Here is a 111880-nt window from a genome sequence, read left to right as displayed (position 1 = left end):
ACCCCTCGCCCCGCTTGCGGGGAGAGGGACAGCGTTTGCGCAGCAACGCAGGGTGAGGGGACGTGTAACGAACTGGGCGCGCAGCAAAGCGCACCCCCTCACGCCGCGCGCCGCTCCGGCCTCAACGCATCCCGATAAGTCCGGCTGCACGGAATCGCAGCACCGTCGCGCATGGTGATGCGCGCGTCGCCCGTCTCCAGTGGTTCGATCTCGCCCACGCAATCCAGGTTGACGATGTAGCTGCGATGCACGCGCACGAAGCGCGCCGGATCGAGCTGGCTTTCGATCGATGCCATCGTCGTGCGTAGCGGGTAGTCGCGGCCGCGCACATGCAGGTTCACGTAATTGCCGGAAGCCTGCAGCCATTCGACTTCGGCGGCGGCCACCAGGAATTCCTTGCCAAGCTTGCGCACCAGGAAGCGCTCCGGGCGCTCGGGCTGGTCGGCCAGCGGCATGTCATCCGGTGCGGTGAGCACGCTGGCTTCGCCCTGCAGCCGGCGCACGAGCAGGCGGTAGCCTTCGATCATGATCACCAGGCCGCTGAACTGGCGGATGTCCTTCAGGTATTCGTAGAAGAACATCGTTCCCCACGGCCCGCCGTCGTAGTGATAGCCCTGCGCGGCATAGATGGCCTTGCGCAGCGCAACCATGCCCCCGACGTGCAGCAGCGACCACAGGACGCTGCCCAGTGCCAGCCACGGCAGGTTGCGGCGCCAGGTATCGAAATGCAGCGGGAAGCGGCGGGTGTACCAGAGGACCGCGGGCACCAGCGCCAGCGCCACCAGATGGCTGCTCCATTCCCATACGGCCGGTTCCCACGCGGCAAAGTCCAGTCCCGCACGGCGTATGTCCATCAGCGCGGTGACGCTGTTGGTCGCCGCGCCGACCAGGTACGTGACGATCCAGAAGCCCCACTCCACCACGCGTCGCCATGGCTGGTAACGCAGCCAGAACTGGTCGGTCGACGGAGCCGCGGAAGTCGGGGTCGGATTCATCCGCGCATTCTCTCCCACCCGCGCCCGGAAACCGTCCCGGCTTGTCCCAAGGGTCCGCGTTTCGTCCCCGGGTCCGCGCAATCAGTCACCTGGCGGTGGCTCGCGGCATGCGCGCGATCGAACGTGACGGCACGCATCGACACGGAGCCCCGCCATGCAGCAGCCAGTCCCGCCACACCGCCGCCACGACATCGACGCCCTGCGCGCCCTCGCCTTCGCCCTGCTCATCCTCTATCACGGCTGCATGCTGTACGTCGCCGGCGAGGACTGGGACTGGCACCTCAAGAGCACGCACCTGGCCGAATGGCTGCAGGTCCCGATGCTGTTCGTGAACCGCTGGCGCATGGACCTGATCTTCCTGATCTCCGGCCTGTCGGTGCATTTCCTGCTGCGCGGCGCCCCAACTGGCCGCTTCATTGCCCAGCGCAGCTGGCGGTTGCTGTTGCCGCTGGTGTTCGGCTGCCTGGTGATCGTGCCGGTGCAGCCGTACGTGCAGGGGATTGCGAATGGCGCGGTCGAGACCGGCTACCTGCAGTTCCTCGGCGATTACCTCGGTGGCCGGCAGTGGCCCCGCGATGCTTTCGACGGGTGGGAGCACGGCTTTACCTGGAACCATCTCTGGTACCTGATTTACCTGTGGTGCTACACGATGGTCTTCGCCGCGTTGCTGCCACTGCTGCGCCGCCTGCCCAATCCCTTCTCGCACCTGCGCGGCGGCTGGCTGCTGGTACTGCCTGCGTTGCCGCTGCTGCTTTACACGTTCACGCTGCAACCGCTGTTCGATGAAACCGGCGACCTGATCCACGACTGGTACCGCCACGCGGTCTACTTCACCGTCTTCCTCTACGGCTGGTGGCTGGGCTCCGCGAATGGCGTGTGGGATGAACTCGTGCGTTTGCGCCGGCACGCACTCGTTGCCGCGCTGGTGCTGGTGAGCGGCTATCTGTCGATGGTCTTCGGCCTGCCCGACGACGCGCCCGAGTGGATGGGCGTGATCGGCCGCACCCTGCGCAACCTGTACATCTGGATGGCGCTGTGCGCGATCCTCGGCTGGAGCAAGGCATGCCTCGACAGACCGTTCCGCTGGCTGCCGTGGGCAACCGAAGCCGTTTATCCGTGGTATGTCCTGCACCAGAGCCTGATCCTGTTGATCGCGTACTGGCTGCTGCCCTTGCACCTGGGGCCGGTGCTCGAGCCGGTGCTGGTATTCGCGGGCACGATTGCCGGTTGCTGGTTGCTGCACGAATTCGTGATTCGTCGCGTGCGCTGGCTGCGGCCGTGTTTCGGGTTGAAGACGGTTCGCAACAACTTCCGGCCCGAGTCCGTCGCCGCCGCTGCGAGCTGACGGATTCGCGACATGGTGCGTTCGGATATCCTCGCCGGCATCCAGTTTGGGGAAACCGGAAATGATCCGACGCACCATGACGCAGCTGGCCGCAGGCCTGCTGCTGGCGTTTTTCCTGCCGGCGCTCCTGCCGGCGATGGCCGGGAATCCTCCGATACAGCCCAAGCCCGGCGAGATACCGCCGGACGAACTCGGCCACAGCGTTTCCGGCGACGACATCACCGTGAGCGGCCACAAGGGCAAGGTCGTGATCGTCACGTTCTGGGCCTCGTGGTGCGGCCCGTGCCGGCAGGAGCTGCCGGTGCTCGGCAAATTGCAGAAGGCCGTCGGCCGCGAGCACCTGGAAGTGATCGCGATCAACTTCAAGGAAGACCAGCGCGAATTCCGCAACGTGCTGCGTGCCAACAAGGACATCGCGCTGACCTACGTGCACGACCGCCGTGGCGCGATCAGCGATCGCTATGGCGTGACCTCGCTGCCAAACATGTTCATCATCGATCGCGACGGACGCATCGCGCACGTGCATCGCGGCTATTCGCCCGAGATGCTGGATGGCTTCATCAACGAGATGCTGGCCCTGCTGCCGGAAGAAGTGCTCAGCCGCCCCGCGGGGACGTGATCCCCGCGGAGCGGCAACCCGTGCAAGGCGATCGCTGGGCGGGCCGTGTCGCCTGATTTTGCTGCGCGCCGCGGCGCGCCTGCTTCGTCATGGCACCGACTGGATCGAGGCGAGGCGCCCTGCGCTCGACCGACCATGGCGGCTCAGGGTTCGCCGTAACGCAACCACAGTTCCGCTGCATGCTCGTCGTCGAAGACGCGGGCGTCGAAGCCCGCGTCGCGGGCGAATATCTCGCAGTATTCGATGCGGTGCAGTCCGCGCGGCTTCACGTGTGCGATGCGCATCTGCTCGAGACCGTGATTCGACATGCTGCGGACGAAGCTCAGCCACTGGGATTCGGTCAGCGGCTCGCCCTGCAGCTCGTCGATGATCAGCAGTTGCTCGGCGGGCCGCATTTCCACTTCGGCCAGGATCGCCTGCCAGTACGCGATCGTGTTGTCGAGCGTGCTTTCGCCGATCACCTGCACGCGCAGCTGCGAACCGCGCCGGCTGGAGCTGATGAAGAACGCAGGATGTTTCGAGTGCGGTGACATGGCGTCAACCAATGGCTTTCTCTATGTCTTTCGCGATCGATTCGGGTTTGTCGGTGGGCGCATATCGCTTGATGACCTCGCCATCGCGGCCGACCAGGAACTTGCTGAAGTTCCACTTGATCGCATCGATGCCCAGGAAACCGCCCTTCTCGTCCTTCAGCCATTTCCACAACGGATGCGCGCTGTCGCCGTTCACATCGACCTTGGCGAACATCGGGAAAGTCACGTCGTAGTTGAGCGAGCAGAAATTCCTGATCTCGGCTTCGTCGCCGGGTTCCTGGTGGCCGAACTGGTCGCACGGGAAACCGAGCACCACCAGTCCGCGGTCGCCGTAGTCGCGCCAGAGCTTTTCCAGGCCGGTGTACTGCGGGGTGAAGCCGCATTGCGAAGCGACATTGACGATGAGCAGCACCTTGTCGCGGTAGTCCGCCAGGGACTTCGGCTGTCCTTCGATATCGGTGGCGGAGAAGTCGTAGGCGGTCGTCATGGCAGCGTCCCTGTGTCTGGTGGCGGGAGCATACGCCTCGCGGCGAGGCGTGGAACAGCCCGAAAAGAAGACGCCGGCAAATGCCGGCGTCCTCCGTGTTGCTCGAGCTGGGACAGCGGTCAGAACGATGCCTTGAACTCCACGCCGACCGTGCGCGGTTCGTTGATGAACCCGGTCAGGTTGTTGAAGTCGATGCCGCCGACGACCTGCACTTCGTCGGTAATGTTGCGGGCGAACGCGGCGAGGTCGTACCTGCCGTTGTCCCAGTTGTAACCGACGCGGAGGCCGCCTTCGACCAGTGACTTGCCGGTGAACTCGGTCGATTCATACAGGAAGAAGTTCACCTCGCTGCGGTACGCCCAGTCGGTGAACACGTAGAACTCGCCGGCATCGCCCACGGGCATGCCCCAGCGCGCGGTCACGTTGTGCGTCCACTCCGGCGCCTGCGGCAGCTGGTTGCCGTCGATCAGCGCAAGGCCACCTGGCGTACGCGGGTCGGTAACCGTGCATGCCGCGCAAACGGCAACGGCCAGGTCTTCGTCCTTGATCTCGGTGTCGTTGTAGCTGCTACCCAGCGTGACCAGGAGGTTGTCGGTCAGATACGCCTGGAAATCCATTTCGAAGCCCTGGCCAACGCTCTTTTCGGCATTGAGCAGGATGTTGGCGTTGGCAGCGCCGCCGACGGCGGTGAGCTGCTGGTCCTTGACTTCGTAGTAGAAGACGCCCGCGTTCAAACGTGCGCGCTTGTCCCAGAAGTCAGCCTTGACGCCCGCTTCGAACGCGGTGGACGTCTCGGGATCGGCCACCGACTTGCCATTGAAGGCACCCGCGGCCTGGATACTGCTGCCACGATAACCGGTAGCGACGCGGGCGTAGAGATTCACGTCGTCGTTGACGCTGTAGGTCGCCGACAGGTCCCAGCTGAACTTCTTGTCTTCCGGATCGGCCGACAGATCGCCATCAGGCTCCTGCGCCGCGAGCTGCTCGAGCGTGCACTTTCCGGCGAGCACGCACGGCACGAAACCGGTGTTCCAGTATTCCTCGACGGTCAGTTCCTTCTTGTCGACCGTGTAGCGTGCGCCCGCGCGCAACTGGAACGCCGGCGTGACTTCCCACGTCGCCGCTCCGAACACCGCCCACGAATCATTGGTCTGGTTGATGCGCTCGTAGCCGTCCTGCACGCCGCCGTTGAGCGAGTCGTAGCTGAAGCTCTCGACGTCGTAGTCTTCCTTGAACAGGAACAGGCCGGCCTGCCAGTCGAACGCGGTGCCGGTGTTCGATTCGATGCGGAATTCCTGCGTCCACTGCGAGTGCTCGGGAATGCCGTCGGCGGTTTCCGAAGCGAAGGGAATCACGCCCGGACCCGACACCGGCAGGAACACCGCACCGAAGCCGCCATCGATATCGCCGCGGCTGTAGGTCTCCACCGACTCGTAGCCGGTGATCGAGTGCAGCTTGTAGCTGCCGAGATCCCAGCTCAGGCGCGCATTCGCGCCCTTGCTGTCGAGCTCGGAGTGGTTGAGGCCATCCACCGAAACCTTGTCCTCGTCAAAACCATCGACCAGGTCATTGGTGCCCGGCTCGATGATGTTCGCGCGGAACAGGCGTGCGGTGCCGTTGAGGTGGCGCGCGTGCACGTTGAACAGCGCTTCGAAACCGTCGCCTTCGAACAGCGCCTGTACGCGCGCGGCGGATTCGTCGTAGCCCTCGAAGCCATCATTCGGGCCCGGGTAGGTGTTCTCGACCCAGTCGTCGCGGCGCTGGAACAGCACCGAAGCGCGCGCCGACCACTGGTCGGTCAGGCCACCGCCGATGGCGCCTTCGAAGTTCCACATGTCGTCGCTGCCGTAGCCGACCTTGCCGTAGCCGCCGAGATCCTGCGACGGACGCACGGATTCGAACTTCACCACGCCCGCCGGGCTGTTGCGGCCGAACAGCGAGCCCTGCGGGCCGCGCAGCACTTCGACCTGGTCGATGTCGAACACCGGGAAACCCTTGAGGATCGGGTTCTCCTGGACGACGTCGTCATAGACCAGCGATACCGGCTGCGAGGTGTTGAGGCGGAAGTCGGTGTTGCCGTAGCCGCGGATGTAGAAGCGCGGGAAGGCGCGGCCGAACGAGGATTCGATGTTGAGGCTCGGCACGCGGCTCGAAAGGAAGCGCACGTCGGTACCGCCGGACGTGAGCGCCTCGAGCTTCTCGCCGCTCACGGTGCTGACCGAAACCGGGACGTCCTGGATGTTCTCGACCTTGCGCTGCGCGGTGACCTGCACGGTGTCGAGGGTGGTGGCGCTCTGCTGCGCGGGGGCCTGGGTAGCGGGAGCTTCCTGGGCGAGTGCGGCGTGCGCCGGGAGGATCAGGGCAGCGATCGCGATCGCCAGGGCATGGCGGGACGGCTGGCGGGCGTGCAGCGGCTTGGAGGACATGGTCGGTCTCTGGGAAAGGCAACCAGCACGGCTGCCGGATTCGAGGAAGCCAGTCGCTTCTTTTCGGGCGATCTGGCACTGCCAACGGCCATCCCTTGATGGCCCGGCGGGTCGGCCCCGCCTGTCGCTTCGTTCAGACCCGGCGAATGTTACCGCACGGTTAAAGAGCCAATGCTTCAGGGTGACGGGCGGTCTGCTTCGCGGACCGGCCCCGGAGCTCGGGTTACCGAGCTTTTTGCTTGGCGGACCGAGCTCGGAGCTCGGGTGATGGAGCCTTTCGCTTGGCGGGCCGAGCTCGGAGCTCGGGTGACGGAGCCTTTCGCTCGGCGGGCCGAGCTCGGAGCTCGGGTGACGAAGCTTTTTGCTCCGCGGACCGAGCTCGGAGCTCGGGTGACGAAGTTTTTTGCTCGGCGGTTCGAGCTCGGAGCTCGGGTGGCGGAGCTTTTTGCTCGGCGGACCGAGGCCGGCCTGACATCTTCGCCTAAAACCCGCCATTCAAGGGCTATCGGGTTATTTACTCCTTTTATCGTGCAGCCACATGCCCTCGGCCCTTCGCCCCCTTCGAAGAAGGGGTTGGGGGATTGCCTTTCACCTAGGCGGCGCTGCGCGCCGCAACTCCCTCCCGGCCTCCCTCTTCCAGAAGGAGGAGAAGAGCTTTCGCCCCCTTCGAAGGGGGTGGGGGGATTGCCTTTGACCTAGGCGGCGCTGCGCGCCGCAACTCCCTCCCGGCCTCCCTCTTCCAGAGGGAGGAGAAGAGCTTTTGCCCCCCTCGAAGAAGAGAGGGTTGGGGGGGATTGCCTTTGACCTAGGCGGCGCTGCGCGCCGCAACTCCCCCAACCTCCCTCTTTCAGAGGAGGAAAACAGCAGGAGGGTTGGGATTGCCCGGAGTGACGCTCTACTTCGCCGCCGCGACCTCCACCGGGGTCGCGAACGGCTTGATTCCCATCGCTTCGAAGATCTCGCTCGGGTAGTACGCGGTGTCGCCTTTCAGGACCAGCGCGACCTTGCGGATGTCGGAGATGTCCTTCGTCGGATCGCCGTCGACCAGGACCAGGTCGGCACGCTTGCCCGAAACGATCGAGCCGCGGTCCTCCAGGGTCTTCGAGTACTTGGCGCCGTTCCATGTCGCGACCTGCAGCGCCTGCGAAGGCGTCATGCCCGCGCGCACGTACCACTCCAGTTCGCTCTGCACGGTAAAGCCGGGGATCGCGTCGGTGCCGGCGACGATCGGCACGCCCGCCTTGTACATGCGCCCGACGAACTCGACCATCTTCAGGAACGACTTGTTGTAGCGCTCCGCGGTGGCGTCGTCCGGGATCTTCATCTCGGCCACGCGCAGGCCGCGCTGGATGTCCGGCGGCATGTGTTCGGCGACAGGGCCGTAGCTTTCGGTCATCTGGCCGGGACGCTGGCGCCAGTATTCGAAGGTGGACAGCGTCGGATCGATCACGGTCTGCTTCTTCGCCAGCATTGCGATGAAGTCCTGCACCGGCTTGCTGTCGAAGTCGAGGTCCGCGACCTTCTCGGCCGGCAGGTAGAAGCGCACCAGCGTGCGCGTATCGGTCTTGTCGTCGACGAGGAAATTCAGCATCACCTGGTTGATGTGCTGGATCTCGTCATAGCCCTGCTCCACCGCTTCCTGCGCGCGCAGGAATGCCGGGATGTGGCCGCTCACGCGCAGGCCTTTGCTGTGCGCGTAAGCCGTGGTGTCGCGCAGGATGGCCTTGGGGAAGGAGTTGTAGATCTTGATCTGCGGATAGCCGTGTTCCGCGTACCAGTCGATCGCCTTCTTCGCCTCGTCGAGGTTCTTGATGACGAAGCCGTTGCGCGCGGACATCGGGCTTTCGCCTTCGATGAAACCGGCCGGCACGATGCGAGTCGCGAGCAGCGTGCCCGCCTTCTCTTCCGCGATGATCTGCTGCAGGGTCGCGTTGTCGTTGCCCATGTCGCGCACCGTAGTGACGCCGGTGGCGATGTTCAGTCCGCCATCCCAGCGGCCGACGTGCGCATGCATATCGAACAGGCCCGGCAGCAACACGCGGCCGCCGGCATCGACGACGTGGTCGGCTTCGACCTTGCCGTTGCCCGTCGCGCTCACGGACACGATTCGGCCATCGCGCACGAGCACGTCGGACGCCGGACCCAGCACCGCCTTCTCGCTGTCGAACACGCGCGCGTTGCGGATCAGCGTCGCGCCCTGCAGCGGATGCGCGAGGCGCTTCTGGAACGCCACCAGGGTTTCGGTTTCCGCCTGCTTTTGCCGCGTTTCGAGCGCGTTGGCATTCGATTGCCAGCCATCCTCGATCAGCTGCACGAAGCCGGGATAGATGAAGGCGAACAGGCGTGGCGACTCTCCTTCCGTCGCCCACGCGAACGTGGGAACGAGGCCGATGCCGGTGAGCGCCAGCAGCTGCACCTTGCGCTTCTCCTTGCCGTTGCTGACTTCGGCCTCGGCGACCTTGCGCGTGCTCAACGTGCCGCTCGGGATCAGCGGCAACTTGCCGTCGGGACGCTTGGCGAGCGCACCGAAGGCGACGGAGAACCCGGCGGGCGTGCCGCCCAGCGGCGAATACAACGCAGTGCCGTCGACGGTCTGCTCGCCCTTGTCGGACGTCGATTTCCACCAGGCCTTGTTGCCGTCGCGGCCGAAGGATTCATCGACCGGCGCGCCGAAGGTCGTGCTGCCGGTGACGTGGTAACTGGTGAAAGTGCCATCGGGCGCGAGCTTGAATTCTTCCTTCAGTTCCGGGCCGCGGCCGTTGTCCTTGAAGACGTAGTCGACGCGGGTGATGCCGTTGTCGCCGGTGGTGACGACCTGGTGGCCGGCCTCCTTGCCGTTGTCGACGAGTGCGACGTAACGCAGGCTTTCGGCCGCATGCGCGGTGCCGGTGAAGACGAGGGCGAGCGATAGAGCCAGAGCACGTTTCATTTCCCGGGTTCCTTGTCAGGGTTCGATCGAGCCCGCAGCATGGCCGTAAAACGCCCGCCGTGCCTATGTCGAACGTTGGGGTTCGATGGCTTCGACCCGTTCGGGAACGGCGAATACGCACGCGAGGCCGAACAGCGCTGGGGCGATACCGATGCGTGGAAGGAATCACACCACCGCGCAGGCGTGCAGGCGGCTTTCATCAACGACCTGCTGGCCGCGCGCGGCGCGATGCGGGCTATCCGGCCGACAGCGCCGTCGCGGCTGAACTCGCCGAGCGCCATCGCCTGCACATCGACGGGCGCTTCTATCCCCGCAGCCATGCCATGCAATGCGGGCTCGCCGACATCTACGAAGCCGTTGCACGCTTCCGCGACTACTACGACCGGCATCGTGAAGGCCTCACCGGTTACCTGGTGCGGCGATTCGTACGAACGCGGCTGCGCGCGACCGGGGCACGAGAGAATCGGTAGGGCGAACTCAAGCCCGCCAGCTCTTCGGCCGGTGCCCCGAACCCACCCTGTGTTGCTAGACAAGTACGTGTTTGATCGTCATTCCCGCGAAAGCGGGAATCCATGGGCGGAAGCAATTGAACAGCAACGCCCCTGGATTCCCGCTTTCGCGGGAAAGACGCAGTTACGTCATGCGAGTCAATGCCGCGCCGGCTCCGACACTTCCCTGACCACTTCGGCGGTTGCTTCGGGCCTGTTGGCGAGCGCGAGGTCGGCGATCGAGACGATGCCCGCGAGCTTTCCATCGGAATCCACCACCGGCACGCGCCGGATCTGGTCGGCTTCCATCACGCACACGGCGTCCTTGAGGCTGGTGTCGGCGGTGACCGTGCGCACCGGCATGCTCATCGCGTCGGCGGCCTTTGCCTGGCTGGCATCGCGGCCTTCCGCCACGATGCGCACGGCGATGTCGCGGTCGGTCACCACGCCGATGGGCCGCTGTGACTCGTCGACCACGGGAATCTGCCCACAATCGTTGTCGAGCATCATCTTCGCGACATCGCGCAACGGCGTCGTGGCGATGCAGCAGGCCGGATTGGGCGTCATCACGGACGAGACGTTCATGGCTCCTCTCCTGTGGGGCGTGGAAGCCAAGCATGGAAAAGCCGTGGTTCTGGCGGCGTGACAGCGCCATGAACGGCCGCGACGCCGCTGCAGCCGACCGACAACTTGCGCAAGGTGGCCCGTGCCTTTCGTCATGCGCCCCTGCGGCCGCCTTCGGTTAACCTCCGGCCTCCCGTTCCATGAGATCCGCCCGATGAAGCACCGTCTCGCGCTCGCCGTCGCCATCGCACTGACGTCGGCCGCCGTCCCGGCTTTTGCCCAGACTTCCACCCAGGCCCCCAGCGCCGTGAACAACCAGGCCAACCCCCTTTTCGCCGACAGCCCGCTGCCGCTGCACTACCCGCAGTTCGACAAGATCAAGGACAGCGACTTCGCGCCTGCCTTCGACCGCGGCATGGCCGAGCAGATCCAGGAAATCAACGCGATCGCCAACGCGCGCTCGGCGCCGACCTTCGAGAACACGATCGTTCCGATGGAAAAGTCGGGCCAGCTGCTGACGCGCGCGAACACGATCTTCCAGAACCTCAGCGGCGCCGACACCAACGACGCGCGCGACAAGCTCGATGAAGAGTATTCGCCCAAGTTCGCCGCGCATTTCGACGCGATCTACCTCAACGGCCCGCTGTTCAAGCGTGTCGAGAAGGTTTACGAAGGCCGCGACAAGCTCGATGCCGAAAGCAAGCGCTTGGTCGAGGAGTACTACAAGGACTTCGTCCGCGCCGGTGCCAAGCTCACCGACGCGCAGCAGGTCCGGGTGAAGGCGATCAACGCCGAACTCGCCTCGCTCGGCGCGAAGTTCAGCCAGAACGTGCTGAAGGAAGTGAACGATTCGGCCGTCGTCGTCGACAAGAAGGAAGATCTCGCCGGTCTGTCCGACGAGCAGATCGCCGCTGCCGCCGAGGCCGCGAAGACGCGCAAGCTCGAAGGCAAGTACGTGATCGCGCTGCTCAACACCACCACGCAGCCGGCGCTGGCCAACCTCGAGAATCGCGCCCTGCGCGAGCGCATCTACAAGGCGTCCATCGCACGCGGTTCGCGCGGCAACGAGTTCGACAACACCGCGCTGGTTTCGCGCATCGTCAAGCTGCGCGACGAGAAGGCCAAGCTGCTCGGTTATCCGACCTATGCGGCCTACTCGGTGGAGCGCAGCACCGCGAAGACACCGGCCGCGATCAACGAGATGCTCGGCAAGCTCGCCCCCGCCGCCGTCGCCAATGCGCGCAAGGAAGGCGCCGAACTGCAGGCGATGATCGACAAGGAACAGAAGGCCAAGGGGCAGCCGACGTTCCAGCTCGAGCCGTGGGACTGGCAGTTCTACTCGGAGAAGGTCCGCCAGGCGAAGTACAACTTCGACGAAGCCGAGCTCAAGCCGTATTTCGAGATGAAGAACGTGCTGGAAAACGGCGTGTTCTACGCCGCCGGCCAGCTCTACGGCCTGAAGTTCAAGCAGCGCACCGACCTGCCGGTCTACCAGCCCGACGTGATGGTGTACGACGTGTTCGACTCGGACGGCAAGCAACTCGCGATCTTCATCGCCGACATGTACGCGCGTCCGTCCAAGCGCGGTGGCGCGTGGATGAACGAGTACGTGAGCCAGTCGGGCCTGTTCGGCCGCCAGCCGGTCGTCGCCAACCACCTCAACATCCCCAAGCCGTCGGAAGGCAAGCCGACACTGATGACATGGGATGAAGTCACCACGATGTTCCATGAGTTCGGCCATGCGCTGCACGGCATGTTCTCGAACGTGAAGTACCCGTACTTCTCGGGCACCAGCGTGCCGCGCGACTTCGTCGAATACCCGTCGCAGGTCAACGAGATGTGGGCCGACTGGCCGTCGATCCTGGCCAACTACGCCAAGCACCACGAGACCGGCGCGCCGATGCCGAAGGAACTGCTGGACAAGGTGATCGCGGCTTCGAAATTCAACCAGGGCTTCGCGACGACCGAATACCTGGCAGCGACCATGCTCGACCAGGACCTGCACCAGGCGCCGACGGACAGGATCCCGGAACCGTCGCAGGTGATGGCATTCGAAGCGGCTTCGCTGAAGAAGAACGGCCTCGACTACCACGCCGTGTACCCGCGTTACCGCACGCCGTACTTCAGCCACATCATGGGCGGCTACGCGGCGGGCTACTACGCCTACATCTGGTCGGAAGTGCTCGACGCGAACAGCGTGAAGTGGATGAAGGAACACGGCGGCCTGACCCGTGCCAACGGCGACCACTTCCGCGAGACCCTGCTCTCGCGCGGCGGCAGCCAGGACGCGATGGTGCTGTTCTCCAACTTCGCCGGCCACGCGCCGCAGATCGAACCGCTGCTGGAACGCCGCGGCCTGATCGAAGCCCCGCAGGCGGACGACACCGCGCCCGCCGGTGGCGAGGGTGAGACGCCCAAGCCGAAGGAAGGCGGGTCGAAGTAAACCCGCCGCGTTTCGTGGAAAGCAGAACGCCCGGAGGAATCCGGGCGTTTTGTTTTTTCGGTTGTGGATTGGCGACGAGCGGGGTCCAGGTCGAAAGTCGCCAGACAAATGAAGAGGCTTGGGAAATGAAGAACCTCCAGAAATGAAACAACCTGGAAAACGAAACGGCCCGGGAAAATGAATCGTCATTCCCGCGAAAGCGGGAATCCAGTGCCTTTCGCTCTTCGCGTCCTCCTGACCTAGTCAAAATCAACAACAAAGTCACTGGATTCCCGCTTTCGCGGGAATGACGATCGATTGTCCCCGACATCCTAAACGCCCGGCGCACGGTCGATCCTCTCGCGACCCGACTCCTCGCGCTGCGGAGCCCATGGTGCCCGGGGTACGGCCGCCCACCGTTCTCTGCGATAATTCCGCGCCTTGAGGCCCCGTAGCTCAGCTGGATAGAGCGGTCCCCTCCTAAGGGACAGGTCGCACGTTCGAATCGTGTCGGGGCCGCCATGTTTGGATCGCACGCCGTGCGCCTGCCCGCACATCGACGTGCGGGTACCAGTGCTTCTTCCCCCGATTCCAGGAGCTTTCCGTGACCCACCCCGTTCTTGCTGCCCTCGGCCTGACCGAAAACGAATCCGGCACCTACCTCGGCAGCGGCCAGTGGTCGGCCACGAAGGACGCGGGAGTGCTGGAGCCGGTCAATCCGACCACGGGCGAGGTGCTCGGCCGCGTCCAGGCCTCCTCGCAGGCCGACTACGACACGATCGTCGAGCGCGCCCAGGCCGTCTTCAAGGTCTGGCGCACCACGCCGGCACCGCGCCGCGGCGAAGCCATCCGCCTGTGCGCCGACGCGCTGCGCACGCACAAGGACGCGCTGGGTTCGCTGGTCGCGCTGGAAATGGGCAAGTCCAAGCCGGAAGGCGACGGCGAAGTGCAGGAAATGATCGACATCGGCGAATTCTCCGTCGGCCTGTCGCGCCAGCTGTACGGTCTGACCATGCATTCCGAGCGCCCGGGCCACCGCATGTACGAGCAGTGGCACCCGATCGGGATCGTGGGGGTGATCTCCGCGTTCAACTTCCCCGTCGCGGTGTGGGCGTGGAACGCGTTCGTCGCCGCCATCTGCGGCGACATCACGATCTGGAAGCCGTCGCCGAAGACCCCGCTCTCGGCGATCGCCGCGATGAAGATCTGCAACGAGGCGCTGAAGAAGGGCGGCTTCCCCGACATCTTCTTCCTGTTCAACGACGCCGGCAGCGAGCTGGCGCAGCACTTCGTCGATGACCGTCGCATCCCGCTGATCAGCTTTACCGGCTCGACGAAGGTCGGCCGCATGGTCGGCGAACGCGTCGCCCAGCGCATGGGCCGTTCGCTGCTGGAACTGGGCGGCAACAACGCGATCATCGTCGACCAGACCGCCGACCTGAAGCTCGCCATTCCCGCCATCGTATTCGGCGCGGTCGGCACCGCCGGCCAGCGCTGCACCACCACGCGCCGCCTGTTCGTGCACGAGTCGATCTACGACGACGTGCTCGGCAAGCTGGTCACTGCGTACAGGCAGGTCGAGAAGAAGATCGGCGATCCGACCGATTCGAAGAACCTGATGGGTCCGCTCAACAGCCGCGACGGCGTCGATGCCTACCTCGATGCCGTCGAGAAGGCCAAGGCCGCGGGTGGCAAGATCGAAACCGGCGGCGCCGCGATCGAGGGCAAGGGCAACTTCGTCCTGCCGACGATCGTCACCGGCCTGACCAACGATGCGCAGATCGTCCAGCACGAAACCTTCGCCCCGATCCTGTACGTGATGAAGTTCAGGACGATCGACGAAGCCATCGAGATGCAGAACGCCGTGCCGCAGGGCCTGTCGTCGGCGATCTTCACCACCAACCTCAAGGCGGCCGAAGCGTTCCTCGCGGCGTCCGGGTCGGATTGCGGAATCGCCAACGTCAACATCGGCACGTCCGGCGCGGAGATCGGCGGCGCCTTCGGTGGCGAGAAGGAAACAGGCGGCGGGCGCGAGTCGGGTTCGGATGCGTGGAAGGCGTACATGCGCCGGCAGACCAACACGATCAACTACTCCGACTCGCTGCCGCTGGCCCAGGGCATCAAGTTCGATCTGTAATTCCACGATTCGTCATTCCCGCGAAGACGGGGCCTTCCACAGACGAATGTCTGGTCATCCATGGGCGTTGCGGTCAGCTGAAAAGCGATAACGTCCATGGATCCCCGGCTTCGCGGGGATGACGAGCAAAATAAGAGCCAAGGCCACAACGACGATCGATGTACGGACTTGCCCGCCCCTTCCTGTTCGGCATGGACGCAGAGCGTGCGCATACGCTCACGCTCGATGCACTCGAACTCGCCTATCGCAGCGGGCTCAACCCGCTGCTGGCGCGCAGGCCCAATCCGTTGCCGACCAAGGCCTTCGGCCTCACCTTCCCGAACCCGGTCGGTCTCGCCGCGGGTCTCGACAAGAACGGCGCGCACATCGATGCGCTGCTCTCGCTGGGCTTCGGCTTCGTCGAGATCGGCACGGTCACGCCCAAGCCGCAGGCGGGCAATCCGAAGCCACGCATGTTCCGCCTGCCGGAGCACCAGGCGGTCATCAACCGCCTCGGCTTCAACAACGAAGGCCTAGAGGCGCTGGTGCGCAACGTCGAACGCGCGCAACGGCGCGGCGGCCTGCTTGGCATCAACATCGGCAAGAACAGGGACACGCCCAACGAAGCGGCCGAAGGCGACTACATGTACTGCCTGTCGCGCGTGTATCCGCTGGCCGACTATGTCACCGTCAACATCTCCTCGCCCAACACCGCCGGCCTGCGCGAACTGCAGGAAGAACAGGCGTTGCGCCGCCTGGTCGGCACGCTGCGCGAGGAGCAGGAGCGGCTCGGGGCCAAGCACGGCAAGCGCGTGCCGATGCTGGTGAAGGTCGCACCGGACCTGAGCGAGAGCGACGTCGATGCCGCCGCGCGGGTGCTCGCCGACCTCGAGGTCGACGGCGTGATCGCAACGAACACGACGGTGTCCCGCTCGCTGCTGATCGAAGGCGCGGAACACGCGACCGAAACCGGCGGGCTTTCGGGACGTCCGCTGATGGGTGCGTCGACGACCATCCTGCGCATGCTGCGCACGCGCCTGCCCGAGTCGATTCCCCTGATCGGCGTGGGCGGCATCGTCTCCGGCGCGGAAGCCGCCACGAAGCAGGCCGCCGGCGCGACGCTCGTGCAGCTCTACACTGGCCTCGTCTATCGCGGCCCGGGGCTCGTGCGCGAATGCGTGGAAGCGCTGCGCCGGCGCAAGGAAGCTCCCAGCCGCGGCAACCTGCCGCCCGAAGTCTGAGATCGCGAACCACGACTCCATGACCGATTCGATCCGCATCGCACGCGATGCCTCGTTGCAATCACGCAATACCTTCGGCGTCGCGGCGACCGCGCCGGTGCTGGTGGAAGTCTCGGACGCAAGCGCGCTGCCTGCCCTGTTCGCCGATCCCGATTACGGCGGATCGCTCTCGCTGGTGCTGGGCGGCGGCAGCAACCTGCTGTTCGCCGGCAATCCCGAAGGCGTGGTGCTGGCGCTCACCGGCAAGCGCGTGTCGCAGCCCGACCTGCCACCGGACAGCCACGCCAGCGACCGCACCATCGTGCGCGCCGATGCCGGCGTGGAATGGCACGACTTCGTGATGCGCACGTTGCGACAGGGCTTCTGCGGACTGGAAAACCTGGCGCTGATCCCGGGCACCGTCGGCGCCGCGCCGATCCAGAACATCGGCGCCTACGGCGCGGAAGTGCGTGAGTTCATCCATGCGGTGGAAGCGTTCGACCCCGCGACCGGCACGATGCACCGCTTCGATGCGGACAGTTGCGGTTTCGCATATCGCGACAGCCTGTTCAAGCAGCAGCCCGATCGCTACATCGTGACCGCGGTGGAGTTCAGCCTGTCGCGCAAGCCATCGCTGAAGCTCGATTACGCCGGCATCCGCGAGGAGCTCGACAGCCTCGGCGTCACTGCCTCAACGCCGCAGCACGTCGCCGACGCGGTCATCGCGATCCGCCGGCGCAAACTGCCCGATCCCGCGGTGTTGGGAAACGCAGGCAGCTTCTTCAAGAATCCGATCGTGCCGGCGGCCCAAGCCGAAGCACTGAAGTCGGAGCACGACGCATTGCCGGTGTTCCGCGGCAATAATGACGACACGCGCAAGCTCTCGGCCGGATGGCTGATCGATCAATGCGGCTGGAAGGGCCATCGCGACGGCGATGCCGGCGTCGCCGCTTCGCACGCACTGGTGCTCGTCAATCACGGCAACGCAACCGGCGCGCAGCTGCTCGGCCTCGCCCGGCGCATCGCCGATTCGGTGCGGTCGCGTTTCGGGGTTTCGCTGGAACCCGAACCGCGCGTCATCGGCGCCACGTGGTGAGCGAGTGGTGACGGCAAGCGCGCCTCCGCAGCACCGTTTCGCCCGAGCCGCGTGGCTGATGCTGATCAGCACGATGTTCTTCGGACTGATGGCCGTGACCATCCGCTACGCGTCACGCACCTTGCCGACGTTCGAGATCGCCTTCTTCCGCAACACCTTCGGCCTGCTGGCACTGGTGCCGCTGCTGCTGCACGGCGGCGCATCGTTGCGGACGAAGCAGCTGCCGCGCTACCTGCTGCGCAGCGCGATCGGCATCGGCTCGATGCTGTCCGGCTTCTGGGCCATCGGCCACCTGCCTTTGTCGCAGGCGATATCGTTGTCGTATTCGACGCCGCTGTTCGTCACGATCCTCGCCGTGTTCTGGCTCGGCGAGCACGTGCGCAAGCGCCGCTGGGCGGCAGTGATCGTCGGCTTCATCGGCGTGCTGGTGATCGTGCGCCCGGGCACGACCGATTTCTCGCACGGCTCACTCGTCGCCGTGCTGGCCGCGGTGCTGAGCGCGATCGTCGCCATCCAGATCAAGCAGCTCTCGCGCGTCGATCCGGCCGATACCATCGTCTTCTACACCTACGTGTTCTGGGTGCCGCTGTCGCTGGTGCCGGCACTGTTCGTGTGGCAGTGGCCGCACGGGATGGAGTGGGGATGGCTGCTGCTGACCGGCGTCTTCGGCACCGGCGGCCAGCTCCTGTGGACACGCGCCTTGCGCCTGGGCGACGTCTCCGCGCTGCAACCGATCAGCTTCATGCAGCTTCCCCTCGTCGCGACGGCGGGCTACCTGCTGTTCGGCGAAAGCATCGACCGCTGGACCGTCATCGGCGCCACCATCATCCTCGCCGCGAATGCCTACATCGCGCATCGCGAAGCCAGGCTCGCGCGCCAGCATGCGACTACGGCGCCGGTGGAAGCGGCGAAGCCGGGCGAGTAATCCTTACTGGCCAAAAGATCGGTATCGCTGCGCTCAACCACCTACGGAGTGCGCGGAACCTGCCGTTGCTGCCACGGATACCGGCGATGCTGGAACACGGCAAAGAAGCAGCACACTGCCCAGACCGACGCCGCCGTCCAGCCCGCCAGGATGTCCGAGGGGTAATGCACGCCGAGGTAAACCCGCGACAGGCCGACGAGCACGGTGAACAGTCCCGCGAAGAGCGCTACCGGCCAGCGCCACGGAGTGCGCCATGCCAATAGCAGACAGACCCAAGCCAGCGTCATCGAACCCATCGCATGGCCGCTGGGAAAGCTGAAGGTGTCTTCGGGCGAAATCGATTCCCACAACGACGGACGTTCGCGCGCGAACAGCTGCTTGGTTGCGACATTGAGCAATGCCGATCCGCCCAGGGCAAGGCCGGCGAACAGCGCCTCACGCGCACGCTTTCGCAGGGCGAGCGCGAGGACCAGCACGATGTCGAGCGGCACGACGCCCCAGGTGTAGCCGAGCGCGGAGAACAGCAGGAAGGCGCGATCGAAACCCGCCGTCGCCATCTCATGGGCAAACATCAGGATCGGCTCGTCGAACACGAAAGGCTCGCCTTCCCGCAGCTCCTCGACGAGTCCGGCGAAGCCCCACAAGGGCAGCAGCACGCCGATGAACAGAAGCAGCAACCGCAGCCCGTACCGGCGGAGGAAGGCCGCGCCGAAGCGCGCCTCCCTGGCTAGCGTTCGTGCGGCCTGCTCAGGCCTGGCCGGCGGAGCCATAGCGCCGTTCGACGTAACGGTCGATCAGCTCGACGAACTCGTTGGCGATGTTTTCGCCACGCAGCGTCACGGTCTTTTCGCCGTCCTCGAACACGGGCGCCGAAGGCGCTTCCCCAGTGCCCGGCAACGAGATGCCGATGTTCGCGTGGCGCGATTCACCGGGCCCGTTCACAACGCAACCCATTACCGCGAGCGTGAGGTTCTCCGCGCCCGGATGCGTGACCTTCCACTCCGGCATCTTCGCACGCACGTGCTCCTGCACCCTCGATGCGAGTTCCTGGAAGAAGGTGCTGGTGGTGCGGCCGCAACCCGGGCACGCGGTGACCATCGGCGTGAACGCCCGCAGGCCCATGGTCTGGAGCAGTTCCTGCGCGACGATCACTTCGGTGGTGCGCGACTGGCCGGGCTCGGGCGTCAGCGAGATGCGGATCGTGTCGCCGATGCCTTCCTGCAGCAGCACGCCCAGCGCCGCGCAGGAGGCGACGATGCCCTTGCTGCCGATGCCGGCTTCGGTGAGACCCAGGTGCAGCGCGAAATCGCTGCGGCGCGCGAGTTCGCGATAGACGGAGATCAGTTCCTGCACGCCGCTGACCTTCGCGCTCAGCACGATGCGATCCGCGGGCAATCCGATCTCGACGGCACGCGCCGCCGAATCCAGCGCCGAGCGGATCAGCGCTTCACGCAGCACTTCCGCCGCTTCCTTCGGCACGGGCAAGGCGTGGTTCTCGTCCATAAGCCGCGTCGCGAGCGCCTGGTCCAGCGAGCCCCAGTTCGCACCGATGCGCACCGGCTTGCCGTGGCGGATCGCGAACTCGATCAGCGTGGCGAACTGCGTGTCCTTCTTCTTGCCGAAGCCGACGTTGCCCGGATTGATGCGATATTTCGCCAGCGCTTCCGCGCACGCCGGCTCGTTGGTCAGCAGCTGGTGCCCGTTGTAGTGGAAGTCGCCGATGATCGGCACGTTCACGCCCATCATCGCCAGCTTGTCGACGATGCGCGGCACGGCGGCGGCGGCTTCGGGCGTGTTGACGGTGACGCGTACGAGTTCGGATCCGGCGCGCCACAGTTCGGCCACCTGCTTCGTGGTCGAGGCAACATCCGCCGTGTCGGTGTTGGTCATCGACTGCACGACGACCGGCGCGCTGCCGCCGACCTGCACGCCACCGACGGTGACGGCGCGGGTGTGGCGGCGCGGTTGCGGGCCGAAGGTCATGCCGGTGCAAGGCGCGGCGGGGGTCAGATCGATCGCTGAATTCATGGCCATATTGTAGCGTCGGCGTGACCCCGGCTCCCCGCTGCGGTACCGTGGCCGCCCGGTTTTTCGGCAGTCCGCTCCGCCTGGTTCATGAATCACGACGACGCCCACGTCCTCACCCCCTCCCAGCTCAACACGCTGGCGCGGGACCTGCTGGAAGGCAGCTTCCCGCTGATCTGGGTCGAGGGCGAACTGGGCAACGTGTCGCGGCCGTCGTCCGGGCACCTCTACTTCGTGCTCAAGGACGAACGTGCGCAGGTGCGCTGCGCGATGTTCAAGCCGAAGAGTTCCTGGCTGAAGTTCATTCCCCGGGAAGGCGTGCACGTGCTCGCGCGCGGCCGCCTGACGCTTTACGAAGCACGTGGCGAGTACCAGCTGGTGCTCGACCACATGGAAGAGGCCGGCGAAGGCGCGCTGCGGCGGGCCTTCGAGGAGATGAAGGCGAAGCTCGCCGCGGAAGGTCTCTTCGATAGCGAGCGCAAGCGTCCCCTGCCCCATTTTGCACGCCGCGTCGGCGTGATCACCTCGCCGAGCGGTGCGGCGGTGCGCGACGTGCTCAGCGTGCTGGCGCGGCGGTTTCCCCTGGTCGAAGCCGAAGTGTTGCCGGTGCAGGTGCAGGGCGCGGCGGCCGCGCCGCAGATCGTGCGGATGTTGCAGCGTGCGGCGGCTTCGGGACGCTACGACGTGATCCTGCTGACTCGCGGCGGTGGTTCGCTGGAAGACCTGTGGTCGTTCAACGATGAGCGGCTTGCGCGCGCGATCGCCGCTTCTCCCGTGCCGGTGGTTTCCGCGGTCGGACATGAAACGGATTTCAGCCTTTCCGACTTCGCTGCCGACCTGCGTGCGCCAACGCCCTCGGTTGCGGCCGAGCTGCTCGTGCCCAGCCGCGATGATCTCCTGCGCCGCCTGCGCGCGCTCGATGCCCGGCTTCGCGACCTGCAGGCACAGCGCCTGCGCGCAGCGATGCAGCGTGCCGATCGCGCTGCGCTGCGCCTGAATGCGCTGCGTCCGCGCGCCCGACTGGATGCGCTTTGTCGGCGCCAGGGTGATGCGCTGCGGCGGCTCGCCGCGGCCTGGCAGCGGCGCCTCGAGCGGGAGCGCGCACGTGTCCGCCATGCCGATGCGGTGCTGCGTGCCGCGCACCCACAGCGTCGCATTGCGCGGCTGCGGGAACGGCTTGCCGCCGTGTCTTCGCGACCACAGGCGGCGATCGTGCGGCGGCTCGGAAATGAAACACTGCGGCTGCGTGGCCTTGCGCGTTCACTGGAAGCGGTGAGTCCGCTCGCGACCGTCGCACGCGGCTACACCATCCTTCGCCATCCGGATGGGCGCGTAGTGCGCAGCGTGCTCGATGCCGTGCCCGGCGATCGCCTCGAAGCAAGGTTGGCCGACGGCACGCTGCCGCTCAAGGTCGAGTCGTAGGGCGAAGCCTGCGCGGTGTGTAGCGGTGCGAGCGAAACGCACCACGCAGGGTCTGCGCCACGAGGCGCAGCTTCGACAAGCGATGGTTTAGGCTTGAGAAGCAAGGAGGACTGCCATGCTCGCCAAGCGCTACCCCTACTACCTCGCGAACCAACCGGTCACCGGCAAGCAGGAACTCGACGTTCTCGACAAATACACCGGCAAGCGCGCCACCCGCGTCGCGCTCGCCGACGCCGCGGCGGTACGCAAGGCCATCGTCGCCGCGCACAAGGCGCGCAACGCGATGGCGGCGTTTCCGCCCGACGCACGCCGCGACGTGCTCGAACATTGCGTGCGCCGCTTCGGCGAACGCTTCGAGGAACTCGCGCTGGCGCTGTGCATCGAGGCCGGCAAACCGATCCGCGACGCGCGCGGCGAAGTCACGCGCCTGATCGACACCTTCCGCATCGCCGCAGGCGAAGCGACGCGCGGCAATGGCGAGGTGATCGAGCTGCAGATTTCCCCGCGGGCCCGCGGCTATCGCGGCATGGTGAAGCGGGTTCCGATCGGCGTGTGCAGTTTCATCACGCCGTTCAACTTCCCGCTCAACCTCGTCGCGCACAAGGTCGCGCCCGCAATCGCCGCGGGTTGTCCATTCGTCCTCAAGCCGGCAGAGAAGACGCCGATCGGCGCACTGATCATCGCGGAGATCCTCGCGGAGACGGAGCTGCCCAGGGGTGCGTTCTCGGTCGTCGTCTGCAACACTGACGACGCCGCTGCGCTGATCGAAGACGAACGCATCGCGCTGTTGAGCTTCACCGGCGGCCTGGTCGGCTGGGACCTGAAGGCCCGCGCCGGCCGCAAGAAGGTCACGCTCGAACTCGGCGGCAACGCGGCCTGCATCGTCGATGCGGATCCAGGCGCATCGCTCGATTACGTGGTCGATCGGCTGGTCTTCGGTGCCTATTACCAGTCCGGCCAGAGCTGCATCAGCGTGCAGCGAATTTATGCGCAGACAGGCATCTACGAGAAGCTGCGCCGCAAGCTGAAGGCCGCGGTCGCGAAACTGCGCATGGGCGATCCGCGCGACGAGAAGACCTTCATCGGCCCGATGGTCAACGAGGAAGCCGCGCAACGCGTCGAAAGCTGGATCGCCGCCGCGCGCAAGGGCGGCGCCAGAATGCTCGCCGGTGGCGCACGCAACGGCAACATGCTGCCCGCATCGCTGCTGGAGAAGGTTTCGCACGACAGCGACCTGTATCGCAGGGAAGCGTTCGGTCCGGTAGCGATGATCGAGCCCTTCGATGATTTCGAGGAAGCCCTGGATCTGGTCAATGACAGCGACTTCGGCCTGCAGGCGGGCGTGTTCACCGGCAACCTGTCGAATGCGATGCGCGCATGGGACCGGCTCGAAGTCGGCGGTGTGATCGTCGGTGACGTGCCTAGCTTCCGTGTGGACAACATGCCGTATGGCGGCGTGAAGCATTCCGGCCTGGGCCGGGAAGGCGTGCGTTATGCCATCGAGGACATGACCGAACAGCGCCTCCTGGTGATTCACGGCTGAGCTACGCACTCCAGCGCGGAAAGCAGCGGTTCGCATCGTTTTCACTGCCCGCTCCCCACGCTCTGCGCACGTGGGTTCGCGGGAGGTGTTCCATGCGCTGGCATGCGGGTCTGGCTGGGCTGGCGGCGTCGATGGCAATCGCGGCCGGGGCCGTGTACGCGGCTGACGATTCGCTCGTATTCATCACCGCGAAATATCGCAATCGCGCGGAGTTGCAGACGATCGCGTCGCACTTCCAGCACGTGATCGTGGACGAGAAACGGCATACGGTGCAGGTTGAGGCATCGCCGGACGACATCCTTGCCCTGCAGCGCGCAGGCATCCGGGTCGACGTGGACGACAACGCCACGCGGCGCATGCGCGAAGCCGAAACCGCGATGGCCGGCAAGGGCGAAATCGGCATCGAATCCATCCCGAGCTACTCCTGCTACCGCACTGTGGAGGAAACGTACGCGACGATGGATGCGCTGGCCACGACGCATCCGAATCTTGCACGGGTCGTCGACATCGGCCCGAGCTGGCTGCGAAGTCGCGATCCCGGCGCGGGTTATCGGATGCGCGTGCTGCGGCTCAACAATTCGGCGACCGATGCGACCATCACCAGCAAACCGAACATGGTCGTATTCGGTTCGATCCACGCACGCGAATACACGCCCGCCGAAGTGCTGACGCGTTTCGGTGAATGGCTGGTCAGCGGCTACGGCATCGACAGCGAAGCGACCTGGCTGCTCGACAACTTCCGCTTCCACCTCGTGCTGCAGGCCAACCCGGACGGGCGCAAGAAGGCGGAATCGGGACTGTCCTGGCGCAAGAACGTCGACAACCTCAATGGCACGTGCAGCACGAATGCATACGGCGTCGATCTCAACCGCAACTTCCCGTTCCGCTGGAACAGCGCCTCCGGTGGCTCCAGCGGAAACCCGTGCCTCGGCAACTACCGCGGTGCCGCGCCGACCTCCGAACCGGAGACCGCCAGCATGCTGCGCTATGTCGTAGGCAGCCCGGACAGCACCGGCGTGTATCGCGGCGGCGTGCTGCCCGATCGCCGCGGCGATGCGACCACCACGCCCGCGCCGAGCGATTACCGAGGGATGTTCATCGACCTGCACAGCTACGCCCGCATGGTGCTGTGGCCGTGGTCGCACACCAGCACGGCTCCGCCGAATTCCACCGCACTGCGCACGCTGGGGCGGCGCATGGCGTGGTTCAACGATTACTCGCCACGGCAATGGACCGGGCTGTACGTGGCGGACGGCACTACGACCGATACGGTGTATGGCCTGCTCGGAGCGCCGAGCTACACGATCGAGATGGGCGTCAGCTTCTTCGAGTCGTGTTCGACGTTCGAAGGCAGCACGTTGCCGCAGAACTTGAACGCGCTGAAGTACGCCGCGCGCAACCTGTGGTCGCCGTACAACTATCCGTCGGGTCCCGACACGACTTCGATCAGCATCTCGCCCACGCGGGTGAGCGCTGGAACGCCGGTGGTGGTGACCGCACGCTTCGACGACAGCCGCTTCAACCAGAGCCAGGGCACGGAAGCCGTGCAACAGATCGCTTCCGCGCGGGCCTACCTCAACCAGCGACCGTGGTCGTCGGGCGCGACCGGGTTCGCGATGTCGCCCTCGGACGGCTCGTTCAGTTCGAGTGCGGAATCGGCGAGCGCAACGTTGTCGACCAGTGGGCTGCCGATCGGACGGCACACCGTGTTCACGCGTGGCACGGACAGCAGCAATCGCAATGGCGCGCCAGCTGCGGTGCTCTTCACGGTTGCGGGCAGCCGGACCTTCTCGACTTCCACCGACGTGACCATACCGAGCACGGGAACGGCAACCAGCACGCGTTCGGTCACGGGCATACAGGGCACGGCGCCTGCCTCGCTTCGCGTCAACGTGGATATCCGCCATCCCAACATCGGCGATCTGGTGGTCGATCTGATCGCTCCGGGGGGCGCTGTGTATCGGTTGCACTCGCGCACGGGTGGAACCACCGACAACCTCGTTACCTCGTACGTGCGCGACGCGTCGGGCGTGAATGCAAACGGCACCTGGCAGTTGCGGGTTACCGATCAGGTGGCAGGCAACGCCGGCTTCATCAATGGCTGGAGCCTGGTGATGTCGTATTGACGCCGCGGGTTTCGGACGGCCACACCTGGCCCGGCACCTGTTCGCAGGCGCAACCCCGTTTTCCAGATCCGCGCGTTTCCATCGGCAACCCAGCCGCGGAGACGCACCATGCAACGCTCGCACCAGCCACATCGCCTGGCCTTGGCCCTCGGTTTTGCACTGGCCCTGGCGGCCTGCAGCACGGCCAATCGCAATCTTTCTGATTCGGAAGCCGAAGCCGCGGCCGATGCCGCCGCGGCTTCCGCGGATGCCGCCGCCGGGAGCGGCAAGCTCGAAACAAGGCGCATGCGCGAAGCCGCCGCGGCCAAGGCGCAGGTCGCACGTGCGCTGGCCCCGGCTCCGCCGTCCCCTCCGCCTGCGAGCGTCGCCTACCAGACGGCCCAATCGACACTGGATCGGGTCGAAGTTACCGGCAGTCGCATCGCCGGCAACATGGCGGCCCCGGAGCTCTACGCCCCGGTGGTCATGCCCCAGCCTTCCAACACCGAAAAATACGCGCATGCCGAAGACAACCCGGTGCACCGCACGTCGGAGCAACCGGTGTCCACCTTCTCCATCGACGTCGATACCGGCAGCTACAGCAACGTCCGCCGCATGCTGGCCGATGGCGTTCGTCCGCCGGCGGACGCGGTGCGCGCGGAAGAATTCATCAACTACTTCGATTACGGGCACCCTGCGCCCATTTCGCGCGACATCCCGTTCCGCGTCACCACCGAGCTGGCGCCGGCGCCCTGGAACGGCAAGCGCCAGCTGCTGATGATCGGCATCAAGGGGTACGACGTGCCGAAGGCGGAGATTCCGCCGGCCAATCTCGTGTTCCTGATCGACACGTCGGGCTCCATGGACAGTCCCGACAAGCTGCCTTTGGTGAAGGACTCGCTGCGCCAGCTCATCAAACACCTGCGTCCGCAGGATCGCGTTTCGATGGTGGTGTACGCAGGCTCGGCGGGACTCGTGCTTCCGCCGACTACCGGCGCGCAGCGCGAGGACATCCTCGAAGCGCTGGATCGCCTCGACGCCGGCGGCAGCACCAACGGTGGCGACGGCATCCGCCTTGCCTACGCGATGGCGAAACAGGCGTACATCCGCAATGGCGTGAACCGGGTGATCCTGGCCACCGACGGCGATTTCAACGTCGGCACCGTCGACCAGAACGCGCTGGAAACGCTTGTCGCCGACCAGCGCAAGAGCGGCATCGCACTGACCACGCTCGGCTTCGGCCAGGGCAACTACAACGACGAACTCGCGGAGAAGCTCGCGGACGTCGGCGATGGCAACCACGCCTACATCGACACCGCGATGGAAGCGCGCAAGGTGCTCGTGCAGGAGATGGGTTCGACGCTGCTCACCATCGCGAAGGACGTGAAGATCCAGGTCGAGTTCAATCCGGCCGCCGTCGCCGAGTACCGCCTTATCGGTTACGAGAACCGCGTGCTCAGGCGCGAGGATTTCGCCAACGACAAGGTCGACGCCGGCGACATCGGTGCGGGCCATGAAGTGACGGCGCTGTACGAAATCACCCCAGTGGGTTCCGGCGCGGAACGCCTGCCGGAGCTGCGCTATGGCACCGCCGCCACGACGGCCAACAAGGGCGACGCGAAGGAACTCGCGCACCTGCGCCTTCGTTACAAGCGTCCGGGCGAAGACACCAGCCGCCTGATCGAAACTCCGATCCTGCGCTCGCAACTTGCCGCCAAGCCGGGTGAACCGATGCGCTTTGCCGTTTCCGTTGCCGCATTCGCGGATGCATTGCGCGGTGGCAAGCAGATCGGCGCATGGAGCTGGAACGAAATCGCCTCTGCCGCGAAGCAATCGCTTGGCGCCGACCGCTGGGGACAGCGCAGGGAATTCCTTGCACTGGTTGAGCAGGCGCAAAAACTCACTGAGCCGGAAGAGGTGGCGATCCACGTCAGCGAGTAACGCTCGTCAGCAAAACGGCCCGGTATCCATGCCGGGCCGTTGTGTATCGGCAGCGATGTGGTCAGCGCAGCAGCGGCCCGAGCGGCAGCAGTTGTTCCGCTGGCTTTCCGAACAGGTATCCCTGCCCGTGCTGGCAACCGAGTTCACGCAGGATGATCCGCTGGGCATCGGTTTCGACGCCCTCCGCAATCGTGTGGATGCCCAGCGAACCGGCCAGTGCCTGGATCGCACGCACCACGGCCATGCTCTCGGGCCGGGTATCGCCGACCAGGCCGGCAACGAAGCTGCGATCGATCTTCAGGCATTCCAACGGGAAACGATGCAGGTACGACAACGCGGAGAAGCCGGTACCGAAGTCGTCCAGCTGCGCCAGCACGCCGTTGCTGCGCAATGTCCGCAGCATGCGCAGCGCGCGGGCGGTGTCGTCGAGCAATGCGCCTTCGGTGATCTCGATGCGGAGCCGATGCGGATTGGCGCCGGCCTCGTCCAGCAGGCGCAGCAGGCGATCGGCGAAATCCGGCGACAGGAAGTGGCGCGGCGAAACATTCACCGAGATGTAGCCGTGTTCCTCGTGTGCCAGCCGCTTGGCGACGCGGGCGTACATCAGCCAGTCGACTTCCTCGATCAGGCCACTGTCCTCGCCCAGCCCGATGAATTCTCCGGGCGCGAGCAGGCCGCGCCGTTCATGGCGCCAACGCAGCAAGGCTTCGTGGCCGATCACGCGACGATCGCTCAGGCGGACGATCGGCTGGTAATGCGCAACGAAGTCGTCGCTGTTGATCGCGCGCCGCAGGTCGGCTTCCAGGTCGAGGATGCGCAGCGCTTCCTCGCGCATGGCTTCGTCGAACACCGCGCAGCCGTTGCGGCCACCGGCTTTCGCCCGGTACATGGCGGCATCGGCGTCGCGCAGCATTTCCGCGCCGGTCTGGTAGCGCGGATGCCACGCGGCAATGCCCACGCTCGCTGACGGGAACACTTCGCGCCCGGCCACCCAGAACGGTTCACCGAGCGCGACCAGCACGCGGCGCGCGAGGTCCTCGGCAACGTGCAGGTCTTCGATGTCCGCGATCAGGATGGCGAATTCGTCGCCCCCCAGCCGCGCGACCGTATCACCGCCGCGCACGGTGGCGACGATGCGCCGGCCCGCTTCGATCAGCAGCTCGTCCCCTGCGGAATGGCCGACGCTGTCGTTGACCAGCTTGAAGCGGTCGAGGTCGAGGAACAGCACCGCGAAGTAGCGCGATGGCGCATGCCCCTGCGCGGATTCCGCCTGCGCACGCGTGATCGCTGCTGCCATGCGCTCCAGCAACTGGGTGCGGTTGGGCAGGCCGGTCAGCGCATCGTGTCGCGCCTGGTGGGTGAGCTGCTGCTCGGCACGCAGGCGCTCGCCGATCTGCGCCAGCAGCTCGGCGTTTGCTTCGGCCAGTTCGCGCGTGCGCGAGGTGACTCGCTGCTCGAGTTCACCGTGTGCCGTCAGCAGGCTGTCCTGCGCCTGTTTGCGCGCCAGGCCGATGCCGATGTGGTGCGCGACGAAGGTCAGCAGCTCCTGGTCGCGGTTGGTGAAGCTGATCGCCGGTGAATAGCTCTGCACAGTGATGACGCCGACGACGATGTCATCGCGAAGCAACGGCACGCCCAACCAGCAGTGCGCCAGCGTGCCGCTGCTGCGAACCAGCCCCGCCCGTTGCAGGCCCTCGATGCGAGGGCGGTCGGCGAGGAGCGCATGGCCCTGGGTGATGACGTACTCGGTCAGGCCGCGGGCGAACTGGCGTGCCTGCCGCATGGCATCGCGTTCGTCGATCGAATACGGGAATTCGATCTGCGTGCCGTCTTCGGAAACCAGCGCGATATAGAAGTTGCGCGCGTACAGCAGCTCGCCGACGACGTCGTGCACCTGCGCGTAGAAGCGTTCGAGCGTGTCCGAGGTGATCGAAAGCTCGGCGATGCGGAACAGTGCGCGCTGCAGCCGTTCGCCGCGCTGGCGTTCGACGATTTCCGCCTGCAGGTCGCGGTTGCTGTGCTGCAGGGCGCGGGTGCGCTCTTCGACGCGGCGCTCGAGATCGTCGCGGGCCTGGCGGCGGTCCAGCGCGGTGAGGATGTGCTGCGCGACATAGCTCAGCAGCGCGCGTTCCTCGTCGCGGTAGACGTCGGGGCGATCGTAGCTCTGCACGACGACGGCGCCGCAGACACGATCGTCGCGGCGCATGGGCACGCCCAGCCAGTCCTCGCTGTCCGGGCCATGTTCGAGATCGCGAAGGACGCCCATCTGGCTGCGCAGCACGACGGAGGGACCGCGCATCGGCTCGCCGCGCCTGAGCAGTGCCAGCGTCATGCTGTTGGGCAGGTCGATCGCGGGGATCTCCAGCGCCGGGTCGGCAACGTAGGGATCCTGCCGGTCGGCAAAATAGAGGAAGCGCAGCGAATCGCTCACATCGTCGTACAGCACGATGTAGAAGTTCTCCGCATACATCAGGCCGGCGACGATCGCGTGGATGCGCCGCAACATGTCGGCCATTTCCAGATCCGAACCCGCCAGGTCGGCGATTTCGTACAACGCCTGCTGCAGCCGTTCCGACTTCTCCAGCAACGCTGCACGCGCCCTCGCTTCCGTTTCGGACAGATGCGCTGCGACCAGCGTCTTCGCCATGGCAAGCCAGCCGCGGCGGGTGGCTTGCGACATGGTTTCGGGAATCAGGGCCACGATCGCGGCGCGGGTTTCGCCTTCGCCATCCCAGGCTTGGGACAACGTGTGCGCGTCCTCGCAATCGACGCGGCCCGCGCCCATCAGCTGGTTGGCGATTTCATGCAGGTGGTCCGGCACGTGCTCGGACATCGAGAAACCAAGCACACCTACGGCGTCTCGCCAGCGCACCAGCACCTGCGACCCGGACGGAAGCCCCTCCTGGAGCACTCCAGCCAGGGCCTGCGCGCCGCCTTCCACCGGCTCCACGGGCTTGACCATCATCGACCGCAATCGCTGCACTCGCCTCTCATCCCCTTGACGATCGCAGGGAGGATAACCCCTGCGGCCATGGGCGTGGATGATCGACCCCGACCGTTCGGCCCGGGCGTTCCTTGTCCCATGGAACTCGTCCTCGCGCTGGCACCGGCGCCCCTGCTCACGTTCGGCCCGTCGCCTTGCCCACCAACGTTGCAGGCGGGCCGCGGCGCGACACCTGCCGGCTTCACGCCATCGGCGGCAACCCGTAACCTGCCGGTGATGAATCCGGGTACCGACGCCAATGACGACCTGCTGATGCTGGCCTGGGTGGGCGGCGACGCGGTGGCATTCGAGACGCTGTACGCGCGCCACCGTGGCCCGCTGTACCGCTTCCTGATGCGGCAGCTGCGCAACCAGGCCCTGGCCGACGAGTTCTTCCAGGACGTGTGGCAACGGGTGATCGCCGCACGCGAGGGCTGGAAACCGGAAGCGGCGTTTTCGACATGGCTGTTCAGGATCGCCCACAACCGGCTCAACGATCATTGGCGGGCCGCGAAACACCGGCCGCCTGCGCCCGACGACGCCGACGAGCGCGCGGCCCGCGTGGCGGACCCGACCACGCCGGAGCGCGAGCTTTCCGACTTCGAACAGCGCCGCCGCCTGCAGCGGGCGCTGGAGGAGCTGCCAGACGAGCAACGCGAAGTGCTGCTGCTCCGGCTCGAACAGGAACTGAGCCTGGAGGAGATAGGCGCCATCACCGGCGTCGGCAGGGAGACAGTGAAATCGCGGCTTCGCTATGCCATGGACAAGCTGCGCCAGAGATTGAACGAATGACCACCCCCGACCACCACCAGCCGTTCGACGCCGAGCCCTTCTCCGACGAAGAGCGCGAGCTCGCGGCGCAGCTTGGGCGCATCGGTCCGGTCGCTGGGCCGTCGCCTGCGCTCGACGCGAAGATCCTGGCGGCTGCGCATGCCGCTTCGGTGCCGCGCAAGCCCGCGAAGCGGCGTGGGCTGGCGTGGCTCGGCGTTCCGCCGGCGCTGGTTACCGGCGTCGGTGTCGCGGCCGCTGCGGTCCTGGTGCTCGGCGTGGTATGGCAATTGCGGCCGCAATACGGCGCGGTAACCGCCCGGAGCGAAGCCGACGCCGGCGAGGAAATCATCCTGATCGCGCCACCATCGGATCGACCGGCATCGCGGGTCGCCGATGCGGCAGCGGTGGCGGAACACGCGTCTTCGCCTGCACCCGCGCGTATGCCACTACCCAAGGCCGCAGCGCCGGCTGCTGCTCGTGCCGTTTCCGTTCCGGAGCCGATGTCGCAAGCCGCCGTGAGCGCACCGGCGCCTGCGTCCGCACCAGTTGCGGCCAGCGAAGCGGGTTCGCTGGCACCTGCGGCGCCAGAGGCGTTTGCGCGCACGGCGGACGCGGCTGCCGATGCACGCCCTTTGGACGACGGCTTCGCCGCCCCGCCGTCCGAAACGCGCGAACGCCGCGCCACCTACACCACGGCGGCCCGTGCGGCTGCCGAACGACGCGAACGCAACGCCGCGCAGAAGGCGTCCGCTATTGCGCGCGAAGCTGCAGCGGCCGGCGAAGCAGAAGGCACCACGCTGGACCGCGTCGAAGTCACCGGCTCGCGCATTCGCACGAATCCCGACGTCGACTGGTCCGAGGTTCCAGTCAACGATGACACGCACCTGGCCTCGGTCGAATGGCTTGAACGCATCCGCGCACGCCGCGATGACGGGGACGTCGACAACGCGCGCGCAAGCCTGAAGCTGTTCCAGCGCGAGTATCCGCGCGTCCGCCTTCCCGACGACCTGCGCGCCTTCGTCGAAACGGAGCAATGAGCGACACGCTGGCCGCGCGCACGGCACACACGCTGGAGGTCAAGCACAGCCGTTTCATCGTGCATGCCGCAGCGGTGCAGACGCCGGAAGTCGCGCTCGCCTTCCTTCATGAAGTTGCCGATTCCGCCGCGACTCACAACTGCTGGGCGTATCGGATCGGCAACGAATACCGCTTCAGCGACGACGGCGAGCCTGCTGGCACCGCAGGACGACCGATCCTTGCCGCTATCGACGGCCAGGGTTTTGACCGGGTGATGGCGGTGGTGACGCGCTGGTATGGCGGCATCAAGCTGGGTGCGGGCGGTCTGGTGCGCGCCTACGGTGGCGCAGTGGCCGAATGCCTGCGGACGGCATCCCGACAGCCATTGGTCGCGTATGCGGAGGTCGTAATCACCTATCCGTTCGAAGTCACGGGCCCGGTACACGCGGCGCTGGGCCAGTTCGGAGCCGAAAAGCTGGGCGAGGATTTCCTTGCCGAAGGCGCCAGCCTGCGGCTGCGGCTTCCCGCCGACCGCGTCGATGCCTTGAAAATGCAGCTTCGCGACGCCACCCGGGATCGGGTGCGCTTTGCGGCGGATTAGTTCCTGCAGGCTCATCGCCATCTTGTTCCCGCGTAACAGGAACCCGGCAGGTTTTCCTGCTCCGCGCATACGACCATTGCCGCAGGCAACAAAGGCAAGACACAGGATGACCAGACGGTTGTCTGTGGAAAGCCCGCCTCCGCGGGAATGACGTACAAAGCAAGCGCGATACATCCGTAGCATCCCAGACAAGGCACCCATGTCCGACCTTCCCTCCAAAGCCCCAATCGGCAGCCTGCGCACCCTGTGGCCTTTCGTGCACGGGCACCTGGGGTTGTTCATCGCATGGCTGGTGGCGCTCGCGTGTTCGAGCACGGCGACGCTGAGCTTCCCCGCGGCCGCGCGCGTCGTGATCGACCAGGGATTCGCTTCGGGCGGCGCTGCGATCGATCACGCGTTCCTGCTGTTGTTCCTCGCCGCGTTGGCCTTGGCGTTGTCGACGGCGGCGCGTTTTTTCTTCGTCTCGTTGCTGGGCGAACGCGTGGTGGCCGATCTTCGCGAGCGCCTCTACACGCAGCTGCTCGGTCTTGATGCGGGCTTCCATGATCGCAATCGCAGCGGCGAGCTCGTCTCGCGACTCACCGCCGATGCCGAATTGCTGCGTAGCGTCGTGGGTTCGACGATGTCCGTCGCGCTGCGCAGCGTGGTGACGGTAATCGGCTCGATCGTAATGATGTTCGTCACCGCCCCGCACCTGGCCGCATATGCGCTGATCGGCATTCCCTTCGCGGTGCTTCCGATCGTGATCGGCGGGCGTCGACTGCGAAAGATCTCGCGGGCAAGCCAGGACCGTATCGCTGATGCGAACACGCTCGCCGCGGAAACCCTCGGCGCTGTTCGCACGGTGCAGGCGCATGCGCGCGAGCCCTACGAACACGGCCGCTTTACCGAAGCGCTGCGCACTGCCGTCAATGTGGCGCGCAAGCGCATCGGTGCGCAGTCGATCGTGACAGCAGTAGCGATCACGATCGTATTCGGCGCAATCACCATCGTGCTCTGGTCCGGCGCCCACGACGTCGTGGGCGGCAGCATGACGGCAGGCACGCTCGGTCAGTTCGTGCTCTACGCGCTGATCGGCGGCGGTTCGGTGGGTGCGCTGGCCGAAGTGTGGAACGACCTGCAGCGCGCTGCCGGCGGCATGGGCCGCATCGGCGAGCTGCTGGTCGAAGCGCCTGCGATAGTCTCGCCCGAACACCCGCAGCCGCTGCCCTCTCCACTGCAGGGCGAACTCGCCTTCCAGCACGTCACCTTTCACTACCCGCAGCGCCCCGACCAGGCCGCCCTTGTGGACTTCAACCTGCGCGTGCATCCGGGCGAAACCGTGGCGCTGGTCGGGCCCTCGGGAGCCGGCAAAAGCACGGTGTTCTCGCTGCTGCTGCGCTTCCACGATCCTCAGCAGGGAACGGTGCGCGTCGATGGCGTCGACGTTCGCGAACTTGATCCAGCGGCACTGCGCGGGTCGATTGCGCTCGTGCCGCAACAGCCCACGATCTTCGCAACCAGCGCGCGCGACAACATCCGCTACGGCAGGCTCGAAGCCAGCGATGCGGAGATCGAAGCCGCGGTGCGGGCCGCCCACGCCTCCGACTTCGTATCCGCCCTGCCCCAGGGACTGGAAACCGAACTCGGCGAACGCGGCGCGCGCCTGTCCGGCGGACAACAGCAGCGCATCGCGATTGCCCGCGCCTTGCTGAAGGACGCGCCGATCCTGCTGCTCGACGAAGCTACCAGCGCGCTGGATGCGCAGAGCGAACGCGCCGTGCAGCAGGCACTGGAGAAATTGATGGAAGGGCGGACAACCATCGTGATTGCCCATCGCCTCGCGACCGTGCTCAAGGCTGATCGCATCGTGGTAATGGATCACGGACGCGTGGTTGCCGAAGGCACGCACGCACAGTTGCTCGAACAGGGCGGGCTGTATGCGGAGCTCGCGAAGCTGCAGTTTCTGGATTGACGGACAAGCACCAGGTGCGCCTGTGGACACTCCATCCGAAGTATCTCGATCCGCAAGGACTTGTCGCACTGTGGCGCGAAGCACTGCTCGCCAAGGCCGTGCTGCTTCGCGAGACGCGTGGCTATCGCCATCATCCGCAACTGGTGCGATTCCAGGCGCACGCGGCACCGGGATCGGCCATCAACGCTTATCTCGCCGCCATCCACGATGAGGCGGGCGCGCGCGGCTACAGCTTCGATCGCACGAAAATCGCCCCGCGCCGGAATGTCGCGCACATCGCCGTCACCGACAGTCAGGTTGCCTGCGAATGGGCACACCTGATGGACAAGCTGCAGTCGCGATCCCCCGCCGTGTTCGAATCCTGGCAAGGAGCAATCCAGCCGGAACTGCATCCGCTCTTCTCGCTGCGCCGGGGCCCGGTCGAAGACTGGGAGCGCATGCACCATCCCCCGGCATCAACCAGGTAAGGCGCGCTCCACGAGCGCGGCGAAATTCAGTTCCGCTGGAAGCGTTCCGAACACCAATCCGTGCTCGCGCCACAATCGCGATCGGCAGAACGCTTCGGCCACCGGACTTCCGGCGCGCAGCAATACGCTGGCCTGGAGCGTAAGCGCCATGCGCTCGACCAGCAGCCGGGCGCTGGCTTCCGCTACCTGGCCGGCCTGCAGTTGCATGCGCAGGGCCGACAGTTCGCTGTCGAACGACGGATGCAGGTCGCGGGCTGCTTCCAATTCGCTCATGAAAGCGGCGAGCGTTTCCGGCTCACGCGACAGCGCGCGCAGCACGTCCAGGCACTGGATGTTGCCGCTGCCTTCCCAGATCGAATTGAGCGGCGCCTGGCGATACAGGCGAGGCAACAGCGATTCCTCGACGTAACCATTGCCGCCGAGGCATTCCTGCGCCTCGTTGACGAACGTGGGCGCGCGCTTGCAGACGAAGAACTTGCCGATGGCCGTCGCGATGCGCGCGAAGGCGGCTTCGCGGGCATCCCCCGGCGCGCGATCGACGGCACCGGCAAGCCGCAATGAAAGCGCGAGCGATGCTTCGGCTTCGATGGCGAGGTCGGCGAGCACGTTCTGCATCAGCGCGTGTTCCACCAGCCGCTTTCCGAACGCGCGGCGATGGCGCGCGTGATGGATTGCCTGCGCCAATGCCATGCGCATCAACGCCGAGGAGCCGAGCATGCAGTCCAAGCGCGTCAGCATCACCATCTCGATGATGGTGGCGACACCGCGGCCTTCTTCACCCACCCGGTATGCCCATGCATCGTCGAACTCCACTTCGGACGACGCATTCGACCAGTCGCCGAGCTTGTCTTTCAGGCGCATCAGGCGGAATGCGTTTTTCGTTCCATCTGGCCGCCAGCGTGGCATCAGGAAGCAGCTCAGCCCGCCGGGCGCCTGCGCGAGCACGAGAAACGCGTCGGACATGGGCGCAGAGAAGAACCACTTGTGTCCGACGAGCGTGTATTCGTTGCCTCCGGTTATCGGCGTAGCACGCGTCGTGTTCGCGCGCACGTCGCTGCCGCCCTGTTTCTCGGTCATCCCCATGCCGAGCGTGACGCCGGCCTTGGCTCCCATCGGCACGTCGCGTGGGTCGTAGTGCGGCGCGATCGCCTTGTCCGCCCATTCGCGCAAGGCCGGCTCATGGCGCAATACCGGCACCGCGGCGTGCGTCATCGTCAACGGGCAGCTGCTTCCCGGCTCGACCTGTCCGTGCAGGTAGCTCAGCGCCGCACGCGCGACGTGGCTACCCGGTCGTGCTTGGCTCCACGACAGGCCCGCGACGCCGTGTTCGATCGCAGCCGCCATCACTGCGTGGTAATGCGGATGGAAGTCGACGACATCGAGCCGATGCCCGAAACGATCGTGCGTGCGCAGGCGCGGACGATCGCGATGCGCGTCGAAGCTCAACTGGAGCAACTCGCTCCCGGCCAGCGCACCGTATTCCTGCAGGTGGACAGCGAAACCGGATGCGTTCTCGCGCTGCACGGCTTCGCGCAGCGCCATGTCATCGGCCCACAGGTCGCGCGCCGCGAATTCGGGCGGCTGGTTTTCCACGTCCTGCGTGTCGAACGGGAATGCCTTCATCTCCAACTCCGTCTGCGTCGCATTGCACTGCTCGTAGCCGACGATAACGCGCGGCGTCGCGCAGCCAAACATTACCCGCGAAAGGCAGCCGACGCTCAGGCCCGCTCCGCGACCGCCTCCAGGAACGCAGGATCCATCGGCAACACGCCCAACCACCCGCGCCGGGTTCCCGTCAGCACCCGCAGCACGTGCCGGCGTCCGCCCGGCATGCGCGTCAGTGGATGGAAAAGCCGATCTCTTATTGCGGCGAGTGCATCGTGCTCCGACTGGAACAGCGGCGTCAGCCAGCGACTCCAGAAGTGGTAGATGCCGACATGGTCACGGCGCGCTTGTTCATAACTCGCGAAGGCAGACCCGAGCTCCCCGTGGGCACGCATCGCATCACGCAACGCCAGCGCATCGATCAGCGCCATGTTCGCGCCTTGCCCGAGTTGCGGGCTCATCGCATGGGCCGCGTCGCCCAACAGGACGGCACGGCCGCGATGCCAGCGCCGGTGCGCGGCGTCGCGATACCGCGCCCTGGCAAGGCCATGCGGCACCGCGGTTTCGCGCAGGGTGGCGGCAGCCTGTGGCCACACGTCGGCGACGTCATGCCGCCATCGTGTTTCGTCGTGCTGCGCATCGAGCGAGTGCGCGGGCAGGCTCCAGAAGAAACTCATGCGCGGCGTGTCGTCGCCAGGCCGCGTGCCCACCGGCAACATGCCCGCCATGCGCCGCGCGCCGACATACCGCTGGCGCAATTCGTCGCTGAATGGCCAACCATCGCGAGGTACCAGGCACCACTGCGCACCCCATGGATACGGCCGGTCCAGTAGCGCTTCGCCGACATGGCCACGCAATTGCGAGGCTGCGCCGTCTGCAACGACCAGCAGGTCGAATGCACCGTGCTCAACGCCGTGCTCGTCACTCAATACACCGGCTTCGACATCCATCGCCACGATGCGGCGACCGCAGTGCACGTTGCGTGCTTCCTGCCACGCCGCATCGAGCAGGGCGAAAAGCGCGCCGCGCTGCATTCCGAGTCCGAAAAGACGTTTATCCAGGTCGCGATAGCGCATGTCCATCACCGTGCGGCCTTCGCGCGTCTCACCGAACAGCCGGCCGATGCGGGCGCCGTGCCGCAACGTCTCGTCGAGCAGCCCCAGTTGCCATAACACGGCAAGGCCCGTCGGCTGCAGCAGGAATCCCGCGCCGACCGGTCCCAGTTGCGGCGCCTGTTCGAAGACTTCGACATGGTGGCCGTCGCGCGCGAGCAGGAGTGCCATGGCCTGCCCGCCCGTGCCGTAGCCGATGATGCCAACGCGCAACCGTTTCATCCTTCCGTGCGGTCCTGCAAAGAAAAGGCCCCGCCGGAGCGGGGCCTGAAAAGTTGAACTGCCTGAGCCTCGAGGCTCAATCGCGCGCTCCGATCAGACCGGAGCGACTTCGGACGCCTGCGCGCCCTTCGGGCCCTGGGTCAGCTGGTAGCTGACGCGCTGGCCTTCCTGCAGGCTGCGGAATCCCTTGGCATTGATCGCGGAGAAATGCACGAATACATCCGCGCTGCCGTCTTCGGGCGAAATGAAGCCGAATCCCTTGGCGTCGTTGAACCACTTCACGGTACCGTACTGCATATCCTTGATGACCTCTGCTGGATGCGATGACGAGCGCCGGCCCTGGCGGCGCAACGCGAGTATGCCAACTTGCTGAACGAGCGCAACCAGCCTTGGCGCGCGATCCGCATCGAAGTGTGACCTCAGGCAGCCAGCATCGCGCGCAACAGCGCCGGCAACCCGGACGATGCGGCCGCGACGTTGTCGAGCACGTCCTGCAGGGTGATGACTTCATCGGGATCGGGGCCCGCGCCCGCCGCCCAGTTGGCGACGATCGCAAGGCACGCATAATCCAGTCCCATCTCGCGCGCCAGACCGGCTTCCGGCATGCCCGTCATGCCCACGAGGTCGCAACCGTCGCGGCGCATGCGTGAAATCTCCGCGCGCGTTTCCAGGCGCGGACCTTGCGTCGCGCCGTAGCAACCGCCGTCGACCAGCGCCACGCCGGCTTTGGTTGCAGCGGCAACCACCGCTTTGCGCAACGACCGCGTGTAGGGCTCGCCGAAATCCACATGGATCACGTCCGTACCCGGCTCCTCGCAGATCGTCGAAATCCGGCCCCACGTGTAGTCGATCAGCTGGTCCGGGCAGCCCAGCACGCGTGGCCCGAAACGTTCGGTGATGCCGCCGACGGTGTTCAGCGCGAGCACACGCTGCGCACCGAGCGCCTTCAGCGCGGCGAGATTGGCGCGGTAATTGATCTTGTGCGGCGGCAGCGAATGCCCTTCGCCATGACGCGCGAGGAAGGCGACGCGGTGGCCACCCAGCGTGCCGACGCGGACAGGGCCGGACAACGCGCCGTAATGCGTGACCGGCTGGTGCGCTTCGACGTCCTGCAAATCAGCCAGTTTGTAGAGGCCAGTACCGCCGATGATCGCTAGTTCGATATCGCTCATTGCTCAGTCCTTCAGTGCGTAGATCGCAGGCAATCCGCGGCCTTGTTCGTGGAAGTCCATGCCGTAGCCATAGACGTAACGATCCGGCACTTCGACGCCCATGTAATCGGCCGACAGTCCGGGAACGCAACGGTCATGCACTTTCACCGCAAGCGCGGCGATGCGCACGTCGGCGGCGCCCTGTTCGCGGCACCAGTCGCGGATCGCGGCCAGGGTATGGCCTTCGTCGACGATGTCGTCGACCAGCAGCACGCAGCGGCCCTGCATCGAAGTCGCGGGGCGGTGCTTCCAGACGAGTTCGCCGCCTGAAGTCGCGCCGCGATAGCGCGTTGCGTGCAGGTAGTCGAATTCGACGTCGAGCCCGCGCGCACCCAGCTCGAGCGCAAGCTGCCCTGCGAATGGCAATCCGCCGTGCATCACCGTGATGTACAGCGGCACCGTGCCGGCGAGGTCGTCGCGGATGCGCTCGGACATGCGCACGATGGCGGCTTCCAGCGTTGCGCGGTCATGGATCAGGTCGCTGTTGGCCAGCGCGGCCTGCAGGTCGTTGTGGCTCATCAGGCAAATCCTTCGAGACGGCCGCGTGCGTCGCCATAGCGCGCATCGGCCAGCAGTCCATCCCAACCCATCGCGCCGCGGCCGATCAGGCCGGTCAGCGCCGCGGTATTGAGCGTGCGGTTCCTGATGGCGTCGAGCGATTCCTCGACGAGTTCCGGGTGGCACACCAGCACCACGTCGCACCCCGCATCGAGGTGCGCGTGCACGCGGGCCTTGATGCCACCGGCGGAAGACGCCGCCGCCATGCCGATGTCGTCGCTGAAGACGACGCCGCGGAAGCCCAAGCCTCCGATAGAGTGATCGCCGCGCAGGATCTCTTCGATCCAGCGTTTCGAATACCCGGCAGGATCGGGCGATACGGCCGGATACACCACGTGCGCCATCATCACTGCGTCGGCCTTGGCTTCGATGCCGGCCACAAAGGGGACGAGATCGAATGCGCGGATTTCATCGAGCGTACGCGGATCGACCGCGGCATCGAAGTGCGTGTCCTCGAGCACCGAACCATGTCCGGGAAAATGCTTGAGCGTGGCGCCCATGCCGGCCGCGTGCATGCCGCGCACGTAGGCACGGGTGAACTCCGCGACGACTTCCGGATCACCGGCGAACGCGCGGTTGCCGATCGCGCGATTGCCACGCCCCAGGTCGACGACCGGTGCGAAGCTGAGATCAACACCACTCGCGCGGATTTCGCTCGCCATCAGCCAGGCATGTTCTTCTGCCAGCTTGAGCGCGGCTTCGCGATCGCTTGCATACAGTCGGCCGAAGCCTTCCAGCGGCGGCAACGCGCTGTAACCCTCGCGGAAGCGCTGCACGCGGCCGCCTTCCTGGTCCACGCATACCAGTTGCGGACGCGGCGCGGCTTCGCGGATCGCCTGCGAGAGTTCCTGCACCTGCGCCTTCGAGCCGAAGTTGCGGGTGAACAGGACCACGCCGGCGCAGGCATCGTGCTGCAGCCAGTCGCGTTCCTGCGATGTGAGTTCCTTGCCGGCGACGCCTATCAGAAGCATCCGGTGTTCTCCGTAACGTGCACTATGCGCACGAGCGATGGTGGGAGTTTGCCAACACGCGTTAGTCGCTGCCTGCCCGCTCCGTCTCGCTCCATTGCGAGTACGGCCGCGAGGCCAGGGCCAGATTGTAGTAGCGCTTGCTGTCGGTCACTTCACGACCGGCCCAGTCGGGCTTGTCGAAGCGCTCATCGGCGGAAGCGAGTTCGATCTCGGCGACTACGAGGCCGGCGTTCTCGCCGAGGAACTCGTCGATTTCCCACAGGTGCCCGCCGAAGTCGACATAGTGCCGGCGCTTGTCGACCAGCCCGCCGACGCTCAGCGCCAGCAGGCCGCGTGCGTCCTCGACCGGAATCGCGTAATCGAATTCCTGGCGGGTATGGCCGAGCTCGCGCGACTTCAGGTTGAGGTAGGCCTCGTCGCCCTGGATGCGCACGCGCACCGAGGCCTTCATCGCACCGTTGTCCATTGCCGCTAGATCATTGAGATAGCCCTGCGCCATCGGCATGACCTTGTGCGCGGCGGTGCGCCAGCCGTCGCCGGTGACGAGGAATTTGCGTTCGATTTCGATGCCCATGGTTGTCCGCGATAGATGGATTGTTAGCGATGGCACAACTGGGCAGTTACCACTCGCCCTGCCCATTCCTGCTCGTCATTCCCGCGAAGGCGGGAATCCAGTGCCTTGCTCGCGCTTGGGACATCTGCAACAGGATCAAAAACCAGGTCGCTGGATTCCCGCTTTCGCGGGAATGACGAGCAAGGGCGGCGCCGGTTTGACTCACTGCGTGCTCAGCGCAGCTCGAACATCGCGATGGATTCCACATGCGCCGTATGCGGGAACATGTCCATCACGCCTGCTGCACGCAGTTTCCAGCCTTTTTCATTGACGAGATACCCCGCATCGCGCGCCAGCGAGCCGGGATGGCAGCTCACGTAGACGATGCGCCTGAACTGCTTGAGCTTGAGCTGCGTCAACACGAAGTCGGCGCCGGAACGCGGCGGATCCAACAGCAGCCGGTCGAAGCCCTCGCGCATCCAGGTGTGGTCGCTCAGGTCCTTGCCGAGGTCCGCGGCATGGAATTCGGCGTTGGTGACGCCGTTGTGCGCGGCATTCTCACGCGCGCGGCGCACCAGGCCCGCTTCGCCTTCGACGCCAACGACTTCGCGCACGCGGCGCGCGAGCGGCAGGGTGAAGTTGCCGAGGCCGCAGAACAGATCGAGTACGCGGTCTTCCGGCTGCGGATCCAGAAGGTCGAGCGCGGACTGGATCATCCGGCCGTTGAGTCCCGCATTGACCTGGATGAAATCCAGCGGACGGAACACGAATTCGATATTCCATTGCGGCAGCATGAAGGCAAGCTTCGGTTCCGCCGGCCATAGCGGATGCACGCTGTCCACGCCGCCTGGTTGCAGGAAGATCGCAAAACCATGCTGTTGCCCGAACGCCACGAGCGCGGCTTGGTCGGCTTCGGACAATGGCGTGAGATGGCGGAACGTCAACGCGATGCCGCTGAACTCGTCGGTGCGATCCCCAGCGATGAATTCGATCTGCGGAATGTCGCGGCGCGCCTGCAGGCTGTCCACCAGGGCGGAAAGCGCTGTAATCCTGGTGCCGATTTCGGGAATGACGGTGTGGCATTCGGACAGGTCGGCGACGAAGCGCGGATCCTGCTCACGGAACCCGACCAGCGTCTTGTCCTTTTTTTCCACGCGACGCACCGAGAAGCGCCCCTTGCGGCGATAACCCCAAGCGGCATCGGTCAGCGGAGGCAGCACGCGTTCGGGCGCGACATGGCCGATGCGTTCGAGATTCTCCAGCAGCACACGCTGCTTGGCGAGGATCTGCTTGCCTTCGTCGAGGTGCTGCAGTGCGCAGCCGCCACAGGTACCGAAGTGCAGGCAGCGCGCTGGCACGCGATCTTCCGACGCACGCAGCACTTCGAGCGTGGAGGCTTCGTCGAAATGACGCGACCGCGACGTCTGCTTCGCCAGAACGCGTTCGCCGGGAAGCGCGCCGGCAATGAATGTGACCTTGCCCCCTTCCCCATCGCGGCGGGCCACGCCGCGCCCGTCGTGGCTCAGGTTGGTGATGTCTGCTTCAAACGGAGTCTGGTCGATGCGGGCCACTGGAAATGCCGGTATTGCAGGGCTGTGTATTGTCGCAGAGGCCCGCCCGCGACGGACCGGAAGCGACGCATGAATGAAGCCGCGCCGCGGCCATGGATATCCGCGGCCATCCGATGCCCCGAAAAGCCTCGAAAGGCCGCTGATGCAACCACCCTTGGCGCGAAATGAGCATTGCTTCTGCCAGAAAATGCAGGCCCCGGCGTAACATCCAGCGAGCATTCGGAACGGATACCGATCGGAACGCATGACCAAGACATCCCTGCCCCGCATCCTGCTGGTCGAAGACGACCCCGTGAGTCGTGCGTTCCTTGGCGCGGCGGTCGGCTCGCTGCCGGCGATCGTCGACGCAGCCGACAGCATGGCCGCTGCCATCACGCTGGCGAACGCCAATCCCTACGACCTGTGGCTATTCGATGCCAACCTTCCCGATGGCAGCGGCGCCGAACTGCTGGCAAAACTCCGCGTACGCGACAGCGCGACGCCGGCACTCGCGCACACCGCGGCGCACGATCCCGATGTAAGCAGGGCGTTGCGGGAATCCGGTTTCCAGCATGTCCTGGTCAAGCCGCTCCCCTCGTCGGCCGTGCAGTCGGCCCTGCGCCAGGCACTTGGGCATGATGAGGGATCGCATTCGCCGGCAGGCGACGCACTGGCGGATTGGGACGATGAAACCGCTGCGCGTGCGCTCAACGGCAATCGCGAGCACATCGCGGCATTGCGCAAGCTGTTCCTCGCCGAGCTGCCCGCAGTCAGCGAACGGGTGCGCAACGCCTTCCGCAACGAGGATTTCCAGGGATTGCACGACGAACTCCACCGGCTTCGCGCCAGTTGCGGATTCGTCGGGGCGACCCGGCTTCAACAGGCTGTGCAGGCACTGGGCGAGGACGATCGCTCGCACGAGCGCCTGCAGGAATTCACCCTGGCAGCGCAGGCATTGACGAGTGTTGCGGCGCCGTCGGGCGCGGGAACCTGAGCTCCGGAACGCCTCAGTCCTTCGCAGCGATGCGTGCGAGTTCGCCCAGCATTTCCCACGATTTCAGGCCGCGAGGCCCGAGATGGAACGCGAGTACTTCACGCATCGGCCGGCGCAGGCTGGCCAGGTCTTCATCATCGGGAAGCACGTCCGCAGCCAGCGCCTGCAATGCCCGGCCTGTCGCGGCACTACGGCGGTCGCCGTGACCGCGATCCGTCAGCACGCGGCGCGCGCCGGCTTCGGGATCGAGCCGATAGCGCGCAGCAGGATCCACGGGCGAACCTTCGCTCTCGGCGTTCCATTCAAGGCCGAAACCGATGGCATCCAGCAGGTCGCGTTCGTAACGCCGCAGCGTCCATGCCAGCGGTTCGCTTCCGCCGAGGCGTTCGCGCGCATGCCGGTAAGCCTCGAACAGCTCCGGCTGCGGGTCTCCACGCGGGGCCAGACGCAGCGTGAGTTCGTTGAGGTAGAAGCCCGCGAGCATCGCGTCGCCCTGCAATCGCGGCGCCGCATCGAGGGCTTCGGCGGACGACAGCGTTGCCAATTCGCCGCGCTGCACGGCGTCGAAGCGGATGTATTGCAGCGGCTGCAACGCGGCGCGCAGCAGGTGCCGCTTCGGACCATGCACGCCACGCGCGACAAGCCCGAGGCGCCCGTGCTCCGCCGTGAGTACTTCCACCAGCAGGCTGGTTTCGCGCCAGGGCCGCGTGTGCAATACGAATGCGGGCTCGGCGGTCAGCCGCATTGCTTACGGATCGTGTTGCTCAATCGTGGTAGCCGAACGCGCGCAGTGCCGCTTCGTCGTCGGACCAGCCTTCGCGCACGCGCACCCAGGTTTCCAGGAACACCTTGTTGCCGAACAGGCGTTCCATCTGCAGGCGCGACTTGGTCCCGATTTCGCGCAGGCGTTCGCCGCCCTTGCCGATGACGATCAGCTTCTGGCCTTCGCGCTCGACCCAGATCACCGCACCGATGCGCAGCATGGCGCCACCCTTCGGCGAAGGCTCTTCGACGAAGCGCTCGACCTCCACGGTCGTTGCATACGGCAATTCTTCCCCGAGCTGGCGCATGAGCTGCTCGCGCACGAGTTCGCCGGCGAGGAAGCGCTGGCTCTTGTCGGTGATCTCGTCTTCGGCGTACAGCGGCGGCTGTTCGGGCAGGTGCGACAGCACGTCCTTCACCAACGCCTCCAGGCCCTTGCGCTTGAGCGCGGAAATCGGGTGCACCCCGACGAAGTCGCGTCCTTCGCTCACCTTGGCAAGATAGGGCAGCAACTGCGTCTTGTCGGTTATCCGGTCGACCTGGTTGACCACGAGGATGACCGGCACCCCCGCATTGCGCAGGGCGTCGTAGGCGAGCGTGTCTTCGTCGTCCCACTGCCCCGCACGCACGACCAGTAGCGCGACGTCCACGCCTTCGAGTGCACCGCGCGCGGCGCGGTTCATCAGCCGGTTCATGGCCCGCTTCTGTTCACGGTGGATGCCGGGCGTGTCGACCAGAAGCAATTGGCCTTCCGGGAACGTCGCGATGCCCAGCAACCGGTGGCGCGTGGTCTGCGGTCGCGAGGACACGATGCTCACCTTGGCACCGACCAGAGCGTTGACCAGGGTGGATTTGCCGACATTGGGGCGGCCGAGGACGGCAACGTGGCCGGCGCGATGCGTGGGTTCAGTCATGTGCGAATTGTCGACCCCGCGCCTCTTGAGGGCAAACGGAGCTTTGATCAGGTCGCGCCCAAGGCTTGCAGCGCTGCTTCCGCAGCCGCCTGTTCCGCCGCTCGGCGGGAACCACCCTCGCCCTGCGTGACCAGTGGAGGCTGCTGCAGGGTACAGGTAATGAGGAACGTCTTGGCGTGATCCTCGCCGCTTTCCGACAGCAGGGCGTAGACGGGTAACGGTTTCTGCTTGCCTTGCAGCCATTCCTGCAGGCGCGTCTTCGCGTCCTTGCCCACCTTGTGCGGCGGCGGCAAGTCATCCATGGCGGCCTGGAACCAGGGCATGACCACCGAACGGCAGGCTTCGAAGCCGGCATCGAGGTAGATGGCTGCAACGACGGCTTCGAGCGCGTCGGCAAGGACGGAATCGCGGCGATGGCCGCCGGATTTCATTTCGCCAGGGCCGAGGATCAGCTTGGCGCCGAGATCCAGTTGCCTGGCCATGGGAGCGAGGGCCGACTCACGGACGAGCTCCGCACGGGCGCGGGTCAGTGCGCCCTCATCCGCATGCGGCCAGTGCTGGTAGAGCGCTTCAGCGATGAAGAGATTGACCAGCGCATCGCCCAGGAACTCGAGGCGCTCGTTGTGGGGAGCGCCTGCGCTGCGGTGGGTCAGCGCCTGTGTGAGCAGGTCCGGGCGAGAAAACTGGTACGAGAACTCGCTCAATCGCCTGCCTTGCGGGTGAGTATCTTTTCCGCATGGAATTTTCCGACCACATCGAGATTGGCTATCAGCGGGCGGCGGTTCTCGTAATCCACTATCACGATCCAGCTGGTTTCCCTTCGCTCCACCTTTACGTCGTCATGCTTGATGTTCAGCGCATAGCTCATGTAAAGGCGCTTGAAGAGCAACTCTTCGACCTGGCCGGCACTCTTGTTCGCAACCCCGTCCTCGTTCGCAAGACTTGCCAGCGCCTTCTTCAGAGAATAGAACTCGGTGTACATCGGTACCAGCTTCATGCCGACGTAGATAAACAAACCTGCCACGGCCAGGACAATCACGAACCCGATAAAGGTCAATCCACTCTGCTTGCGCTTCATCAAACTCTCCCCAGTATTCGAAAGCGTCAATGGATGCTGGTACCAATCCGCCGGTACTCGAGCCCGCCGTCCCAGCTCATCCAGATGAGAAATGCCTTGCCGCGCAGCTGGCTCTCTGGCAGGAAGCCCCAGTATCGGCTGTCCTCGCTGTTTTTGCGGTTGTCGCCCATCACGAAATAATGCCCCTGCGGGACTTCCCAATCGCCTTCCCCCGGATCTACAAACGGCGAGGCGGAGGATTCCAGGACGGAATGCGGCCGTCCGGGCAGATTCTCACGCAATTCGAGGGAGCCCGTCATCTCGGCGCCCTTGCCCTTGCCGGTGTACATGCCGATCTCCTCGTAAGGGATCGGTACGCCGTTCACCGTGACCTGGTTGTCGTGGTATCCGACGCGGTCGCCGGGCAAGCCGATCACGCGCTTGATGTAGTCCACGCCCTTGTTGGGATCGTCTGGCGAACGCCCGGGGAAGTGGAATACCACCACGTCACCCCGCTTCGGCTCGCCGACGTCGACGAATTTTTGGTTGGTAATCGGCAGGCGCAGCCCGTACGCGAACTTGTTGACCAGGATGAAGTCGCCGGTAAGGAGCGTCGGCATCATCGAATTCGAGGGGATCCGGAAAGGCTCGGCCACGAAGCTGCGCAGGATCAGCACGATCGCCAGGACCGGAAAGAAAGCCTTGGAATAGTCGACGACAAGCGGTTCCTCGCCCTCGTCCAGCAGCCCGGCACCCGCCGCCCTGCGCTTGGCGAGGAACAGCTTGTCCAGCAGCCACACCAGACCGGTGAACAGCGTCAGGATGACGAGGGTGATTTCGAACCACTTCATGCTTGCTCCTCGTGAGCTTCAACTTGGCGAACGGAGAATAGCCGCACTACTTCCGGCAACGGGCTCCGTCCCGATGCCAATGATGACACCAGCGGATACCGCGGGGTTCCGTAAATCAACACGGGCTACTTGCTGTCCACCTGCAGCACCGCAAGGAACGCTTCCTGCGGAATTTCCACGCGCCCCACCTGCTTCATGCGCTTCTTGCCCTCTTTCTGCTTCTCGAGGAGCTTCTTCTTGCGGCTGATATCGCCGCCATAGCATTTGGCCAGCACGTTCTTGCGCATCGCCTTGACCGTGCTGCGCGCGATGACCTGCGAACCGATGGCGGCCTGGATCGCCACGTCGAACATCTGCCGCGGGATCAGGTTCTTCATCTTTTCGCACAGCTCGCGGCCGCGGCGATCGGCGTGGCTGCGATGGACGATGATCGACAACGCATCGACCTTGTCGCCGTTGATCAGCGTGTCGACACGCACGAACGGACCAGCCTCGAAGCGAAGGAAGTGATAGTCGAGCGACGCATACCCGCGCGACACCGACTTCAACTTGTCGAAAAAGTCGAGGACGACCTCCGCCATCGGCAGCTCGTAGCTGATCTGCACCTGGCTGGCCATGTACTGGATGCCGACCTGCACGCCACGCTTTTCCTCGCACAGCTTGATCACGTTGCCGATGTAATCCGGCGGCGTGAGGATGTTGGCTCGGATGATCGGCTCGCGGACCTCTTCCACCATGTTCACCGGCGGCAGCTTGGCCGGGTTGTCCATAGGCAGGATGGTGCCGTCGGTCTTGAGCACCTCATAAACCACCGTTGGCGCGGTGCTGATCAGGTTGAGGTTGTATTCGCGCTCCAGGCGTTCCTGCACGATTTCCATGTGCAGCATGCCGAGGAAGCCGCAGCGGAAGCCGAAGCCCATCGCCTCGGAGCTTTCCGGCTCGAAGCGCAGTGCGGCATCGTTGAGGCGCAGTTTGTCGAGTGCTTCGCGCAACGCCGGATAGTCCTCCGCATCCACCGGGAACAGGCCGGCGAACACGCGCGGCTGCATTTCCTGGAAGCCGGGCAGCGCATGCGGTGCGGGATCGCTCGCCAGCGTCAGCGTGTCGCCGACCGGCGCGCCATGCACATCCTTGATCGACGCATTGATCCAGCCCACCTCGCCCGCGCCGAGCTTCGCCAGCGGCTTGCGCTTGGGTGTGAATACGCCGACGCCGTCGACCTGGTGGGTGCGTCCGGTCGACATCACCAGGATCTTGCTGCCCGGCGTGATCTCGCCCTGCATCACGCGCACCAGCGACACCACGCCGAGGTAGTTGTCGAACCACGAGTCGATGATCAGCGCCTGCAGCTTGTCGGTGTCGCGCGGCTTCGGTGGCGGAATGCGCTTGACGATCGCTTCCAGCACAAGTTCGACGTTGAGGCCAGTCTTGGCACTGATCGCGACGGCATCTTCGGCGTCGATGCCGATCACCGCTTCGATCTCCGCCTTCGCGCGATCCACGTCGGCCGTGGGCAGGTCGATCTTGTTGAGGACCGGAACGACTTCGAGTCCCTGCTCCACCGCGGTGTAACAGTTGGCGACGGACTGGGCTTCCACACCCTGCGCCGCGTCGACCACCAGCAACGCGCCTTCGCACGCGGCCAGCGAACGGCTGACTTCGTAACTGAAGTCGACGTGGCCCGGCGTATCGATGAAGTTGAGCTGGTAGGTGTTGCCGTCCTTCGCCTTGTACGGCAACGAGACGGACTGCGCCTTGATGGTGATGCCACGTTCGCGCTCGATGGGATTGGAGTCGAGCACCTGGGCTTCCATCTCGCGGGCCTCGAGGCCGCCGCAGAGCTGGATGATGCGGTCCGCCAGCGTCGACTTGCCGTGGTCGACGTGGGCGATGATCGAAAAATTGCGGATGAGTTGCATGCGGGCGGCGTCGTGCCGTCTCGAAAAAGTTAACGCGCGATTATCGCATACGCGACTGCGCCCGCCTTTGCGGGGCGGGCGCAGCGTGCGATCGATGAGCCGCGCTCAGCCGGATGATTCGTCTTCGCCCGCGGTTACGGCGATGAACTGGGTGGCGTTGCCACGGCGGACCAGCAGCATCACGGTCTGTCCGTCCTTCACTCCGGAGAGCGCGCGATCGAGCGCTGCGGCGGACCCCACGCTCGAGCGGCCCACGGAAAGAATGACGTCGCCCGGCTGCAGGCCCGCCTGCGCCGCGGAGTCGCCGACCTTGGCAAGGCGCACGCCTTCGCCGGATTGCAGGCCGAGCTGCTGGCGCTCCGAAGCGGTCAGGTCGCGGCCGATCAATCCCAGGGGATTGCCGCGTCCGGAAGCCGCGGGCGCCTGATCCTGGTCGCCCGGACCAGGCAGGTCCGCCGCGCCACCCGCCAGGCTCTCGTCCAACGCATCCAGCGTGGCCGTGATTTCCCGAGGCTTGCCTTCGCGGATGATGCTCAGGCGCACCCTGGAGCCGGGGCTCATGCCCCCAATCAGCGGCGGCAGGTCGCTGGAAACATTCACCTGCCGGCCGTTGACCGCGCGGATGACGTCCATGGCTTCGATGCCCGCCTTGCTCGCCGCGCCACCGGGGACGACCACGGAAACCAGCGCACCACTCGCATCGGGCAAGCCGAGACCGCGCGCCTCTTCGGCCGAAATTGCCTGTACCTGCACGCCGAGCTGTCCACGCGTGACCTTGCCGGTCTTCTTGATCTGGTCGGCCGCGCCCATCGCCACGTCGATGGGAATGGCGAAGCTCACGCCCATGTAGCCGCCGGAATTGCTGAAGATCTGCGAATTGATCCCGACGACTTCGCCCGACGTGTTGAGCAGCGGACCGCCGGAGTTGCCGCGGTTGATCGCGACGTCGGTCTGGATGAAGGGAACGTAGCGCTGGTCGGCGTACGGGTTGGCGCGCCCGACCGCGCTGACGATGCCGGCGGTGACCGACTGGTCGAGTCCGAACGGCGAGCCGATCGCGACGACCCACTGGCCCGGCTTGAGATGCGCGGAGTCGCCCAGGCGCAGCATCGGCAGGCCCTTGGCGTCGATCTTCAGCAGCGCAACGTCCGATTGCTGGTCGCTGCCGACCACCTTGGCCTTGAATTCGCGCCGATCGGACAACTTGACCGTGACCGTGTCCGCGCCTTCGACCACATGGTGGTTGGTCAGCACGTAGCCATCGTTGGAGATGATGAAGCCCGTACCCATCGAAAATCCGCGCGGTGCCTGCGGCATCTGCGGACCACCGGGTCCCTCGAAGATGCCCGGAGGGAGCATGCGCCGGAAGAACTCGGGAATTTCGTCCTCATCCGGTACCTGCTGCGCGCGGGCCACCCGGCGCGACCCCACTTCGGCGCTGATGTTCACCACGGCGGGTGCCACCTGCTGCACCAGGTTGGTGAAGTCGGGCAACCCGGTGACGATCGGAGCAGCAGGGACGGTCTGCGCGGTGGTGGTCGCCGGCACGGTCGCACCAGTCGGGGACGGTTGCGCGGTGCAGGCGGTGGGCAGCGTGGCGGCGATGACGCCGAGCACAGCCAGGGAGCGAAGCGGTCGGTTCATGGGCATCTGTTTTTTTGGGTGGAAGTCGACAGCGCGGCGCCAGCCACGCTGTGTTGAACGGCGGCCTGGTGCGTCAGCGCTGCGGTTCGGTTGCGGACGGCCGGATCGACTGGCTCTCCGGCAATCGCGGCTCGAAGGGATAGAGCGACGACGGCGTATTCGAGGAAGTCGAGCCAAAGCCCACCGTGAGCGTGCCAGCCGCATCGCCAGACAACACCGGGCGGGGCCACGGGCGCGTGACGATGTCATCGACCTGGGGATGGAACGGCCGGCCGGTGGTGACCGGCGCCGGCGCCGCGGCGGCGACGGCTTCAACTGCTTCGTTACGGGCCTGAGCAGCCGGGCCGCGGGCCATTCGCGCTGCGGAGCGCGAGGCACGACGGGTGACACGATGGCTTGCTGTCGTGGCCGGAACGTCGGCGGTCGCGATCGAAGTGGTCGATGGGCCATCTGCGGAAGCCGGGAGCGGCGGCGGCGCACTCTCAATCGATGCGGCTGGCGCCTGGGTTGTTGCCGGCGCGGAAGCGACTTGCCGGTCGGGCGCGGAAGTTTCTGAGAACGGCCGCACCACCAGCACAGCTGCCATCGCAACCGAAGCGGCCAGTGCCGCGCCACCGATCCAGCGCCGCCGTGAACTCGCCGCCGTCGCCGAAGCCTCCATGCGTCCGGCGTGGGCAGCCGCCACAGCCGCCGCTTCCGCATCCAGCATCCGCATCACGCCGCCGGCGAAACCCGCCGGCGCAACCGACGTCGCCTCGCCGCGCAACGCATCGCCAATCATCTGCCAGCGGCCGCAGGTCTCGCGCCACTCCGCATCGTGATCGAGCCGCTTCAGGGCGAAACGCGCGGCGTCACCCGGGAGCTCGCCATCGAACAGCGCGCTCAGCGTCTCGCGCCCATCGCGCGGATGCAGCGGATGTTGGTTGGACGCGGAGTTCGGATTGTCAGAGCGATTCGTCATCGGTGCGCGCGCTCCCGCAGGTTGGCGTCGTGATCGAGCAAGGGTCGCAATTCGTTGTCGATGGCCTCGCGCGCCCGGAAGATCCGCGAACGCACGGTGCCGATCGGGCAATCCATCCTGGCGGCAATCTCCTCGTAACTCAGTCCCTCGACTTCACGCAGGTTGATGGCCATGCGCAGTTCCTCGGGCAAGGCTTCGACCGCGCGCATCACGGTAAGTTCGATTTCCTGCCTCAACAGTTCATGCTCGGGCGTCGCGGTCTCGCGCAGGCGGGTGCCGCTGTCGTACTGCTCGGCATCGCTGGCATCGACGTCGTCGGTCGGCGGCCTGCGGTTCTGCGCAACGAGATGATTCTTGGCAGTGTTCACGGCGATCCGGTGCAACCAGGTATAGAACTGGGAGTCGCCCCGGAAGTTGGGCAGCGCGCGATACGCGCGGATGAAGGTTTCCTGCGCCACGTCCTGGCATTCGCTCCAGTCGGCGATGTAGCGGCCGATCAGCGCGACGATGCGGTGCTGGTACTTGCGCACCAGGGCATCGAACGCGGTGCTGTCGCCACGCTGCACGCGCCGGACCAGCTCCTGGTCCAGGTCGGATTCCGGGGTCATCTGTTCGGCCGTCACCGCGCCGGCACTCCTGTCTGCTCGGCGAGGCCGAAGCTTCCGACCGCCCGTCCGGGGGAAAGTTCATTCATCCGGTCATTTATTGGGGCGCGGACCATACGCCGCAAGCGCCATGTGTCACGGCTAGCCACCTGCCGGACCGCCCGCTGGCATGATCGCGGATGCCCCAACAGCGAAAACAGGCACGCACACGCCTGATTTTGCAGCGGACGACCTTGGGCCTGCGTCGGATTCGCCCATGAAAGACGCTCGGAAGCGTCTCTTTCCAACACAATGCGGACCATACGGTTTGACGCGGTCGAAACAAGCTCGGGATCATAGGAACCATACCGGTCAGGATGGCCGGCCCACCTGAGGCGCAGATGCGCCACTTCCCTGAATTGAAGGATGGTCCCGCATGATCGCTGGCCTCGATGGTCTTCGCTTGCAGCACTGGAAACTGGAACAGCGCGACGATGGGGTCGTGGTGCTGTCGTTCGATCGCGCCGGCACCTCGGTGAATACGTTCGCGCAGGAAGTGCTGATCGAGCTCGACGGGCTGCTCGAGCGCCTCGCGCTGGATCCACCCAAAGGCATGGTGCTGCGTTCGGCCAAGACCAGCGGCTTCATCGCCGGCGCCGACATAAAGGAGTTCGCCGAATTCGACGCGCGCGGCAACGTCAACGACGCGATCCGCCGCGGCCAGCAGGTGTTCCAGCGGCTCGCGGAGCTCCCGTTTCCCACGGTCGCCGCGATCCACGGTTTCTGCATGGGCGGCGGGACCGAGATCTCCCTTGCCTGCCGCTATCGCGTGGCAAGCAGCGATCCGTCCACTCGCATCGGCCTGCCCGAAGTAAAGCTCGGCATCTTCCCGGGTTGGGGTGGCAGCGTGCGCCTGCCGCGGCTGGTCGGCGCGCCGGCCGCGTTCGACATGATGCTGACCGGACGCTCGCTGTCCGCACCGGCCGCGCGTGCGATCGGCCTGGTCGACAAGGTCGCCGACCCCGCTTCTCTGTTGGAGGAAGCCGCGAAGCTCGCGCTGCGCGGAACGCAGCGGCCGTTCAAGCAGCGCTTCATCGGCTGGCTGACGAACACCTGGCCCGTGCGCCAGGTCCTCGCGCCGATGCTGGTGAAGCAGGTCGCGCGCAAGGCCCGCAAGGAGCACTACCCCGCCCCCTACGCGTTGATCGGCAGCTGGCAACGCGCGAGCGGTGGCATGCAGTCACTGCTCGCTTCCGAGCGCAAGGCGGTGGTGAAGCTCGCTTCCACGCCGACCGCGCGCAACCTGATCCGCGTGTTCTTCCTGCAGGAACGGCTGAAGTCCACCGGCGGCAAGGATCACGGCATCAAGCACGTGCATGTGGTCGGTGCCGGCGTGATGGGCGGCGACATCGCGGCGTGGTCCGCGTATCGCGGCTTCGAGGTGACGTTGAGCGATCGCGAACAGCGCTTCATCGACAGCGCACTCGCCCGTTCCGCCGAACTGTTCAACAAGAAGGTGAAGGACGAAGCCAAGCGCGCAGCGGTCGCCGCACGCCTGAAGGGCGACCTCACCGGCGACGGCGTAGCGCAGGCGGATCTGGTGATCGAAGCGATCATCGAGAAGCCCGAAGCCAAGCGCGATCTCTACACCACGATCGAACCGCGCATGAAACCCGACGCGCTGCTCACCACCAACACCTCTTCAATTCCCCTTGTCGAGCTGCGCGAACACATCGCACGTCCCGCGCAGTTCGCCGGGCTGCACTACTTCAATCCGGTCGCGCTGATGCCGCTGGTGGAAATCATCCGCCACGACGCGATGGCGCCGGAAACGGAGCAGCGTCTCGCCGCGTTCTGCAAGGCGATCGACAAGCTACCCGTGCCGGTCGCGGGCACGCCGGGTTTCCTAGTCAACCGTGTGCTGTTTCCGTACATGCTCGAAGCAGCGACTGCGTTCGCGGAAGGCATCCCGGGCGCGGCGATCGACAAGGTCGCGGTGAAGTTCGGCATGCCGATGGGACCGATCGAACTCATCGACACCGTGGGGCTCGATGTCGCTGCGGGCGTGGGCGCGGAACTCGCGCCATTCCTCGGACTGCCGATTCCCGCTTCGCTGTCGACGCCGCCCGAACCCGGCAAGCGCGGCAAGAAGGATGGCCAGGGCCTTTACAAATGGGTCGACGGCCGCGCGCAGAAGCCGGAACTGCCGAAGGATTACAAGGCACCCGACGACCTCGAAGACCGCCTGATCCTGCCACTGCTCAACGAAGCCGTGGCATGCTTGCACGACGGCGTGGTCGCCGATGCGGACCTGCTCGATGCCGGCGTGATCTTCGGCACCGGCTTCGCGCCTTTCCGCGGGGGGCCGATCCAGTACATCCGCGAAACCGGCGTGGGCGTGCTCCTCGAAAAACTCAAGGCGTTGCAGACAAAGTACGGCGACCGGTTCGCGCCGCGCGAAGGCTGGTCGAATCCCGCGTTGAACAAGACTTCATGAAACGAAACAGCCCGGGCATGACCCGGGCTGTTTGATTCTGTGCTGCGAAGTAGCGGCTTATACGAACGGCTCACATCGTGTGCGTCGGCCGCTCCGCAGCGAGCGTGCCGGCGAGCAGCGCTTCGATCTTGCCCTTCACTGTTTCGCCTTCGGCCGTATCCGGGAACTGCACGCCGATGCCGGCCGGACGATTGCCCTGCGCACCCGGCGGCGTGACCCACACGACCTTTCCCGCTACGGGCAGGCGTTCGTTGGACTCGGGCAGGGTCAGCAGAAGGAAGACTTCATCGCCGAGGAAGTAACGCTTCGTCGTGGTGACGAAGATGCCGCCGTTCTTCAAAAACGGCATATAGGCGCTGTAAAGCGCAGCCTTGTCCTTGATCGCGTGCGACAGGATGCCCTGCCGTGCGCCACCTGCTCCTGTTGCTCCACTCATCCCCTGCTTCCTCCGATGCCTGCTCCGGTACTCCGCCACGCGAGCAGCAATTCAACGACAGCCAAGTCCGCCCTTACCGTCGTCCGCAAGAGATCGCGTACACGATTGGCCTGGTCGAACCAGGCGGCCAGACTGCGCGTTCGGCCGGGGTCGGTCAAGCGGCCGGCGTCCGCCAATGCGAGATCCGCGGCGTGGCGCAGGCGGAGTTCGAGGTCACCGTCTGCAGCCCAGCGTTGCGCGGCATCGGCTACAGCCAATTCACCCCGCGACACCTTCGCCAGGTCGGCCGCGACTTCACGCCGCACGGCGAATCCGTTGCCCTGGAGCCATTCATCAGCGAGTCCCGGATGACCGCGTGCGGCCTCCAGCGCCTCGCGTGCGACCGACTCGCTGTGGCCACGCGCGCGCAGCCAGCTGAGCGATTCATTTTCCGGAGGCAGGCGGAATTCGAGCTTCTGGCAACGGCTGCGGATCGTGGCCGACAGCCGCGCCGGATGCGCGGTAACCAGCCACAGGTAACGCCCTGCAACGGGCTCCTCCAGCGTCTTCAGCAAGGCATTGCTGGCGGCATGATTGATTGCTTCGGCAGGATCGAGGATTACGATCTGCGCGCCGCCGTACTGCGGCGTGAGCGACAGGCGCTCGGACACTTCACGGATTTGTTCGATCACGATCTCGGTACGAAGCCGCGTGCCTTCCTTGTTCGGAACGAAGGAGATGAACTGGTAATCGGGATGCGTACCGGCGTCCAGCAGATGGCAGGCGCGGCACTGGCCGCAGGGCTCGCCGTTCCGCTTCTGTTCGCACAGCAGCCGTTGCGCCAGCCTAACGGCGACTTGACGTTTGCCCAGTCGCGCCGGGCCCGCGAACAGCAGTGCATGCCCAAGCCGGCCTGCCTCCAGCGAAGCTGCGGCCTGCGCATAGATTCGCTGTTGCCATGGCGCGAATGCCGCGGGAGTAATTGCGCTCATGTGTCCGCCAGCGCGCGAAGATGCGACAGCGCCTGCGCCGCCACTGCTTCCGCCGATTGGGTCGCATCGATGATACGGAACCGGCGCGGCTCGGCTTGCGCACGCGCGAGGAAACCGTCGCGCACGCGCTCGAAGAAATGGTCGTGCTCGCGCTCGATGCGATCCGGACCGCTTGCGCCGGGCGCGAGGTCGCGCCCGCGTGCGCGTTCACGGCCATGGGCAACGCCGATGTCGAGCAGCAGGGTTATGCCTGGTTCGATGCCGACGACGCGGCGTTCGAGGTCGGCGATGAAGCCCGCATCCAGCCCGCGTCCTGCGCCCTGGTATGCATAACTGGAATCGGTGAAACGATCGCTGATCACCCACGCGCCGCGCTGCAGCGCCGGCACGATCACTTCGCGCACATGCTGCGCGCGCGCCGCAAACACCAGCAGCAACTCGGTTTCGACCGCAGGCGGCTCATGGTGCGTATCCAGCAGCAGGCTGCGGATCTGCTCGGCCAGCGGCGTGCCGCCCGGCTCGCGCGTGGAAACCACCTCGAACCCGCGCGCAAGCAGGAACTCGCGCAGTGCCGCGAGCACGGTCGACTTGCCGGCGCCTTCGCCACCTTCGATGGTGATGAAGCGCGCGTGCGACTGCAGCGTCATTGCTTCTCCGCCGTGGGCGCCGCGGCGCGCCCCTGCTGCGCGCGGTAATTCTTCAGATAGCGGCTGACGTTGGCCTGGTGCTCGGCCAGCGAGCGTGCAAACAGATGGCGGCCGCTGCCGTCGCCGATCGCGACGAAATACAGCGCCTCGCCGGGCGCGGGATTCGCAACGGCTTCGAGCGCGTCCTTGCCCGGCATCGCGATCGGCGTGGGCGGCAGGCCGGCACGCTTGTAGGTGTTGTACGGCGTATCGGTCTGCAGGTCGCTCTTGCGGATGTTGCCGTTGTAGTTCGAGCCCATGCCGTAGATCACCGTCGGATCGGTCTGCAGCAGCATGCCGACCTTCAGGCGCCGCTCGAATAGGCCCGCGATCTGCGGGCGTTCCGCTGCAATACCAGTTTCCTTTTCGACGATCGACGCGAGCGTGAGCATCTCCTCTGGCGTCTTCAGCACGGTGTCCTCGTGGCGGCGCTCCCATGCCGAAGCCAAAGCCTTCTCCATTGCGCCGTATGCACGGCGTAGTACGTCAAGGTCGCTGTCACCGGCGGTGTAGAGATAGGTCTCGGGAAGGAAACGGCCTTCCGGATGCTGGCCCGGATGGCCGAGCGTCTTCATCAGCGCGGCGGCGTCGAGCTGTGCGGTTTCCTGGGTCAGCGGTTTGGCGCGGGCAAGCGCGGCGCGAAGCTCGCGGATGTTCCACCCTTCCACGATCGTGAAACGGCGCTGGATCACCTTGCCGTCGCGCATCGCGACCAGCAGTTCGCGCGGTGAGGTTTTCGGATCGAGCGGGTATTCGCCAACCTGCAGCTTGCCGGCGGCCCGCAACTGATGTGCGAGCGCGCGCCATTCGATGGATTCGCCCGTCTCGACGCCCGCCGTACGCAGTTTGCGCAGCACTACCGGCAGCGAGTCTCCGCGTTCGACGAGCACGCTGGAGCCCGACGCAATACCAGGCATGGGCCTGTTCGCGAAGCTGCCGTAGTGCTGCCATGCGAGAAAGCAGGCGCCCGCCACGATCAACAGAAGCAGGAAAACGATGCCGCCGAAGCGACGCTTTGGTTTGCGACTCACGTCGTCTCCGATCGTTGGCGTGGATTCACGGCGCGAAGCCCGGATGGGCCGCGGCAAGCCGTTCACGCGCCGCTTCGACCCGCGGATGCGGCGCCCAGTCGCGACCGCCCAGCTTCGCGACCGGCAGGATACCCCGCACCGCATTGCACAGGAAAATCGCGTCCGCCTGTTCGATGTCGGTCACATCCAGGGGCGATTCGGCCGCCTCGAGTTCCCGCAATGCCCATGCGCGGCACACGCCGGCAACGCCGCAGCGATCGATGGGCGGCGTCCACCAGCGATCATTGCGCAGCACGAACAGGTTCGCGGCCGTGGCGCACACGACGTCGCCTTCGGTGCTGCGCATCAGGCCTTCGGATGCGTCGCGATCCTGCGCGGACAGATCGTTCCATTCCGCACGTGCCAGAACCTGTTCCAGCCGGTTGCAGTGCTTGATGCCGGCAAGCAGCGGCTGCACGGCGAGCCGTGTTTCGCACCAGCGAATGGTTATGGCTTGGTTCGGTGTACTCGGCGGGAGCGGATGCGTGGACACGACCCATGTGGGCACCACGTCATTCGCTGGCGCATATCCACGACCACCACTACCCCGCGTGACGATCAGCTTGAGCACTGCGTCCGTGCCGGAAAGCAGTTGCATGGCTTCGTTGCGCACCTGCATTTCGTACGGCAGCGGAATGCGCAAGCGCTCGGTACCTGCTCGCAACCGCGCCCAGTGCGCGTCCCACCAAGGCACGTCGCCACGGTGCGCGCGCATGGTTTCGAACAGCCCATCACCATAAGCAATGCCGCGATCGTTGGCCGCGACCGCATCGAAGCGGGTATCACCCACGAAGACACGCGCGTTCATCCCTCGATCCCAAGCGCGCGCAGCATGCCACGTGCCTTCGCACGCGTTTCCTCCAGTTCGCGCTGCGGATCGGAGTCGGCGACGATGCCTGCGCCGGTGCGGAAGCGGAGCAGGTCGCCTTCCACCTCCGCGCTACGAATCAGGATATTAATATCCATGTCGCCGTCGCGATTGAGCCAGCCGATCGCGCCGGTGTAGGCACCGCGGCCCTCTCGTTCCAGCTCGGCGATGATCTGCATGCAGCGTACTTTCGGGCATCCGGTGATTGTGCCCCCGGGAAACACGGCGCGGATCACCTCGCCCGGCGTGACACCAACGCGCAACCGGCCGCGCACGTTGCTGACGATGTGGTGCACGTGCGCGTAGCTTTCGACCGTCATCAGTTCATCGACTTCGACGCTCCCCGGCGTGCAGACGCGACCCAGGTCATTGCGCTCCAGGTCGATCAGCATCACATGTTCGGCGCGTTCCTTCGGATGACCAACCAGTTCGCGGATGCGCTCGGCATCGTCGTCGCCAGCGAAGCGCGCGCGCGTTCCGGCGATCGGGCGGGTTTCGACCAGATCGCCGCGTACCGACACCAGGCGCTCGGGCGAGGAACTCACAACGGTCCAATCGCGTTGCGCGAAGACGCCGGCGAACGGCGCCGGATTGTTCTCACGCAGGCGCTGGAACAGCGCAGCAGGATCCAGCGCGCCATCGAACCGGGCGCGCCAGCTGCGGGACAGATTTACCTGGAACACGTCGCCCGCGGCGAGATACCCGAGAACGCGCTGTACGCCATCGGTGTAGCGCTGCACTTCGTCTTCTTCGATCGTCGCGGGCGATTGCCAAGCAGGCAGCCCTGGCAGCAACGCTGCCGCCTGGATGTCGGACGCGATGACATTGAGCAGATCCGCGTGCGAAGTTTCGGCGACAATCACGCATTCGCCCGTGGCATGGTCGCGCAGGACCGCGGCGGCGCAACGCAATGCAACCGCGACAGGAATGCCGCCGGGAGCCGAAGGCAGCCGCAAGACGGGTTCCACCTGCCCAGCCAGCTCGTACCCCAGCATCAAGGCCCAGCCGCCGCGGAACGGCCAGCGGGGCTCGTCGCGTTGTACATGTTGCGATCGCCAGGCGGCATCCAGCGCAGTGAAAAAATCGCCCGGGACTTGGTGGCCCCGTTCGTCGCGCGTGATTCCGTCACGATCCAGTTGCAGGCGTTCGCCGGTAGCGACGAGCAACAGATCCCAGCGTCCCTGCGCGGTGCCCTGCGCACTGGATTCGAGCAGCAACGGATAACGCGACGGCGCAAGGCGATGCAGCGCGAGCAGGTCAACGGTCGGCGGCAGGGATCGGCTCAGCAGCATGTGCGTATTAGACCGCGTTTGGATCGATCGGGCTGGCCACGCCGGAAAGAACGATCCCCGCCGCAGCGGGGATCGCATATCAGGACGAAGCGGGCCTTCAGACGCGCTTGAACACCAGCGTGCCGTTGGTACCGCCGAAGCCGAAGCCGTTCGACATCGCCACGTCGACCTGCTTCTCGCGCGCGATGTGCGGCACGTAGTCGAGATCGCAGCCTTCGCCCGGTTCGTCGAGGTTGATCGTCGGCGGAATGATCCCGGCGTAAAGCGCCATGACGGTGAAGATCGCTTCGACGCCGCCCGCGGCTCCGAGCAGGTGGCCTGTCATTGACTTGGTCGAAGAAACCATCGTCCTGTAGGCGTAGTCGCCGAATGCGCGCTTGACCGCCAGCGTTTCGGCCACGTCGCCCAGCGGCGTCGAAGTACCGTGCGCATTGAGGTAGCCGATCTGTTCCGCGGTGACACCTGCGTCCTTCATCGCCGCGACCATGCAACGCGCGGGGCCTTCGCCGTTCTCGCTCGGAGCAGTCATGTGGAAGGCATCGGCGGTCGCGCCGAATCCGGCCAGTTCGCAATAAATGCGCGCGCCGCGCGCCTTGGCGTGTTCGTATTCCTCGAGGATCAGGATGCCCGCGCCGTCGCCCAGCACGAAACCGTCGCGATCCTTGTCCCACGGACGCGAAGCCCTGGTCGGTTCGTCGTTGCGGGTGGACATCGCCTTCATCGAACAGAAGCCGCCGACCGAGGTCGGCGAGGAACCACGCTCGGCGCCACCGGCGATCATCACATCCGCGTCGCCGTACTGGATCATGCGCATCGCCATGCCGATCGAATGGTTCGACGTGGCGCAGGCGGAAACGGCGGAAAAATTCGGACCCTTCACGCCGGTAAGCAACGACACCTGGCCGGGCAGCATGTTGATGATGGTGCTGGGCACGTAGAACGGCGAGATCTTGCGCACGCCGCCTTCGTGGTACTTGATCGTCTGCTCCTCGATGCCGAGCAGGCCGCCAATTCCCGATCCGATCAGTGCGCCGATACGTTCCGCGTTGGATTCATCGATCCGCAGGCCCGCGTCTTCCAGCGCCATCAGCGAGGCGGCGACGCCGTAATGGATGAACTCATCCATCTTCCTGGCATCCTTCGGATTGACCCATTTGGTGACGTCGAAGTCCTTCACCATGCCGCCGATGCGGGTGGTGAACGGAGCCGGATCGAAGTGGGTGATGGGACCGATGCCGGAACGGCTGTTGACGATGCCGTCCCATGTCGTCGCCAGGTCGTTACCCAGTGGCGACACGGCACCCATGCCGGTAATCACTACGCGTCTCTTCGACATGAAACACTCCGAACGCTGCGCCGGGAGTACCGGCAGGATTGCGGTTCAAACGCCACGGCATGGAACGCGTGGCTCAAAAACACGGGGCCGCAGAACGCGGCCCCGGGCTGGTTTTCATGGTTCGCCATCGACGATGGTCTCGGAAGGCCAACCATCGGAGCCGGTGTTGCCGGCTCCGCGATACATCAGGCCTTGACGTGCGCCTTGACGTAGTCGATGGCCTGCTGCACCGAGGTGATCTTCTCGGCTTCCTCGTCCGGGATCTCGCACTCGAACTCTTCTTCGAGCGCCATCACCAGCTCGACGGTGTCGAGGGAGTCAGCGCCGAGGTCATCGACGAACGACGCGTTGTTGGTGACTTCTTCTTCCTTCACGCCGAGTTGTTCGACGACGATCTTCTTGACGCGTTCTTCGATGCTGCTCATTGGGTCTCACTCCTCCCGGATCGGGAAATTCGATGGATTAGTCTAAATGAATCGAGGGCATTCGCGAAGCCGCCAAAAGCCCTTTTGCTTCAACCGGTTACGGTTACACAGGCAACCGATCTGGGCGAATTTCAAGGCATGTACATGCCGCCGTTCACGTGAAGGGTCTCGCCGGTGATGTAGGCGGCCGAGGGACCCGCGAGGAAGGCTACCGCACGCGCGATGTCGGCAGGATCACCAAGGCGTCCGAGCGCGATCTGTCCCATCAACGCCTGCCTGGCTTCCTCCGGCAGATCCTTGGTCATGTCGGTAGCGATATAACCCGGCGCCACGACATTCACCGTGATGCCGCGCGAACCGATCTCCTTCGCCAGCGATTTACTGAAGGCAATGATGCCGGCCTTCGCCGCCGCGTAATTGGTCTGGCCGGCATTGCCGGTGACGCCAACGACCGAAGCGATGTTGATGATGCGGCCCTTGCGCGCCTTCATCATCGCGCGCATCACCGCCTTCGAGGTGCGGTACACGCTGGTGAGATTGGTATCGAGGATGGCCTGCCAGTCCTCATCCTTCATCCGCATCAGCAGGTTGTCGCGGGTGATGCCGGCATTGTTGACGAGAATCGAAACCGGACCGATGTCCTTGGCGATGCTGTCGATGAGCGAATCGACGGATTCGCCATTGCTCACGTCGAGCACACGACCGTGCCCGCCATTCGCGGCGAGGCGGTCGGTGATCGCCTTCGCACCGGCTTCCGAAGTCGCGGTACCGATCACAACTGCGCCATGCGCAACGAGTTCATCGGCGATCGCGGCACCGATACCGCGGCTGGCGCCGGTGACCAGCGCGATTTCGCCCGTAAGGGGAAGACTGCTCATGCTTTCCACTCCGTCAATGCGGATTCAAATTCTGCAGGCGTGCCCAGCGCGCGGGCATCGAGTGACTTGTCGATGCGCTTGACCAGGCCCGCAAGCACCTTGCCCGGACCGCATTCGGCGATGCGCGTCACGCCGCGCGAAGACAGCGCCTGCACGCAACCGGTCCACTGCACTGGCAGGTAAAGCTGGCGCACGAGCGCGCCGCGGATCGAGTCGATGCCATCGTGCACTTCCGCATCGACGTTCTGCACGACGGGCAGCTTCGGTGCGTGCCATTCGATGTCGTTCATCGCTTCGGCGAGACGGTTGGCGGCTTCACGCATCAACGGCGTATGCGAAGGCACGCTGACGGCCAGCCTCACGGTTTTGCGCACGCCGCGCTCGACCAGCATCGCCAGCGCCTTGTCGACCGCAGCCGCGTGTCCGCCGATGACGATCTGCCCCGGCGAATTGAAATTCGCGGGAACGACGATCGCTTCCTGCGATGCGGCCTTGCAGATTTCGAGGACCAGTTCGTCTTCAGCGCCGAGCACGGCGGCCATGGCACCGGTACCGGCAGGTGCGGCGTCCTGCATCAACTGTCCACGCAGGCGCACGAGCCGTGCGCCATCGCGCAGCGACAGCGCATCCGCGGCAACAAGCGCGGTGTATTCACCGAGACTGTGGCCCGCGAACACCCCAGGTAGCGCGCCGCCGTGCTGCCGCCATGCGCGCCACACCGCAACACCCGCGGCAAGCAGCGCGGGCTGCGTGAATTCGGTTCGGTTGAGCTGGTCTTCCGGCCCGTCCTGCGTGAGGGCCCACAGGTCGGCATTCGCGCCTTCGCTGGCCTCGGCGAACGTTTCGCGAATCACGGCATGTTGACCCGCCAGGTCGCCGAGCATGCCCAGCGATTGCGAGCCCTGCCCTGGGAATACGAATGCGAGTTGCGAAGGCTCCGTCACGGCGTTCCCTTCAAAAAAGACGCGGCATGATACGGGTGAAGTCCGGCATTCGTCTGTACCCGTGCGTATGCGACATTGCGAGCGGATCGGCAGGGCGGAGCCTGCTCCGCCCTACGGGAGCAATCAGTAGCGCAGCAGCGCCGAGCCCCAGGTGAAGCCGCCACCGAAGGCTTCCAGCAGCACCAACTGGCCACGCTGCACCTTGCCGGAGCGCACCGCTTCGTCGAGCGCCAGCGGCACCGACCCCGAAGACGTGTTGCCGTGTTTGTCGACGGTAACGATCACGCGCTCCATCGGCATGTCCAGGCGCTTGGCTGTCGCTTCGATGATGCGCAGGTTCGCCTGGTGCGGGATCAACCAGTCGATCGCGTGGCGATCGAGACCGTTGGCTTCGAGCGTTTCTTCCACGACCGAATCGAGCGCCTTCACTGCGTGCTTGAACACGTCGTTGCCGCTCATGTGGATCTTTACACCGGCATTGGGTTCATCAGGCTTGAAACCCACCGATACGCCGACCGGATTCCACAACAATTCCTTCTTGCCGCCATCGGCGTGCATGTGCGTGCTGAGGATGCCGGTTTCGGTATCGGCCTTGAGCACCACCGCGCCGGCACCATCGCCGAACAGAACGCAGGTCGTGCGATCGCTCCAGTCGACCATGCGGGTGAGGGTTTCCGAGCCGATCACCAGCGCGGTTTTCGCGGCTCCGGATCGGATGAACTTGTCGGCCACGGTCAGCGCATAGACGAAGCCGGAGCAGGCGGCGTTGACGTCGAACGCCGGGCAACCATCGGCACCGAGGCGGTGCTGGATGAGGCACGCGGTCGACGGAAAGATCAGGTCGGGCGTGGTGGTGCCGACGACGATGAGATCGAGTTCCTTCGCGTCGACACCGGCGGCTTCGAGCGCGCGCACAGCAGCGTGATAGCCAAGATCGCTGGTCGTCTCGCCTTCGGCGGCGATGTGACGCTTGCGGATGCCGGTGCGCGCCGCGATCCATTCGTCGCTGGTATCGACGATCTTCGACAGGTCCTCGTTGGTGAGGACCTTCTCCGGCAGGTAGCTGCCGGTTCCGGCGATACGGGCGAACACTTGCTGGGTCATGCCTGTCTCGTTCTGTGAAGCGACGACTGGAAGCGCGTTTCGCATTCCTCGTCTGTCGGGGGAAAAGCTGGACGACCCGGTAAAGCCAGATCGCAAAGGCGGAATGCTACTCGCTTGGATGCCATTTGGCGCATTGCACAAATGCGAACGGGCGCACAGGGCGCCCGTCGTGACTTGGTAGTCGAGCCTTGTATCGCGCCTCGCATCGAGCGAAGAGCGACGCCCCTGTCTCCTCGCCTACGCGGGATGACGGACCAGAAACATGGCTAAACCGATTTCGCAAACGCAAAACGGGCGCTGGGCGCCCGTTTGCCTCCGGCGTTGTACGGCCGCTCGCGGCCGTTCGACGGCGGAAGTTGTCCCGCGCGCAAGGCGCAGGGGTAACTCACTCTTCGTCGGCGACCTTCGACTGGGTGTCGATGACCTTCTTGCCACGGTAGTAACCGTCGGCGGTCACATGGTGGCGCAGGTGGGTTTCGCCCGTGGTCGGATCGGTCGCCAGCTGCTTGGCCGACAGCGCGTCGTGCGCACGGCGCATGCCACGCTTGGACGGGGTAACGCGGGACTTCTGAACTGCCATGGTCTTGCTCCGGAAAAAATTCGCTAGGTAAAGCTGGTTATTTGTTCGGTTTCGACTTCAGTGCCGACAACGCGGCAAATGGATTCGCGCTGCTTTTACTGAACTCGTCCTGTTCCGCTTGCGTGGCGGGCCAGTCACGTTCCACCGCCTCCGTGCCGGGCTTCACCGGTACTACCGGCACGGCGAGGATCAATTCATCCTCCACCAGTTCGATGGTCCGCAACTCGCCATCGTCCGGCACCAGCAGCGGTTCGTAACCCGGCGGCAGCGCGGCTTCATCCGCTTCGTCGCGGATGAGACCGAGCCGTTGCACGATCTGCACCGGAAGGAGGAACCGCTCCATGCTGCGCTGGCATTCCAGCGGCAGCTCGGCATCGATGCGCAACTCGACGTAAGGGACCTGAAACTGATCGCGGTCGAAATCGAGCGCGAATCGCACGTCACCTTCGGTATCGAGCAGGCTGCCCTCCAGCCGTGCCAGCGCCGACAACGGCAGGCGTCCTTCGACCCCGCGCCGCGCCGCCACCATCTTCCAGGCGTCCAGAACCTCGGGGACCCGTTCGGATGGCGTGCCTGCTGACATAAGACGCGGAATGTTAGAGGTCGCGGCACCCTGCTGTCAAACCGCAAGTCCTTGTGGCAGCGGGCTTTTACGGCCGGAGGAATCCGGATTGTCTTAATGGGGCCGGGCGGTTCAGACTGCGGCTTCCTTTTGCGCAGCCGTCGCCGTGACCTCACCCGTACTGCTCTGGATCCTGGTCGCGGCAGGTGTAGCGATCATCGTGGCGATCATCTTCCGCCAGAACGCCCCCCGCCGCCGGGCCCGCGCGGTCCGGGAACTGCTGGATGCCGCGGACGCCCTCGAAGCCCGGCTTCGCACCGCGCGCGCCGAAATAGAAGCCGTCGCCGGCGAACAGGGCCCGGATCCGGTCGGCGATGCCATGCGGGAAATGCTCCGTCAGCGCCTGTGGCTACGCGATCACGGCCGCGAGGCCAGCCTCGAACAGCTGGCCGAAGTCCGTGCTTCGATCGATTCCGCCCGCAGCCGGATCGAAGCCCAGCTGGCGAAGATCGCTCAGGCCCGAGCCTTCCAGATCTGACGATGCCGCGCCTGATCCTCGCTTCGACCTCCATTTACCGGCAGGAGCTGCTGGCACGGCTGCGCCTTCCGTTCGACACGGCGCGTCCTGAAGTCGACGAGAGCCCACGCCCGGGCGAGTCTCCCGCTGCCTTGGCTGAACGCCTGGCCGTCGCCAAGGCGGACGTGATCGCCCAGCGCGAACCGGCAGCATTCGTGATCGGATCGGACCAGGTCGCTGAACTGGATGGCAGCCCGCTGGGCAAACCCGGAAGTCGGGACGGCGCGCTGGCGCAGCTCGGCGCGATGTCCGGGCGCGTGGTGCGCTTCAGGACGGCGGTCTGCGTGCGACACGGTGATCAGAAGCCCCGAACGGCGACTGACACGACCACCGTTCACTTCCGCTCGCTGGCGTTCACGGAGATCGAACGCTATGTCGATGCGGAGCAACCGATGGACTGCGCGGGCAGTTTCAAATCCGAAGGGTTCGGCATCACGCTCTTCGAGGCGATCGAGACGAGCGATCCCACGGCGTTGATCGGACTGCCGCTGATCGCGACAGCAAGGCTGCTGCGCGAAGCCGGCTTCGTCCTGCCCTAGCAGACAGCGCCGCTATCGGCCGATATCGATCGGCTGCTCCGCCCAATCCTCGACGCTGCCATCGCGGCCGTGCAGTCGCAGGCCCAACCAGTGGCGTCCTGCTGCAATGTCGTTCTTGCGCAGGTCGACGTGTGCGCTGAAGCCGACGTTGGGGTGTTGCGGATCGTTGCTCTCAGGCCAGTCACGCTGCAGTCCCTCGTAAGGGCGACCGTATTGCGCCGAAGCGACGATCTTGCCGTCGAGCAGCACATCGATGCGCGCAAGCCCGACTCCGTCCTTGAACGCCCATCCCTTTACATCGAATTCGCGTGCTACCGCGGCGCCTCCGGCAGGAACGTCGATCCATGCCATCGCCGGCGCAGTGCATTCCCCTTTTCGATCTGCATGCAACGGGAACAGCGCAAAACGCTGCCGGCCATGGTCGATGTTCAACACCTGCGGCGGCGGTAATGGCCCGACCATGTCGCACAGCGCGTGATAGCGATGCAACTGATCCTTGTATGAAACCTCGGTGATTCCCACGACCAGGAGCGTCGGCGTCCGCGCCCAATCGCGGCCGCCTTCGTGTTGCAGGTTCCACAGGCGCAACTGCGGTGCGCGTCCATGCTTATGGTTGATCGGGTGATCCAACACCGGGATATCCGGGTCGTTCAGCGCGAAGCCAAGTTCGGCGCCCACCTTGAAGCTGTCGGCAAGCACGCGCGTGTCAGGCGGCATCCGTTCCAGCCGGCGGCGCACAGACTCGGCCAGATCGTCCCAGCCCGCGAAATTCGGCTGGTAGAACTTGTTCGCCGCACTGCGTTCGCGCACCTGCGGCACGGACATCGCGGCGTAGAAACCAAGCATCGCGATCAGACCGCAACCAGCCAGCGCCCAGGTCGCAATCCGCAGTGGACGAGGCCAACGGGATAGCGCTGCAGGCAGCAATGGCAGCAGCGCGAGATAACCAGGCAAAGGCCAGTGGAAGCTGACGCGTTCCGTATCAGCGAAAAAGCCGAGGGCGAAAAACCCAAGCACCACGAGGCCACCGAGATACGCGAAGTAACGCGTGGCCGGCAGCGCACCCCGGCGTCCGTGCCATCCCGCCATGACCAATGCGGCGAACAGCAGCGGCGTGACCATCAACGCCTGGATGCCAAGAAACAGGATGCCATCGGCATGGAATGCCCAAGGGTGGCGATCCACCAACTGGAACCGCAGGCCTGCATCGGCGTTATCGAGGTTCCAGGCCATCAGTGGTACCCACGCCGACGCGCCGAGCGCGATGGCGGTCCACACGCGCACGTCGCGCAACGCGCGTCTTCCATCCGGCAATAGCAGCAACGCAACAAAACCGACGCCGATGACCGCAATGAAGCGATAGTGACTCAGCGCTCCGAGCGCCAGTCCAAGCGCGAGTTCCAGGGCCGCAGCGGCGCCTACGTCGCGCAGGAGCCTGGCTCCCGCATCGACGCACAGCAGCGTCGCCAACGCCAGCACCGCGTCCGGAAGTGCAAGCAGTCCCAACGTTCCCGCCAACGGCAGCAGCAATGCGAAGCAGCCTGCCTGCCAGCCATAGCGTTCGCCAAATTCGCGTGAAGCGATCCTCACTACCAGCAGAGGCACCAGCGCCGCGATGAAGAGAAAGGGGGCACGTAAAGCGAAGGCGTGTTCCCCGCCCAGCATCACGCCAAGCCGCGCGAGCCAGGCGGTCAATCCGGGCAGGTCGGAATAGGCAGCGGCAAGGTGGTGTCCCTCCTGCCAGTAAAAGGCCTCGTCCACGAACAACGGCAGGCGCGCCGCCACGACGAGCTTGAGGAGCAGGACCGCTGACCACAGCAGCCAGAAGCCGTGCCGGGTTGCGCCGGATAGCGACTGTTCAAAACCGTATTCCGCGTGCTTGGCTTCTTCGCGCATGAAAGGAGAACAACCCCGCTACACTGCCGAAACTGGAAAGGGAGAGGATGAAATGGCGGCATCACCGACCGCGGCGAACATGCTACCTGATGGCTTGCGCACCACTCTCGAAAGGGCCCAGTCGCAGGTCAACGCACTCGTGCTCGGCAAGGCGCACGAAGTTCGGCTCGCCTTCGTCGCGCTGCTCGCCGGAGGCCATCTGCTGATCGAAGACCTGCCCGGCCTAGGCAAGACAACACTGGCGCGTGCGATGGCCACGACGCTGGGCCTCGACTTCCAGCGCGTGCAGTTCACTTCGGACCTGTTGCCGGCCGATGTCGTCGGCGTGTCGGTGTTCGACCCGCCGTCGCGGAGCTTCCAGTTCCATCCCGGTCCCGTTTTCGCGCAGGTCCTGCTGGCCGACGAGATCAACCGAGCGCCACCGCGCACCCAGAGTGCATTGCTGGAAGCGATGGCCGAGCACCAGGTCACGGTCGATGGCACCACGCGCGCACTGCCCGACCCTTTCTTCGTGATCGCGACGCAGAACCCGGTGGATCTCGCGGGCACCTATCCACTGCCCGATTCGCAACTCGACCGTTTCCTGCTTCGACTGGCGCTGGGCTATCCGAACGAAACGGCTGAACGCGACCTGCTCGCGGGCGTTGACCGTCGTGATCTCATCGCGCAGACCTTGCCGCTGCTCGGCGCCGCGGACGTGATCGCCGCACGGCACGCGGTGCTGCAGGTGCATGCGAGCGAAGCCCTGATCGCTTACGTCCAGGCCCTGCTCGCCCGCAGCCGCAAGCATGCCGGAGTGCGCGTGGGCCTTTCGCCTCGCGCCGGATTGGCGCTGCTGCGTTCAGCGCGCGCGTATGCATTGTTGCTGGGCAGGTCGCATGTATTGCCGGAGGATGTGCAGGTGCTGTTCGGCGCCGTTGCCGCGCATCGCCTGGTTGCCGACGCGCAGGCCGGCAGCGATGCGTCGCTCGCGAAGGCGATCCTGCATGCGGTGCCGGTGGACTGAGTCGCCGTGATGCCCCGCGAACGCGCCCCCCGCGTCGGTACCTGAAGGATCATGGTTGCGCCCTCCATATCCAGAACGCCTTCCGAACTGTGGCGACGCGTTCGCGCCTTCGCGCTGACCCTCACTCGTCCGCGAGGACCGGAAACGCTGCCCGTTTCGATAGATCGCCGTCGCGTCTACGTACTTCCGACACGCTTCGGACTGTTTTATTACGCTTTGTTGATGTGCATGGCGGCGGGCGCGCTCAACTACAACAACAATCCCGCACTACTGCTCTGCCTGCTGCTCGGCGGTGCAGGACTGGCCAGCCTGATCGCGGCGCAGATGCAACTCACCGGCTTGAGCATCATCGCGATCGATGCCGAATCCGTACCCGCAGGCCAGCCGTTGCACGTGCGCGTGCACGCGCAGGCAGATCCGTCGCGACTGCGGCGAGGACTGCGCGTCGATGACGACGACCTGCTCGAACCCGTCCTCCTCAACCTCGAACAGGGCCGCGGCGAAGCCGAAATCACGCTGCACACGCACCAGCGCGGCTGGCTCGACGTGCCGCGGCTTCGCATCTACACCACCCGGCCGCTGGGCCTTGCACGTGCCTGGACGTATTTCTGGAGCGATGCGCCCCTCCTGGTTTACGCAACCCCGGAAATCGATGGGCCGCCGTTGCCGAGCGGCTCGGGCGAACAGGCGCAATCGCGCCTGCATCCCACGGGCGATGACGTGCATCACCTGCGCGGCTATCGACCGGGAGACTCCCGCAGCGCGATCGCATGGAAGCCTTCTGCACGCCTGGGCACCTTGCTGGTCCGCGAATACGAACAGCCCTCCGGTGCGGATGTCGTGCTCGACTGGCATCGACTCGGTCATCTCGCGTACGAAGCGCGCATCTCACGCCTGGCACGATGGGTCGATGAAGCCGAACGCGATGGCCGCCGTTACCGGCTGAGCCTGCCGGGTAATTCGGATCTCGGCCCGGATCGTGGCGTAGCGCACCGTGATTCCTGCCAGCGCGCACTCGCGTTGTTGCCATCGGGGGGATTCGCGCCGTGAGCACAACGGCTTCCCCACTATTGCTCGATCGAACCAGCCGTCATTGGGCATTGCTCGCTGCGGTCGCGTGTGTCGTACCCCTGCTCCTGCAATTGCCTGCGACACTTGCATGGCCCATCGCGGCAGCCGGAGCGGTCACCACGTCGTTGGCATGGCGCCGACCGCTTCCTGCCATGCTGCGGCTGCTGCTGACGCTGTTGGTGGTGGCCGCGATACTGAGCGTCTCGGGCGTGCGATTCGGACGCGATACGGGCTGCGCATTGCTCGCGGCGATGCTGGCGATCAAGCCTTCCGAAACCGCGAAGCTGCGCGATGCACGCAGCCTGATCGGCTTCGCCCTGTTCGCTCCCTTCGCAACGTTCCTGCTCGACCAGGGGCCGCTTTCGCTTACGCTGGGATTGGCCGCGGCAATAGGCGCGCTGGCAGCGCTGCAACGTTTTGCCGATCTCGAAGCAGGCGACGCCAAATTCAATCTCCCGTTGCGAAGCCGGCTGCGTAGCGTGATGCAACTGGTGCTGATCGGCTTGCCGTTGGCGCTCGCTACCTTCTGGCTGTTCCCGCGCCTGGCGTCGCCGATGTGGGGCGTGCCCGATCGGGCCATCGCCAAGCCGGGCCTCTCGGATTCGATGCGTCCCAACGACTGGCTGGACCTGATGATCGACGACACGCCCGCCCTGCGCGCGCGCTTCTTCGGCGCTGTGCCACGCCAGGACCAGATGTATTGGCGCGGGCCAACGCTGTGGCGCTTCGATGGCGAGGAATGGACGCAGCCCTTGTGGATACGTGGCCTGGAAGCACCGGAAGCGCAATCGGCCGGCATCCAGTGGGACTACGAGCTGGAAATCGAGCCCACCGATCGCCGTCAGCTGGTAGCCCTGGACCTGCCATTGCATGCGCCCGCCGACAGCGAGCTGCTCGGCGACTACTCGTTGCGTGCCGCACGTCCGTTGTCATCACTGACGCGTTGGCGCATGCAGTCCGCGCCACCGCTTCGCCACGAGCCGAAGCTGAAAGTGATGTTGCGCCAGGTGGCGTTGGACCTCCCCGACGGCTTCAATCCACGCACGCTGGCTCTGGCCCGCCAGTGGCGGCGCGACGCCGGCAGCGATGACGCCGCGATCGTGCGCCGCGCACTGGAATGGATACGTGCGGAGTTCGCCTACACGCTGGACACGCCGCCGTGGGGACGCAATGCGGTCGACGAATTCCTGTTCGAAACCAAGGCCGGTTTCTGCCAGCACTTCAGCTCGTCGTTTGTGGTGCTGATGCGGGGAGCCGGTATTCCAGCGCGCGTGGTCACGGGATACGCCGGCGGGTATCGCAATCCCCTCGGCGACTACTGGATCGTGCGGCAATCGGATGCGCATGCATGGGCTGAAGTATGGCTGCCTGATCGCGGCTGGGTACGCGTCGATCCGACGGCCGCCGTGGCGCCCGAACGCATCTACGACACGCTCCAGGATCGTGCTCCGGGCTCCGACAGCGTGCTCGGCGATTTCGGCATGCCGGCATGGAACGTCCGCGACTGGATGCGACGCAACTGGAACGATCTCGTCCTCGGCTTCAATGCAGACCGTCAATCGCGGATGTTCAAGCCGTTGGGCCTGGACAGAGTGGATGGCCAGCAACTGGCGATCCTGTTTTCGATTGCGGCCGTGCTCGCCCTGCTCTGGATGACCTGGCTCAGCGCCCGTGGCCAGCGTGAACCCGACCCGGTGTTGCGTGCCTGGCACCAGCTCGCCAGCCGATACCGCAAATTCGGCCTGGACCGCATGCCTCACGAAACCGCAACCGACTGGCTCGAGCGCGTGGCACGGACTCGTCCCGAACTCGCCCAGGACCTGCGCGAACTCAGCCACCGTTTCGTCAATTGGCGCTACGCTCAACACCAGCCCGGGACGCGCAACGCCCGTGCGGCCAGGGGTCTGGTCCACGCACTGCGCGGCCATCGGCCCAAACGTTCGCACCTCTGACCCGCGCATGGACGACCGGGAACCCGCGATGGATCCGCTCAACGGAGAAAGGAAATGAAGGCCCGAATCGTTCTCCTCACACTCAGCGCGGCGGTACTCGCCGCCTGCGCTTCACAACCGCGACCACTGCAGGGCACCTTCACCGAAATCACGCCGCAGCAGGCCGCCGCATCCGATGCGACCGGCGCGACCGTGCGTTGGGGCGGTCGCATCGTCGACGTCGAACCGCAGCCCAACCGCACCTGCTTCGAAATGATCTCCACGCGGCTGTCGGCTTACGGACGCCCGTATTGGGCGACCGACGACGTCGGTGGCCGCTTCATCGCCTGCCGCACCGGCTTCTACGATCCGGCGCTGTTCGAAAAGAACCGCGAAGTGACCTTCACCGGTCGCATCGATGGATACGAGAACCGGCGCATCGGCGGCTACGACTACAAGTTCCCGCGCGTGGAAGCCGACGTCGTATACCTCTGGCCCGTACGGGAACGCGTCGATGTGATCGAAACGCGGCCGCCGCCGTGGCCGTGGTGGGGCTGGTGGTAACTCCGCTCGCCGCATCACGAAAAAGCCCGCCAATGGCGGGCTTTTTCGTTGGACCTCACTGACACCGCAATCATTTCGGCGTGCCGAAACGTCCCAGCGGAGCACCCGCGAGAAGGTGAAGATGGATCTGGAAAACGGTCTGCCCGCCGTGCCCGTTGCAGTTCATCACCACGCGATAGCCGTCTTCGGCGAAACCCTGCTGCTTGGCGTAGTTCGCTGCGGCCACGTGCAGGCGGCCGAGGATCTCGGCCTGCGACGGCTGGACGTCGTTGAGCGTCGCGATGTCGACCTTCGGCACGAACAGCACGTGCACGGGCGCCTGTGGAGCGATGTCGTTGAAGGCGATCAGGTGTTCGTCTTCGTAAACGATCGTTGCCGGGATCTCGCGGCGGATGATCTTGTGGAAGAGGGTGTCGGCCATGGCTGATTCCTGGTTGTCGGTTCCGCCTGCAAGACGCTGCCTAGCGTGATCGCGTCCGATGCCGCGTCATGCGAAGCAGTGAGAGCTTCAAGGCATTTCGCTACGGCTGCCGAAAGCATGCGACAGCGTGCCGCGGTCCACGTATTCCAGTTCGCCTCCGAGCGGCACGCCATGCGCAAGCCGACTCGGACGCACCTGGCACTGGCGCGCGAGCTGCGCGAGGTAATGCGCGGTCGCCTCGCCTTCCACGGTGGGATTGGTGGCGATGATCAGTTCCTGTACCTCGCCCTCTGCCAGCCGCGCGGCCAGGCGATCCAGTCCGAGTTCGCGCGGACCGATGCCATCCAGCGGCGACAGCCTCCCCTGCAGGATGAAGTACAGGCCGCGATACCCGGTGGCCTGCTCGATGGCGAGGCGGTCGGCTGGCGACTCGACCGCGCATAGCAGGTACGCATCGCGGGATGGGCTGGCACAGGTCGCGCAGATCTCGGTTTCGCTGAAGTCGCGGCATCGCGCGCAATGGCCGATCTTCTCGACCGCGGCGGCCAGCATCTCCGACAGTCGCCTGCCACCGTCACGGTCGCGTTCCAGCACGTGGTAGGCCATGCGCTGGGCCGACTTCGGCCCCACGCCCGGCAGCACGCGCAGCGCTTCGATCAGTTGTTCGAGCAATGCACTCACGACCGAAATCCGCTCAGAACGGCAACTTCATTCCGGGCGGGATCGGCATGCCGGCGGTGACGGCCGACATCTTCGCCTGCGATTCCGCGTCGATCTTGTTGGAGGCATCGTTGAACGCCGCAGCGATCAGGTCCTCGACCATTTCCTGGTCGGACAGCACGCTCGGATCGATGCGCACCTTGCGGCACTCCTTGCGACCGGTGAGCGTCACCGTGACCATGCCGCCGCCGGCCGTGCCGGTGACTTCGATCTTCGCGATTTCTTCCTGCGCCTTCTGCAGGTTTTCCTGCATGCGCTGGGCCTGCTGCATCATTTGGGCGATGTTGCCTCGCATAGTCCTTACTCTCTCTGCAATTCATTGAAAACATGCCCTTTGAATCAAAGGGCTGCGTTCGCGCAAGCGAACGGCGGGTTGTGGAAACTAGCTCTCGTCAAACGGCCGGATCGAGTCCGGCACCAGCTTCGCGCCATGCTGCGAAATGAGCCGTTTCACGTCGGGATCGTTCATGAAGGCGGATTCGGCCGCGTTCTGCCGTTCGTCGCGGGCGCGTTCGTTGCGTTCGCGCAACGATTCGCCTTGTGCGGGTGCGTTCTCGAAGCGGATCTGCGGTGCCGTACCGAGCGCCGGCGTCAAGGACGTCGCCATCATCGTGATCAGCGCACTCGACTTCAGGTGTTCGTCGCTGGCAGGCAATGCAAGCCGCAGGACACCTTCGTCGTACCCGATGAACACCGAGTGCTCCGCAAGCAGCCGCGCCGGGCCACGCAGGCCGCTGCTGGCAACCAGTGCGTGCCAGGCGTCGGCATTCGGCAGGGGAGACGAAGACGAATGCGCGGCTGGCGTTGGATAACCGGCGGAAGCCGGCGGCGCGACACGCACCGGTTCCGGCACGGTTTCCTCGACAGGAGGGAGCTGTGGTGGCGGCAGCTCCCGCACCGGAGCGCGTGGTTCCGGGGTGCGGGGCATCGGAGCAGGCGGCTCCGAAACACGCGGCGCCGAATCACGCGCCAGCGCTTCGCGAGCGGCATTCGCAGCCGACATGTTCGCGGGTGCGGCTGCGCGTGGCGGCGCAGCTTCGCTGCGCGCGACTCCCGACGTGGAAGCAGGCGTGCGAGCCCCCTCGCCCTCCGCCGGGCGGAACGCGAGCATGCGCAACAGGCTCATCTCGAATCCGGCTCGCGGGCTGGGCGCATATTGCAGATCGCGCCGGCCGTTCAGTGCCATCTGGTACCAGAGCTGTACTACTTCAGGGCGCAGCGCGGCCGCGAGCGCATCGACATCGACGCCCTCACCTTCAACGGGCGCATCAGAGACGAGCTGCCGAACCTGGATGCGATGCAACGCATCAGCTAACGCGTCGAGCACGCCGCCCCAGTCGGGCGAGAACTCCGCAAGGACGCCCACTTCCGCAAGCAACCCTGCACCATCGCCGCGCGAAAGCGCATCGAGCAGCGTGCCCACGCGCGTGCGATCGACGGTGCCGAGCATCGCGGCCACCGCGGCATCGTCGAGCTTGCCGCCGGTGTAGGCGATCGCCTGGTCCAGCAGCGAGAGGCCATCGCGCAGGCTGCCGTCCGCCGCTTTCGAAAGCTGGTGGATCGCGCCGGGTTCGGCGGGGATGCCCTCGGCTTCGAGGATCCGCGTGATCTGACCGCTGATCTGCTGCTCGTCGAGACGCTTGAGATTGAACTGCAGGCAGCGCGACAACACGGTGACCAGGAGTTTTTCCGGATCGGTGGTCGCGAAGAGGAACTTCACGTGTTCGGGTGGTTCCTCAAGCGTTTTCAGCAGCGCGTTGAACGCCGCCTTCGACAGCATGTGCACTTCGTCGATCAGGTAGACCTTGTAGCGGCCGCGCGACGGCAGGTACTGCGCGTTCTCGATCAGCTCGCGCACGTTGTCGACACCTGTGTTGCTGGCCGCGTCGATTTCCAGAAGATCGATGTAACGGCCGGCATCGATGGCGCGGCAGGTCTCGCATTCACCACAGGGATCGGCCGAGGTCCCCTGCTCGCAGTTGAGCGACTTGGCGAAGATGCGCGCAATGGTGGTCTTGCCGACGCCGCGTGTACCGGTGAAGAGGAAGGCGTGGTGGACGCGGCCCGAATCCAGTGCATTGGTGAGCGCGCGGACCACGTGCTCCTGCCCGACCAGTTCGGCGAAACGCTTGGGGCGCCACTTTCGGGCGAGGACGAGATAGGACATGCGGCCATTCTGCCGCGCTGGGACGGTTATGGGCAGCCCAAGTCACTGGAAGGAACATCCGGCGGACCGATATCTTGACGGAGAGATTCCTGCGCGGTGCGCCGCGTTTGGTCTTCCCGACCGTTCAGCTCTATCGCGGCGCGGCTATCCAGCGCTATCGCGGCGCGTTAGAATCTGCGCCCCTGAAGTCGGCCGGACGCCGTATTCAGGCCTGCGGTACAGGTGCGGAGAGGTGTCCGAGTGGTTGAAGGAGCACGCCTGGAAAGTGTGTAAGCGTCTAAACCGCGCTTCGGGGGTTCGAATCCCCCTCTCTCCGCCAGCCGCATAGCAACAGATGCAACAAGCCGCGTGCAATGCGCGAGCCGCAAGTCTCCATGGTGGCCCCGTCGGCCCCTCGCGACGCTAGATCGAAAACCCCGCCAGGGCCGGAAGGCAGCAACGGTATCGATCGACGCGGGTGCCGAGGTCAGCCGGCGGGGTCATCGCCATTTCCAATGCTTCGCATTGGAAATCCCAAGATTTGCTTCGCAAATCTCGGGCCCCGGCTCACGGCTTCCTATCCCCGCCCCTTCGGGGCGCCCCCTTAACAAAGGGGCTTTCCACCAGATGGCATGCGATCCGCCTTGGAGCCCGCTCAACGTTTCGACGAAATTCGCACGTCATTCCCGCGAAAGCGGGAATCTCGTCTTTGTGCTTTCGTCAGCTGAAAGACAGGGTTCCCGCTTCCGCGGGAATGACGATCAAAGTGGGTTGTTCGGCTCTTCCTCAAGGCTGCGGATGCAGCCAGCCCGCGTCGCCTTCGGTGTAGCGCTCGTGTTTCCAGATCGGCACGCGCGCCTTCACTTCATCGATGATGTAGCGGCATGCAGCGAAGGCGGCGTCGCGATGCGCCGACGTCACGCCGACCCACACCGCCAGTTCGCCGATGGCGAGGTCGCCGGTGCGATGGATGCAACGCGCATCGATGATGGCGAATCTGCCCATCGCTTCAGCCATGATCTTTTCGCCTTCGCTTTCGGCCAGCGCGGCGTAGGCCTCGTAGCGCAACCCCAAAACGGCGCGGTCGGCATTGTGGCTGCGAACCCAGCCTTCGAAGCTGGCGAAACCGCCGACGCGGTCGTCCAGCAGGTCTGCGCGCAAGGCCGAGGTGTCGAAGGGTGTGTCGCTGAGCGTAAAGCGTTTCATGTAGTTGCTCTTGCGCCGGGCTGCGTCGCTCTTCGTGGCGCTGATGAGCCGATCAGGCTCGCCTTCATGCTCATCCGCCGCTCACGGGAGGAATGAAAGCGATCTCTGCTCCCTCTCGCGGCACGTCTTCCCAGCCGGCGAAGTCGCCATCGATGGCGACGCGCAACTGGCGAGCCGGAAACGGCAGCTGATGGCGGACCTGCACTTCTTCGTACAACGCGCGCAGGTTCGCTGCCGATGTTTCCACGGTTTCGCTCGCCATGCCCGCGGCATCACGCAGTGCGGCGAAATAGAGAATCGTGACTCTGCTGCCCATCCGCCGAATCAACCTTGTCCAAAATCACGGCGGCCGCCGCGCTTGCCCAGCAGTTTCGCAGGACCGATGACGATGCGGTGCGAAAGCGCCTTGCACATGTCGTAGACCGTCAGCGCGGCGATGTTCGCTCCGGTGAGCGCTTCCATTTCCACGCCGGTGCGATGTGTGGTGCGAACCATGCACTCGATGCGCAGGTCGCGCTCGCCCGCCCATTCCACGGAAATGCGGCAGCCCTCGATCGGCAACGGATGGCAGAACGGGATCAGTTCGTGCGTCCGCTTCACCGCCATCGTTCCGGCAATGATCGCGGTCTCGACGATACCGCCCTTGGCGCTTTTCAGACCGCTTGCGCGCAGCTGTACGGCTACATCAGCGGGAAACCGGACGCGGCATTCTGCGGTCGCTTCGCGCGGTGTCACCGCTTTTCCGGACACGTCGACCATCGCCGGGCGTCCGGCCGGATCGACGTGGGTCAATTGCTTGCGCGCGGTCTTTTTCACCCGCGCATTCTGCGCTGATCGCAACACCGGCGGAAGGCACTGGCGGTCAGCCGCCGACCAGATACATCTCGACGTGCCGGCGCGATACCTTGGGGCTGCCGCGCAATTCGCTGTAGCGGTCGGCACGCTTCGACCAGCGCTCGGCCAGGCGGAGCGCGACGGCCTGCTCTCCCTGTGAGAGCAGCGGACGCAGGTCATCTCCTTCGGCCGCGAACAGGCAGGTGTAGAGCCGTCCGTCGGCCGACACGCGCGCACGATGGCAGTCGCCGCAGAAGGGTTCGCTGACCGAGCTGACGAAACCGACTTCCCCTGCTCCGTCGATGAAGCCGTAACGCGAGGCGACTTCCCCGCGATACTGTGCTTCGAGTGGAAGCAAGGGCCATCGCGCATCGATGCGATCACGCAGTTCCGCGGAAGACACGACACGTTCGCGCTGCCAGCCGTTGCATGTGCCGACGTCCATGTATTCGATGAAGCGCATGACATGACCGTATTCGCGGGCGAACTCGACCAGTGGCAACACTTCGCGTTCGTTGACGTTGCGCTGTACCACGCAGTTGAGCTTGATCGGATCGAAGCCCGCGCCCTGTGCGGCCTCGATACCCTTGAGCACATCGGCGACGTCACCGCGCCCCCCGGAAAGCCCGCGGAACAGTTCCGGATCGAGTGCATCCAGGCTGACGGTGATGCGATGCAGCCCGGCTTCGCGCAGAGCGCGCGCATGCAGCGCCAATAACGAACCATTGGTGGTCAGCGCGATGTCGGTAAGACCTTCGAGTGCCGTCAATCGAGCGACGAGTTCCGGAAGCCGCTTGCGCAGCAGCGGCTCGCCGCCGGTGATGCGGAGCTTGGTCACACCCATTCGCACGAAGCCGCGCACCAACGTTTCGATCTCATCGAAGGAAAGGCGCGACGCCGCATCGAAACCGTAATCGTCGGGCACCCGCTCCGCGGGCATGCAATAGGGACAGCGGAAATTGCAGGCTTCGATCACCGACAGGCGAAGATCGCGCAGCGGGCGTCCCAGCGCGTCGCGGACATTGGAGGGCGTGGTTTCCACGATCGCGTTCATGCCTGCGCCGTTGGCGCGGTCGGCTCGGCGAGAGCGATCACATCGCCCGCTTTCGCGACGCGATGGCCGCGGGCGGCAAGCTCCTCGCCTTCCTCGCGGCTGGCGTAGTGGTAGAGCATGCAGCGCGACAGCAGCTCGGCCGGGTACTCGCGTTCCAGGTCCTCGATGCCGCTGTGCGAAGGATTGCCGTGCAGCGCGCAGTCGTGGGCGACGAGTTCGCCGGCATTGGCATGCCTGGCCAGTTGCTCGGGAATCGGCCGCGTATCGCCCGTCCACACGACGCTTCCGCGCAGGCGCAGTCCGAACGAAGTTTCGGGCCAGTGGTGGCGTGTTGCGAATACTTCCAGGCGAACGCCTTCATGCCAGAACGAAGCGCCGACCGGAATCACCTGGAACGCATCCCAGAAATTCGCGCCGCCTTCGGCCAGCGCATTCGGATAGTCGCCGACGCGCTGGTGCAGCAACGGCACGATCGCAGCCGGCACGTACACGCGCACCTTGCCGCGCCGGGCATCATCGAAATAGCTGGAAACGAACATCCGTTCGAATCCGCCCACGTGATCCAGATGCGTGTGCGTGATGAACAAGGCGTGCGGCATTTGGCCGTATTGCGTCAAATAGTGACTCAGGCCTTCGTTACCGCAATCGATCGTCAGCCACGACGCACCATCGCGCTCGATCGTGGCCATCGACGATCCCAGTTGAACCGCGGACGCATTGCCAACGCCCTGCAGTCGCAAACTCCAAGCCATCAGGTGCCTCGTGCCCAGGCGCGGTCGTACGCCGCGCGCAAACGGGCGAAATCCCGCTCCACTTCCTCGATGGGGCGGCTGCCGCGCAGTTTCAACAGCGAACGCTTAAGGCGCGCGAGATTGCCTTCGCGCCAACCGGTTGCGGGAATCCGCTGTTCACCGCGGTCCAGGTCGATCACCCAGCCCCGGCCGGTGGGGTCGAACAACAGGTTGTGGGCATTCAGGTCGGCGTGGTCGAGTCCGGCTCGATGCACGCGTGCGATCAGCCGGCCCGCTTCTTCCCATGGCGCACCGTCGCCGGCCACCGCGGCGCGATCGGCCAACGTACGTACTTCATCCAGTCGCTCTATCAGAATCGCGGCGCGATAGAAGTGGCCTTCCCGTCGGTAGCATGCGGCGATCGGCCGTGGTATCGGCACCCCTTGGGCGATCATGCTTCTCGTCAACCGGAATTCGGCAAAGCTGCGCGTGCGGTTGGCGCCGCGCCACCAATAGCGGTCGCGGCTGAAATGCGCGACGAATCCGCCGCGCAGGTAACAACGCAACACGGCTGCACCGAACGGCGCGTCAACATACCAGGCGCCGCCACGGCCACCGCTGGCGACCGGCCGGGCCTTCTCGCCCCAGAACGACGGTGAAAACCACTCGGCCTTGGCTTGTCGTACGCGCGTGTTGTCGAACAGAATCGCCCCGTAACCGCGCTCGTCGCGGAACGGCGTCAATCCTTCGGCGGCGTCGTAGCCTGTCATCCCACCGAGTCTAGCAAGACCCATGCCGCACGCTCCCCTGTCGATCTGCCTGCTGCGGCTGTCCGCCCTGGGCGATGTCACCCACGTCGTGCCGCTGGTGCGGACGCTCCAGGCTGCGTGGCCGCAGGTCGCGTTGACCTGGGTCATCGGCAAGGGTGAACACAGGCTGCTCGAAGGACTGCCCGGCGTGCACTTCGTCGAATACGACAAGAAGACCGGCCTCGCAGGCATGCGTGCACTGCGCAGGGAGCTGGGGGCGCATGCTCCCGGTGGCCGCTTCGACGCGCTGCTGCAGATGCAGGTAGCAGCGCGCGCGAACCTGTTGTCGGCGTTCATCCCGGCGAAGCGGCGCATCGGGTACGACCGCTCGCGCTCCAAGGACCTGCACGGCCTTTTCATCAACGAGCGCATTCCCGATCGGCCGGGAATCCACGTGCTCGATGCGATCGGCAGCTTCTGCGAACCGCTGGGCCTCAAACAGACGCAGGTGCAGTGGGACCTGCCGGTTCCGGACGCCGCACGCGAATGGGCGCAGTCGCAATGGGTCGAAGACGGCAGGCCGACGCTATTGATCTCGCCTTGCTCGAGCCACGTGCTCCGCAACTGGCGTGCCGACCGTTGTGCCGCTGTCGCCGACCATGCGGCTTCCCGTGGCTGGCGCATCGTGCTGTGCGGCGGACGCAGCCAGCTCGAGCGAGAAACCACCGATACCATTCTGGCCGCCATGAAGTCGCCCGCGCTGGACCTGGTCGGCAGGGACACCCTGAAACAGCTCCCCGCCCTGCTCGAACGCGCGGACCTGGTGATGACGCCGGATTCCGGCCCCATGCACATCGCCAATGCGATGGGGGCGAAGGTGCTGGGTCTTCATGCCGCAAGCAATCCTGCGCGAAGCGGCCCGTATTCGGACCGGCGCTATTGCGTCGACCGCTATGACGACGCGGCGCGAAAGTACCTGCGCAAGCCCGCTTCGGGTCTCAAGTGGGGCACCAAGATCGAACACGAGGGCGTGATGGACCTGGTCACCGTACCCGATGCCATCGCCGCGTTCGAACGCTATGTCGCCGATCACTCGGAACACTGAGCCGCGCGCCTGGAATCAGGGCGCCGCGCCGGTGCGGTAATCCTGGTAGGACTTCTCTTCGACGTAGGACGAGCCCAGCGCGAGGTTGATTTCCTTCTTGATGCGGGCCCGTTCGTCGTTCTCGAAATAGACGGCTCGCGCGAGACGGATGAATTCCGCATCGAACTCCTGCGCTTTTTCCTTGATGCGGATGTCGTCCTCGATGACCCACAGTCGTTCGTTGACTTCCTTCAGCGCGGCGCGCAGTTCGACGATGTCCTTGCCCGCGGCCGGATGCGCCATCCAGGTCTTTTCGAGCGCCGAGAGTTCATTGCGGACGTTGGCGAGCTTGGCTTCGTCGGTCATGCGTTCGGACTTGATCTGCAGGATCGCGATCTTGTCGAGCAGTTCGCCAAAGGACACGGGAACGAGGATTTCGGACATGGGAGGGCCGTTCTTGAGGCCAGGCGCAGGCCCGGCGGTAAGGATGAACAGACGGCAGAGCGCCTGAGGCGCATAGTGTAGCCACCCCGCCCGTAAACTTGCCCCGGGCTGGGTCCGCCACGTATCATTCGCGGCCCACTTCCGGAGAGGTGGCAGAGTGGTTGAATGTACCTGACTCGAAATCAGGCGTACGTTTATAGCGTACCGAGGGTTCGAATCCCTCCCTCTCCGCCAGATCGAACAGACGCCCCTTCCGAGGGGCGTTTTGTTTTTCCGGTATGCACCCACACCCGGGATAAACACCCAGGCGCCTTGCTTCACGGCCGGTCCCCGATGATTATCGCGTTTCAACTTTTGAACGCCCCCGCCCGCAGCCCTCCCCCATGATCGAATTCGGACACCTGACGCATGTCGGCCTGCGTCGGGAACTCAACGAGGACACGTATTACGGCGACAGTGAGCTGGGGCTGTGGCTCGTCGCCGACGGAATGGGCGGGCATGAATACGGCGAAGTCGCCAGCGCCCTCGCCCGGGAAACCATCGTCCGCGAGATCCGCGACGGCACGCCACTGGCCACCGCCATCCGCGTCGCGGACGAGGAGATCATCCGTATCTCACGCCGCCGCCACGACGCACTGCCGATGGGCACGACCGTCGTGGCCGCACGCATCAACGGCAATCGCTTCGAAGTCGCCTGGGTCGGCGACAGCCGCGTGTACCTGTGGCGCGACAACCAGCTGGTGCAGCTGTCGCAGGACCACAGCTACGTGCAGGAACTGATCGCCAATGGCGCGATCACGCATGAACAGGCGCGCAGCCATCCCCATCGCAACGTCGTGACCCAGGCCTTGGGCGTAACCGACCCGCGCAACCTCAACGTGGAAACCATGACCGGCGAGCTTCGGCCGGGCATGCAGCTGCTGTTGTGCAGCGATGGACTCACCGAGGAAGTGGAAGACCGCAATATCGCCCGGGTGCTGTCGCACAACGACTGCAGCGCGCAGGAATGCGTGGATGAGCTGGTCGCGGCGGCGCTCGACGGTGGCGGATCGGACAACGTGACCGTGGTGCTGGTGCGCAACCACTAGGTCTTTTTGGCCGCCGGTATCAGGCCGGCATAGCCTCGAGCGGCGCGACCGCCTCGGCTGCTTCCGCCCAGGCATCCCACACCGCCTTTCCGGCTTTCTTGCGCAACTGCGCCAATCGGGCTTCGTGGGCGGCGCTATCTTCTTCGGCGACCAGCACGCGTGGACGTGGTGCGCGAACATCGACTTCGAACGTGACGGCTGCTTCGTTCGCGGCTTCCGCTCCCACTTCGAAGCCGATTTCGCTCTGGCCCGACGTCAGTCCGATGTACACCTCGGCCAGCAACTGGGCATCGAGCAGGGCGCCATGCAGCTGGCGATGCGTGTTGTCGACGTCGAAGCGCTTGCATAGCGCGTCCAGGGAATTGCGCTGCCCGGGGAAGCGCTGGCGTGCGAGCAGCAGCGTGTCCTCGACCGTGCAGCGATCGGCGATCTTGCCGTACTGCGGCCCGAGCAGGCGGAGCTCGTTGTCGAGGAAACCGACGTCGAACGCCGCGTTGTGGATCACCAGTTCCGCACCTTCGATGAAAGCCAGGAATTCGTCGGCGATTGCCGCGAACAGCGGCTTGTCGGCGAGGAATTCCAGCGTCAGCCCGGTGACTTCCTGCGCACCGGCTTCGAACTCGCGCTCGGGATTCAGGTAACACTGGAACGTGCGGCCCGTAGGCCGACGCTCCACCATCTCGACGCAGCCGATTTCCACCACACGATTGCCGCTGGCCCAGCTCAAGCCGGTGGTTTCGGTGTCGAGGATGATCTGGCGCATTCGTGATCCGGAACTTGCAATGGTGGGAGATTAAAGCCTGGAGGAGAGCGGAAACAGCGCTCGCCGCTAGAAACCGCTGACCGGTACAGCGGACGCGCGCTTGAAACGCAGGGCTTCGTTGCGCGCGAGCATGTCGACGCGTTCGTTGTCCGGATCACCCGAATGGCCCTTCACCCATTTCCATTCGATGCGATGGCGTCCGGTCGCAGCGTGCAGGCGTTCCCACAGTTCGCGGTTTTTCACCGGATCGCCGCCCGCTGTCTTCCAGCCGCGCCGCACCCAGCCGGGCATCCATTCGGTAATGCCCTGGCGCACGTACTGGGAATCGGTGAACAAGGTGACGTCGCAACCTTCGGACAAGGCTTCCAGCCCCGAAATCGCCGCCATCAGTTCCATGCGGTTGTTCGTGGTGTCGGTTTCGCCACCGACCACTTCGCGCTCGTGCTGGCCATAACGCAGTAGTGCGGCCCATCCGCCGGGTCCGGGGTTGCCGAGGCACGCGCCGTCGGTGTGTACCTCGACCGACTTTCGTTTTGCTTGAGTCATCCGCGGATTATCGCTGTTGCCGTCGCAGTTGTTCGGACCGCAGCGATTCAAAGCGCCACGACACGCGCGAATGCGCCGCGCCTTGCAGGCGGAAACTGTGCTTGGGCGTCTGCGGAATCAACGAATGCACGCGCTTGTTCACGCTCAACGCGATGCCGGCGCGCAGCCAATCGTTCATGCCGACCCCGACGTCGCCGTTGTCCATGCGCCAGCGGGGCCCCAACCATTGCAGGTGTACCGAGTCCAACGCGAAGCCCGCGCGCCGCAGCGACGACTGCCACGCACCTGTCACCCGGGCATGCAGGCCCGTGCGGGTCCAGCGCGCGCGATATGGACTCCAGGCATTGAGCGCCGCCAGCCACAGCGTGCCGCCGGGCGCGAGCACGCGCTCGCATTCGTAGAGCAGCTCATCCGCGTCGAAGCCGTCGTCCAGCGTGTGCTGCAGCAGCACCGCGCCGAAGCTTTCGTTGGCCAGCGGCAGCGGCAATCCGCAGCGCACGGCACCGTCGAAGCGCAGGTCATCGAAGCCGCTTTCGTCGCGGCGCAACAGCACGCCTCGTCCTCGTGCTGGTTCCGGTGGTACTGCACCGGGAACGCCGAGCCAGCACCATGGCAAAGCGGGGATTCCCGCGAGCACGCGCGCCATCGCCGCCGCTTCGACCGCCAGCATCCCCTGCCCGGCCTGCGTACCGAACCAGGCCAGCGGACCTTCCGATTGACGATCAGGGGCGAGCGAAGGCATGGTCGGATTGTGAGGGATCGCCGCCCGGAGTTCATCGATGCTGCTGCGCCCCCTGCCCGCCTTCGCGGACAACTACATCTGGGCCCTGTCGAACGACGCTGGCCATACGGTGATCGTCGATCCGGGCGAAGCCGGCCCGGTTCTCGCCGCGCGTGAAAGCCTGCGTCCGGTCGGGATCCTGCTGACCCACCACCACGCCGACCACATCGGTGGAGTGGAAGAACTTCTGCAAACATGGCCCGATCTTCGCGTCATCGCGCCCGAAGACGATCGTATCCCGCGTGCAACCGAGACCGTTCGCGAAGGTGATGAGGTCGCGCTCGCGGGCTGGCGTTTCCAGGTCATGGAAATACCCGGCCATACCCGCAGCCATATCGCTTTCCATGGCCACGGGCTGCTGTTCTGCGGGGACACCCTGTTCAGCCTCGGCTGCGGGCGGCTGTTCGAAGGAACCCCGGCGCAGATGTACGACTCGCTCACAAAACTGGCAGCGCTGCCGCCGGAAAGCCGGATCTGTTGTGGGCACGAATACACCGTTAACAACAGCCGCTTCGCCACCGTGGTAGAACCCGGCAACCTGGCGCTGACGCGTCGCTCTGAAGAGGCCCGGACCATGCGCGATCGTGGACTGCCCACCCTTCCCAGCACGCTGGCCGGCGAACTGGCTGCCAATCCCTTCCTGCGGGTGGACGAACCCGAGGTTCGCCGATCCCTGCAGGCCCATCTCGGCCGGGACCCCGCCGGCAGCGTGGAAGCGTTCGCCGAGTTGCGGCGCTGGAAGGATGGGTTCGCGTCATGACTTCGCGTGCCCTGGGAGTTTTGCTGGCGTTGCTGCTGGCGGTGCCAGTGTGCGGGACTGCCGCCGAGGCCTCCGACGCCGTGCTGACCGAAGCGGGCACCCGCAATGGGCGCGAGATCTACGAACGCTTCCGCGAGGGGCTCGCCGACCCGACCTGCGAGGCGGATGCCAGCGTTCGCTGGAAGACCCACTTCGCCCATGCGCCCAAACAGCTGGCGACGCGCAACGATGATGTGCTGCCGCTGTTCGGCTATGTCGTGGACTCGTTGCGCGCGTCGCACCTGCCAACCGAATTCGCGCTGATCCCCTTCGTGGAAAGCGGCTACAAGCCCGGCGCCCGCAGTCCGCAGGGGCCGGCCGGGCTCTGGCAGATGATCGCGGTCACCGCCCGCAACCATAAGGTGCCGATGCGAGCCGGCTACGACGGGCGCCTGTCCCCGGTGGACTCGACGACGGCGGCGGTGCGCTACCTGAAGACCCTGCATGGCATGTTCGCCGGCGACTGGCGGCTGGCGGTGATGGCGTACAACGCGGGCGAATACCGCGTGCTGGGCGCGCTCAAGCGCAGCGGCCAGACCGCTCGCAATGCCAGGCCGGAAGCGCTCATCGGCCTGTCGCCGATCACCCAGGCCTATGTCCGCAAGCTGCACGCACTCTCGTGCCTGCTGGAACAGGCCGACGACCGCGAGGAATGGCTATATGCGCTCGATCGTCCGGTGCCTTTGCTGGAAGCGGTGACCGTGCCGGACGGTGCGACTGACATTGCCGCCTGGGCGCGCCGGAACGGACAGGACGCCTCCCGGCTGCAACGACTCAATCCGGCGTTCGTAGGTGGACGAATTACTCGTTCGGACGGGAAGCCCGCGCGGTTGCTGGCGGTCGCGACGGATGCGCGGCCTGACTCGGCTCCCTCAGCGACGGGAGCAGTCGATACGCCCGTCGCCGAGTCTTCTGCTTCCGTTGCCCTCGCCGAAGTGGTTTCACCGACGCCGGCACCAGAACCAGCGAACTACGCAACGGCGGCCACGACACCAGCCGCTCCTTCGCAGCCTGCAACTGAATCCATCGCACGCCGCCACACCGTCGCACGCGGTGACAGCCCGTGGAAGATTGCCTCGCGCTACGGCGTCCGTGTTGCCGACCTGCTCCAACGCAATGGACTCACTCCGAAAAGTGTCCTGAAGCCCGGCAAGGTGCTGCTGATCGATGCGGAACTCGTGGCCGGCAGTGTCGGCCAGGCTGCGGGCACGCCGTAGCGGAGTCGCAGCTCCGCTCCTTGCCGCCCCGGACCCTCCGCTACACTAGAGCCTTTGCTCAGCCGCCCCACGCGGCCAACCACGAGGACGAGTCATGGGTTTCCTGCAAGGCAAGCGCGCACTGATCACCGGCATCGCCAGCGAGCGTTCGATCGCCAGCGGCATCGCCGAAGCCATGCACCGCGAAGGTGCGCAGCTGGCTTTCACTTACCAGACTGACAAGCTCAAGTCGCGCGTCGAAAAGGCTGCGGAAGAGTACGGCAGCAACATCGTCATCCCGCTGGATGTCACCAGCGACGAACAGATCGCGAACTGCTTCAGCGAACTGGGCAAGCACTGGACCGACGGCTTCGACATCCTTGTGCACGCGATCGCCTACGCGCCGCGCGAAGCGATCGCTGGCCAGTTCCTCGACGGCCTGACCCGCGAAAACTTCTCCATCGCGCACGATATTTCCGCCTACTCGCTGGCGGCGATGGCCAAGGCGGCCCGCCCGCAGATGCAGGGCCGCAATGGTTCGATCGTCACGTTGAGCTATCTCGGCGCCGAACGCGCACTGCAGGGCTACAACGTGATGGGCGTGGCCAAGGCGAGCCTGGAAGCGACCGTGCGCTACCTCGCCTACAACCTCGGCCCGGAAGGCACGCGCGTCAACGCGATCTCCGCCGGGCCCATCAAGACGCTCGCCGCAGCAGGCATCGCCGGCTTCCGCAAGATCCTCGGCCACGTCGAGGAGAACGCTCCTCTTCGCCGCACCGTCACCATCGAACAGGTCGGCAACGTCGCTGCATTCCTGTGCTCGGACCTGGCGGCCGGCGTTACCGGCGAAGTGACCTACGTCGATTCGGGCTACAACATCCTCGGCATGACCGGACTCAATACCGACGAGTGATGCACTGGTGCGAAACGAAGCATGCGCGGATTTCCGCGCATGCTTCGTGCCGTCAACTGCTCAGGGCAGCAGCGTTCCCTGGTCGCCGATCGATAGCCATTTGTTGCCGTCGTGCGCATAGGTGACGCTCGTCAGTGCATGCTGGCGAAAGCCGATCCGCGGGATCTCGTACACGGTGTCGTATAGGATGAACGCGGAACGGCAGCCGTCGACCACCCGATACAGTTCGGTCCAGCTCCACACCGCTTCGCGATTGGCGAAATGCGAAGCGAGCGCCTGCTCGATGGCATCGATTCCGATTCTTTTCGCACCGCTGGCGAATACCGTTACGGCGCGCGGGTCATGCCCGGCCAGCCAGGTTTCCAGGTCGTAGTCGCGGAACGATTCCATGTCGACGCGCTGCGCTACTTCGAACTGACGGGCGCAGCCAGCGGGATCCTCGGCGAAGGCGGGAGTCGCGAAGGCCAGAGCAGCCAGCGACGCCAATGCGAGCGGCAGCAGACGAAGGCGGGAATGATGAGTCTTCATGGCGGTTCTCCTTGGGGATGATTCCCGCGCCCACCATGGTTTCATCGCGTCGCTGATTCGAGAGCCACTCTCGTCCGAAACCAGCAAGCCAATTTTTCACGGCGTTTTCGCAATGTGCACAACCTGCGAAAAAAAAGCCCGGCAATGCCGGGCCTTTTTTCTACGCGGGTGCCGCGCTCCGATCAGAGATTCTCTTCGGCAATCTTGACCTTCATGCGCTTGCGCAACGATTGCACGAGGCCCAGCAGTTCTTCCTCGGCTGCGACTCGCGACAACTGGTCGCGCATCCGGTCGCGCTGCGCCGCCGGCATCGCGGCCACGTCGCCCGGCTTTACCTTGTCGACGGTGAACAGCACGGCGGTGCCATCCGGCATGACGGCCTTGCCCGGCGTCACCTTGCCTTCGGCCGGAACGCCCGCCGCAAAGATCGCTTCCGAAACCACTGGATCCGGTACCGGCATGCCGCGCTGCACGCCCGGGATCACGTTCGGCGGCGGCAGGTTCTTCGACGCCGCGATCTGCGCCAGCGTTTCGCCTACACGCAGGCGCGCGAGCAACGCGTCGGCTTCTTTCTCGCCGGCCTTGCGCGCGCGATCCGCACGCACGGCAGCAGTGACTTGCTCGCGAACCTGCACAAGCGGCTGCGCGCGTTCCGGCGTGTGCGCGGTCACGCGCAGCAACACGCTGTGGTTCGGACCGACTTCGATCGGATCGCTGACGGTGCCGTCCTGGATGCGGGCCTCATCGAATGCCTGCCGCTTCACGGCGGCGTTCGCGAGGATGCCTTCGTTCGCCTTGCGTGCAACCGGACCGAGCGTGTGCACCGGGAGGCTCATCTCGCGCGCGGCGGATGCCAGCGACGTCGGGTTCTTCAACACTGCGTCCACCAGCTTGCCGCTGAGTTCGTTGAAGGCGCGCTCGCGGGCGCCTTCGCTTTCCTCGCGCAGCAACTGCTCGCGCACGGCTTCGAAGTCCTGCTGCTGCGCGCCCTTCACTTCACGCAACTGGATGATGTGCCAGCCGAAACTCGTCTTCACCGGCTGGCTGATCTCGCCGGGCTTCAGTTCGAACAGCACCTTGTCGAATTCCGGAACCATCACGCCCTTGGCGTTCCAGCCCAGGTCGCCGCCGCTGTCCTTCGAACCCGGATCGTCGCTGTTGGCACGCGCGAGCGCGGCGAAGTCGGCACCCGGCGCGGTAGCCTGCGCATGGATCTGGCGAGCCTTGGCTTCAGCGGCCTTCTGCTTCGCTGCGTCGACGTTTTCGTCCACCTGGATCAGGATGTGCGAAGCCAGGCGCTGTTCCTGCTGCGTGAACTGTTTCTTTTCCTGCTCGTAGCGCGCGCGCAACGCGGCTTCGTCGGGAGCGGGCACCTGCAGGTCGGCGGCATTGATCTCGACGTATTCGAGCGACACGGTTTCCGGCGCGCGGTAATTGGCGGCGTGTGTGTCGTACCACTTCTTGATTTCAGCATCGCTCACCGGCGCCGTGTCCGGCGGGGGCGGCGGCAGCATGAGCACGCTGGCGTCGCGCGTCTCGAACATCAGCTTGAGCAGGCGATCGGTTTCGCCCGCCGTGTAGAAACTGCTTTCGCCGATGGCGCTGTTGACCAGCGACTCTTCGAGCGTCTGGCGGACCATCGTTTCGAACTGCTTTTCGCTCTGCGCGGGGACTTGCGACGACAACGCGAGGCGGTAGCGGTCGTAGTTGAACTTCCCTTCCACCTGGAAGGCGGGAATGTTCATCACTTCCTTCTGCACCATCGCGTCGCTGACGCTTACGCCGGCAGAACGGGCGGCGAGCTTCTGCACGCGCTGGTTGACCAGCTGGTCGAGGATCTGCAGCTTGTTCTCGGCGGTTTCGAATGCCTTGGCATCGAAGGTTTCGCCCTGCTGCTGGCGCTGCTGCATGCGGGCGCGCTCGAAGGCGCCGCGGAAATCCTCGCGGCTGATCTCTTCGTGTTCCCACAATGCCGACACGGGCCACCACGACGGCGCGGACGGCCACCATGCGGGCGGTGCGTCGATGCGCGCGACGAAATCATTCGTGCGCTGGACCTCGTACTGGCTGATGCCGAATGGGACCAGCAACAACGCAAGGAAGCCGAGGATCACGGTGGCGATCCAGCCCGAGGTTTTTTCGCGAATGGCTTGCAGCATGGGATAACCGGTCAGGGCGATAACGTAGCCGCGCAGTGTAGGGCCGGTCTTGACCTTCCGTCGAGCGCCGTGGCGCGCCCGGCGGCAGCCAGTGCATTGTCCGTGCCCGCGGACGAATTCGCGGAGGCAGGCAATGAAGAAATTTCTTCAACAGCTGAAAAGCAGAACGCCCGCATTTCTGCGGGCGTTCTGGAAAAAATGGCGGAGTGGACGGGACTCGAACCCGCGACCTCCGGCGTGACAGGCCAGCATTCTAACCGACTGAACTACCACTCCGCGCTGAGACGGAAAATCATACAGACCGGAACCAAACTGCGCAACACCCCGATTCGTAATTTCCTACCTGGTGGGTGCTGAGGGTTTCGAACCCCCGACCCTCTCCTTGTAAGGGAGACGCTCTACCGCTGAGCTAAGCACCCGACCGCGAAATGATAACGCAGGTGGAAGTGTCCCGACATACTCGCAGCCGAGAGACGCACCATCAGCGGCTCCGCGCAGCATGCGAACAATGTTTAGCGTTCGCCGGTACAACAAAAAACCCGGCATTCGCCGGGCTTCTCGTTGCTGACGCGTAAGGCGTCGATCAGTTGACCGCATCCTTCAGTGCCTTGCCGGCCTTGAACGAAGGATTCTTCGACTTCTGGATCTTGATCGTTTCGCCGGTCTTCGGATTGCGGCCTTCGCGAGCGGCGCGCTCGCGCACCTGGAAGGTACCGAAGCCCACGAGGGTGACGGCATCGCCCTTCTTCAGCGCCTTGGTGATAACGCTGATCGCGGCATCGACAGCCTTGGCGGCGTCGGCCTTGGAAAGTTCGGCAGCGTCAGCGACGGCGCTAACAAATTCGCCCTTGTTCATTCGTATGGACTCCATGTGCGGCGGACGCCGCGGTGTACAGAAACCGGGCAGCGACTGTTCGAAGAGCTCCCCGATCGAGTGGACCGCTTATTGCGCTGGCTGTAGCAGCATTGCGGCTGGCGTCGTTATACCAGTGCGATCGCCACACCCGCAACCCTGAAAGCCAGTATTGGCGCGGCTTTCAGGATGAAATGGGTGCTTACCGCAATTAAACGCCTGCCTCTTAGTGCTTGACGTCGAGTTGGGTGGCCGCCTGCACGCCATCGGGCACCGGCAGTTCGCCAGGCGGAATCGCGGGTGTTGGAGTCACCGGTCGCTCGAGTGCGATGTCCAGCACCTCGTCGATCCACTTCGCCGGGATGATCTTCATTCCCTGTGTCACTGCCTTGGGCAAGTCGGCGAGATCCTTCTTGTTTTCGTCGGGAATGATCACGGTGCGGATGCCGCCACGCAGCGCTGCAAGCAGCTTTTCCTTGAGACCACCGATGCCGAGCACCTTGCCGCGCAGCGTGATCTCTCCCGTCATCGCCACGTCGGCCTTGACCGCATTCTTGGTCAGCATCGATACGAGCGCGGTCGCCATCGCGATGCCGGCGCTGGGGCCGTCCTTGGGCGTCGCACCTTCCGGCACGTGCACATGGATGTCGTGCTTCTGCAGGAAATCGAGATCGATGCCCAGCCGTTCCGTGCGCGCCCGGACGACCGACAGCGCGGCGGAAGCGGATTCCTTCATGACGTCGCCCAGCTGGCCGGTCAGCAGCAACTGACCCTTGCCGGGCACCAGCGTGGCTTCGACCTGGAGCAGATCGCCACCGACTTCGGTCCATGCCAGACCCGTGACGAGACCAATTTCGTTCTGTTCCTCGGCACGGCCGAAATCAAAGCGACGAACGCCCAGGTACCTGTCGAGGTTCTTGGAGTTGATGAGGACGACTTTGGCCTTGCCGCTCTTCTTCACCTTGGCCGGGCCGCCAAGCGCGATCTCCTTCACCACCTTGCGGCAGATTTTCGAGATCTCGCGTTCGAGGTTACGCACGCCGGATTCGCGCGTGTAGTAGCGCACGATGTCCTGCACGGCGTCTTCGCTGATCTTGATTTCGTCGGCTTTCAATCCGTTCGCCTTGATCTGCTTGGGCAGCAGGTAACGCATGGCGATGTTGAGCTTTTCTTCCTCGGTGTAACCCGGGATGCGGATCACTTCCATGCGATCGAGCAGCGGGCCGGGAATGTTCAACGAGTTGGAGGTCGCAACGAACATGACCTCGGAAAGATCGAGGTCGACTTCGAGGTAGTGGTCGTTGAATGCCGTGTTCTGCTCGGGATCGAGCACTTCCAGCAAGGCCGACGACGGATCGCCACGGAAGTCCATCGACATCTTGTCGATCTCGTCGAGCACGAACAGCGGGTTCTTGCTGCCGATCTTGTTGAGGTTCTGCACGATGCGGCCCGGCATCGAACCGACATAGGTACGGCGATGGCCGCGGATCTCTGCCTCGTCGCGCACGCCGCCCAGCGACATGCGCACGAACTTGCGGTTCGTGGCTTTCGCGATCGACTGGCCAAGCGAGGTCTTGCCGACGCCCGGCGGGCCGACGAGACACAGAATCGCGCCCTTCATCTTCGCCACACGCGACTGCACGGCGAGGTACTCGAGGATGCGCTCCTTCACCTTTTCCAGGCCGAAGTGGTCGGCGTCGAGGACGTCCTGCGCGGCCTTCAGGTCCTTGCGGATCTTGGTGCGCTTCTTCCACGGCACGCCCAGCAGCCACTCCAGGTAGTTGCGCACGACGGCGGCTTCCGCCGACATCGGCGACATCTGCTTGAGCTTGTTGAGTTCGTTGCGCGCCTTGGTTTCCACCGGCTTGGGCATGCCGGCTTCGGCGATCTTGCGGGTGAGCTCGTCGATGTCGTTCGGTGATTCGTCGATCTCGCCGAGTTCCTTCTGGATCGCCTTCATCTGCTCGTTGAGGTAGTACTCGCGCTGGCTCTTCTCCATCTGCGACTTCACTCGGCCGCGGATGCGCTTCTCCAGCTGCTGCACGTCGATCTCGCCATCGACGAGGCCCACGAGCTGTTCCAGGCGCGCGCCGATCTCGTGCGTTTCCAGGAGCTTCTGCTTGTCGCTCAGGCGCACCCCCAGGTGCGCGGCGATCGTGTCCGCAAGGCGGCCCGGCTCGTCGATCCCGGAGAGCGTCTGCATCAACTCGGGTGGCAGCTTGCGGTTGGTCTTGACGTACTGCTCGAACAAACCCATCAGCGAGCGCGTAATTGCATCGAGTTCGCGTTCGTCGCGATCCACGACGGGATCGACGGACTGCGCATGGCCGGCAAGCGCGCCATTGCTCTCGCCGACCTGGTCGACGACGACGCGCGACACGCCTTCGACCAGCACCTTGATCGTGCCGTCCGGCAGCTTCAACAGCTGCAGCACCTGCGCGAGCGTGCCGGTCTCGTAGAGATCCTTGCCCGTGGGATCGTCGGTCTCGGCCGACCGCTGGGCGACCAGCAAAATGCGCTTGTCGGCTTCCATCGCGATGTCGAGCGCACGGATCGATTTGTCACGGCCGACGAAGAGGGGAATCACCATGTGCGGGAACACCACGACATCCCGCAGCGGCAACACCGGCAGGTTCATGGTTTCGCGATCGGAAGGAACAGTCATGGCAACTCCAGCAAGTACGTGAGGCGGCCGGGCTTTCCCCGGACGGCAGTTCCGACGGTTATGGGGCTGATGACGAAAGGATGCAAGCGATAAGGTTCACACAACGTATTTCTGCGAAATAAGCTATTCAGATCATATATTTACGAATTGATCTGAGGAGTGTGAAACCGATTACGCCGTCGCATTCACAAAGGGCTGGCTCGTCGCATGTCGGCCGCTTTTCGAGCTGGAGCGGCTCAGCCGCACGATCACGGCCGTCCGTCTGGTCGACGCGGCCGGCACCAGGCACGGAAAGAGAAAGGGCGGCCAATGGCCGCCCCTTTTTTCACTCCGCTGAAGCGACCTTCGGTGGCGCAGGTGGCGTCTGGTAGATGAGATATGGATCGGACTTGTGCTCGACCACCGACTCGTCAACGACCACCTTGCTGACGTTCTCGAGTGAAGGCAGGTCGTACATCGTGTCCAGCAATACGCTTTCCACGATCGTGCGCAGACCGCGCGCGCCGGTCTTGCGCTTGAGCGCCTTTTTGGCGATGGCGGTGAGCGCGTCCGTACGGAACTCCAGTTCCACGCCTTCCATGTCGAACAGCTTCTTGAACTGTTTGGTGATGGCGTTCTTGGGTTCGGTAAGGATCGTCACCAGTGCGGCTTCGTCCAACTCCTCCAGCGTCGCGACGACCGGCAGGCGACCGACGAACTCCGGGATCAGGCCGAACTTGATCAGGTCTTCCGGCTCGACTTCCGCCAGTACCTTGCTCGCATCGGTCTTGCGCGTGCTGCTCTTCACCTTGGCGCCGAAGCCAATCCCGCCGGCTTCGGTGCTGCGCTGCTGGATGATCTTGTCCAGGCCCGCGAACGCGCCGCCGACGATGAACAGGATGTTGCGCGTGTCGACCTGCAGGAATTCCTGTTGCGGATGCTTGCGGCCGCCCTGTGGCGGAACGCTGGCGACCGTGCCTTCGATGAGCTTAAGCAGCGCCTGCTGCACGCCCTCGCCCGACACGTCGCGGGTGATCGACGGGTTGTCGGACTTGCGCGAGATCTTGTCGATCTCGTCGATATAGACGATGCCCTGCTGCGCCTTGTCGACGTCGTAGTCGCACTTCTGCAACAGCTTCTGGATGATGTTTTCCACGTCCTCGCCAACATAGCCGGCTTCGGTCAGCGTGGTGGCATCGGCCATGGTGAACGGAACGTTCAACAGACGTGCGAGCGTTTCGGCGAGCAGCGTCTTGCCCGAGCCGGTGGGGCCGACCAGCAGGATGTTCGACTTCGCCAGTTCGACGTCGTCGTTCTTCTGCCGGCTCTCGATGCGCTTGTAGTGGTTGTAGACCGCAACCGCGAGCGTCTTCTTCGCGCGCTGCTGGCCGATCACGTACTGGTCGAGAACCTCGAGGATTTCGCGCGGCTTGGGCAGGTGGCTGCGGGCCGACTGCGCCTTTTCCTCGAGTTCCTCGCGGATGATGTCGTTGCACAGCTCTACGCACTCGTCGCAGATGAAGACGCTGGGGCCTGCGATCAGCTTGCGTACTTCGTGCTGGCTCTTGCCGCAGAACGAGCAATAAAGAATCTTGTTGCTGTCTCCACGGCCTTGTCGTTCGTCGCTCATGCCCCTGCCTTACATGTTGCTGGCTGCCGGACAACCGGCGGCCCGAGAATACCACAGCGATCCGGGCCGCCTGCAGCCCGGATTCCATGCTGTTTCGTGAGTGAAATCAACAATTTCCGATGACCGCCGCCAACAGGGCGGCTCAAGCGTCAGCCGACCTGGATCGAGTCCTCGGGACGACGCTCCAGCACCTGATCGACCAGGCCGTATTCACGCGCAGCCTCGGCGCTCTTGAAGTTGTCACGCTCGGTGTCCCGGGCGATGGTCTCCAGCGCCTGGCCAGTGTGCTTGGAGAGCACTTCGTTCAGCCTCTGGCGCAGGGTCAGGATCTCGCGGGCATGGATGTCGATGTCCGTGGCCTGTCCCTGGAAGCCGCCCAACGGCTGGTGGATCATCACGCGCGAATTCGGCAGCGCATAACGCTTGCCCTTCGCACCCGACGCCAGCAGCAAAGCGCCCATCGAGGCCGCCTGGCCGACGCAGATCGTGCTCACGTCCGGCTTGATGTACTGCATGGTGTCGTAGATCGCCATGCCCGCGGTGACGATGCCACCCGGCGAGTTGATGTACAGGCTGATGTCCTTTTCGGGGTTTTCGGCCTCGAGGAACAGCATCTGCGCCACGATCACGTTGGCGACGTGGTCGTCGATCGGTCCCACCAGGAAGATCACCCGCTCCTTCAGCAGGCGCGAATAGATGTCGTACGCGCGCTCGCCGCGGCTGGTCTGTTCGACCACCATCGGCACGAGGTTGAGGGCTTGGGTTCGGTTATCCATGGGGTAAGGCACCTGGCGATCTGCGATGTCGGAAAGTTGGGGCCAATGATGCGCCAACGCAAGTGGCCGAAGCCGGCAGCTTCATGTGGGCTGTTGAAAGTCAGCCCCGGGGATCCCTGAAAAAGCTTCGGGCGCAACCGAAGCCGCGCCCGCAGGATCATTTCGACCACATCGACCGGCGAATTATTGGCGAATCGCCTCGCTGAACGACAGCGCCTGTTCGGTGTGCTGGGCGCGCTCGGCGATCCAGTCGATCACCTGCTCTTCCATCACGCGCGACTGCAGGCCCGACATCAGCTGGGCATCGTTGCGGTACAGCTCGATCACCTGCTGCGGCTCTTCGTAGGTCGAGGCGATCAGCTTCAGGGTTTCAGTGACGCGGCGCGGATCCAGGCGGAGATCGTTGCGGCGGGCGGTTTCGCCAACCAGGAGGCCGACGAGAACGCGCTTGCGGGCGGCATCCATGAAGCCAAGATAAGCGTCGGCCGGGACTTCCGGAATGTATTGGCCCTGGCGGCGTGCCTGTTCGACCGCCTGCGCGGCCATGTTGCGGGCTTCGGCTTCCACCAGGCGAGGCGGCATCTCGACATGCGAGTACGCGGCGATCAGTTGTTCACCGACTTCGCGGCGCAGGCGGCTCATCAGCGCGCCCTTCAGCTCGCGCTCGAGATTGGAACGGATGTCGGCGCGGAACTGTTCCAGATCGCCGCTCTTGATGCCGAAGCTCCGGATGAATGCGCCGTCGACTTCCGGCAGCACTGGCTCGGAGACCTTCGTCGCCTTCACGTTCACCTGTACGGTGCGGCCGGCGAACTGCGGCACGCGCCAGTCGGCCGGGAACTCGACGTCGACGACCTTCTCATCGCCGGCCTTCATGCCTGCCAAGGCGGATTCGATTGTCGCGAACATCGTGCCCGAACCCAGCACGGTAGCGCCGCGCTCGGTGCCTTCGGCGGGAACGCGTTCGTCGCTCACCTGCGACCAGGTTTCGATTTCGACCGCATCGCCTTCCTGAGCGCCACGCTCGACCGGGTTCCAGGTGCGGCGCTGTAGGCGCAGGTTGTCGATCATCGCGTCGATGTCGCCTTCGGTCACTTCGGCCGTGTGGCGCGTGACATTGAGCTTGGCGACGTCGATATCGCCGAAATCGGGCACGACTTCGAACGTAGCCACATAGGCCAGCTCGTCGCTCTCGGTGTTTGCCGGTTCGATGCGCGGGTTGCCCGCGATCTGCAGCGAATGTTCGCGCACGGCGTTGCCGAAACCTTCGCGCAGCAATGCGTCGAGTGCTTCCGCGCGCACCTGCTGGCCGAAGCGCTGCTCGATCACCTTAGTCGGCACCTTGCCGGGGCGGAAGCCCTTGATCTTGGCGCCGCGGGCCATTTCACGCAGGCGGCCGCTCACGACGGTTTCCAGGCGGTCGGCCGGAAGGCTGAAGGTGACGCGGCGTTCGAGGTTGCCCAGGGTTTCGACCGAAGCTTGCATTGCTGACGACTCCTGCTGCCGCGGTCGCTGCCGGCGGCGTGTTTTTGAAGGCTGGATTGGACGGTTGGCTACCGGCAAGGCACCAGGAATCGGCCCGCCAGCGGAACTTGCTAGTTTCGCCGATTACGGGAATTGGTGCCAGCTGTAGCTATTGAACAGCCGATTTCGGGGCCTGCACCGTAGGCCCGCGTTGGCAAGGCCGATTCGCGGAGCGGTCGCCCCTTGCCTCGCGAGGGCTGGTTGTGGCATCAGAGCTGCCGGATGCGTCGCGGCGTGGTGCGAAAGGCGGGACTCGAACCCGCACGCCTTGCGGCACTGGAACCTAAATCCAGGGCGTCTACCAATTCCGCCACTTTCGCATCGAGCGGCATTCTATCCGGGCAGGACTCGCTGCCAAACCACGGGCTCGGCATCTCAGCCGAGCGCCTTGAATTGCTGACCGCCACCAGCAGCGTCAGAAACAAAACGCCCGGCTTCTCAGCCGGGCGTCCTGAATTTGGTGGGCCGTCAAGGATTCGAACCTTTGACCTATTGATTAAGAGTCAATTTCCAGCCCCTTGCAGGGAAAGAAACAAGAGACGAATATTCAGGAATATCCACGTAAAAACACGCTATTCCTATTGACTAGGTACAATCTGTTTCGTAGTGTTTCGCACGCCAGTAAAGTGACAGGAACGAAACAGCGCCATGGTCAATGGGTCAACCGGGGCAGCAGGATCCACTCGCGGTACCACGTCGAGGGTGCACATCACGGACGACTTCTGCCGGCGCGCGAAGCCGAAGCCCGGGCGTCGCGTTACGGTGTACAGCGATTCCGAGACGCGCGGCTTCTGCCTGGTGGTAACGGCTGCGGGCGCGAAAACCTTCGCCGCCCGCTACACCCTCAAGGATGGGCCGGAAGCCGGGAAGCAGGTGCTCGCGACGCTGGGCCCGTACCTCGGTCGCGACGGCAAGGCCGTTGCGATGTTCCGCGCCGAGGCCGCGAAGGCGATCGGCGACGCAGCGCGCGGCATCGACAAGGCAGCTAAGCGTGCAGAGGTTCGCAGGGGATCCACCGTCGCCCAGCTCTGCGAGCGGTACCTGAAAGAACACGCACCGGCCAAGCGCAGCGCCGAAATGGATCGGCGACGGATCGATCGCTACATCCTGCCTGCCTGGCGCCATCGCAAGGCCGCCAGCATCAGCCGGGCAGACGTACGCACCCTGCTCGCCCCCATCGAATTCGGCGACAAGGCCAAAAAGCTCCCGCCCCGCCCCTACGAGGCGCGCGGCGTGCTGGCGCTGGTCAAGAAGCTCTTCTCCTTCGGGATCGACGCCGAAGTGGTCACGGAACATCCGTGCGCGCGCATGAAGATCGCTACGCCTGCCAAGGCCCGGGAACGCGAGCTGAGCAGCGCCCACGACCTGCGCGCCTTCTGGGCTCTCACGGATGGCGATCGCTATATGCCGGCCGCCTATGCCGCGGCCCTGCGGTTTCAACTGCTATCCAGCGCGCGACCGACTGAAGCGACAGGCCTACCCAAGACAGAGCTCGACTTGGACGCCGACGAATGGACCCTGCCGGCGGCGCGATCCAAGAACAAGCGCCCGCACCTGGTCCCGCTGACCCCTACCCTGCGCGCGATCGTCGACGCACAGCTGGCCGCGGAAACAGCCCAGAAGGCGGAGGCGGAAGCCGCCGGCGACGAGTTCACGGCCTCCAAATTCGTCTTCCCGGCAACCCGGGGAGGCAAGTTCACGGACAAGTGCCGCAAGAACATGCTCGACGCCGCGCTGGAGGCCTACAACAAGGGGGCGCACAAGCTGGAGCGATTCACCCCGCATGACCTTCGCCGGACGGCGGAGACGGCGATGGCTGCGGCTGGAGTCGCAAAAGAACACCGCGATCGGGTCCAGAACCACGTCGACAACAGCGTGGGCGGCAAGCACTACAACCTGCACGACTTCAAGGCGGAGAAGTTGGCCGCGCTGCAGACGCTCGAGAACTACATCAGGGCGAAGATCGATCCCAAGGGCAAGAGCAACGTCGTCAAGTTTCCGGCGAAGGCCGGATAAATCGGCGCGGTTCTCCCGCGCCTTTCCACAATCGTTGAAGGGGAAAAACGAGCATGGCAAATGAATGTGAGAAGTACCTCATCGTTAACGCCGATGAATACAAGTTTTTGCAGGGGGTTCGCAGGATGTCGGCGGAGGAACGCGCGAAGCTTCTGGAGAAGATGGAAGCGGAACTGAGGGTGCCGGAGTTGGAGGCCTGACATGTCCGCGACGATCACCGCCCCCTTCCCGCGGGCGCCGCGCGCGCTGCAGCAGACCTGAAATGGTCAAGAAGAAGACCGCAAAGAAGGCAGTGAAGCGCAAGGCCGGTAAGGAGTCGCCGGCCTTGCGTGCGTGGGAGCTGAAGTACCCCGATCTCCCCAACTTATTCGCGGACGACAAGCTCGAAGACTGCGATGAAATATTCCGCCAGCTTTCCACGGACCTCGGAAGCAGGTGGGCCGCCGGCGCGGGGCTCCCATGGCCTCTTGATTACCACCATGCGGCCATCCTTCGACGCTTCGCGGAGCGGGTGCACGCCGGCGAAGAAATCGAACCTTTCATCCTGGAGTTCTTGGCGGACGCCTTCTGGAGCGTCCTGCATGGCATGCCTCTGGATGATGCTATTCGCTTACCTGGACGTCCACAGCCTCCCGAGTGGCACACCAGGCATCCTATGGATCAGCGCGACTTCGAGATGCACCTAGACGTTTGCGAGCTCATCGCCGCCGGCCACAACACCACCGTGGAAGATGAGACGAGCGCGTTCGCGGTCGCGGCCAAGAAGTGGAATAAGTCGCCACAAACAGTCCGTGCCGCGTACTACGCCTGGAAGAAGCGCCTGGAAGCCGAAGGCGCGCAGTTTTCTAATTCCGAAGCGAACGAATAGAAAGACAGGCAGAGATTCGATCATAAAGATACGGAGCGTTACTTAACTGGACGCTCCAAATGCAAACCGACTCGCATCAACCCGTTAATACTCCTAAGACCACGGAGTTCGACAGACTGCTTCCTCGGCAGGAATTCTGCGACCGATACGGGCTCAACTATCGAACCGTCGAAGGCTGGGCGCATTTGGGGATCGGCCCGAAAGTGACCCGCCTGGGTGCTCGCGCGTACTACCACGTCGACGACATCAACGAATGGGTTGAGGCCCAGCGCAAGAAGGCGAGCGCGCGCTTCTCCAAGAAGGGGGCGCAATGAAGATTTCGCCCAATTGCAGTGCATTGGCGAAACAGCTTCCTGGCCTCGCCAATGGATTGTCCTCGTCCCTCAATGCGCTGGCGCACGCGCCGGATCCGAGCTCTTGCGAAGAAGTGGTGATCCAACTCGAGATCACTCTGGAACGTTGCCTCATTCTCGCCAGTGAGATGGATCCGAAACACCCTCAGTGGAGTGACGCTCCAGACCTCCTCCAACGACTGTTCCAGCGGCTGCGCGCCTATGACTCCGCGAAGGAGCCGCGGGAATGAGCGCATCCCTCCGGAAAGAAACCACGCCGACGGGCGCAACATCGATGCTCACCGTCTACCTGCTGGAACAACTGCCCCAGATCGCCGAAGGCATGTCCAGAGCGTTGCTTTCGTTGTCGAGCAACAATCCGACTACGCCCGCTATGTGCGAAATGGTTGCTATCCAGTTGGCCGGCGCGCACCAGTACTGCCTGACACTCGCCGCGGCAATCAAGGCTGACCAGGATGGGACTGAACACCGTCACTGGTTGGGAGAATTCATCAAGAACACCTTGCCCGTCGGTGACGGTGAGGTGGACGCATGAGCCAGATAAAACAAAGCCCGCACGAGGCGGGCAATGTGGCACAGGCTGGCGGGCTGAGTGCAGAGGAAGGATACAACCGCGAAGGCACGTGCGCGCGTCGCAGGCCCAAGCAGGGAACGGTGGCGGCGAAGATCCTCGAGGCCTTGGAGGCTGGCAAAAGCCTCACGCCGCTAGAAGCGGTAGAAGCGATCGGCACAACTCGCCTAGGCGCGTACGTTTTCGATCTCCGCCGGATGGGCTGGCCTATTGAGGCAACCATGATCGCCGCCCCCGCGCGCGGCGGCAGGGTTGCGCATGTTGCCCGCTACTCGTTGGAACTCGCCAGCGGCCGCGGGATCGGTGACGGTGATGAGCAATGATCGCCCGACCGCGCTCGACGAATTGCATGCGCTCCGACATGCCTGCATGGATTGGCGGCTGGCGCGCGGCGATCTTGCGGTGTACGCGGTTCTCCTGAAGCACGCGGACGCGGGACGTGAGGCGTATCCCGGTCCGAAGCGCATCAGCAGCCAAGCAGCGATCGCAGTCTCCAACGTCAAGGTGAGCCTGCGCCGCCTCGAGGATCTGAAGTACATCCGGGTCATTCGCCCAGGCCTGCGCAAGGCGAACCGCTACGTGATCTCAGATTCGCCTGCAATTCCCTCCAAGGAGAAGGCTGCAGCGATGCGCGAGATCGCCAGCCTTCTAGGTATGCAGGCAGGCCCAGATCCGAGGCGGCCGCGCGCTGCATCTAACCCGCAACGAACACGGAATCTAGGCATGCAGGCAGGCCCAGACGACGCGCGGGGCGTCAGTGCATCTAGGCATGCGGGCATGACGGCAACTGGGTATGCGCGCAGTCCCGAACTAGGTATGCGGGCAGGATACGAACTCGCTTCTGAACTCTCATCTGAACTCATTGCGCGGGACGCATGGGAAAAACAACCACGTCGCAAAACCCAAAGCCAAGCCGTTCGCTGCAATGAGCCCAATCGCATCCGTGATGAAAGCGAAGGACCTTCGGGTCCTGGAGAACCGGAAATTGGTGCGCTAGGTGACCACTGGTGAGCCGCAAGCAGCCTAACGATTGGAGCAACGACCAACTCCTGGAATATGCGAAAGCTCGCTTGGAGGGTTGTCGCAAAGGCGGCGAGCGCTCAGGGGAGAAACGCCGAGAAACCTCTCGACGTGACCTCATCGAACACGCCATACGAAACCGCATTAGCGTCGGCGAATACAACCGCAATGCGGCTAGCAAAATCGCCAGGTACCTCGACGTCAGTCCTCGCTACGTCCGGCGGCTTGCGACCGCTATGAAAAAAACCGGAAAGGTCACTTAGTTCGGTTCCGTTTGAGGGTGCATCGTTCAAGCGAACTTGTTTCCCACTTGGCAGGAGTGCCCTCGATGAAGAACAACCTCACCAATCCCCCGTCAGCACTATTCCGCCAGCTGCGGGCCCACATGGCCGCCCCTGCGTTCCTGCTGTCATTGGGGGCTGTTCCCAACAACAGGAGCTTGGAACGCCTGGAACAGCTTGTAGCTGACCAGCCCCTGCGCATGAAGCGCGCGCTGGAGGTCGAGGCGAAGATTGCAGCCTGGCGCCGAACCAAGAGCCGCTAAGGACACGGACATGAAGACAATCCGTGACGACATGAATCTTCGGGAAGCCGAGCAGGTCCTCAGCGACCTAGCTGCGAAGAAAGAAGCAGTTGATCAAGAACTGGCACGTCTTTCCGCAAAGCAATCTTCCAATGCTGTGCTTGAGCCGGAGGATCCGGTCCGGAAGGCGCTGGCGATGGAGCCGGGCGTACCGCAGCCGGATAAGGACAGCCACCACGCCCGCAGTGAACGGCACAAGGTGCTGTCGGAGCAATCGGCTCAACTCGAGCGGGCAATCCAACGGCAGGGCCAGGTTGTTCGAGTGGCTCGAGAAAATGCCGAGCGACGGATGTTCGCAAGCGACAGCGGTGCGCCTTATCGAGCAGCTGTCGATGAAATCATCCGGGCCGTTGAGAGCCTTATCGCCGCCAATGAACTGGTAGCAGCTGAGCAAAAAAAGCTGAGCCAATGCGGTATCCACAGCTACACCGATGCTCGATTCCCCTTCTACGGACTGTGGGAGCAGGTGCCCGCCTGGCGCAAGGAATTGCTCGAGTTGAAAAGGCAAATCGACCGCGCCGTGAAGGCAAATGTCCAAGAGGAAATCAGCGCATGAAAACCACAAAGGTACGAGTCCTCTCCGCGCTTCAGCACAACGGCGTTCGATATCAGCCAAATGCGGTGATCGAACTGGATGCAGAATCTCTCGAAGAGCTCCAGCTTCAGGGAAGGGTCGACCCGCATCCCGATGCCGTGAAATACGCCGAGAGCCTGCATCAGCGCTTGCAGCGACGCATGGAGATGGAAAAGGAGCTCCGTGATGAAGGGCTCATCTTATGAGTGTTTCCGTTCGCATCGAGGCGCAATACCAAGAATTCATCACGGCCACGAAGCTCCTGAAGGAGACCTTCGCTGGTGCGATGGATGGAATGCGCGACGAGCTCAAGGCTATGAGCGATCAGGCCAAGGCTTCGATGAAGAACTCGGAGTCGGCGGCCGAACAGCTCGCGAACGTCGTCAAGGGCCGGTTCGCTGGCTTGAATGGCATCGTCGCCGGTGTGTCCACGGCCTGGGCGCAGTTGGCGGTTGTCGTTGGTGCTGGCGCGTTCCTCGGTCGGGCGGCCCAGAAATCGGCCGAACTGACCACTGAAGCGCAGAAGCTTGGGCGCGCGCTGGGCGTTAGCGCGACGCAGGCGTCAGTAATCAACATGGCGCTGGGCGACGTGAACGCCACCAGCAACGATTACCTGAAGTTGGTTCGGGGCCTCGACCAGCAGCTGAAGGTCAACGAGAAGACCCTGCAGGGCTATGGGGTCCAGACTCGCGACACGAACGGTGCATTTCGCGATCAGAACACGCTGGTGATCGAAGCTCTGGAGAAGCTTCGCGGCTTCAAGGAAGGCACCGACCGCAACATCGCCGCGACTCAACTTTTCGGCAAGGGAGTAAACGTCTCGTCCGAGCTGCTGGCTTTGAACGCCGAACGCCTGGAGCAAGCGAAACAGAAGGCGACTGAGCTCGGTTTGATCGTCGGCCAGGAGAATGTCCAGAGCAGCGAAAAATTCCGCGCTGCGATGAACGACATGCAGGACATCCTCGATGCGGTAATGAACGCGATCGGACAAGCACTGCTACCGGTGCTGGGTGACCTCGCCGAGTGGCTCAATAGCCAGGGCCCGTCCGCGCTGCTCGCGATCAAGTCGGCGATCGCCGTCGTGACCAGCCTGTTCTACGGCCTGTCTTATGCGGTGAAGATCGTCTGGGCGGTCATCGTCGCGGCCTTCAAGAACATCGTCACGACAGTGACCGGCTTCGCGAACGTGTTCAACAAGCTGTTGGCCGGGGACTTCACCGGCGCGTTGGAAGCGGGCAAGGCGGCCGTCGGCAGATGGCAGGGCAATGTCAGCGAGGCCTTCGACAAGATCATGGCGGGCGCCTACTCGACCCGTGAATCGCTCGGGAAGATCTGGGATCCACTGGTCAACGGTCCAAAGGTCACTGACTCCGGTGTGGAGAAGGGCGGTACCGGTGAAGCCGACACCAGTCGTGGCGGCGGTAGTGGCGCCGCGGCGGCGCGTCGTGCTGCTGCCGAGGCAAAACGCCTGCGCGATGAATCCTTTCGCGACGCGATGGACCGACTCAAGGAAGAGCTGCAGGGCTGGGAGAACAACTACGACGAGCGCTTGCAGATCCTTCGCAAGATGGCGGACGAAGCCCGGGAGATTTACGGCGAGAACAGCAAGCAGTTCCGCGAGGCCTCGCAGGCCATCGTCCGCGCCGAGCGGGAAAAGGCAGAACAGATTCGAGCGATTGAATCCCAGGCGGCCGCATACCAGCGCGAGCACGCAGCGCAACGCATTGAAGCAGCGCGTGCTGAAGCAGACTTCGAATATGCCTTGGGCGAGATCAACGCGCAGCAGCGTATCGCGCGCGAGATCGAGTTCGAAGACGAGCTTTACCAGCTCAAGAAGAAGTCCCTGGACGACCGGCTGGCGTTGTACGAGGCTGACCCAGACCACAACCCGCAGGCCCTCGCTCAGCTGAAGGAAGAGCTATACGAGATCGAAAACGAGCACGAGCAGAAGGTTCTAGACCTGAAGCGCGAATCCTTGCTCGAGGCAAAAGCGCCATTGCAGGAGTTCGGCCAAGAGGTGCGGCAGGGCTGGGCCCACACTGTCGCCGGCATGCTTGCCGGACAGATGACCCTCAGGCAGGGAATGCAGCAGCTGTGGGATCAAATGCTGCAGGCGTTCGTCGGGTTTCTGGGCCGGAAACTCGTGATGACAAAGTTGTTCGCGAACCTGGAAATCACGGTTCAGAAGATGGTTAACGGCGTGATGCGCGCACTGGGTGTGCAGGGAGCGACTCAGGCAATCTCGGCAAAGTCCACTGAGTCTGGGGCGAAGATCGGCGCCAGTGCAGCAACCGCCGGCGCCGGTGCCGCTGAGTCGCAGGCGTCTATCCCATACGTCGGGCCCATCCTCGCCTTGGCGGCGATGGCGACGGTCTTTGCGGCCGTCATGGCGATGAAGAACAAGGGTGCGAGCGCCAGCGCTGCCGGCGGTTTCGACATCCCCGCCGGTATGAATCCCCTGACTCAGCTACATGCGAAGGAAATGGTGCTGCCGGCCGAGCACGCCGAAACGATTCGCGGCATGGCTGGCCGAACGCAGCAGGAAGCGGGAGCGACATACCAGATCGTCGCGCACGATCCTCGCGGTTTCAGCGACTTCCTGCGACGCAATCCAGCCGGACTGACTGACGGAGTCCGCTACGCAACGCGCCGCGGCCACGCTGGCGGCCTAATCAAGCTCTGAGAGTAAAGAACCCTATCAGCATGAATACCGTCCCCTTCAAAGGCATCCCACTCGAACTTGGCGGCGAGACCTATGTTGTGCCGCCGCTATCGCTCCGCGCGCTGGAGGGATTGGCCGGTGCTCTTTCAAGCTTCTCCGACGAGGTGGGTTTCGATCGCTGGCAGATCGACGCTGTGATCGACGCAACGACCGCGGCGCTGAAGCGCAATTACCCGCACATCACCCGGGAACAGGTCGCTGACATGATCGACCTCGAGAACGTTATGGCAGTCACCGAAGCCGTCATGGACGTCTCAGGCGCGAAGCGAAAGGAGAAAGAGGCCGCGACTGATTCCGACTGAAAGGCACTTTGACAGGCGCGGATCAGACAATCGGCGTACTGCGCGGTGCGAACAAAATAATCCCAGCTCCCACCAGGCAGATGCCCGCGCCGATGACGTCCCACCGGTCCGGGCGAATACCTTCGATCTGCCACAGCCAGAACAGCGACGCCGCGATGTACACGCCGCCATACGCCGCATACGCACGGCCGGCGGCGTTAGCCTCGACCAGCGTCAGCAACCAAGCGAAGGCAATCAGCGACAGCAGGGCGCCCGGCACAATCCACGCGGACTTGCCTTCACGCAACCACAACCAGAAGCCGTAACAACCGGCGATCTCGGCCATGGCCGCACCGATGTAGACGAGCGCGGTTTTCGTCACCGTGACTTCCTGTCGGCAGTTACTGGTGCACAGCAACCGGATCGCGTTGCACGGGAAGCCGCGGTGTTCTCCGGTGCCGACAGCTCTTCCAACATCACGCAGTCCGCGCCGACGCCGCCCGCGCAGGACTGGTCGCAGCTATCCACGAACGCGGCGATGCTGTGCTCGAGTTCCTGCAACTCCTGCAGCTTCTCCCGTACTTCGACCAAATGGGAAAACGCCAGTTCGCGGGCTTCCATGCAGGAACGCTCGCGGTCCTGCACCAACGACGCGAGCACGCGCACCCGGTCAATCGAAAACCCGAACTCGCGGCACCGGCGGATGAAAGTCAGACGACGCACGTCGCCGTCGCCGTACACCCGCTGGCTGCCCGCTTGGCGGGGTGGAGGCTGCAGCAGGCCGATGTCTTCGTAATAGCGAATGGTCGGCGGCGTGGTGTGGGTCACTTTCGCCAGTTGTCCGATCTTTATTTCGCTGGTCATGGGGGCTTGAACCTCAAGTAGCTTGAAGTCCTAGGGTAGCGGGCATTCCCTCCCAGGAGAACTTCAATGACCACCACCCCTGCACCGTCCGGTCCCGCCTGCTCACTGGAAGCCCATGCGTTTCGCGAACGCGTGGCATGGATCGCGGCCCTGAACCAGAGATCGCTCCACCGCCTCGATCGGCAGGGCCCCACCCTGACCTTGGTCTACGAGGCATCGGCCTTGGGCGATATCGAGGAAATGGTGGCACGCGAACGAGACTGCTGCGCCTTCCTGGCGTTCGACATGGTGGCTGGCGAAGAGGTGGTGTTGACCATCACCGTCCCGCCGGATGCCGTCGGGAGCGCCGACGAACTGCTCGCACCGTTCCATGACCCCAAGGCCGATGCCGCTTCCTGCTGCGGCGCCTGCGACACTCCGGCGGCTCCGGTGAAGTCGACGGGAGTAGCCGGATCTTCGATCGCAACTGCCGTCGCCGCGGTAGTCGCCTGCGGCGCCTGCTGCGTACTTCCGCTGGCCTTTCCGGCCATCGCCGCAACTGCGGCGGGTGGCGTCTTGGCGTGGTTCGGCAAGGCGCATGGATGGATGACGCTGCTTGCACTGCTGGTCACGGTGGTGGCATGGCTGTGGATCTGGCGCGAGTCGGTCCGGCGTAAGGCGCGCATCTCGCCTGCAACGCTCGGTCTGATGAGTGGAGCCTCCTTGGCGGTGCTGCTCGCCATAGCATGGCCACGCATCGAACCCTCGCTGATGGCGGCGTTGGCGTAATGAGCGGTCTGCTGCTGCTCCGCTGGAAATGCACAGCGTCCTGACCTGCCCGCTGTGCGGTGCGCAGTCGACCGAAGTCATGCCGGCCGATGCCTGCCGCTACTTCCACGACTGCTATGCGTGCGGCGCGATCTTGCAGCCCAAGCCCGGCGATTGCTGCGTGTTCTGCTCCTACGGAAGCGTGCCTTGCCCGCCGATACAGCAGAGCGGCGGGTGTTGCGCGATACCCTGCCGCCAAGGGGAGGGGGAGGGTAAAACTTTGGCCACTGGTCGACACGACTCGCGCCCCTCCTGAAATTTTCGCACCGTCAAAATTCAATTTTGAAAAGTTTCGGGACGATCAATCGCCAGTTCTGGCGCTTGAAAGCCGAAATTCCGGCTACTTCCAAAGTTGCAGTGACTTTCCTGCAAGGTAGAAATCCTGCCTTGAACCAAGAGCGGAGCCCCCGGTTTTCGCTGATGTCGGATCCGTGTCCGATAGGAGGACCGCTATTTGATCGCGATGGCCGTAGGCTCCCAAGTGCGCGTTGCGTTCCCGGCCCAGAGCCAAGGCGGCAGCGATCCCCTGGCTGTACTTCACCGGGTCTGAATAACTTCTCCACTTGCTGGAGACGCCACTTTGGGTGTTGCTGGTTGTGGGGCGCGAATTGCGCTCGGCACGTCGGTGGCTAAGAGTTCGGAGTCAGCTATCAAGTCTGCAAGGCCAAGGGTTAGCGTCAACATTAGAGCCCAGCAAACCAAACCGACAGCGAAGCTCCAGGCAGTCCCCTTGCCCGTCAATTCGAACGTGACACTACCATCTGATTCTTCGATCTCTGGAGCTCTGTTTGGCGAGAGACGCCAAGTGATGCGGGAGAGCACAAGAAATGCTAGCAAGACTTCTCCAGCCAGCAACCAATCGGCATCGGTGCGGCGGCGAACCACTTCGATTGCAGCAATGGCAACCGACCAGCCAACCCATTTAAAGGCTTCAGGTGCGGCGTGTTCGCCGAAGCGCTCCATGGCCGCCATAGCCGCGCGGTATGTAGGAGCTTCTTTCGCTGGGACTGTATGCCGAATCATTGGGGCTCCGGTCGAAAAGCTGCTAATCGATCTATCGAAACCCGTCGGCTTATACGAGCGGACCGCGACCGAATACCGCGAGGAGGTGCGTCGTTAGCTTCGCGCACAGGTCCAACTCGTTCGACCAGACAATGTGGCGGAACTGCCTGGTATCGAAATGGAGGTTCGGCAAATCTTCTTCATGGACGGTCCAAACGACTGGGCGCCCTACGCCCATAGCGAAGCCGGCTTCGAAGTAAGCGCCTGCATTTTGGGTGGTTACATCAACTACGACTGCGTAACAAGCGCGGATCCCTGCGATGATTCGATCATCGATCTTGTCGTTGTGGGCGTCGCTGTCCACGCGTTTTGCGCGGTAGCCGGCAGCTGCCACACCTGGCTTGATTCCGTCCTCCCATGCTCCTCGGAGAGCCTCCTTGAAAGACATGGCGACGAAGATATCGGAACGATTGCCACCGAGGGGCGAACGCAGCTGTTCAAGGTGCTCCCAACCCTGAGGCGTGATAACGATCTCATTGATCGTTCGACGAGCTTGAAGCAGCCCGCGGTCAACCATGGATTGAACGTGGTAACCCAACTCATCACCCGGAGCGCCGTCGAATATCACACAGTCGAACGGCCCGAGATTCACTACTGAGCCTGGATGGCGTGACTGACTCGCGATGTCCGACAGCAATGCGTCCTGCTTCTGCAGCACGCTTGTCAGCACGGGGCCATCCATGCCTTCTGCAGTCTCGCTTGTAACCATCATTGGACGGTTGGTGTCGTTCCAGTGCCTCCGGGCCCGCCCTGCCAACAGGAGTCGCTTTGACGTGTCCCAGTGCTCGACTATTGTCTCTGCTGTGGAGGTGATCCTAAAACGTTTGCAGACAGGGCAATTCACCTCATAGTTGCTGCCATAGCCCTGCACGTAG

General features: G+C 64.6%; 110 protein-coding genes, 6 tRNA genes and 1 other RNA gene. 49 read left to right on the top strand and 68 right to left on the bottom strand.

The window, feature by feature from the left end; all coding sequences use genetic code 11:
• Positions 1-98: 98 nt before the first annotated feature.
• Complete coding sequence (locus ASD14_RS10885; protein ID WP_056133254.1) at positions 99-995, bottom strand: LytTR family DNA-binding domain-containing protein; 897 nt, start codon at positions 993-995, stop codon at positions 99-101.
• Positions 996-1149: 154 nt separating this feature from the next.
• Here ASD14_RS10885 and ASD14_RS10880 point away from each other — a divergent pair, with 154 nt between their 5' ends.
• Positions 1150-2340, top strand: coding sequence for an acyltransferase (locus ASD14_RS10880; RefSeq protein ID WP_056133251.1), 1191 nt, complete (start codon positions 1150-1152; stop codon positions 2338-2340).
• A gap of 61 nt (positions 2341-2401) precedes the next feature.
• Positions 2402-2959: a TlpA disulfide reductase family protein gene (locus ASD14_RS10875; RefSeq protein ID WP_056133248.1), complete on the top strand. Its 558-nt coding sequence runs from the start codon at positions 2402-2404 to the stop codon at positions 2957-2959.
• A gap of 143 nt (positions 2960-3102) precedes the next feature.
• Here ASD14_RS10875 and ASD14_RS10870 read toward each other — a convergent pair whose 3' ends face one another.
• The 4 genes from ASD14_RS10870 to ASD14_RS10855 form a co-directional block, all read right to left on the bottom strand.
• Positions 3103-3492: a hypothetical protein gene (locus ASD14_RS10870; RefSeq protein WP_056133245.1), complete on the bottom strand. Its 390-nt coding sequence runs from the start codon at positions 3490-3492 to the stop codon at positions 3103-3105.
• A 4-nt stretch (positions 3493-3496) separates the two neighbouring features.
• Positions 3497-3979, bottom strand: coding sequence for a glutathione peroxidase (locus ASD14_RS10865; RefSeq protein WP_056133242.1), 483 nt, complete (start codon positions 3977-3979; stop codon positions 3497-3499).
• 119 nt (positions 3980-4098) lie between these two features.
• Positions 4099-6405, bottom strand: a complete 2307-nt coding sequence (locus ASD14_RS10860) for a TonB-dependent receptor (protein ID WP_056133240.1) — start codon at positions 6403-6405, stop codon at positions 4099-4101.
• An 895-nt stretch (positions 6406-7300) separates the two neighbouring features.
• Positions 7301-9334, bottom strand: coding sequence for an amidohydrolase family protein (locus tag ASD14_RS10855; protein WP_056133237.1), 2034 nt, complete (start codon positions 9332-9334; stop codon positions 7301-7303).
• A 155-nt stretch (positions 9335-9489) separates the two neighbouring features.
• Here ASD14_RS10855 and ASD14_RS10850 point away from each other — a divergent pair, with 155 nt between their 5' ends.
• On the top strand, positions 9490-9804 hold the full coding sequence (locus tag ASD14_RS10850) for a TipAS antibiotic-recognition domain-containing protein (RefSeq protein WP_056133233.1): 315 nt from the start codon (positions 9490-9492) through the stop codon (positions 9802-9804).
• Between the two features lie 177 nt (positions 9805-9981).
• Here ASD14_RS10850 and ASD14_RS10845 read toward each other — a convergent pair whose 3' ends face one another.
• Positions 9982-10407, bottom strand: coding sequence for a CBS domain-containing protein (locus ASD14_RS10845; RefSeq protein WP_056133229.1), 426 nt, complete (start codon positions 10405-10407; stop codon positions 9982-9984).
• Between the two features lie 193 nt (positions 10408-10600).
• On the opposite strand from ASD14_RS10845, the gene ASD14_RS10840 reads away from it, so the two are divergent.
• The 6 genes from ASD14_RS10840 (at position 10601) to ASD14_RS10815 (ending at position 18165) form a co-directional block, all read left to right on the top strand.
• Complete coding sequence (locus ASD14_RS10840; protein ID WP_056133225.1) at positions 10601-12829, top strand: M3 family metallopeptidase; 2229 nt, start codon at positions 10601-10603, stop codon at positions 12827-12829.
• 424 nt (positions 12830-13253) lie between these two features.
• Positions 13254-13330: transfer RNA gene (locus ASD14_RS10835), tRNA-Arg, on the top strand.
• An 82-nt stretch (positions 13331-13412) separates the two neighbouring features.
• Entirely contained in the window at positions 13413-14945 is a 1533-nt protein-coding gene (locus ASD14_RS10830; protein WP_056133222.1) for an aldehyde dehydrogenase family protein, read from the top strand.
• Between the two features lie 158 nt (positions 14946-15103).
• A complete protein-coding gene (locus ASD14_RS10825) occupies positions 15104-16165 on the top strand; it encodes a quinone-dependent dihydroorotate dehydrogenase (protein WP_056133220.1) in 1062 nt (353 codons plus the stop codon).
• Between the two features lie 19 nt (positions 16166-16184).
• Positions 16185-17240: a UDP-N-acetylmuramate dehydrogenase gene (murB, locus tag ASD14_RS10820; RefSeq protein WP_056133218.1), complete on the top strand. Its 1056-nt coding sequence runs from the start codon at positions 16185-16187 to the stop codon at positions 17238-17240.
• Positions 17241-17298: 58 nt separating this feature from the next.
• Positions 17299-18165 carry a DMT family transporter gene (locus ASD14_RS10815; protein WP_082538916.1) on the top strand — a complete coding sequence of 289 codons (867 nt, stop codon included), beginning with the start codon at positions 17299-17301 and terminating at the stop codon, positions 18163-18165.
• A 41-nt stretch (positions 18166-18206) separates the two neighbouring features.
• On the opposite strand, the gene ASD14_RS10810 is transcribed toward ASD14_RS10815, so the two are convergent.
• Both ASD14_RS10810 and ispG read right to left on the bottom strand, forming a co-directional pair.
• Complete coding sequence (locus tag ASD14_RS10810) at positions 18207-18842, bottom strand: phosphatase PAP2 family protein (protein WP_343123460.1); 636 nt, start codon at positions 18840-18842, stop codon at positions 18207-18209.
• 70 nt (positions 18843-18912) lie between these two features.
• Positions 18913-20148, bottom strand: a complete 1236-nt coding sequence (gene ispG / locus ASD14_RS10805) for a flavodoxin-dependent (E)-4-hydroxy-3-methylbut-2-enyl-diphosphate synthase (RefSeq protein WP_157475303.1) — start codon at positions 20146-20148, stop codon at positions 18913-18915.
• Between the two features lie 132 nt (positions 20149-20280).
• On the opposite strand from ispG, the gene xseA reads away from it, so the two are divergent.
• From xseA to ASD14_RS10785, 4 genes are all read left to right on the top strand, one after another.
• Entirely contained in the window at positions 20281-21612 is a 1332-nt protein-coding gene (gene xseA / locus ASD14_RS10800; RefSeq protein ID WP_056133211.1) for an exodeoxyribonuclease VII large subunit, read from the top strand.
• Positions 21613-21727: 115 nt separating this feature from the next.
• On the top strand, positions 21728-23155 hold the full coding sequence (locus tag ASD14_RS10795; protein ID WP_056133208.1) for an aldehyde dehydrogenase family protein: 1428 nt from the start codon (positions 21728-21730) through the stop codon (positions 23153-23155).
• A 92-nt stretch (positions 23156-23247) separates the two neighbouring features.
• Positions 23248-25281 carry a M14 family zinc carboxypeptidase gene (locus ASD14_RS10790; protein WP_056133206.1) on the top strand — a complete coding sequence of 678 codons (2034 nt, stop codon included), beginning with the start codon at positions 23248-23250 and terminating at the stop codon, positions 25279-25281.
• A gap of 108 nt (positions 25282-25389) precedes the next feature.
• The gene (locus ASD14_RS10785; protein WP_056133203.1) at positions 25390-27201 is read left to right on the top strand and encodes a VWA domain-containing protein; all 1812 of its coding nucleotides are present in this window, start codon (positions 25390-25392) and stop codon (positions 27199-27201) included.
• Between the two features lie 61 nt (positions 27202-27262).
• Here the strand turns inward: ASD14_RS10785 and ASD14_RS10780 are convergent, their stop codons facing one another.
• Positions 27263-30166, bottom strand: a complete 2904-nt coding sequence (locus ASD14_RS10780) for an EAL domain-containing protein (RefSeq protein WP_056133200.1) — start codon at positions 30164-30166, stop codon at positions 27263-27265.
• 255 nt (positions 30167-30421) lie between these two features.
• On the opposite strand from ASD14_RS10780, the gene ASD14_RS10775 reads away from it, so the two are divergent.
• From ASD14_RS10775 to ASD14_RS10755, 5 genes are all read left to right on the top strand, one after another.
• Positions 30422-30976 carry an RNA polymerase sigma factor gene (locus ASD14_RS10775; RefSeq protein WP_056133535.1) on the top strand — a complete coding sequence of 185 codons (555 nt, stop codon included), beginning with the start codon at positions 30422-30424 and terminating at the stop codon, positions 30974-30976.
• Positions 30973-31992 carry a hypothetical protein gene (locus tag ASD14_RS10770; RefSeq protein WP_056133197.1) on the top strand — a complete coding sequence of 340 codons (1020 nt, stop codon included), beginning with the start codon at positions 30973-30975 and terminating at the stop codon, positions 31990-31992. Before ASD14_RS10775 ends, ASD14_RS10770 begins: the two co-directional genes overlap by 4 nt.
• Positions 31989-32573: a YigZ family protein gene (locus tag ASD14_RS10765; protein ID WP_056133194.1), complete on the top strand. Its 585-nt coding sequence runs from the start codon at positions 31989-31991 to the stop codon at positions 32571-32573. The genes ASD14_RS10770 and ASD14_RS10765 overlap by 4 nt, the downstream gene beginning before the upstream one ends.
• A gap of 199 nt (positions 32574-32772) precedes the next feature.
• Positions 32773-34527 (top strand): ABC transporter transmembrane domain-containing protein, encoded by a 1755-nt coding sequence (locus tag ASD14_RS10760; RefSeq protein WP_056133191.1) that lies wholly within the window; start codon positions 32773-32775, stop codon positions 34525-34527.
• Positions 34524-34994, top strand: a complete 471-nt coding sequence (locus ASD14_RS10755; protein ID WP_200947055.1) for a pyrimidine dimer DNA glycosylase/endonuclease V — start codon at positions 34524-34526, stop codon at positions 34992-34994. The genes ASD14_RS10760 and ASD14_RS10755 overlap by 4 nt, the downstream gene beginning before the upstream one ends.
• On the opposite strand, the gene ASD14_RS10750 is transcribed toward ASD14_RS10755, so the two are convergent.
• The 8 genes from ASD14_RS10750 to rlmD form a co-directional block, all read right to left on the bottom strand.
• On the bottom strand, positions 34983-36617 hold the full coding sequence (locus ASD14_RS10750; RefSeq protein WP_056133530.1) for an acyl-CoA dehydrogenase family protein: 1635 nt from the start codon (positions 36615-36617) through the stop codon (positions 34983-34985). The genes ASD14_RS10755 and ASD14_RS10750 overlap by 12 nt on opposite strands.
• 95 nt (positions 36618-36712) lie before the next feature.
• Positions 36713-37933 carry an NAD(P)/FAD-dependent oxidoreductase gene (locus ASD14_RS10745; RefSeq protein ID WP_056133190.1) on the bottom strand — a complete coding sequence of 407 codons (1221 nt, stop codon included), beginning with the start codon at positions 37931-37933 and terminating at the stop codon, positions 36713-36715.
• Positions 37934-38026: 93 nt separating this feature from the next.
• Positions 38027-38230 carry a cold-shock protein gene (locus tag ASD14_RS10740; protein WP_056133187.1) on the bottom strand — a complete coding sequence of 68 codons (204 nt, stop codon included), beginning with the start codon at positions 38228-38230 and terminating at the stop codon, positions 38027-38029.
• A gap of 122 nt (positions 38231-38352) precedes the next feature.
• Complete coding sequence (locus ASD14_RS10735; RefSeq protein WP_056133185.1) at positions 38353-39105, bottom strand: S-methyl-5'-thioinosine phosphorylase; 753 nt, start codon at positions 39103-39105, stop codon at positions 38353-38355.
• A 3-nt stretch (positions 39106-39108) separates the two neighbouring features.
• Positions 39109-39663, bottom strand: coding sequence for a hypoxanthine-guanine phosphoribosyltransferase (locus ASD14_RS10730; protein ID WP_056133182.1), 555 nt, complete (start codon positions 39661-39663; stop codon positions 39109-39111).
• Positions 39663-40673 (bottom strand): beta-N-acetylhexosaminidase, encoded by a 1011-nt coding sequence (gene nagZ / locus ASD14_RS10725; RefSeq protein ID WP_056133179.1) that lies wholly within the window; start codon positions 40671-40673, stop codon positions 39663-39665. Before nagZ ends, ASD14_RS10730 begins: the two co-directional genes overlap by 1 nt.
• Before the next feature lie 61 nt (positions 40674-40734).
• The gene (locus tag ASD14_RS10720) at positions 40735-41247 is read right to left on the bottom strand and encodes a CYTH domain-containing protein (RefSeq protein ID WP_056133176.1); all 513 of its coding nucleotides are present in this window, start codon (positions 41245-41247) and stop codon (positions 40735-40737) included.
• Positions 41248-41459: 212 nt separating this feature from the next.
• Positions 41460-42797, bottom strand: a complete 1338-nt coding sequence (rlmD, locus tag ASD14_RS10715; RefSeq protein WP_056133173.1) for a 23S rRNA (uracil(1939)-C(5))-methyltransferase RlmD — start codon at positions 42795-42797, stop codon at positions 41460-41462.
• Positions 42798-43041: 244 nt separating this feature from the next.
• On the opposite strand from rlmD, the gene ASD14_RS10710 reads away from it, so the two are divergent.
• Complete coding sequence (locus tag ASD14_RS10710; RefSeq protein WP_082538914.1) at positions 43042-43770, top strand: response regulator; 729 nt, start codon at positions 43042-43044, stop codon at positions 43768-43770.
• Between the two features lie 13 nt (positions 43771-43783).
• Here the strand turns inward: ASD14_RS10710 and recO are convergent, their stop codons facing one another.
• From recO to rpoE, 9 genes are all read right to left on the bottom strand, one after another.
• Positions 43784-44515, bottom strand: a complete 732-nt coding sequence (gene recO / locus ASD14_RS10705; RefSeq protein ID WP_056133171.1) for a DNA repair protein RecO — start codon at positions 44513-44515, stop codon at positions 43784-43786.
• A 19-nt stretch (positions 44516-44534) separates the two neighbouring features.
• Positions 44535-45446 carry a GTPase Era gene (era, locus tag ASD14_RS10700; RefSeq protein ID WP_056133168.1) on the bottom strand — a complete coding sequence of 304 codons (912 nt, stop codon included), beginning with the start codon at positions 45444-45446 and terminating at the stop codon, positions 44535-44537.
• 47 nt (positions 45447-45493) lie between these two features.
• Positions 45494-46150: a ribonuclease III gene (gene rnc / locus ASD14_RS10695; protein ID WP_056133164.1), complete on the bottom strand. Its 657-nt coding sequence runs from the start codon at positions 46148-46150 to the stop codon at positions 45494-45496.
• Positions 46147-46524, bottom strand: coding sequence for a DUF4845 domain-containing protein (locus ASD14_RS10690; RefSeq protein ID WP_056133162.1), 378 nt, complete (start codon positions 46522-46524; stop codon positions 46147-46149). The genes rnc and ASD14_RS10690 overlap by 4 nt, the downstream gene beginning before the upstream one ends.
• Positions 46525-46550: 26 nt before the next feature.
• On the bottom strand, positions 46551-47354 hold the full coding sequence (gene lepB / locus ASD14_RS10685) for a signal peptidase I (protein WP_056133158.1): 804 nt from the start codon (positions 47352-47354) through the stop codon (positions 46551-46553).
• Positions 47355-47479: 125 nt separating this feature from the next.
• On the bottom strand, positions 47480-49273 hold the full coding sequence (lepA, locus tag ASD14_RS10680; RefSeq protein WP_056133155.1) for a translation elongation factor 4: 1794 nt from the start codon (positions 49271-49273) through the stop codon (positions 47480-47482).
• Between the two features lie 105 nt (positions 49274-49378).
• Positions 49379-50917, bottom strand: a complete 1539-nt coding sequence (locus tag ASD14_RS10675) for a DegQ family serine endoprotease (RefSeq protein ID WP_056133150.1) — start codon at positions 50915-50917, stop codon at positions 49379-49381.
• 73 nt (positions 50918-50990) lie between these two features.
• The gene (locus tag ASD14_RS10670; protein ID WP_056133148.1) at positions 50991-51878 is read right to left on the bottom strand and encodes a sigma-E factor negative regulatory protein; all 888 of its coding nucleotides are present in this window, start codon (positions 51876-51878) and stop codon (positions 50991-50993) included.
• A complete protein-coding gene (rpoE, locus tag ASD14_RS10665; RefSeq protein WP_056133522.1) occupies positions 51875-52486 on the bottom strand; it encodes an RNA polymerase sigma factor RpoE in 612 nt (203 codons plus the stop codon). The genes ASD14_RS10670 and rpoE overlap by 4 nt, the downstream gene beginning before the upstream one ends.
• Positions 52487-52898: 412 nt before the next feature.
• Here rpoE and ASD14_RS10660 point away from each other — a divergent pair, with 412 nt between their 5' ends.
• Positions 52899-54959 (top strand): 3-hydroxyacyl-CoA dehydrogenase NAD-binding domain-containing protein, encoded by a 2061-nt coding sequence (locus tag ASD14_RS10660; protein ID WP_056133145.1) that lies wholly within the window; start codon positions 52899-52901, stop codon positions 54957-54959.
• Positions 54960-55029: 70 nt separating this feature from the next.
• Here the strand turns inward: ASD14_RS10660 and ASD14_RS10655 are convergent, their stop codons facing one another.
• The 13 genes from ASD14_RS10655 to ASD14_RS10595 form a co-directional block, all read right to left on the bottom strand.
• Positions 55030-55395, bottom strand: coding sequence for a PilZ domain-containing protein (locus ASD14_RS10655; protein WP_056133142.1), 366 nt, complete (start codon positions 55393-55395; stop codon positions 55030-55032).
• Positions 55392-56366 carry a DNA polymerase III subunit delta' gene (locus tag ASD14_RS10650; protein WP_056133139.1) on the bottom strand — a complete coding sequence of 325 codons (975 nt, stop codon included), beginning with the start codon at positions 56364-56366 and terminating at the stop codon, positions 55392-55394. The genes ASD14_RS10655 and ASD14_RS10650 overlap by 4 nt, the downstream gene beginning before the upstream one ends.
• Entirely contained in the window at positions 56363-57013 is a 651-nt protein-coding gene (tmk, locus tag ASD14_RS10645; protein ID WP_056133136.1) for a dTMP kinase, read from the bottom strand. The genes ASD14_RS10650 and tmk overlap by 4 nt, the downstream gene beginning before the upstream one ends.
• Complete coding sequence (gene mltG, locus ASD14_RS10640; protein ID WP_056133519.1) at positions 57010-58083, bottom strand: endolytic transglycosylase MltG; 1074 nt, start codon at positions 58081-58083, stop codon at positions 57010-57012. The genes tmk and mltG overlap by 4 nt, the downstream gene beginning before the upstream one ends.
• Positions 58084-58108: 25 nt before the next feature.
• Positions 58109-58930, bottom strand: a complete 822-nt coding sequence (gene pabC / locus ASD14_RS10635; protein WP_056133133.1) for an aminodeoxychorismate lyase — start codon at positions 58928-58930, stop codon at positions 58109-58111.
• Complete coding sequence (locus ASD14_RS10630) at positions 58927-60282, bottom strand: aminodeoxychorismate synthase component I (protein ID WP_056133130.1); 1356 nt, start codon at positions 60280-60282, stop codon at positions 58927-58929. The genes pabC and ASD14_RS10630 overlap by 4 nt, the downstream gene beginning before the upstream one ends.
• Positions 60283-60379: 97 nt before the next feature.
• Positions 60380-61618 (bottom strand): beta-ketoacyl-ACP synthase II, encoded by a 1239-nt coding sequence (fabF, locus tag ASD14_RS10625; protein ID WP_082538912.1) that lies wholly within the window; start codon positions 61616-61618, stop codon positions 60380-60382.
• A 185-nt stretch (positions 61619-61803) separates the two neighbouring features.
• On the bottom strand, positions 61804-62043 hold the full coding sequence (acpP, locus tag ASD14_RS10620) for an acyl carrier protein (RefSeq protein ID WP_036135371.1): 240 nt from the start codon (positions 62041-62043) through the stop codon (positions 61804-61806).
• 131 nt (positions 62044-62174) lie between these two features.
• On the bottom strand, positions 62175-62921 hold the full coding sequence (gene fabG / locus ASD14_RS10615) for a 3-oxoacyl-ACP reductase FabG (protein ID WP_056133124.1): 747 nt from the start codon (positions 62919-62921) through the stop codon (positions 62175-62177).
• Entirely contained in the window at positions 62918-63865 is a 948-nt protein-coding gene (gene fabD, locus ASD14_RS10610; protein WP_056133120.1) for an ACP S-malonyltransferase, read from the bottom strand. Before fabD ends, fabG begins: the two co-directional genes overlap by 4 nt.
• A gap of 123 nt (positions 63866-63988) precedes the next feature.
• Positions 63989-64969, bottom strand: a complete 981-nt coding sequence (locus tag ASD14_RS10605; protein WP_056133116.1) for a beta-ketoacyl-ACP synthase III — start codon at positions 64967-64969, stop codon at positions 63989-63991.
• A 385-nt stretch (positions 64970-65354) separates the two neighbouring features.
• Entirely contained in the window at positions 65355-65549 is a 195-nt protein-coding gene (rpmF, locus tag ASD14_RS10600; protein WP_056133114.1) for a 50S ribosomal protein L32, read from the bottom strand.
• A gap of 37 nt (positions 65550-65586) precedes the next feature.
• The gene (locus ASD14_RS10595; protein ID WP_056133111.1) at positions 65587-66132 is read right to left on the bottom strand and encodes a YceD family protein; all 546 of its coding nucleotides are present in this window, start codon (positions 66130-66132) and stop codon (positions 65587-65589) included.
• A 145-nt stretch (positions 66133-66277) separates the two neighbouring features.
• Here ASD14_RS10595 and ASD14_RS10590 point away from each other — a divergent pair, with 145 nt between their 5' ends.
• Together ASD14_RS10590 and ASD14_RS10585 are read left to right on the top strand one after the other, a co-directional pair.
• A complete protein-coding gene (locus tag ASD14_RS10590; RefSeq protein ID WP_056133108.1) occupies positions 66278-66649 on the top strand; it encodes a hypothetical protein in 372 nt (123 codons plus the stop codon).
• A 2-nt stretch (positions 66650-66651) separates the two neighbouring features.
• Positions 66652-67227 carry a nucleoside triphosphate pyrophosphatase gene (locus tag ASD14_RS10585; RefSeq protein ID WP_056133105.1) on the top strand — a complete coding sequence of 192 codons (576 nt, stop codon included), beginning with the start codon at positions 66652-66654 and terminating at the stop codon, positions 67225-67227.
• A 12-nt stretch (positions 67228-67239) separates the two neighbouring features.
• Here the strand turns inward: ASD14_RS10585 and ASD14_RS10580 are convergent, their stop codons facing one another.
• Positions 67240-69123: a glycosyltransferase family 39 protein gene (locus ASD14_RS10580; RefSeq protein ID WP_082538911.1), complete on the bottom strand. Its 1884-nt coding sequence runs from the start codon at positions 69121-69123 to the stop codon at positions 67240-67242.
• A gap of 52 nt (positions 69124-69175) precedes the next feature.
• Between ASD14_RS10580 and ASD14_RS10575 the strand changes: the two genes are divergently transcribed.
• Genes ASD14_RS10575 through ASD14_RS10560 form a run of 4 tightly spaced genes read left to right on the top strand, consistent with a single transcriptional unit; the run spans position 69176 to position 73695 of the window.
• Positions 69176-70129, top strand: a complete 954-nt coding sequence (locus tag ASD14_RS10575) for an AAA family ATPase (RefSeq protein WP_056133102.1) — start codon at positions 69176-69178, stop codon at positions 70127-70129.
• 51 nt (positions 70130-70180) lie between these two features.
• The gene (locus ASD14_RS10570; RefSeq protein WP_056133097.1) at positions 70181-71179 is read left to right on the top strand and encodes a DUF58 domain-containing protein; all 999 of its coding nucleotides are present in this window, start codon (positions 70181-70183) and stop codon (positions 71177-71179) included.
• Positions 71176-73152 carry a DUF3488 and transglutaminase-like domain-containing protein gene (locus tag ASD14_RS10565; protein WP_235565382.1) on the top strand — a complete coding sequence of 659 codons (1977 nt, stop codon included), beginning with the start codon at positions 71176-71178 and terminating at the stop codon, positions 73150-73152. The genes ASD14_RS10570 and ASD14_RS10565 overlap by 4 nt, the downstream gene beginning before the upstream one ends.
• Before the next feature lie 54 nt (positions 73153-73206).
• Complete coding sequence (locus ASD14_RS10560; protein ID WP_056133091.1) at positions 73207-73695, top strand: Slp family lipoprotein; 489 nt, start codon at positions 73207-73209, stop codon at positions 73693-73695.
• Between the two features lie 70 nt (positions 73696-73765).
• On the opposite strand, the gene ASD14_RS10555 is transcribed toward ASD14_RS10560, so the two are convergent.
• From ASD14_RS10555 to dnaX, 4 genes are all read right to left on the bottom strand, one after another.
• On the bottom strand, positions 73766-74116 hold the full coding sequence (locus ASD14_RS10555; RefSeq protein ID WP_056133088.1) for a histidine triad nucleotide-binding protein: 351 nt from the start codon (positions 74114-74116) through the stop codon (positions 73766-73768).
• An 87-nt stretch (positions 74117-74203) separates the two neighbouring features.
• Positions 74204-74797, bottom strand: coding sequence for a recombination mediator RecR (gene recR, locus ASD14_RS10550; protein ID WP_056133083.1), 594 nt, complete (start codon positions 74795-74797; stop codon positions 74204-74206).
• A 13-nt stretch (positions 74798-74810) separates the two neighbouring features.
• On the bottom strand, positions 74811-75131 hold the full coding sequence (locus ASD14_RS10545; protein ID WP_056133080.1) for a YbaB/EbfC family nucleoid-associated protein: 321 nt from the start codon (positions 75129-75131) through the stop codon (positions 74811-74813).
• Between the two features lie 87 nt (positions 75132-75218).
• Entirely contained in the window at positions 75219-77003 is a 1785-nt protein-coding gene (gene dnaX / locus ASD14_RS10540) for a DNA polymerase III subunit gamma/tau (RefSeq protein WP_056133077.1), read from the bottom strand.
• A gap of 226 nt (positions 77004-77229) precedes the next feature.
• On the opposite strand from dnaX, the gene ASD14_RS10535 reads away from it, so the two are divergent.
• Positions 77230-77322: transfer RNA gene (locus tag ASD14_RS10535), tRNA-Ser, on the top strand.
• Between the two features lie 64 nt (positions 77323-77386).
• Positions 77387-77483, top strand: an RNA gene (gene ffs, locus ASD14_RS15770) — signal recognition particle sRNA small type.
• Positions 77484-77768: 285 nt separating this feature from the next.
• Here the strand turns inward: ffs and ASD14_RS10530 are convergent.
• From ASD14_RS10530 to ASD14_RS10505, 6 genes are all read right to left on the bottom strand, one after another.
• Positions 77769-78188: a molybdenum cofactor biosynthesis protein MoaE gene (locus tag ASD14_RS10530; protein WP_056133074.1), complete on the bottom strand. Its 420-nt coding sequence runs from the start codon at positions 78186-78188 to the stop codon at positions 77769-77771.
• 70 nt (positions 78189-78258) lie between these two features.
• A complete protein-coding gene (locus ASD14_RS10525) occupies positions 78259-78504 on the bottom strand; it encodes a MoaD/ThiS family protein (protein ID WP_056133070.1) in 246 nt (81 codons plus the stop codon).
• Positions 78505-78512: 8 nt separating this feature from the next.
• Entirely contained in the window at positions 78513-79004 is a 492-nt protein-coding gene (gene moaC, locus ASD14_RS10520) for a cyclic pyranopterin monophosphate synthase MoaC (protein WP_255355029.1), read from the bottom strand.
• A 46-nt stretch (positions 79005-79050) separates the two neighbouring features.
• A complete protein-coding gene (moaA, locus tag ASD14_RS10515; RefSeq protein WP_056133065.1) occupies positions 79051-80076 on the bottom strand; it encodes a GTP 3',8-cyclase MoaA in 1026 nt (341 codons plus the stop codon).
• Complete coding sequence (locus ASD14_RS10510) at positions 80073-80828, bottom strand: MBL fold metallo-hydrolase (RefSeq protein ID WP_056133063.1); 756 nt, start codon at positions 80826-80828, stop codon at positions 80073-80075. Before ASD14_RS10510 ends, moaA begins: the two co-directional genes overlap by 4 nt.
• Positions 80828-81577 (bottom strand): 3-deoxy-D-manno-octulosonic acid kinase, encoded by a 750-nt coding sequence (locus tag ASD14_RS10505; protein ID WP_056133060.1) that lies wholly within the window; start codon positions 81575-81577, stop codon positions 80828-80830. The genes ASD14_RS10510 and ASD14_RS10505 overlap by 1 nt, the downstream gene beginning before the upstream one ends.
• Before the next feature lie 22 nt (positions 81578-81599).
• On the opposite strand from ASD14_RS10505, the gene ASD14_RS10500 reads away from it, so the two are divergent.
• Positions 81600-82661, top strand: coding sequence for a glycosyltransferase family 9 protein (locus ASD14_RS10500; protein WP_056133057.1), 1062 nt, complete (start codon positions 81600-81602; stop codon positions 82659-82661).
• Positions 82662-82676: 15 nt separating this feature from the next.
• Here ASD14_RS10500 and ASD14_RS10495 read toward each other — a convergent pair whose 3' ends face one another.
• On the bottom strand, positions 82677-83084 hold the full coding sequence (locus ASD14_RS10495; RefSeq protein ID WP_056133053.1) for a DUF6165 family protein: 408 nt from the start codon (positions 83082-83084) through the stop codon (positions 82677-82679).
• Positions 83085-83227: 143 nt separating this feature from the next.
• On the opposite strand from ASD14_RS10495, the gene ASD14_RS10490 reads away from it, so the two are divergent.
• Positions 83228-83318: transfer RNA gene (locus ASD14_RS10490), tRNA-Ser, on the top strand.
• Positions 83319-83467: 149 nt separating this feature from the next.
• Positions 83468-84172, top strand: coding sequence for a protein phosphatase 2C domain-containing protein (locus ASD14_RS10485; RefSeq protein WP_056133050.1), 705 nt, complete (start codon positions 83468-83470; stop codon positions 84170-84172).
• A 19-nt stretch (positions 84173-84191) separates the two neighbouring features.
• Here the strand turns inward: ASD14_RS10485 and dnaQ are convergent, their stop codons facing one another.
• The 3 genes from dnaQ to ASD14_RS10470 form a co-directional block, all read right to left on the bottom strand.
• The gene (gene dnaQ, locus ASD14_RS10480) at positions 84192-84935 is read right to left on the bottom strand and encodes a DNA polymerase III subunit epsilon (RefSeq protein ID WP_056133046.1); all 744 of its coding nucleotides are present in this window, start codon (positions 84933-84935) and stop codon (positions 84192-84194) included.
• A 66-nt stretch (positions 84936-85001) separates the two neighbouring features.
• Positions 85002-85481 carry a ribonuclease HI gene (rnhA, locus tag ASD14_RS10475; RefSeq protein ID WP_056133043.1) on the bottom strand — a complete coding sequence of 160 codons (480 nt, stop codon included), beginning with the start codon at positions 85479-85481 and terminating at the stop codon, positions 85002-85004.
• 7 nt (positions 85482-85488) lie between these two features.
• A complete protein-coding gene (locus ASD14_RS10470; protein WP_056133042.1) occupies positions 85489-86223 on the bottom strand; it encodes a methyltransferase domain-containing protein in 735 nt (244 codons plus the stop codon).
• Positions 86224-86260: 37 nt separating this feature from the next.
• Here ASD14_RS10470 and gloB point away from each other — a divergent pair, with 37 nt between their 5' ends.
• The 3 genes from gloB (at position 86261) to ASD14_RS10455 (ending at position 89170) form a co-directional block, all read left to right on the top strand.
• Positions 86261-87022: a hydroxyacylglutathione hydrolase gene (gloB, locus tag ASD14_RS10465; protein WP_056133039.1), complete on the top strand. Its 762-nt coding sequence runs from the start codon at positions 86261-86263 to the stop codon at positions 87020-87022.
• The gene (locus ASD14_RS10460) at positions 87019-88278 is read left to right on the top strand and encodes a lytic transglycosylase domain-containing protein (protein ID WP_056133037.1); all 1260 of its coding nucleotides are present in this window, start codon (positions 87019-87021) and stop codon (positions 88276-88278) included. The genes gloB and ASD14_RS10460 overlap by 4 nt, the downstream gene beginning before the upstream one ends.
• 94 nt (positions 88279-88372) lie before the next feature.
• Positions 88373-89170: an enoyl-ACP reductase gene (locus ASD14_RS10455; protein ID WP_056133034.1), complete on the top strand. Its 798-nt coding sequence runs from the start codon at positions 88373-88375 to the stop codon at positions 89168-89170.
• A 60-nt stretch (positions 89171-89230) separates the two neighbouring features.
• On the opposite strand, the gene ASD14_RS10450 is transcribed toward ASD14_RS10455, so the two are convergent.
• From ASD14_RS10450 to ASD14_RS10405, 10 genes are all read right to left on the bottom strand, one after another.
• A complete protein-coding gene (locus tag ASD14_RS10450; RefSeq protein ID WP_056133030.1) occupies positions 89231-89698 on the bottom strand; it encodes a hypothetical protein in 468 nt (155 codons plus the stop codon).
• Between the two features lie 182 nt (positions 89699-89880).
• The gene (locus ASD14_RS10445; protein ID WP_056133026.1) at positions 89881-91857 is read right to left on the bottom strand and encodes a peptidyl-prolyl cis-trans isomerase; all 1977 of its coding nucleotides are present in this window, start codon (positions 91855-91857) and stop codon (positions 89881-89883) included.
• Positions 91858-92056: 199 nt separating this feature from the next.
• A tRNA-Asp gene (locus tag ASD14_RS10440) sits at positions 92057-92133 on the bottom strand.
• 68 nt (positions 92134-92201) lie between these two features.
• Positions 92202-92276, bottom strand: a tRNA-Val gene (locus ASD14_RS10435).
• Between the two features lie 164 nt (positions 92277-92440).
• A complete protein-coding gene (locus tag ASD14_RS10430) occupies positions 92441-92713 on the bottom strand; it encodes an HU family DNA-binding protein (RefSeq protein WP_056133023.1) in 273 nt (90 codons plus the stop codon).
• A gap of 223 nt (positions 92714-92936) precedes the next feature.
• Positions 92937-95375: an endopeptidase La gene (gene lon, locus ASD14_RS10425; RefSeq protein WP_056133020.1), complete on the bottom strand. Its 2439-nt coding sequence runs from the start codon at positions 95373-95375 to the stop codon at positions 92937-92939.
• Between the two features lie 325 nt (positions 95376-95700).
• Complete coding sequence (gene clpX / locus ASD14_RS10420) at positions 95701-96984, bottom strand: ATP-dependent Clp protease ATP-binding subunit ClpX (RefSeq protein WP_056133017.1); 1284 nt, start codon at positions 96982-96984, stop codon at positions 95701-95703.
• Positions 96985-97133: 149 nt separating this feature from the next.
• The gene (clpP, locus tag ASD14_RS10415; RefSeq protein ID WP_056133015.1) at positions 97134-97760 is read right to left on the bottom strand and encodes an ATP-dependent Clp endopeptidase proteolytic subunit ClpP; all 627 of its coding nucleotides are present in this window, start codon (positions 97758-97760) and stop codon (positions 97134-97136) included.
• Positions 97761-97943: 183 nt separating this feature from the next.
• Positions 97944-99245, bottom strand: a complete 1302-nt coding sequence (gene tig, locus ASD14_RS10410) for a trigger factor (protein ID WP_056133011.1) — start codon at positions 99243-99245, stop codon at positions 97944-97946.
• Positions 99246-99519: 274 nt separating this feature from the next.
• Positions 99520-99604, bottom strand: a tRNA-Leu gene (locus ASD14_RS10405).
• A 382-nt stretch (positions 99605-99986) separates the two neighbouring features.
• On the opposite strand from ASD14_RS10405, the gene ASD14_RS10400 reads away from it, so the two are divergent.
• From ASD14_RS10400 to ASD14_RS10355, 13 genes are all read left to right on the top strand, one after another.
• The gene (locus tag ASD14_RS10400) at positions 99987-101300 is read left to right on the top strand and encodes a site-specific integrase (protein ID WP_056133008.1); all 1314 of its coding nucleotides are present in this window, start codon (positions 99987-99989) and stop codon (positions 101298-101300) included.
• A 53-nt stretch (positions 101301-101353) separates the two neighbouring features.
• Positions 101354-101500 (top strand): hypothetical protein, encoded by a 147-nt coding sequence (locus ASD14_RS16100; protein WP_157475277.1) that lies wholly within the window; start codon positions 101354-101356, stop codon positions 101498-101500.
• Between the two features lie 62 nt (positions 101501-101562).
• A complete protein-coding gene (locus ASD14_RS10395) occupies positions 101563-102168 on the top strand; it encodes a hypothetical protein (protein ID WP_056133006.1) in 606 nt (201 codons plus the stop codon).
• A 59-nt stretch (positions 102169-102227) separates the two neighbouring features.
• Positions 102228-102482, top strand: coding sequence for a helix-turn-helix domain-containing protein (locus tag ASD14_RS16095; RefSeq protein WP_157475275.1), 255 nt, complete (start codon positions 102228-102230; stop codon positions 102480-102482).
• Positions 102479-102751, top strand: coding sequence for a hypothetical protein (locus tag ASD14_RS16090; protein ID WP_157475273.1), 273 nt, complete (start codon positions 102479-102481; stop codon positions 102749-102751). Before ASD14_RS16095 ends, ASD14_RS16090 begins: the two co-directional genes overlap by 4 nt.
• A complete protein-coding gene (locus tag ASD14_RS10385) occupies positions 102748-103056 on the top strand; it encodes a hypothetical protein (RefSeq protein WP_157475271.1) in 309 nt (102 codons plus the stop codon). Before ASD14_RS16090 ends, ASD14_RS10385 begins: the two co-directional genes overlap by 4 nt.
• Complete coding sequence (locus ASD14_RS10380; RefSeq protein ID WP_056132997.1) at positions 103053-103415, top strand: helix-turn-helix domain-containing protein; 363 nt, start codon at positions 103053-103055, stop codon at positions 103413-103415. The genes ASD14_RS10385 and ASD14_RS10380 overlap by 4 nt, the downstream gene beginning before the upstream one ends.
• Positions 103405-104103, top strand: a complete 699-nt coding sequence (locus tag ASD14_RS16085; protein WP_157475269.1) for a hypothetical protein — start codon at positions 103405-103407, stop codon at positions 104101-104103. The genes ASD14_RS10380 and ASD14_RS16085 overlap by 11 nt, the downstream gene beginning before the upstream one ends.
• Positions 104104-104440: 337 nt before the next feature.
• Complete coding sequence (locus ASD14_RS10375; protein ID WP_056132994.1) at positions 104441-104656, top strand: hypothetical protein; 216 nt, start codon at positions 104441-104443, stop codon at positions 104654-104656.
• Between the two features lie 10 nt (positions 104657-104666).
• Positions 104667-105251 (top strand): hypothetical protein, encoded by a 585-nt coding sequence (locus ASD14_RS10370; RefSeq protein WP_056132992.1) that lies wholly within the window; start codon positions 104667-104669, stop codon positions 105249-105251.
• Positions 105248-105475, top strand: coding sequence for a hypothetical protein (locus ASD14_RS10365; protein WP_056132990.1), 228 nt, complete (start codon positions 105248-105250; stop codon positions 105473-105475). The genes ASD14_RS10370 and ASD14_RS10365 overlap by 4 nt, the downstream gene beginning before the upstream one ends.
• Positions 105472-107952: a hypothetical protein gene (locus ASD14_RS10360; protein ID WP_056132987.1), complete on the top strand. Its 2481-nt coding sequence runs from the start codon at positions 105472-105474 to the stop codon at positions 107950-107952. Before ASD14_RS10365 ends, ASD14_RS10360 begins: the two co-directional genes overlap by 4 nt.
• Before the next feature lie 20 nt (positions 107953-107972).
• A complete protein-coding gene (locus ASD14_RS10355) occupies positions 107973-108293 on the top strand; it encodes a hypothetical protein (RefSeq protein WP_056132984.1) in 321 nt (106 codons plus the stop codon).
• A 22-nt stretch (positions 108294-108315) separates the two neighbouring features.
• On the opposite strand, the gene ASD14_RS10350 is transcribed toward ASD14_RS10355, so the two are convergent.
• Together ASD14_RS10350 and ASD14_RS10345 are read right to left on the bottom strand one after the other, a co-directional pair.
• The gene (locus ASD14_RS10350; RefSeq protein WP_056132981.1) at positions 108316-108654 is read right to left on the bottom strand and encodes a YnfA family protein; all 339 of its coding nucleotides are present in this window, start codon (positions 108652-108654) and stop codon (positions 108316-108318) included.
• Positions 108651-109136 carry a helix-turn-helix domain-containing protein gene (locus tag ASD14_RS10345; protein WP_056132977.1) on the bottom strand — a complete coding sequence of 162 codons (486 nt, stop codon included), beginning with the start codon at positions 109134-109136 and terminating at the stop codon, positions 108651-108653. Before ASD14_RS10345 ends, ASD14_RS10350 begins: the two co-directional genes overlap by 4 nt.
• Positions 109137-109202: 66 nt before the next feature.
• On the opposite strand from ASD14_RS10345, the gene ASD14_RS10340 reads away from it, so the two are divergent.
• The gene (locus ASD14_RS10340; protein ID WP_056132974.1) at positions 109203-109904 is read left to right on the top strand and encodes a hypothetical protein; all 702 of its coding nucleotides are present in this window, start codon (positions 109203-109205) and stop codon (positions 109902-109904) included.
• A 28-nt stretch (positions 109905-109932) separates the two neighbouring features.
• Positions 109933-110199, top strand: coding sequence for a GDCCVxC domain-containing (seleno)protein (locus tag ASD14_RS16520; RefSeq protein WP_235565381.1), 267 nt, complete (start codon positions 109933-109935; stop codon positions 110197-110199).
• A 281-nt stretch (positions 110200-110480) separates the two neighbouring features.
• Here ASD14_RS16520 and ASD14_RS16080 read toward each other — a convergent pair whose 3' ends face one another.
• Positions 110481-110966: a hypothetical protein gene (locus ASD14_RS16080; protein WP_235565380.1), complete on the bottom strand. Its 486-nt coding sequence runs from the start codon at positions 110964-110966 to the stop codon at positions 110481-110483.
• 49 nt (positions 110967-111015) lie between these two features.
• Positions 111016-111717 (bottom strand): nucleoside 2-deoxyribosyltransferase, encoded by a 702-nt coding sequence (locus tag ASD14_RS10335; RefSeq protein ID WP_235565379.1) that lies wholly within the window; start codon positions 111715-111717, stop codon positions 111016-111018.
• Between the last annotated feature and the right edge of the window lie 163 nt (positions 111718-111880).

The organism is Lysobacter sp. Root494 (assembly GCF_001427225.1).
In the GTDB taxonomy this organism is placed as follows: domain Bacteria; phylum Pseudomonadota; class Gammaproteobacteria; order Xanthomonadales; family Xanthomonadaceae; genus Agrilutibacter.
The sequence above is the reverse complement of the archived record's forward strand: the minus strand, read 5'-3'. Positions and strand labels throughout refer to the sequence as shown.

What these genes read in the sequence shown, in the direction of transcription:
- ASD14_RS10885 (WP_056133254.1), bottom strand. Translation starts at nt 995, where the DNA reads ATGAATCCGACCCCGACTTCCGCGGCTCCGTCGACCGACCAGTTCTGG.
- ASD14_RS10880 (WP_056133251.1), top strand. Translation starts at nt 1,150, where the DNA reads ATGCAGCAGCCAGTCCCGCCACACCGCCGCCACGACATCGACGCCCTG.
- ASD14_RS10875 (WP_056133248.1), top strand. Translation starts at nt 2,402, where the DNA reads ATGATCCGACGCACCATGACGCAGCTGGCCGCAGGCCTGCTGCTGGCG.
- ASD14_RS10870 (WP_056133245.1), bottom strand. Translation starts at nt 3,492, where the DNA reads ATGTCACCGCACTCGAAACATCCTGCGTTCTTCATCAGCTCCAGCCGG.
- ASD14_RS10865 (WP_056133242.1), bottom strand. Translation starts at nt 3,979, where the DNA reads ATGACGACCGCCTACGACTTCTCCGCCACCGATATCGAAGGACAGCCG.
- ASD14_RS10860 (WP_056133240.1), bottom strand. Translation starts at nt 6,405, where the DNA reads ATGTCCTCCAAGCCGCTGCACGCCCGCCAGCCGTCCCGCCATGCCCTG.
- ASD14_RS10855 (WP_056133237.1), bottom strand. Translation starts at nt 9,334, where the DNA reads ATGAAACGTGCTCTGGCTCTATCGCTCGCCCTCGTCTTCACCGGCACC.
- ASD14_RS10845 (WP_056133229.1), bottom strand. Translation starts at nt 10,407, where the DNA reads ATGAACGTCTCGTCCGTGATGACGCCCAATCCGGCCTGCTGCATCGCC.
- ASD14_RS10840 (WP_056133225.1), top strand. Translation starts at nt 10,601, where the DNA reads ATGAAGCACCGTCTCGCGCTCGCCGTCGCCATCGCACTGACGTCGGCC.
- ASD14_RS10825 (WP_056133220.1), top strand. Translation starts at nt 15,104, where the DNA reads ATGTACGGACTTGCCCGCCCCTTCCTGTTCGGCATGGACGCAGAGCGT.
- murB (WP_056133218.1), top strand. Translation starts at nt 16,185, where the DNA reads ATGACCGATTCGATCCGCATCGCACGCGATGCCTCGTTGCAATCACGC.
- ASD14_RS10815 (WP_082538916.1), top strand. Translation starts at nt 17,299, where the DNA reads ATGCTGATCAGCACGATGTTCTTCGGACTGATGGCCGTGACCATCCGC.
- ispG (WP_157475303.1), bottom strand. Translation starts at nt 20,148, where the DNA reads ATGACCTTCGGCCCGCAACCGCGCCGCCACACCCGCGCCGTCACCGTC.
- xseA (WP_056133211.1), top strand. Translation starts at nt 20,281, where the DNA reads ATGAATCACGACGACGCCCACGTCCTCACCCCCTCCCAGCTCAACACG.
- ASD14_RS10795 (WP_056133208.1), top strand. Translation starts at nt 21,728, where the DNA reads ATGCTCGCCAAGCGCTACCCCTACTACCTCGCGAACCAACCGGTCACC.
- ASD14_RS10790 (WP_056133206.1), top strand. Translation starts at nt 23,248, where the DNA reads ATGCGCTGGCATGCGGGTCTGGCTGGGCTGGCGGCGTCGATGGCAATC.
- ASD14_RS10785 (WP_056133203.1), top strand. Translation starts at nt 25,390, where the DNA reads ATGCAACGCTCGCACCAGCCACATCGCCTGGCCTTGGCCCTCGGTTTT.
- ASD14_RS10780 (WP_056133200.1), bottom strand. Translation starts at nt 30,166, where the DNA reads ATGATGGTCAAGCCCGTGGAGCCGGTGGAAGGCGGCGCGCAGGCCCTG.
- ASD14_RS10775 (WP_056133535.1), top strand. Translation starts at nt 30,422, where the DNA reads ATGAATCCGGGTACCGACGCCAATGACGACCTGCTGATGCTGGCCTGG.
- ASD14_RS10770 (WP_056133197.1), top strand. Translation starts at nt 30,973, where the DNA reads ATGACCACCCCCGACCACCACCAGCCGTTCGACGCCGAGCCCTTCTCC.
- ASD14_RS10765 (WP_056133194.1), top strand. Translation starts at nt 31,989, where the DNA reads ATGAGCGACACGCTGGCCGCGCGCACGGCACACACGCTGGAGGTCAAG.
- ASD14_RS10760 (WP_056133191.1), top strand. Translation starts at nt 32,773, where the DNA reads ATGTCCGACCTTCCCTCCAAAGCCCCAATCGGCAGCCTGCGCACCCTG.
- ASD14_RS10750 (WP_056133530.1), bottom strand. Translation starts at nt 36,617, where the DNA reads ATGAAGGCATTCCCGTTCGACACGCAGGACGTGGAAAACCAGCCGCCC.
- ASD14_RS10745 (WP_056133190.1), bottom strand. Translation starts at nt 37,933, where the DNA reads ATGAAACGGTTGCGCGTTGGCATCATCGGCTACGGCACGGGCGGGCAG.
- ASD14_RS10740 (WP_056133187.1), bottom strand. Translation starts at nt 38,230, where the DNA reads ATGCAGTACGGTACCGTGAAGTGGTTCAACGACGCCAAGGGATTCGGC.
- ASD14_RS10735 (WP_056133185.1), bottom strand. Translation starts at nt 39,105, where the DNA reads ATGAGCGATATCGAACTAGCGATCATCGGCGGTACTGGCCTCTACAAA.
- ASD14_RS10730 (WP_056133182.1), bottom strand. Translation starts at nt 39,663, where the DNA reads ATGAGCCACAACGACCTGCAGGCCGCGCTGGCCAACAGCGACCTGATC.
- nagZ (WP_056133179.1), bottom strand. Translation starts at nt 40,673, where the DNA reads ATGCTTCTGATAGGCGTCGCCGGCAAGGAACTCACATCGCAGGAACGC.
- ASD14_RS10720 (WP_056133176.1), bottom strand. Translation starts at nt 41,247, where the DNA reads ATGGGCATCGAAATCGAACGCAAATTCCTCGTCACCGGCGACGGCTGG.
- ASD14_RS10710 (WP_082538914.1), top strand. Translation starts at nt 43,042, where the DNA reads ATGACCAAGACATCCCTGCCCCGCATCCTGCTGGTCGAAGACGACCCC.
- recO (WP_056133171.1), bottom strand. Translation starts at nt 44,515, where the DNA reads ATGCGGCTGACCGCCGAGCCCGCATTCGTATTGCACACGCGGCCCTGG.
- era (WP_056133168.1), bottom strand. Translation starts at nt 45,446, where the DNA reads ATGACTGAACCCACGCATCGCGCCGGCCACGTTGCCGTCCTCGGCCGC.
- ASD14_RS10690 (WP_056133162.1), bottom strand. Translation starts at nt 46,524, where the DNA reads ATGAAGCGCAAGCAGAGTGGATTGACCTTTATCGGGTTCGTGATTGTC.
- lepB (WP_056133158.1), bottom strand. Translation starts at nt 47,354, where the DNA reads ATGAAGTGGTTCGAAATCACCCTCGTCATCCTGACGCTGTTCACCGGT.
- lepA (WP_056133155.1), bottom strand. Translation starts at nt 49,273, where the DNA reads ATGCAACTCATCCGCAATTTTTCGATCATCGCCCACGTCGACCACGGC.
- ASD14_RS10675 (WP_056133150.1), bottom strand. Translation starts at nt 50,917, where the DNA reads ATGAACCGACCGCTTCGCTCCCTGGCTGTGCTCGGCGTCATCGCCGCC.
- ASD14_RS10670 (WP_056133148.1), bottom strand. Translation starts at nt 51,878, where the DNA reads ATGACGAATCGCTCTGACAATCCGAACTCCGCGTCCAACCAACATCCG.
- rpoE (WP_056133522.1), bottom strand. Translation starts at nt 52,486, where the DNA reads ATGACCCCGGAATCCGACCTGGACCAGGAGCTGGTCCGGCGCGTGCAG.
- ASD14_RS10660 (WP_056133145.1), top strand. Translation starts at nt 52,899, where the DNA reads ATGATCGCTGGCCTCGATGGTCTTCGCTTGCAGCACTGGAAACTGGAA.
- ASD14_RS10655 (WP_056133142.1), bottom strand. Translation starts at nt 55,395, where the DNA reads ATGAGTGGAGCAACAGGAGCAGGTGGCGCACGGCAGGGCATCCTGTCG.
- ASD14_RS10650 (WP_056133139.1), bottom strand. Translation starts at nt 56,366, where the DNA reads ATGAGCGCAATTACTCCCGCGGCATTCGCGCCATGGCAACAGCGAATC.
- tmk (WP_056133136.1), bottom strand. Translation starts at nt 57,013, where the DNA reads ATGACGCTGCAGTCGCACGCGCGCTTCATCACCATCGAAGGTGGCGAA.
- pabC (WP_056133133.1), bottom strand. Translation starts at nt 58,930, where the DNA reads ATGAACGCGCGTGTCTTCGTGGGTGATACCCGCTTCGATGCGGTCGCG.
- ASD14_RS10630 (WP_056133130.1), bottom strand. Translation starts at nt 60,282, where the DNA reads ATGCTGCTGAGCCGATCCCTGCCGCCGACCGTTGACCTGCTCGCGCTG.
- fabF (WP_082538912.1), bottom strand. Translation starts at nt 61,618, where the DNA reads ATGTCGAAGAGACGCGTAGTGATTACCGGCATGGGTGCCGTGTCGCCA.
- acpP (WP_036135371.1), bottom strand. Translation starts at nt 62,043, where the DNA reads ATGAGCAGCATCGAAGAACGCGTCAAGAAGATCGTCGTCGAACAACTC.
- fabG (WP_056133124.1), bottom strand. Translation starts at nt 62,921, where the DNA reads ATGAGCAGTCTTCCCCTTACGGGCGAAATCGCGCTGGTCACCGGCGCC.
- ASD14_RS10605 (WP_056133116.1), bottom strand. Translation starts at nt 64,969, where the DNA reads ATGACCCAGCAAGTGTTCGCCCGTATCGCCGGAACCGGCAGCTACCTG.
- rpmF (WP_056133114.1), bottom strand. Translation starts at nt 65,549, where the DNA reads ATGGCAGTTCAGAAGTCCCGCGTTACCCCGTCCAAGCGTGGCATGCGC.
- ASD14_RS10595 (WP_056133111.1), bottom strand. Translation starts at nt 66,132, where the DNA reads ATGTCAGCAGGCACGCCATCCGAACGGGTCCCCGAGGTTCTGGACGCC.
- ASD14_RS10585 (WP_056133105.1), top strand. Translation starts at nt 66,652, where the DNA reads ATGCCGCGCCTGATCCTCGCTTCGACCTCCATTTACCGGCAGGAGCTG.
- ASD14_RS10580 (WP_082538911.1), bottom strand. Translation starts at nt 69,123, where the DNA reads ATGCGCGAAGAAGCCAAGCACGCGGAATACGGTTTTGAACAGTCGCTA.
- ASD14_RS10575 (WP_056133102.1), top strand. Translation starts at nt 69,176, where the DNA reads ATGGCGGCATCACCGACCGCGGCGAACATGCTACCTGATGGCTTGCGC.
- ASD14_RS10570 (WP_056133097.1), top strand. Translation starts at nt 70,181, where the DNA reads ATGGTTGCGCCCTCCATATCCAGAACGCCTTCCGAACTGTGGCGACGC.
- ASD14_RS10560 (WP_056133091.1), top strand. Translation starts at nt 73,207, where the DNA reads ATGAAGGCCCGAATCGTTCTCCTCACACTCAGCGCGGCGGTACTCGCC.
- ASD14_RS10555 (WP_056133088.1), bottom strand. Translation starts at nt 74,116, where the DNA reads ATGGCCGACACCCTCTTCCACAAGATCATCCGCCGCGAGATCCCGGCA.
- ASD14_RS10545 (WP_056133080.1), bottom strand. Translation starts at nt 75,131, where the DNA reads ATGCGAGGCAACATCGCCCAAATGATGCAGCAGGCCCAGCGCATGCAG.
- dnaX (WP_056133077.1), bottom strand. Translation starts at nt 77,003, where the DNA reads ATGTCCTATCTCGTCCTCGCCCGAAAGTGGCGCCCCAAGCGTTTCGCC.
- ASD14_RS10530 (WP_056133074.1), bottom strand. Translation starts at nt 78,188, where the DNA reads ATGAAACGCTTTACGCTCAGCGACACACCCTTCGACACCTCGGCCTTG.
- ASD14_RS10525 (WP_056133070.1), bottom strand. Translation starts at nt 78,504, where the DNA reads ATGGGCAGCAGAGTCACGATTCTCTATTTCGCCGCACTGCGTGATGCC.
- moaA (WP_056133065.1), bottom strand. Translation starts at nt 80,076, where the DNA reads ATGAACGCGATCGTGGAAACCACGCCCTCCAATGTCCGCGACGCGCTG.
- ASD14_RS10510 (WP_056133063.1), bottom strand. Translation starts at nt 80,828, where the DNA reads ATGGCTTGGAGTTTGCGACTGCAGGGCGTTGGCAATGCGTCCGCGGTT.
- ASD14_RS10505 (WP_056133060.1), bottom strand. Translation starts at nt 81,577, where the DNA reads ATGACAGGCTACGACGCCGCCGAAGGATTGACGCCGTTCCGCGACGAG.
- ASD14_RS10500 (WP_056133057.1), top strand. Translation starts at nt 81,600, where the DNA reads ATGCCGCACGCTCCCCTGTCGATCTGCCTGCTGCGGCTGTCCGCCCTG.
- ASD14_RS10495 (WP_056133053.1), bottom strand. Translation starts at nt 83,084, where the DNA reads ATGTCCGAAATCCTCGTTCCCGTGTCCTTTGGCGAACTGCTCGACAAG.
- ASD14_RS10485 (WP_056133050.1), top strand. Translation starts at nt 83,468, where the DNA reads ATGATCGAATTCGGACACCTGACGCATGTCGGCCTGCGTCGGGAACTC.
- dnaQ (WP_056133046.1), bottom strand. Translation starts at nt 84,935, where the DNA reads ATGCGCCAGATCATCCTCGACACCGAAACCACCGGCTTGAGCTGGGCC.
- rnhA (WP_056133043.1), bottom strand. Translation starts at nt 85,481, where the DNA reads ATGACTCAAGCAAAACGAAAGTCGGTCGAGGTACACACCGACGGCGCG.
- ASD14_RS10470 (WP_056133042.1), bottom strand. Translation starts at nt 86,223, where the DNA reads ATGCCTTCGCTCGCCCCTGATCGTCAATCGGAAGGTCCGCTGGCCTGG.
- gloB (WP_056133039.1), top strand. Translation starts at nt 86,261, where the DNA reads ATGCTGCTGCGCCCCCTGCCCGCCTTCGCGGACAACTACATCTGGGCC.
- ASD14_RS10460 (WP_056133037.1), top strand. Translation starts at nt 87,019, where the DNA reads ATGACTTCGCGTGCCCTGGGAGTTTTGCTGGCGTTGCTGCTGGCGGTG.
- ASD14_RS10455 (WP_056133034.1), top strand. Translation starts at nt 88,373, where the DNA reads ATGGGTTTCCTGCAAGGCAAGCGCGCACTGATCACCGGCATCGCCAGC.
- ASD14_RS10450 (WP_056133030.1), bottom strand. Translation starts at nt 89,698, where the DNA reads ATGAAGACTCATCATTCCCGCCTTCGTCTGCTGCCGCTCGCATTGGCG.
- ASD14_RS10445 (WP_056133026.1), bottom strand. Translation starts at nt 91,857, where the DNA reads ATGCTGCAAGCCATTCGCGAAAAAACCTCGGGCTGGATCGCCACCGTG.
- ASD14_RS10430 (WP_056133023.1), bottom strand. Translation starts at nt 92,713, where the DNA reads ATGAACAAGGGCGAATTTGTTAGCGCCGTCGCTGACGCTGCCGAACTT.
- lon (WP_056133020.1), bottom strand. Translation starts at nt 95,375, where the DNA reads ATGACTGTTCCTTCCGATCGCGAAACCATGAACCTGCCGGTGTTGCCG.
- clpX (WP_056133017.1), bottom strand. Translation starts at nt 96,984, where the DNA reads ATGAGCGACGAACGACAAGGCCGTGGAGACAGCAACAAGATTCTTTAT.
- clpP (WP_056133015.1), bottom strand. Translation starts at nt 97,760, where the DNA reads ATGGATAACCGAACCCAAGCCCTCAACCTCGTGCCGATGGTGGTCGAA.
- tig (WP_056133011.1), bottom strand. Translation starts at nt 99,245, where the DNA reads ATGCAAGCTTCGGTCGAAACCCTGGGCAACCTCGAACGCCGCGTCACC.
- ASD14_RS16100 (WP_157475277.1), top strand. Translation starts at nt 101,354, where the DNA reads ATGGCAAATGAATGTGAGAAGTACCTCATCGTTAACGCCGATGAATAC.
- ASD14_RS10395 (WP_056133006.1), top strand. Translation starts at nt 101,563, where the DNA reads ATGGTCAAGAAGAAGACCGCAAAGAAGGCAGTGAAGCGCAAGGCCGGT.
- ASD14_RS16095 (WP_157475275.1), top strand. Translation starts at nt 102,228, where the DNA reads ATGCAAACCGACTCGCATCAACCCGTTAATACTCCTAAGACCACGGAG.
- ASD14_RS16090 (WP_157475273.1), top strand. Translation starts at nt 102,479, where the DNA reads ATGAAGATTTCGCCCAATTGCAGTGCATTGGCGAAACAGCTTCCTGGC.
- ASD14_RS10385 (WP_157475271.1), top strand. Translation starts at nt 102,748, where the DNA reads ATGAGCGCATCCCTCCGGAAAGAAACCACGCCGACGGGCGCAACATCG.
- ASD14_RS10380 (WP_056132997.1), top strand. Translation starts at nt 103,053, where the DNA reads ATGAGCCAGATAAAACAAAGCCCGCACGAGGCGGGCAATGTGGCACAG.
- ASD14_RS16085 (WP_157475269.1), top strand. Translation starts at nt 103,405, where the DNA reads ATGAGCAATGATCGCCCGACCGCGCTCGACGAATTGCATGCGCTCCGA.
- ASD14_RS10375 (WP_056132994.1), top strand. Translation starts at nt 104,441, where the DNA reads ATGAAGAACAACCTCACCAATCCCCCGTCAGCACTATTCCGCCAGCTG.
- ASD14_RS10370 (WP_056132992.1), top strand. Translation starts at nt 104,667, where the DNA reads ATGAAGACAATCCGTGACGACATGAATCTTCGGGAAGCCGAGCAGGTC.
- ASD14_RS10365 (WP_056132990.1), top strand. Translation starts at nt 105,248, where the DNA reads ATGAAAACCACAAAGGTACGAGTCCTCTCCGCGCTTCAGCACAACGGC.
- ASD14_RS10360 (WP_056132987.1), top strand. Translation starts at nt 105,472, where the DNA reads ATGAGTGTTTCCGTTCGCATCGAGGCGCAATACCAAGAATTCATCACG.
- ASD14_RS10355 (WP_056132984.1), top strand. Translation starts at nt 107,973, where the DNA reads ATGAATACCGTCCCCTTCAAAGGCATCCCACTCGAACTTGGCGGCGAG.
- ASD14_RS10345 (WP_056132977.1), bottom strand. Translation starts at nt 109,136, where the DNA reads ATGACCAGCGAAATAAAGATCGGACAACTGGCGAAAGTGACCCACACC.
- ASD14_RS10340 (WP_056132974.1), top strand. Translation starts at nt 109,203, where the DNA reads ATGACCACCACCCCTGCACCGTCCGGTCCCGCCTGCTCACTGGAAGCC.
- ASD14_RS16520 (WP_235565381.1), top strand. Translation starts at nt 109,933, where the DNA reads ATGCACAGCGTCCTGACCTGCCCGCTGTGCGGTGCGCAGTCGACCGAA.
- ASD14_RS16080 (WP_235565380.1), bottom strand. Translation starts at nt 110,966, where the DNA reads ATGATTCGGCATACAGTCCCAGCGAAAGAAGCTCCTACATACCGCGCG.
- ASD14_RS10335 (WP_235565379.1), bottom strand. Translation starts at nt 111,717, where the DNA reads ATGATGGTTACAAGCGAGACTGCAGAAGGCATGGATGGCCCCGTGCTG.